General features: G+C 65.6%; 143 protein-coding genes (1 of these 143 cut by a window edge). 89 read left to right on the top strand and 54 right to left on the bottom strand.

Annotated features, from left to right (window positions below; all coding sequences use genetic code 11):
- The 29 genes from ACFWWQ_RS18555 to ACFWWQ_RS18415 form a co-directional block, all read right to left on the bottom strand.
- Positions 1 to 45, bottom strand: the start of a protein-coding gene (locus tag ACFWWQ_RS18555; protein ID WP_384597405.1) for a hypothetical protein. Its footprint begins 171 nt before the window's first position; 45 of the gene's 216 nt are visible here — the first part of the coding sequence; it begins with the start codon at positions 43 to 45; its stop codon lies off the left edge, out of view.
- Between the two features lie 251 nt (positions 46 to 296).
- Entirely contained in the window at positions 297 to 986 is a 690-nt protein-coding gene (locus ACFWWQ_RS18550) for a hypothetical protein (RefSeq protein ID WP_384597403.1), read from the bottom strand.
- Positions 986 to 1,420: a hypothetical protein gene (locus tag ACFWWQ_RS18545; RefSeq protein ID WP_384597401.1), complete on the bottom strand. Its 435-nt coding sequence runs from the start codon at positions 1,418 to 1,420 to the stop codon at positions 986 to 988. The genes ACFWWQ_RS18550 and ACFWWQ_RS18545 overlap by 1 nt, the downstream gene beginning before the upstream one ends.
- Positions 1,421 to 1,615: 195 nt before the next feature.
- A complete protein-coding gene (locus tag ACFWWQ_RS18540; protein WP_384597399.1) occupies positions 1,616 to 2,485 on the bottom strand; it encodes an Lsr2 family protein in 870 nt (289 codons plus the stop codon).
- Between the two features lie 67 nt (positions 2,486 to 2,552).
- Complete coding sequence (locus ACFWWQ_RS18535; RefSeq protein WP_384597397.1) at positions 2,553 to 3,242, bottom strand: Lsr2 family protein; 690 nt, start codon at positions 3,240 to 3,242, stop codon at positions 2,553 to 2,555.
- Between the two features lie 508 nt (positions 3,243 to 3,750).
- Positions 3,751 to 4,059 (bottom strand): hypothetical protein, encoded by a 309-nt coding sequence (locus ACFWWQ_RS18530; protein WP_384597395.1) that lies wholly within the window; start codon positions 4,057 to 4,059, stop codon positions 3,751 to 3,753.
- A 228-nt stretch (positions 4,060 to 4,287) separates the two neighbouring features.
- The gene (locus ACFWWQ_RS18525; protein WP_384597393.1) at positions 4,288 to 4,647 is read right to left on the bottom strand and encodes a hypothetical protein; all 360 of its coding nucleotides are present in this window, start codon (positions 4,645 to 4,647) and stop codon (positions 4,288 to 4,290) included.
- A 171-nt stretch (positions 4,648 to 4,818) separates the two neighbouring features.
- Positions 4,819 to 6,084 carry an IS701 family transposase gene (locus ACFWWQ_RS18520; protein ID WP_384597391.1) on the bottom strand — a complete coding sequence of 422 codons (1,266 nt, stop codon included), beginning with the start codon at positions 6,082 to 6,084 and terminating at the stop codon, positions 4,819 to 4,821.
- A gap of 6 nt (positions 6,085 to 6,090) precedes the next feature.
- A complete protein-coding gene (locus tag ACFWWQ_RS18515) occupies positions 6,091 to 6,537 on the bottom strand; it encodes a hypothetical protein (protein ID WP_384597389.1) in 447 nt (148 codons plus the stop codon).
- Positions 6,534 to 7,313 (bottom strand): hypothetical protein, encoded by a 780-nt coding sequence (locus ACFWWQ_RS18510; protein ID WP_384597387.1) that lies wholly within the window; start codon positions 7,311 to 7,313, stop codon positions 6,534 to 6,536. The genes ACFWWQ_RS18515 and ACFWWQ_RS18510 overlap by 4 nt, the downstream gene beginning before the upstream one ends.
- The gene (locus tag ACFWWQ_RS18505; RefSeq protein ID WP_384597385.1) at positions 7,310 to 7,639 is read right to left on the bottom strand and encodes a hypothetical protein; all 330 of its coding nucleotides are present in this window, start codon (positions 7,637 to 7,639) and stop codon (positions 7,310 to 7,312) included. Before ACFWWQ_RS18505 ends, ACFWWQ_RS18510 begins: the two co-directional genes overlap by 4 nt.
- A gap of 27 nt (positions 7,640 to 7,666) precedes the next feature.
- On the bottom strand, positions 7,667 to 8,113 hold the full coding sequence (locus ACFWWQ_RS18500) for a hypothetical protein (RefSeq protein WP_384597383.1): 447 nt from the start codon (positions 8,111 to 8,113) through the stop codon (positions 7,667 to 7,669).
- Between the two features lie 248 nt (positions 8,114 to 8,361).
- On the bottom strand, positions 8,362 to 8,919 hold the full coding sequence (locus tag ACFWWQ_RS18495) for a hypothetical protein (RefSeq protein ID WP_384597381.1): 558 nt from the start codon (positions 8,917 to 8,919) through the stop codon (positions 8,362 to 8,364).
- Between the two features lie 79 nt (positions 8,920 to 8,998).
- Complete coding sequence (locus ACFWWQ_RS18490) at positions 8,999 to 9,349, bottom strand: hypothetical protein (RefSeq protein ID WP_384597379.1); 351 nt, start codon at positions 9,347 to 9,349, stop codon at positions 8,999 to 9,001.
- Between the two features lie 17 nt (positions 9,350 to 9,366).
- Positions 9,367 to 10,098, bottom strand: a complete 732-nt coding sequence (locus ACFWWQ_RS18485; RefSeq protein WP_384597377.1) for a hypothetical protein — start codon at positions 10,096 to 10,098, stop codon at positions 9,367 to 9,369.
- On the bottom strand, positions 10,095 to 10,340 hold the full coding sequence (locus ACFWWQ_RS18480) for a hypothetical protein (RefSeq protein WP_384597375.1): 246 nt from the start codon (positions 10,338 to 10,340) through the stop codon (positions 10,095 to 10,097). The genes ACFWWQ_RS18485 and ACFWWQ_RS18480 overlap by 4 nt, the downstream gene beginning before the upstream one ends.
- Before the next feature lie 44 nt (positions 10,341 to 10,384).
- Entirely contained in the window at positions 10,385 to 10,846 is a 462-nt protein-coding gene (locus ACFWWQ_RS18475) for a hypothetical protein (RefSeq protein WP_384597373.1), read from the bottom strand.
- Positions 10,847 to 10,851: 5 nt separating this feature from the next.
- Positions 10,852 to 11,106, bottom strand: coding sequence for a hypothetical protein (locus ACFWWQ_RS18470; RefSeq protein WP_384597371.1), 255 nt, complete (start codon positions 11,104 to 11,106; stop codon positions 10,852 to 10,854).
- A gap of 2 nt (positions 11,107 to 11,108) precedes the next feature.
- Positions 11,109 to 12,161, bottom strand: a complete 1,053-nt coding sequence (locus ACFWWQ_RS18465; protein WP_384597369.1) for a hypothetical protein — start codon at positions 12,159 to 12,161, stop codon at positions 11,109 to 11,111.
- The gene (locus tag ACFWWQ_RS18460) at positions 12,158 to 12,544 is read right to left on the bottom strand and encodes a hypothetical protein (protein WP_384597367.1); all 387 of its coding nucleotides are present in this window, start codon (positions 12,542 to 12,544) and stop codon (positions 12,158 to 12,160) included. The genes ACFWWQ_RS18465 and ACFWWQ_RS18460 overlap by 4 nt, the downstream gene beginning before the upstream one ends.
- Positions 12,541 to 13,005 (bottom strand): hypothetical protein, encoded by a 465-nt coding sequence (locus ACFWWQ_RS18455; protein ID WP_384597365.1) that lies wholly within the window; start codon positions 13,003 to 13,005, stop codon positions 12,541 to 12,543. Before ACFWWQ_RS18455 ends, ACFWWQ_RS18460 begins: the two co-directional genes overlap by 4 nt.
- A complete protein-coding gene (locus ACFWWQ_RS18450) occupies positions 13,005 to 13,526 on the bottom strand; it encodes a hypothetical protein (protein WP_384597363.1) in 522 nt (173 codons plus the stop codon). Before ACFWWQ_RS18450 ends, ACFWWQ_RS18455 begins: the two co-directional genes overlap by 1 nt.
- Positions 13,523 to 14,086, bottom strand: coding sequence for a hypothetical protein (locus ACFWWQ_RS18445; protein ID WP_384597361.1), 564 nt, complete (start codon positions 14,084 to 14,086; stop codon positions 13,523 to 13,525). The genes ACFWWQ_RS18450 and ACFWWQ_RS18445 overlap by 4 nt, the downstream gene beginning before the upstream one ends.
- Positions 14,083 to 14,865: a hypothetical protein gene (locus ACFWWQ_RS18440; RefSeq protein WP_384597359.1), complete on the bottom strand. Its 783-nt coding sequence runs from the start codon at positions 14,863 to 14,865 to the stop codon at positions 14,083 to 14,085. Before ACFWWQ_RS18440 ends, ACFWWQ_RS18445 begins: the two co-directional genes overlap by 4 nt.
- A 144-nt stretch (positions 14,866 to 15,009) precedes the next feature.
- Complete coding sequence (locus ACFWWQ_RS18435) at positions 15,010 to 15,408, bottom strand: hypothetical protein (RefSeq protein ID WP_384597357.1); 399 nt, start codon at positions 15,406 to 15,408, stop codon at positions 15,010 to 15,012.
- Positions 15,405 to 15,953: a hypothetical protein gene (locus tag ACFWWQ_RS18430; RefSeq protein ID WP_384597355.1), complete on the bottom strand. Its 549-nt coding sequence runs from the start codon at positions 15,951 to 15,953 to the stop codon at positions 15,405 to 15,407. The genes ACFWWQ_RS18435 and ACFWWQ_RS18430 overlap by 4 nt, the downstream gene beginning before the upstream one ends.
- Positions 15,953 to 16,525, bottom strand: coding sequence for a hypothetical protein (locus ACFWWQ_RS18425; protein WP_384597353.1), 573 nt, complete (start codon positions 16,523 to 16,525; stop codon positions 15,953 to 15,955). The genes ACFWWQ_RS18430 and ACFWWQ_RS18425 overlap by 1 nt, the downstream gene beginning before the upstream one ends.
- On the bottom strand, positions 16,515 to 16,775 hold the full coding sequence (locus tag ACFWWQ_RS18420) for a hypothetical protein (protein ID WP_384597351.1): 261 nt from the start codon (positions 16,773 to 16,775) through the stop codon (positions 16,515 to 16,517). Before ACFWWQ_RS18420 ends, ACFWWQ_RS18425 begins: the two co-directional genes overlap by 11 nt.
- A gap of 92 nt (positions 16,776 to 16,867) precedes the next feature.
- Complete coding sequence (locus ACFWWQ_RS18415) at positions 16,868 to 17,290, bottom strand: hypothetical protein (RefSeq protein ID WP_384597349.1); 423 nt, start codon at positions 17,288 to 17,290, stop codon at positions 16,868 to 16,870.
- 89 nt (positions 17,291 to 17,379) lie between these two features.
- Here ACFWWQ_RS18415 and ACFWWQ_RS18410 point away from each other — a divergent pair, with 89 nt between their 5' ends.
- Entirely contained in the window at positions 17,380 to 17,661 is a 282-nt protein-coding gene (locus ACFWWQ_RS18410) for a hypothetical protein (protein ID WP_384597347.1), read from the top strand.
- Positions 17,662 to 17,768: 107 nt separating this feature from the next.
- Here ACFWWQ_RS18410 and ACFWWQ_RS18405 read toward each other — a convergent pair whose 3' ends face one another.
- From ACFWWQ_RS18405 to ACFWWQ_RS18370, 8 genes are all read right to left on the bottom strand, one after another.
- Positions 17,769 to 18,296, bottom strand: coding sequence for a hypothetical protein (locus ACFWWQ_RS18405; protein WP_384597345.1), 528 nt, complete (start codon positions 18,294 to 18,296; stop codon positions 17,769 to 17,771).
- A 255-nt stretch (positions 18,297 to 18,551) separates the two neighbouring features.
- A complete protein-coding gene (locus ACFWWQ_RS18400; protein ID WP_384597344.1) occupies positions 18,552 to 19,091 on the bottom strand; it encodes a hypothetical protein in 540 nt (179 codons plus the stop codon).
- Positions 19,092 to 19,235: 144 nt separating this feature from the next.
- Positions 19,236 to 19,739 (bottom strand): hypothetical protein, encoded by a 504-nt coding sequence (locus ACFWWQ_RS18395; RefSeq protein WP_384597342.1) that lies wholly within the window; start codon positions 19,737 to 19,739, stop codon positions 19,236 to 19,238.
- The gene (locus tag ACFWWQ_RS18390) at positions 19,720 to 19,938 is read right to left on the bottom strand and encodes a hypothetical protein (protein ID WP_384597340.1); all 219 of its coding nucleotides are present in this window, start codon (positions 19,936 to 19,938) and stop codon (positions 19,720 to 19,722) included. The genes ACFWWQ_RS18395 and ACFWWQ_RS18390 overlap by 20 nt, the downstream gene beginning before the upstream one ends.
- A gap of 148 nt (positions 19,939 to 20,086) precedes the next feature.
- Complete coding sequence (locus ACFWWQ_RS18385) at positions 20,087 to 20,305, bottom strand: hypothetical protein (protein ID WP_384597338.1); 219 nt, start codon at positions 20,303 to 20,305, stop codon at positions 20,087 to 20,089.
- Entirely contained in the window at positions 20,302 to 20,784 is a 483-nt protein-coding gene (locus tag ACFWWQ_RS18380; RefSeq protein ID WP_384597336.1) for a hypothetical protein, read from the bottom strand. Before ACFWWQ_RS18380 ends, ACFWWQ_RS18385 begins: the two co-directional genes overlap by 4 nt.
- A 163-nt stretch (positions 20,785 to 20,947) precedes the next feature.
- Entirely contained in the window at positions 20,948 to 21,307 is a 360-nt protein-coding gene (locus tag ACFWWQ_RS18375) for a hypothetical protein (RefSeq protein ID WP_384597334.1), read from the bottom strand.
- Positions 21,308 to 21,465: 158 nt separating this feature from the next.
- Positions 21,466 to 21,894: a hypothetical protein gene (locus ACFWWQ_RS18370; RefSeq protein WP_384597332.1), complete on the bottom strand. Its 429-nt coding sequence runs from the start codon at positions 21,892 to 21,894 to the stop codon at positions 21,466 to 21,468.
- Positions 21,895 to 24,276: 2,382 nt separating this feature from the next.
- Between ACFWWQ_RS18370 and ACFWWQ_RS18365 the strand changes: the two genes are divergently transcribed.
- Positions 24,277 to 24,450 carry a hypothetical protein gene (locus ACFWWQ_RS18365; protein ID WP_384597330.1) on the top strand — a complete coding sequence of 58 codons (174 nt, stop codon included), beginning with the start codon at positions 24,277 to 24,279 and terminating at the stop codon, positions 24,448 to 24,450.
- Positions 24,451 to 24,885: 435 nt separating this feature from the next.
- Here the strand turns inward: ACFWWQ_RS18365 and ACFWWQ_RS18360 are convergent, their stop codons facing one another.
- Positions 24,886 to 25,224, bottom strand: a complete 339-nt coding sequence (locus ACFWWQ_RS18360; protein WP_384597328.1) for a hypothetical protein — start codon at positions 25,222 to 25,224, stop codon at positions 24,886 to 24,888.
- A gap of 463 nt (positions 25,225 to 25,687) precedes the next feature.
- Positions 25,688 to 26,044, bottom strand: coding sequence for a hypothetical protein (locus tag ACFWWQ_RS18355; RefSeq protein ID WP_384597326.1), 357 nt, complete (start codon positions 26,042 to 26,044; stop codon positions 25,688 to 25,690).
- Between the two features lie 78 nt (positions 26,045 to 26,122).
- On the opposite strand from ACFWWQ_RS18355, the gene ACFWWQ_RS18350 reads away from it, so the two are divergent.
- The 6 genes from ACFWWQ_RS18350 (at position 26,123) to ACFWWQ_RS18325 (ending at position 31,233) form a co-directional block, all read left to right on the top strand.
- Positions 26,123 to 26,692, top strand: coding sequence for a hypothetical protein (locus tag ACFWWQ_RS18350; protein WP_384597324.1), 570 nt, complete (start codon positions 26,123 to 26,125; stop codon positions 26,690 to 26,692).
- Positions 26,693 to 26,818: 126 nt separating this feature from the next.
- A complete protein-coding gene (locus ACFWWQ_RS18345) occupies positions 26,819 to 27,850 on the top strand; it encodes an endonuclease/exonuclease/phosphatase family protein (protein ID WP_384597322.1) in 1,032 nt (343 codons plus the stop codon).
- A 733-nt stretch (positions 27,851 to 28,583) separates the two neighbouring features.
- Entirely contained in the window at positions 28,584 to 29,066 is a 483-nt protein-coding gene (locus ACFWWQ_RS18340) for a hypothetical protein (protein ID WP_384597320.1), read from the top strand.
- A 1,231-nt stretch (positions 29,067 to 30,297) separates the two neighbouring features.
- Complete coding sequence (locus ACFWWQ_RS18335) at positions 30,298 to 30,732, top strand: hypothetical protein (RefSeq protein ID WP_384597318.1); 435 nt, start codon at positions 30,298 to 30,300, stop codon at positions 30,730 to 30,732.
- Positions 30,729 to 30,998: a hypothetical protein gene (locus tag ACFWWQ_RS18330; protein ID WP_384597316.1), complete on the top strand. Its 270-nt coding sequence runs from the start codon at positions 30,729 to 30,731 to the stop codon at positions 30,996 to 30,998. Before ACFWWQ_RS18335 ends, ACFWWQ_RS18330 begins: the two co-directional genes overlap by 4 nt.
- A gap of 22 nt (positions 30,999 to 31,020) precedes the next feature.
- Positions 31,021 to 31,233 (top strand): hypothetical protein, encoded by a 213-nt coding sequence (locus ACFWWQ_RS18325; protein WP_384597314.1) that lies wholly within the window; start codon positions 31,021 to 31,023, stop codon positions 31,231 to 31,233.
- Between the two features lie 18 nt (positions 31,234 to 31,251).
- Here ACFWWQ_RS18325 and ACFWWQ_RS18320 read toward each other — a convergent pair whose 3' ends face one another.
- Positions 31,252 to 31,722 (bottom strand): hypothetical protein, encoded by a 471-nt coding sequence (locus ACFWWQ_RS18320; protein WP_384597312.1) that lies wholly within the window; start codon positions 31,720 to 31,722, stop codon positions 31,252 to 31,254.
- 21 nt (positions 31,723 to 31,743) lie between these two features.
- Between ACFWWQ_RS18320 and ACFWWQ_RS18315 the strand changes: the two genes are divergently transcribed.
- The 5 genes from ACFWWQ_RS18315 to ACFWWQ_RS18295 all read left to right on the top strand — a co-directional run bounded on the left by ACFWWQ_RS18315 (position 31,744) and on the right by ACFWWQ_RS18295 (position 34,022).
- Entirely contained in the window at positions 31,744 to 32,232 is a 489-nt protein-coding gene (locus ACFWWQ_RS18315; protein ID WP_384597310.1) for a hypothetical protein, read from the top strand.
- Between the two features lie 194 nt (positions 32,233 to 32,426).
- Complete coding sequence (locus ACFWWQ_RS18310) at positions 32,427 to 32,600, top strand: hypothetical protein (RefSeq protein WP_384597308.1); 174 nt, start codon at positions 32,427 to 32,429, stop codon at positions 32,598 to 32,600.
- Positions 32,593 to 33,012, top strand: coding sequence for a hypothetical protein (locus tag ACFWWQ_RS18305; protein WP_384597306.1), 420 nt, complete (start codon positions 32,593 to 32,595; stop codon positions 33,010 to 33,012). The genes ACFWWQ_RS18310 and ACFWWQ_RS18305 overlap by 8 nt, the downstream gene beginning before the upstream one ends.
- A gap of 240 nt (positions 33,013 to 33,252) precedes the next feature.
- Positions 33,253 to 33,582 (top strand): hypothetical protein, encoded by a 330-nt coding sequence (locus tag ACFWWQ_RS18300; protein ID WP_384597304.1) that lies wholly within the window; start codon positions 33,253 to 33,255, stop codon positions 33,580 to 33,582.
- 137 nt (positions 33,583 to 33,719) lie between these two features.
- A complete protein-coding gene (locus ACFWWQ_RS18295; RefSeq protein ID WP_384597303.1) occupies positions 33,720 to 34,022 on the top strand; it encodes a hypothetical protein in 303 nt (100 codons plus the stop codon).
- 153 nt (positions 34,023 to 34,175) lie between these two features.
- Here ACFWWQ_RS18295 and ACFWWQ_RS18290 read toward each other — a convergent pair whose 3' ends face one another.
- The gene (locus ACFWWQ_RS18290; RefSeq protein WP_384597301.1) at positions 34,176 to 34,406 is read right to left on the bottom strand and encodes a DUF397 domain-containing protein; all 231 of its coding nucleotides are present in this window, start codon (positions 34,404 to 34,406) and stop codon (positions 34,176 to 34,178) included.
- Positions 34,399 to 35,292 (bottom strand): DUF5753 domain-containing protein, encoded by an 894-nt coding sequence (locus ACFWWQ_RS18285; protein ID WP_384597299.1) that lies wholly within the window; start codon positions 35,290 to 35,292, stop codon positions 34,399 to 34,401. The genes ACFWWQ_RS18290 and ACFWWQ_RS18285 overlap by 8 nt, the downstream gene beginning before the upstream one ends.
- A 205-nt stretch (positions 35,293 to 35,497) precedes the next feature.
- Between ACFWWQ_RS18285 and ACFWWQ_RS18280 the strand changes: the two genes are divergently transcribed.
- From ACFWWQ_RS18280 to ACFWWQ_RS18265, 4 genes are all read left to right on the top strand, one after another.
- Positions 35,498 to 35,908 (top strand): ATP-binding protein, encoded by a 411-nt coding sequence (locus ACFWWQ_RS18280; protein ID WP_384597297.1) that lies wholly within the window; start codon positions 35,498 to 35,500, stop codon positions 35,906 to 35,908.
- A 1,274-nt stretch (positions 35,909 to 37,182) separates the two neighbouring features.
- Positions 37,183 to 37,638 carry a glycine-rich domain-containing protein gene (locus ACFWWQ_RS18275; RefSeq protein WP_384597295.1) on the top strand — a complete coding sequence of 152 codons (456 nt, stop codon included), beginning with the start codon at positions 37,183 to 37,185 and terminating at the stop codon, positions 37,636 to 37,638.
- Positions 37,639 to 37,695: 57 nt separating this feature from the next.
- The gene (locus ACFWWQ_RS18270) at positions 37,696 to 37,941 is read left to right on the top strand and encodes a DUF397 domain-containing protein (protein WP_384597293.1); all 246 of its coding nucleotides are present in this window, start codon (positions 37,696 to 37,698) and stop codon (positions 37,939 to 37,941) included.
- Positions 37,942 to 38,180: 239 nt separating this feature from the next.
- On the top strand, positions 38,181 to 38,924 hold the full coding sequence (locus tag ACFWWQ_RS18265) for a JmjC domain-containing protein (protein WP_384597291.1): 744 nt from the start codon (positions 38,181 to 38,183) through the stop codon (positions 38,922 to 38,924).
- 76 nt (positions 38,925 to 39,000) lie between these two features.
- Here ACFWWQ_RS18265 and ACFWWQ_RS18260 read toward each other — a convergent pair whose 3' ends face one another.
- The 7 genes from ACFWWQ_RS18260 to ACFWWQ_RS18230 form a co-directional block, all read right to left on the bottom strand.
- Positions 39,001 to 39,315, bottom strand: a complete 315-nt coding sequence (locus ACFWWQ_RS18260) for a hypothetical protein (RefSeq protein WP_384597289.1) — start codon at positions 39,313 to 39,315, stop codon at positions 39,001 to 39,003.
- Positions 39,312 to 42,908, bottom strand: coding sequence for a DNA polymerase III subunit alpha (gene dnaE, locus ACFWWQ_RS18255; protein WP_384597287.1), 3,597 nt, complete (start codon positions 42,906 to 42,908; stop codon positions 39,312 to 39,314). The genes ACFWWQ_RS18260 and dnaE overlap by 4 nt, the downstream gene beginning before the upstream one ends.
- A gap of 251 nt (positions 42,909 to 43,159) precedes the next feature.
- Positions 43,160 to 43,834, bottom strand: coding sequence for a pentapeptide repeat-containing protein (locus ACFWWQ_RS18250; RefSeq protein ID WP_384597285.1), 675 nt, complete (start codon positions 43,832 to 43,834; stop codon positions 43,160 to 43,162).
- 114 nt (positions 43,835 to 43,948) lie between these two features.
- A complete protein-coding gene (locus tag ACFWWQ_RS18245) occupies positions 43,949 to 44,086 on the bottom strand; it encodes a hypothetical protein (protein ID WP_384597283.1) in 138 nt (45 codons plus the stop codon).
- A gap of 26 nt (positions 44,087 to 44,112) precedes the next feature.
- Entirely contained in the window at positions 44,113 to 44,448 is a 336-nt protein-coding gene (locus ACFWWQ_RS18240) for a hypothetical protein (RefSeq protein ID WP_384597281.1), read from the bottom strand.
- Between the two features lie 2 nt (positions 44,449 to 44,450).
- Positions 44,451 to 44,978, bottom strand: a complete 528-nt coding sequence (locus ACFWWQ_RS18235; protein WP_384597279.1) for a KTSC domain-containing protein — start codon at positions 44,976 to 44,978, stop codon at positions 44,451 to 44,453.
- A gap of 65 nt (positions 44,979 to 45,043) precedes the next feature.
- A complete protein-coding gene (locus tag ACFWWQ_RS18230) occupies positions 45,044 to 46,063 on the bottom strand; it encodes a tyrosine-type recombinase/integrase (RefSeq protein ID WP_384597276.1) in 1,020 nt (339 codons plus the stop codon).
- A 105-nt stretch (positions 46,064 to 46,168) separates the two neighbouring features.
- Here ACFWWQ_RS18230 and ACFWWQ_RS18225 point away from each other — a divergent pair, with 105 nt between their 5' ends.
- From ACFWWQ_RS18225 to ACFWWQ_RS17875, 71 genes are all read left to right on the top strand, one after another.
- Positions 46,169 to 47,722, top strand: coding sequence for a terminase large subunit domain-containing protein (locus tag ACFWWQ_RS18225; protein WP_384597274.1), 1,554 nt, complete (start codon positions 46,169 to 46,171; stop codon positions 47,720 to 47,722).
- A gap of 70 nt (positions 47,723 to 47,792) precedes the next feature.
- Positions 47,793 to 48,188 carry a hypothetical protein gene (locus ACFWWQ_RS18220; protein WP_384597272.1) on the top strand — a complete coding sequence of 132 codons (396 nt, stop codon included), beginning with the start codon at positions 47,793 to 47,795 and terminating at the stop codon, positions 48,186 to 48,188.
- Between the two features lies 1 nt (position 48,189).
- The gene (locus tag ACFWWQ_RS18215) at positions 48,190 to 48,897 is read left to right on the top strand and encodes a hypothetical protein (protein WP_384597270.1); all 708 of its coding nucleotides are present in this window, start codon (positions 48,190 to 48,192) and stop codon (positions 48,895 to 48,897) included.
- 607 nt (positions 48,898 to 49,504) lie between these two features.
- Positions 49,505 to 50,689 carry a phage portal protein gene (locus ACFWWQ_RS18210; RefSeq protein ID WP_384597268.1) on the top strand — a complete coding sequence of 395 codons (1,185 nt, stop codon included), beginning with the start codon at positions 49,505 to 49,507 and terminating at the stop codon, positions 50,687 to 50,689.
- 159 nt (positions 50,690 to 50,848) lie between these two features.
- Complete coding sequence (locus ACFWWQ_RS18205) at positions 50,849 to 51,583, top strand: hypothetical protein (protein ID WP_384597266.1); 735 nt, start codon at positions 50,849 to 50,851, stop codon at positions 51,581 to 51,583.
- A gap of 80 nt (positions 51,584 to 51,663) precedes the next feature.
- A complete protein-coding gene (locus ACFWWQ_RS18200; RefSeq protein ID WP_384597264.1) occupies positions 51,664 to 51,837 on the top strand; it encodes a hypothetical protein in 174 nt (57 codons plus the stop codon).
- A gap of 237 nt (positions 51,838 to 52,074) precedes the next feature.
- The gene (locus ACFWWQ_RS18195; RefSeq protein WP_384597262.1) at positions 52,075 to 53,100 is read left to right on the top strand and encodes a N4-gp56 family major capsid protein; all 1,026 of its coding nucleotides are present in this window, start codon (positions 52,075 to 52,077) and stop codon (positions 53,098 to 53,100) included.
- A 78-nt stretch (positions 53,101 to 53,178) separates the two neighbouring features.
- Positions 53,179 to 53,565 (top strand): hypothetical protein, encoded by a 387-nt coding sequence (locus ACFWWQ_RS18190; protein WP_384597260.1) that lies wholly within the window; start codon positions 53,179 to 53,181, stop codon positions 53,563 to 53,565.
- 106 nt (positions 53,566 to 53,671) lie between these two features.
- Positions 53,672 to 53,956 carry a hypothetical protein gene (locus ACFWWQ_RS18185; RefSeq protein WP_384597258.1) on the top strand — a complete coding sequence of 95 codons (285 nt, stop codon included), beginning with the start codon at positions 53,672 to 53,674 and terminating at the stop codon, positions 53,954 to 53,956.
- Positions 53,956 to 54,441, top strand: a complete 486-nt coding sequence (locus tag ACFWWQ_RS18180) for a hypothetical protein (RefSeq protein ID WP_384597256.1) — start codon at positions 53,956 to 53,958, stop codon at positions 54,439 to 54,441. The genes ACFWWQ_RS18185 and ACFWWQ_RS18180 overlap by 1 nt, the downstream gene beginning before the upstream one ends.
- 11 nt (positions 54,442 to 54,452) lie before the next feature.
- Positions 54,453 to 55,286, top strand: a complete 834-nt coding sequence (locus ACFWWQ_RS18175; RefSeq protein WP_384597255.1) for a hypothetical protein — start codon at positions 54,453 to 54,455, stop codon at positions 55,284 to 55,286.
- 6 nt (positions 55,287 to 55,292) lie between these two features.
- Complete coding sequence (locus ACFWWQ_RS18170) at positions 55,293 to 55,886, top strand: hypothetical protein (RefSeq protein ID WP_384597253.1); 594 nt, start codon at positions 55,293 to 55,295, stop codon at positions 55,884 to 55,886.
- A 162-nt stretch (positions 55,887 to 56,048) separates the two neighbouring features.
- Positions 56,049 to 56,309 (top strand): hypothetical protein, encoded by a 261-nt coding sequence (locus ACFWWQ_RS18165; RefSeq protein WP_384597251.1) that lies wholly within the window; start codon positions 56,049 to 56,051, stop codon positions 56,307 to 56,309.
- Between the two features lie 162 nt (positions 56,310 to 56,471).
- Entirely contained in the window at positions 56,472 to 57,368 is an 897-nt protein-coding gene (locus ACFWWQ_RS18160) for a putative Ig domain-containing protein (RefSeq protein ID WP_384597249.1), read from the top strand.
- 5 nt (positions 57,369 to 57,373) lie between these two features.
- The gene (locus ACFWWQ_RS18155; RefSeq protein ID WP_384597247.1) at positions 57,374 to 59,368 is read left to right on the top strand and encodes a phage tail sheath family protein; all 1,995 of its coding nucleotides are present in this window, start codon (positions 57,374 to 57,376) and stop codon (positions 59,366 to 59,368) included.
- A gap of 77 nt (positions 59,369 to 59,445) precedes the next feature.
- On the top strand, positions 59,446 to 60,030 hold the full coding sequence (locus ACFWWQ_RS18150) for a phage tail protein (protein WP_384597245.1): 585 nt from the start codon (positions 59,446 to 59,448) through the stop codon (positions 60,028 to 60,030).
- Between the two features lie 26 nt (positions 60,031 to 60,056).
- Positions 60,057 to 60,914 (top strand): hypothetical protein, encoded by an 858-nt coding sequence (locus ACFWWQ_RS18145; protein ID WP_384597244.1) that lies wholly within the window; start codon positions 60,057 to 60,059, stop codon positions 60,912 to 60,914.
- A 201-nt stretch (positions 60,915 to 61,115) separates the two neighbouring features.
- Positions 61,116 to 64,007: a C40 family peptidase gene (locus tag ACFWWQ_RS18140; RefSeq protein WP_384597242.1), complete on the top strand. Its 2,892-nt coding sequence runs from the start codon at positions 61,116 to 61,118 to the stop codon at positions 64,005 to 64,007.
- Entirely contained in the window at positions 64,007 to 64,726 is a 720-nt protein-coding gene (locus tag ACFWWQ_RS18135) for a hypothetical protein (protein WP_384597240.1), read from the top strand. Before ACFWWQ_RS18140 ends, ACFWWQ_RS18135 begins: the two co-directional genes overlap by 1 nt.
- A gap of 10 nt (positions 64,727 to 64,736) precedes the next feature.
- A complete protein-coding gene (locus tag ACFWWQ_RS18130; protein ID WP_384597238.1) occupies positions 64,737 to 65,021 on the top strand; it encodes a hypothetical protein in 285 nt (94 codons plus the stop codon).
- On the top strand, positions 65,008 to 66,195 hold the full coding sequence (locus tag ACFWWQ_RS18125; RefSeq protein WP_384597236.1) for a phage late control D family protein: 1,188 nt from the start codon (positions 65,008 to 65,010) through the stop codon (positions 66,193 to 66,195). The genes ACFWWQ_RS18130 and ACFWWQ_RS18125 overlap by 14 nt, the downstream gene beginning before the upstream one ends.
- Entirely contained in the window at positions 66,192 to 67,160 is a 969-nt protein-coding gene (locus ACFWWQ_RS18120) for a phage baseplate assembly protein V (RefSeq protein ID WP_384597234.1), read from the top strand. Before ACFWWQ_RS18125 ends, ACFWWQ_RS18120 begins: the two co-directional genes overlap by 4 nt.
- Before the next feature lie 10 nt (positions 67,161 to 67,170).
- Positions 67,171 to 68,262, top strand: a complete 1,092-nt coding sequence (locus ACFWWQ_RS18115) for a poly-gamma-glutamate hydrolase family protein (RefSeq protein WP_384597232.1) — start codon at positions 67,171 to 67,173, stop codon at positions 68,260 to 68,262.
- 99 nt (positions 68,263 to 68,361) lie between these two features.
- Complete coding sequence (locus ACFWWQ_RS18110) at positions 68,362 to 69,885, top strand: baseplate J/gp47 family protein (protein WP_384597230.1); 1,524 nt, start codon at positions 68,362 to 68,364, stop codon at positions 69,883 to 69,885.
- Between the two features lie 10 nt (positions 69,886 to 69,895).
- Positions 69,896 to 70,672: a hypothetical protein gene (locus ACFWWQ_RS18105; RefSeq protein WP_384597228.1), complete on the top strand. Its 777-nt coding sequence runs from the start codon at positions 69,896 to 69,898 to the stop codon at positions 70,670 to 70,672.
- A 10-nt stretch (positions 70,673 to 70,682) separates the two neighbouring features.
- A complete protein-coding gene (locus tag ACFWWQ_RS18100; RefSeq protein ID WP_384597226.1) occupies positions 70,683 to 73,598 on the top strand; it encodes a hypothetical protein in 2,916 nt (971 codons plus the stop codon).
- A gap of 374 nt (positions 73,599 to 73,972) precedes the next feature.
- Positions 73,973 to 75,667: a hypothetical protein gene (locus ACFWWQ_RS18095; RefSeq protein ID WP_384597224.1), complete on the top strand. Its 1,695-nt coding sequence runs from the start codon at positions 73,973 to 73,975 to the stop codon at positions 75,665 to 75,667.
- A gap of 467 nt (positions 75,668 to 76,134) precedes the next feature.
- Complete coding sequence (locus tag ACFWWQ_RS18090) at positions 76,135 to 77,010, top strand: hypothetical protein (RefSeq protein ID WP_384597222.1); 876 nt, start codon at positions 76,135 to 76,137, stop codon at positions 77,008 to 77,010.
- Positions 77,011 to 77,100: 90 nt separating this feature from the next.
- Positions 77,101 to 77,544 (top strand): hypothetical protein, encoded by a 444-nt coding sequence (locus ACFWWQ_RS18085; RefSeq protein WP_384597220.1) that lies wholly within the window; start codon positions 77,101 to 77,103, stop codon positions 77,542 to 77,544.
- A 173-nt stretch (positions 77,545 to 77,717) separates the two neighbouring features.
- Positions 77,718 to 78,254, top strand: coding sequence for a hypothetical protein (locus ACFWWQ_RS18080; protein WP_384597218.1), 537 nt, complete (start codon positions 77,718 to 77,720; stop codon positions 78,252 to 78,254).
- The gene (locus ACFWWQ_RS18075; protein WP_384597216.1) at positions 78,251 to 78,913 is read left to right on the top strand and encodes an ATP-binding protein; all 663 of its coding nucleotides are present in this window, start codon (positions 78,251 to 78,253) and stop codon (positions 78,911 to 78,913) included. The genes ACFWWQ_RS18080 and ACFWWQ_RS18075 overlap by 4 nt, the downstream gene beginning before the upstream one ends.
- Entirely contained in the window at positions 78,910 to 79,362 is a 453-nt protein-coding gene (locus ACFWWQ_RS18070) for a hypothetical protein (protein WP_384597214.1), read from the top strand. Before ACFWWQ_RS18075 ends, ACFWWQ_RS18070 begins: the two co-directional genes overlap by 4 nt.
- Entirely contained in the window at positions 79,363 to 80,196 is an 834-nt protein-coding gene (locus ACFWWQ_RS18065) for a phage antirepressor (protein WP_384597212.1), read from the top strand.
- Positions 80,193 to 80,468: a hypothetical protein gene (locus tag ACFWWQ_RS18060; protein ID WP_384597210.1), complete on the top strand. Its 276-nt coding sequence runs from the start codon at positions 80,193 to 80,195 to the stop codon at positions 80,466 to 80,468. The genes ACFWWQ_RS18065 and ACFWWQ_RS18060 overlap by 4 nt, the downstream gene beginning before the upstream one ends.
- A complete protein-coding gene (locus ACFWWQ_RS18055) occupies positions 80,465 to 81,703 on the top strand; it encodes a DnaB-like helicase C-terminal domain-containing protein (protein ID WP_384597208.1) in 1,239 nt (412 codons plus the stop codon). Before ACFWWQ_RS18060 ends, ACFWWQ_RS18055 begins: the two co-directional genes overlap by 4 nt.
- The gene (locus ACFWWQ_RS18050) at positions 81,681 to 82,655 is read left to right on the top strand and encodes a toprim domain-containing protein (RefSeq protein WP_384597206.1); all 975 of its coding nucleotides are present in this window, start codon (positions 81,681 to 81,683) and stop codon (positions 82,653 to 82,655) included. The genes ACFWWQ_RS18055 and ACFWWQ_RS18050 overlap by 23 nt, the downstream gene beginning before the upstream one ends.
- Positions 82,655 to 84,241, top strand: a complete 1,587-nt coding sequence (locus ACFWWQ_RS18045) for a DEAD/DEAH box helicase (protein ID WP_384597204.1) — start codon at positions 82,655 to 82,657, stop codon at positions 84,239 to 84,241. Before ACFWWQ_RS18050 ends, ACFWWQ_RS18045 begins: the two co-directional genes overlap by 1 nt.
- Positions 84,242 to 84,346: 105 nt before the next feature.
- Positions 84,347 to 84,826: a hypothetical protein gene (locus ACFWWQ_RS18040; RefSeq protein ID WP_384597202.1), complete on the top strand. Its 480-nt coding sequence runs from the start codon at positions 84,347 to 84,349 to the stop codon at positions 84,824 to 84,826.
- Positions 84,823 to 85,281, top strand: coding sequence for a hypothetical protein (locus ACFWWQ_RS18035; protein ID WP_384597200.1), 459 nt, complete (start codon positions 84,823 to 84,825; stop codon positions 85,279 to 85,281). Before ACFWWQ_RS18040 ends, ACFWWQ_RS18035 begins: the two co-directional genes overlap by 4 nt.
- Before the next feature lie 3 nt (positions 85,282 to 85,284).
- Entirely contained in the window at positions 85,285 to 86,007 is a 723-nt protein-coding gene (locus ACFWWQ_RS18030; RefSeq protein WP_384597198.1) for a hypothetical protein, read from the top strand.
- A gap of 77 nt (positions 86,008 to 86,084) precedes the next feature.
- A complete protein-coding gene (locus tag ACFWWQ_RS18025) occupies positions 86,085 to 87,968 on the top strand; it encodes a DNA polymerase (RefSeq protein WP_384597196.1) in 1,884 nt (627 codons plus the stop codon).
- Positions 87,969 to 87,990: 22 nt separating this feature from the next.
- Positions 87,991 to 88,356 carry a hypothetical protein gene (locus tag ACFWWQ_RS18020; protein ID WP_384597194.1) on the top strand — a complete coding sequence of 122 codons (366 nt, stop codon included), beginning with the start codon at positions 87,991 to 87,993 and terminating at the stop codon, positions 88,354 to 88,356.
- A complete protein-coding gene (locus ACFWWQ_RS18015; protein WP_384597192.1) occupies positions 88,353 to 88,769 on the top strand; it encodes a hypothetical protein in 417 nt (138 codons plus the stop codon). The genes ACFWWQ_RS18020 and ACFWWQ_RS18015 overlap by 4 nt, the downstream gene beginning before the upstream one ends.
- Before the next feature lie 264 nt (positions 88,770 to 89,033).
- Positions 89,034 to 90,077: a hypothetical protein gene (locus ACFWWQ_RS18010; protein ID WP_384597190.1), complete on the top strand. Its 1,044-nt coding sequence runs from the start codon at positions 89,034 to 89,036 to the stop codon at positions 90,075 to 90,077.
- The gene (locus ACFWWQ_RS18005; protein ID WP_384597188.1) at positions 90,077 to 90,391 is read left to right on the top strand and encodes a hypothetical protein; all 315 of its coding nucleotides are present in this window, start codon (positions 90,077 to 90,079) and stop codon (positions 90,389 to 90,391) included. Before ACFWWQ_RS18010 ends, ACFWWQ_RS18005 begins: the two co-directional genes overlap by 1 nt.
- Positions 90,391 to 90,756, top strand: a complete 366-nt coding sequence (locus tag ACFWWQ_RS18000) for a WhiB family transcriptional regulator (RefSeq protein ID WP_384597187.1) — start codon at positions 90,391 to 90,393, stop codon at positions 90,754 to 90,756. Before ACFWWQ_RS18005 ends, ACFWWQ_RS18000 begins: the two co-directional genes overlap by 1 nt.
- Positions 90,738 to 91,646, top strand: coding sequence for a hypothetical protein (locus ACFWWQ_RS17995; RefSeq protein ID WP_384597185.1), 909 nt, complete (start codon positions 90,738 to 90,740; stop codon positions 91,644 to 91,646). Before ACFWWQ_RS18000 ends, ACFWWQ_RS17995 begins: the two co-directional genes overlap by 19 nt.
- On the top strand, positions 91,643 to 92,116 hold the full coding sequence (locus tag ACFWWQ_RS17990) for a hypothetical protein (RefSeq protein WP_384597183.1): 474 nt from the start codon (positions 91,643 to 91,645) through the stop codon (positions 92,114 to 92,116). The genes ACFWWQ_RS17995 and ACFWWQ_RS17990 overlap by 4 nt, the downstream gene beginning before the upstream one ends.
- Positions 92,116 to 92,682: a hypothetical protein gene (locus ACFWWQ_RS17985; protein WP_384597181.1), complete on the top strand. Its 567-nt coding sequence runs from the start codon at positions 92,116 to 92,118 to the stop codon at positions 92,680 to 92,682. Before ACFWWQ_RS17990 ends, ACFWWQ_RS17985 begins: the two co-directional genes overlap by 1 nt.
- Positions 92,683 to 92,743: 61 nt before the next feature.
- The gene (locus ACFWWQ_RS17980; protein WP_384597179.1) at positions 92,744 to 93,031 is read left to right on the top strand and encodes a stage V sporulation protein S; all 288 of its coding nucleotides are present in this window, start codon (positions 92,744 to 92,746) and stop codon (positions 93,029 to 93,031) included.
- Between the two features lie 119 nt (positions 93,032 to 93,150).
- Positions 93,151 to 93,522, top strand: coding sequence for a hypothetical protein (locus ACFWWQ_RS17975; protein WP_384597177.1), 372 nt, complete (start codon positions 93,151 to 93,153; stop codon positions 93,520 to 93,522).
- Between the two features lie 3 nt (positions 93,523 to 93,525).
- The gene (locus ACFWWQ_RS17970; RefSeq protein ID WP_384597175.1) at positions 93,526 to 93,807 is read left to right on the top strand and encodes a hypothetical protein; all 282 of its coding nucleotides are present in this window, start codon (positions 93,526 to 93,528) and stop codon (positions 93,805 to 93,807) included.
- Complete coding sequence (locus tag ACFWWQ_RS17965) at positions 93,804 to 94,010, top strand: hypothetical protein (RefSeq protein WP_384597173.1); 207 nt, start codon at positions 93,804 to 93,806, stop codon at positions 94,008 to 94,010. The genes ACFWWQ_RS17970 and ACFWWQ_RS17965 overlap by 4 nt, the downstream gene beginning before the upstream one ends.
- Before the next feature lie 2 nt (positions 94,011 to 94,012).
- The gene (locus tag ACFWWQ_RS17960; RefSeq protein ID WP_384597171.1) at positions 94,013 to 94,783 is read left to right on the top strand and encodes a hypothetical protein; all 771 of its coding nucleotides are present in this window, start codon (positions 94,013 to 94,015) and stop codon (positions 94,781 to 94,783) included.
- Positions 94,780 to 95,349, top strand: coding sequence for a hypothetical protein (locus tag ACFWWQ_RS17955; protein ID WP_384597169.1), 570 nt, complete (start codon positions 94,780 to 94,782; stop codon positions 95,347 to 95,349). The genes ACFWWQ_RS17960 and ACFWWQ_RS17955 overlap by 4 nt, the downstream gene beginning before the upstream one ends.
- Before the next feature lie 4 nt (positions 95,350 to 95,353).
- Positions 95,354 to 95,644, top strand: a complete 291-nt coding sequence (locus tag ACFWWQ_RS17950; protein ID WP_384597167.1) for a hypothetical protein — start codon at positions 95,354 to 95,356, stop codon at positions 95,642 to 95,644.
- A gap of 1 nt (position 95,645) precedes the next feature.
- Positions 95,646 to 95,894, top strand: coding sequence for a hypothetical protein (locus ACFWWQ_RS17945; protein ID WP_384597165.1), 249 nt, complete (start codon positions 95,646 to 95,648; stop codon positions 95,892 to 95,894).
- A 112-nt stretch (positions 95,895 to 96,006) separates the two neighbouring features.
- Positions 96,007 to 96,255 (top strand): hypothetical protein, encoded by a 249-nt coding sequence (locus tag ACFWWQ_RS17940; protein WP_384597163.1) that lies wholly within the window; start codon positions 96,007 to 96,009, stop codon positions 96,253 to 96,255.
- A 40-nt stretch (positions 96,256 to 96,295) separates the two neighbouring features.
- Positions 96,296 to 96,661, top strand: a complete 366-nt coding sequence (locus ACFWWQ_RS17935) for a hypothetical protein (RefSeq protein ID WP_384597161.1) — start codon at positions 96,296 to 96,298, stop codon at positions 96,659 to 96,661.
- Positions 96,658 to 96,834: a hypothetical protein gene (locus tag ACFWWQ_RS17930; protein ID WP_384597159.1), complete on the top strand. Its 177-nt coding sequence runs from the start codon at positions 96,658 to 96,660 to the stop codon at positions 96,832 to 96,834. Before ACFWWQ_RS17935 ends, ACFWWQ_RS17930 begins: the two co-directional genes overlap by 4 nt.
- Positions 96,834 to 98,639 carry a fibronectin type III domain-containing protein gene (locus ACFWWQ_RS17925; RefSeq protein ID WP_384597157.1) on the top strand — a complete coding sequence of 602 codons (1,806 nt, stop codon included), beginning with the start codon at positions 96,834 to 96,836 and terminating at the stop codon, positions 98,637 to 98,639. The genes ACFWWQ_RS17930 and ACFWWQ_RS17925 overlap by 1 nt, the downstream gene beginning before the upstream one ends.
- A gap of 14 nt (positions 98,640 to 98,653) precedes the next feature.
- Entirely contained in the window at positions 98,654 to 99,451 is a 798-nt protein-coding gene (locus ACFWWQ_RS17920) for an N-acetylmuramoyl-L-alanine amidase (RefSeq protein ID WP_384597155.1), read from the top strand.
- A 36-nt stretch (positions 99,452 to 99,487) separates the two neighbouring features.
- Entirely contained in the window at positions 99,488 to 99,772 is a 285-nt protein-coding gene (locus ACFWWQ_RS17915) for a hypothetical protein (protein WP_384597152.1), read from the top strand.
- A 94-nt stretch (positions 99,773 to 99,866) separates the two neighbouring features.
- Positions 99,867 to 100,592: a transglycosylase SLT domain-containing protein gene (locus tag ACFWWQ_RS17910; protein WP_384597150.1), complete on the top strand. Its 726-nt coding sequence runs from the start codon at positions 99,867 to 99,869 to the stop codon at positions 100,590 to 100,592.
- Positions 100,593 to 100,601: 9 nt separating this feature from the next.
- Positions 100,602 to 101,117 (top strand): hypothetical protein, encoded by a 516-nt coding sequence (locus tag ACFWWQ_RS17905; RefSeq protein WP_384597148.1) that lies wholly within the window; start codon positions 100,602 to 100,604, stop codon positions 101,115 to 101,117.
- Entirely contained in the window at positions 101,114 to 101,605 is a 492-nt protein-coding gene (locus tag ACFWWQ_RS17900; protein WP_384597146.1) for an HNH endonuclease signature motif containing protein, read from the top strand. The genes ACFWWQ_RS17905 and ACFWWQ_RS17900 overlap by 4 nt, the downstream gene beginning before the upstream one ends.
- Before the next feature lie 8 nt (positions 101,606 to 101,613).
- Positions 101,614 to 101,907, top strand: coding sequence for a hypothetical protein (locus ACFWWQ_RS17895; protein WP_384597144.1), 294 nt, complete (start codon positions 101,614 to 101,616; stop codon positions 101,905 to 101,907).
- A gap of 10 nt (positions 101,908 to 101,917) precedes the next feature.
- Positions 101,918 to 102,385 (top strand): hypothetical protein, encoded by a 468-nt coding sequence (locus ACFWWQ_RS17890; protein ID WP_384597142.1) that lies wholly within the window; start codon positions 101,918 to 101,920, stop codon positions 102,383 to 102,385.
- Positions 102,382 to 102,609 (top strand): hypothetical protein, encoded by a 228-nt coding sequence (locus ACFWWQ_RS17885; protein WP_384597140.1) that lies wholly within the window; start codon positions 102,382 to 102,384, stop codon positions 102,607 to 102,609. The genes ACFWWQ_RS17890 and ACFWWQ_RS17885 overlap by 4 nt, the downstream gene beginning before the upstream one ends.
- Before the next feature lie 11 nt (positions 102,610 to 102,620).
- Entirely contained in the window at positions 102,621 to 102,818 is a 198-nt protein-coding gene (locus tag ACFWWQ_RS17880; RefSeq protein WP_384597138.1) for a hypothetical protein, read from the top strand.
- Positions 102,815 to 104,314, top strand: coding sequence for a hypothetical protein (locus ACFWWQ_RS17875; RefSeq protein ID WP_384597136.1), 1,500 nt, complete (start codon positions 102,815 to 102,817; stop codon positions 104,312 to 104,314). The genes ACFWWQ_RS17880 and ACFWWQ_RS17875 overlap by 4 nt, the downstream gene beginning before the upstream one ends.
- Before the next feature lie 319 nt (positions 104,315 to 104,633).
- Here ACFWWQ_RS17875 and ACFWWQ_RS17870 read toward each other — a convergent pair whose 3' ends face one another.
- The 5 genes from ACFWWQ_RS17870 to ACFWWQ_RS17850 form a co-directional block, all read right to left on the bottom strand.
- On the bottom strand, positions 104,634 to 105,320 hold the full coding sequence (locus ACFWWQ_RS17870; protein ID WP_384597134.1) for a hypothetical protein: 687 nt from the start codon (positions 105,318 to 105,320) through the stop codon (positions 104,634 to 104,636).
- A 41-nt stretch (positions 105,321 to 105,361) separates the two neighbouring features.
- Positions 105,362 to 105,499 (bottom strand): hypothetical protein, encoded by a 138-nt coding sequence (locus ACFWWQ_RS17865; protein WP_384597132.1) that lies wholly within the window; start codon positions 105,497 to 105,499, stop codon positions 105,362 to 105,364.
- A gap of 74 nt (positions 105,500 to 105,573) precedes the next feature.
- Positions 105,574 to 105,933 (bottom strand): hypothetical protein, encoded by a 360-nt coding sequence (locus tag ACFWWQ_RS17860; RefSeq protein ID WP_384597130.1) that lies wholly within the window; start codon positions 105,931 to 105,933, stop codon positions 105,574 to 105,576.
- Positions 105,934 to 106,124: 191 nt separating this feature from the next.
- Positions 106,125 to 106,565 (bottom strand): hypothetical protein, encoded by a 441-nt coding sequence (locus ACFWWQ_RS17855; protein WP_384597128.1) that lies wholly within the window; start codon positions 106,563 to 106,565, stop codon positions 106,125 to 106,127.
- A gap of 85 nt (positions 106,566 to 106,650) precedes the next feature.
- The gene (locus tag ACFWWQ_RS17850) at positions 106,651 to 106,905 is read right to left on the bottom strand and encodes a hypothetical protein (protein WP_384597126.1); all 255 of its coding nucleotides are present in this window, start codon (positions 106,903 to 106,905) and stop codon (positions 106,651 to 106,653) included.
- 140 nt (positions 106,906 to 107,045) lie between these two features.
- On the opposite strand from ACFWWQ_RS17850, the gene ACFWWQ_RS17845 reads away from it, so the two are divergent.
- Entirely contained in the window at positions 107,046 to 108,281 is a 1,236-nt protein-coding gene (locus ACFWWQ_RS17845) for a cytochrome P450 (protein ID WP_384597124.1), read from the top strand.
- The last annotated feature ends 203 nt before the right edge of the window (positions 108,282 to 108,484 follow it).

Genomic DNA, 108,484 nt, shown 5'->3' with positions numbered 1-108,484 from the left:
GAGCGGCGGCCCCTTTTTCCACACGAACGTGATGTCTTCGGACATGTTGGCACGTTAGGCGTGAATCAGCTCAAACAGACAAAGAATGTTATTACGTCAACCCAATGGCGGGCTGCTCATCCATGCGGACGAGTGAGACACACACCCGCTTGACGCAAAATTTCGTGACCGCCGATTTTCCGTTCTGAAATTGTCAGGTCGTCCCCCATTTGGCGTGCCTCTGCATTCGCGGACATGAAGAAGCCCCCGGTGCGGGGTCCAGGCCGGCCGGGGGCGTTCTCAGTACGGGTTCGACGCTATGCAGCCTGTTCCTGAAGGCGCGTTTCTGCTGCGTCCTTAGCTTCTTCCGTAGCTCGCTGCCAGCCCGTGGACTTGGTGAGATGGGCCGTCAGGGCGACTTGGCTGATGAAGCCGTATCCGCCGTTCTCGGCGCACACCTGATGCTCGGTACAGAAATGAGTGAACTGCTGCCCCGGCTGGAGTTCGAAGGAGATGTCGGGACCGTCGTAACGGGTTCCGTCGCCCTTCTTGTGGCTGTGGGCGTGGTTGGTGCGCTCCCGCAGTGGCACCCAGTATTTCCGGGCGCTGCCCCGGTGCTTGAGTGGGCAGCGGACCTGTACGACGTCGTCCTTCCAGGCGCCGAACTTGGCTTTGCTTCCGGCGCCGACGGGCGCCTTGGGCTTATCGCTGGAGGAAAGCTGCGCTGGCGCCCGGCCAGTAGCGAGGGCGAGCTGGGCGGGGACGCGGTGCGAGGGCTGCGGCTCACGTGCGGAGCGGTAGAACGCGTCGAGGACGCCGGGCTGGAGCATCGTGAGGATGGATTCGCGCCGGGCGTAGTACATGTCGAAGACCCAGGCGCAGACGTCGCAGACGTCGACTTCCTTGCCGTTTTCTAGCGTGCGTACGTGGCCGGCCGCGATGGAGACCGGCGCATGGAGGCTGGCGTGCCAGTCGCAGATGGTGGTGGGTGTGAGTTCCTTTGCCATCAGGCAGCCCCCATGGTCTTGCCTCCGCGCTTATCCGAGTCGGCCTGCCTGAGTTCGATGGGGGCGGCGAGGATGCGGTCGTAGATGGTGGTCAGACCCATTTCGCGGCGGACGCTGACTCCGGTTTCGGAGACTCCGTGGGGGCTGGTGATGAGCGGGTTGCGTTCGGTGTAGCTGTAGGTGGTCCGGTCGACGGGCCGGCCTCGGTTGGCGGTGATGATGCAGTGCCGCTTCATGCCGCAAGGCTTGCAACGCTCGGTGATGTCGAGGGCTACGGCGTTACGGGGGTTGCGGACGACGCCTCCGTGTGCGTTCCATCCGTGCCAGTTGTGAGGCTTCCAGAGGTGCTTCCCTGCGGCGCAGTCAGAGAGTTCGGCAGGGATGTTCTCCATGTAGGCGTAGACCTCTGCCTGCGTGACGACGCGGTCTTCCACTGTCGCTCCTCGTGGTGATCCAATTTCGTTCTGGCCAAACTAGCGGCCAAACTCCACTGGCTGGAACGGACAGTTGAGAATTGTTTCCGAGCCACTCTAATGGGTGAACGTTCTGCACTTGTCGAGGTGGCCCGCGGCGTACGTACCGCGGGCTTCACCACCACATCCATGAAGATTCCGTGCTGAACACACGGGCTACTCGCCGATGCTGCGGACCTGGTGCGCGTAGCGGCCGAAGTCCGTGATGGTCCAGAGGCACGGGGACTCGGGGTCGTATTCGATGACCTCCAGGTTCTGGAGGCGCATGTCGCTGGTCTTCAGGTAGGAAATCTTGCCGGTCTTCGTGGGAATGATGCCGGCGAGCTGTCCAAGGATGGTGAGGTGCTGGCTGCTGAGGGCGTTGATGCGGTCCATCAGCGTCCACTTCTCCACCTTGTCGATGCCCTGGGGGTGGCCGGAGCAGGTGCGGCGGGCCCATTTCTTGGGGTCGTCCATCTGCGGGCTGAAGCGGGTGTTGGGCTTGTAGTGCTTGCGGGCCTCCGCTTCGTCGGGGTTGTCGCTGAATCCTTCGGTGTCCTTGGTTTCGACGGTTGCTGTAGCAGCGACGGAGTGGTCAAGCTGTTTGACGGGCTCGGTGGCCGATCCGACAGCCCGGATGCGGGCTCGCAGTTCGTTGAGGGGACCGTCGTCACCGGCCTGGGACGCGGCATACGCGTCCTTGATGGAGTTGGAGATCCGGCCCGGCTTGCCGGGCTCACGCAGTCCCTTTTCCACGGCCCAGGCGCCGATGACGGCGGGGTCCGTGCCGCTCTGGGTCCGGCTGAGGGAGGTGGTGGTGCTGGCGGCCTCGGCCGTGGTGCGCTGGGTCCGCTTGGGGACGCTCGTGACGATGCGGCCGGCCTGTGTGAACTGCTTGAGTCGGGCGCGGAGGGTGTGGGCGTTCTCGGCGCTGAGGTCGATCTCATAGTGGACGCCGTCGAGGGCGAAGGCCACGGTCTCGGCTGCTTCGATCTCGGCGCCGGGGTTGAGGTCGTCGATGAGGGTGACGATGGTGCGCTGGGCCATGGTGGGCTCCTGTTTCCGGGCATGACGAAGACCCCGCCGGTTGACGGGGTCGGTAGGGCGATCGGGGTCAGGCCGACAGTGCTGTCTGGTTGAGGCGGACCCAGGTGCGGCCCACGTCTGTGACGAGGTAGGTGTCTACGGCTTCCAGGGTCATGCAGCCCCGTCGGCAGAGCGCTTCGTAGCTGCTGCGGTCTGTGGCGTCGTCAGCGATGGCGCTGCCGTCTCCGGCGCAGGCTTCCCGGAGGCGTTTTTCCTGCGGGGGTGAGAGCTTCCCGATGGTTCGCGCAAGACGTTCGAGCTGGTCTTGAGGTGATGCCTTGCCGACGGCGATGGGAACCACGTTGCGCGATTCGCCGGCCGGCAGGGACGGATCGATGCCGGCCCTGGCGAGGAGGCCGTCGAGGGCGGATCGGTCGCCGTGGCGGGTGTGCCGTTCCCAGGCTTTGCGGGTCTTCTCCGGGATGCGGCCGAGGGGGTTGATGGGCAGGTGGTGGCGATATGCCCAGTCGCGGATGGCTGCTGCTTCTTCGCGTAGCGATGCCTGGGTGGGGGCGGGGGCGCCTTTGACGGCGAGGTTGTCAGCCTTGGCGGGGTGGCTGGCCAGCATGTACGGCTCCATGAGGGCACGGAATTTCGCCGCATTTTCGCGAGACAGTTCGATTTCTCGCGGCTTGCCATCAAAGGTGAAGCTCACTGTCTCGTCGGCCTGGCTGCCATCCAGATCGTCCACCAGACGGACCCGGATCTTCTGCGCCATGTCTCTTCCTCCAGGGCGTCATGAAAATACTGCTTCGGCCGAACTGTAGCGGCCACCCTCGTGGGGCCCGTTGCCTTGGGCCATATTTTCGCGAAGGCCGACTCAATGCAGCAGGAAAGGCTGGTTGAAGAGCGCTGGTCTGCATATGCCCGCGCCGAACGCGCACCGCGCACTCCGGGCGGGATGTTTCCCTACGAAATGCTAACGACCGCCTCACGTTCAGGGTGTTTTGATCACCCATTCGGGGGACGACCTCACGATTCCCGACGGGTCGAGCTGAGGTGAAGCATTACCATCCGAGGCCCCCGAAGGGAGGGTGGATTCACTCGTTCGGCGGCGTGGGCGAAGCTCAGCCTACAGCCGCGCCAGCTGCACGTAGCTTGCCGGCTGAGGCATGGCCGCCCGTCCAGGCAGCACCTGGAGCGCACCCGCGGGCCCTCCGGCAGCCGTGGCGCAGAGCGACCCCCTGTCGGCGGGAGCGTTTTTCGGTATCAGCTACGGGTCACTCCTAGGAGATTTTCCGCTCGCGCCACTTTCTGAGCACATTCCGCCCGACTTCACCCAATCCGAGAATGCGCCAGCCGCCTTCATGATTCTCGTCTCCAGGTTCCATCCATTCGACGTCCCACAGGCCACGCTGTTGAAGTGATCGGACCTCATGGGCGTCCCACAGTTCGTTGGTGGCAGCACGGATCTCGAATCGACCGCAGGGTGCGTGCTCCTCGACATATTCCAACCGTTGAATGGAACGCTCCCGGATCGAGCGCTCGTTCATGTCGCTGTCGATGTACTTCATGCGGTAGCCCGTGCTGGCCACGTGACCCTCCCGAATGGTCGTTCTGAATACGCTCGCTGACGTTCGTTGACGGCTGAGATCGCAGCAGCGCTCGGCTCCAACTCACCTTCCTTGTAAGAGAGATGAGCTGACGGAGGAAGCAGCGAGAACAGCAGCCGGCCACGGCATCCGCTCGGCGTGTACCTCCAGTGTCTCGCGACCTGGATGGGCGCTAGCGTTGCGGTTGTGTCCGTGGCCGGCTGGGAGCGCTCAGGCGTCGGCGGTACGCCGAGCCCTGACGTGCGCCACGTGCTCGTCGAAATCCTCGTTCGTGCGGCGCTCGAATCCAGGGCGCTGTCCCAGGTGGTGCCGGATGAACGTCTCGTCGATGTTCTCGGCGGTGAAGGGGGTACCGTCCGCCTTGTGGAGGAGCGGCTTCCCCATGTCGTCGAAGACCTTGAAGAACGCCTTGGCGCGGCGCTGGCACTCTTGTGCGTTCTCCTCGGTGTAGTGCTCGATCCCGAGGTAGATCGCGATGGGGCCGAAGGCCAGCGGGTGCCTCTTCGCGGAGGGGTGGAGTCCGAATTCGATGAACTCGCCGTCGGGCTTCTCGTCAGCGCGGATGTTCATGGGGGGCATCTTGTCACCAGCCTCTGACTTCGGTGCCGGACCAGCCGGGCCGCTCGCTAGTAGTGCTTGGTCATGTTGGTGCGGGGTTTGGTATGTCGCGGTGGCAGGTGGGGCAGGCGCCGGTCCAGAGTGCGAGGAGTAGCTGCATTTCGCGGACGACCCGGTAGAGGCTCAGGCCGGCGCCGTCTCTTTTGGGGATCGGGTCAGCCGTTGCAGGGTGCAGAAGGCGTGGGCGGCCGAGACGAGGGTGACGTGGTGGTGCCAGCCGGGCCAGGTGCGGCCCTCGAAGTGGGCCAGGCCCAGGGCCTGTTTCATCTCGCGGTAGTCGTTCTCGATGCGCCAGCGCAGTTTCGCGGTGCGGACGAGGGTGGCCAGCGGGGTGTTCTCGGGCAGGTCGGACAGCCAGAACTGCACGGGTTCGTCTTCTGCGGCGGGCCATTCGGCCAGCAGCCAGCGCACTGGAAGCTCAGTGCCGTCAGTGGCTTTGCGGATCTCGCGGCCTGCGGGCCGGATCCGCAGGGCGACGAAGCGGGAGTACATGCGCTTGTGTCCGCTGCGGCCACTGCCCGGCCGCGAGCCTTCGCGCCACTGCACCGGTCGTGCGGCAGACTTGCCGGCCGCGATGACCAAGCCCTTCACGGTCCGGGCCGGCTCGGGATAGGCCGGGGCCGGCCGTCGGCCCCGGCCGGTGCAGGCAGGGGCCGACGGCCGTGCGTCCCCGGGCTGGGCGGTGGTCGTGGTGGAGATGCCCACCACGTAGTTGAGGCCGCGGTCTTCCAGGCCGAGCCGGAAGGCGGCGGTATCGCCGTAGCCGCCATCGGCGACGACCATCGGGACCTCGATACCCCACGACCGCGTCTCATCGATCATGTCGAGGGCCAGCTGCCACTTCTCGACATGGCCCACCTCGGCGGGGACGGCGCACTTGTCCCGCCGACCCACCTTGACCGGATCGGCCTTCGCAGAAGCGGGATCCCAGCTCCCGGGCAGGAACAGGCGCCAGTTGACCGCGGCCGAAGCGTGATCCGAGGCCAGGTGCAGCGAGACACCGGCCTGGCAGTTGGTGACCTTGCCCGCAGTGCCGGTGTACTGCCTGGTCACACACGCGGATGCGTCCCCGTCCTTGAGGAAACCGGTGTCGTCCACGATCAGCGCCGTCGGCCTGATGACCGGCTGCATGCGCCACGCGAGACGGGCCCGCACATACGCCGGATCCCACGGGCTGGAGGTGACGAAGTGAGCAAGTGCCTGACGGTTGCCGTCCTCGCCCAGCCGCGCGGCCATCGGCTCCACCGACTTGCGCCCACCGTCAAGCAGCAGCCCCCGCAGATAGACCGCACCCCACCGGCGCTGATCAGCCCGCGCGAACGGCTCGAACACCTCCGCCGCGAAATCCTCCAGATCACACCGGACCGCAGCCAACTCCCCATCCAACACACCCGATCAACGACACAACCAATCAGCCGGACACGCCACCATCGAACGAACATGACCAAGCACTACTAGCACCTGGTGAAGTGGCTGCACCTTGTTCTGCTCTCGGCGCCCCTTGAGGGCGTCCGCCCACGCGACCAGAGCCTCGGCGTACTCGCGTACTTGCTTCTGCTGATCGGTGCTGGCGATCATCCCGACAGTGATCCACTTGCCGGGCATGGTCGGGTCGTCGCCTCTGGTCTTGTACACCGCGTCCGGCGGGGCGCCGGCGTCGGCAGCGGTCTGGCACTCGCGCTCGATGTACTCGCGGCTCAGCGCGCCGAGGCCGGCGTGCCAGGCCCAGACGTATGGGTGGGCGTGCCACTGCTGGGGGCTTTCCGGCTGGGACATCGTCCCGCCGGTCGGTGTGCTCAGCAGGGGAAGTTCGCTCACCGTAGCCTTTTTAGACGTGGTCATGACAACTCCTTTACGGGGTAGGGGTTGAGCGCGGTGGCAGCGTGGTGCTGACGACGAAGTTCGGAGAGAGGCAGTGGGAAGCTGACGCCTCCGCGGCGTTGGCGGAGCATCGAGACCGGCTTGCCCAGCAACTCCCGGATACCCTGCTCCTGGGTCTCGGCATGGGCGAAAAGCTCGGGTTGCTTCTCCAACGTGCGCTTCCACTGCTTCTGGCCCGCCCTCACGCATGCTCCAGAGCAGTTGTTGTGCTCGTAGCCGAGCGCGTACAGCCGGGGCGGCTCGATGCCGAACGAGCGCGAGAGGTCCATGAGCCTCGCCTTGGATTTCTCCTTGCTCAGCTCCGGCTCCCACCGATTGCACAGCGGGAACTGCACGCGCCATGGGCGCCAGTTCCGGGCGATGGCAGGGATGCGACGCCGATCGAGCTTGGTCTTCTCGATGCCGATGTAGACGACGGAGTCGCCGACGGGGGCGTGTTCCTTCATCCACTTGCGGCACGGCTTCTGTTTCAAGTGCGTCGTGCAGGGGGTGATGCGGTCGTTGCCGAGGAACCGCTGGTCGCGGAACAACTGCCACGGATCACGGCCGTCGGCGACCTTCGTCAGCGGCACCTTGAGCAGGCGGCTGACGTCGTCGGCGAATCGCCACAGATCCTCGTCCTCAGCCTTGGTGTCCGCGATCAGCAGGACCATGTCGTCGACGCCGTGCTTCTCGGCGACGCGCATGGCGGCGCCGAAGGATCCGAGGCCGCCGCTGAACTGGATGACGTGCTTCATGCGGTCATCTCCTCTGGGCGGGTCTCCGTGCCGCCCTCGAAGCCGTAGGGGGAGGAGTGCTGCATCGTGGCGCCCAGTCGCTTCTCCAGCTTGAGGACCAGCGCGGTCAGGGCCTGGTCGAACTCGACGCAGCCCTCGATCACTTGGCCGCACTTCTTGCAGAGGATCGAGATGTCCTCGCGCGACAGCCCATCCAGCTCGACGCTGTGATCCTCGGGCTCGCCGGACAGGTCGACGCTGAGCATGGCCCGCACGCTCACGTCGAAGTCCTCATTGCCGCAGTCGGTCAGGGTCGCGCCGGACAGTTCGATATGCGTGCACTTCATGGAAAACCTCCTGTGAGAACGGGTAGTTCAGCGCAGAACGGTGAAGAGACAGCCACCCTCGTCGATCACGGCCGGGGCGCCCTTGAGGACGGCGGCGAGCCGCAGGAAGGGGTCGGTCTCGTTCAGGCCGAACCACAAGTCGCGTTCGATGCGCGTCTCGAAGAGGGCCTCGACGCTGGCACCGAAGTGCCGCTGGAGCTTGTCAGAGGCCGCCTCGATGGCCTCTTCCTTGGTGCCGGCAGCGACGGTGATGATCACCGGCAGCAGATCCGGAGAGATGGTGTAACCCTCGTCGTCCGTGACGGTCTCCCAGTCGGCCACCAGCGTGATCAGGCCGTCGTCACCACACGCGCAGACCTGCACCAGGCAGTCGGTACAGCGCTCATTCGCGTAACCGCCCTCGCCCTCGGCCACGTCGTTGTCGGGCCCGATGCAGCGCTCGTTGCATCCCGTGCGCTTCAGCGGTCTGTCCACCTCGTGCTCCCTTCTGAACGCGAAAGGCCCGCCCGGTCTGCACTCCCGTGCCGTGACCAACGAGCGGGCCCCAGATCGGATAGCCACCCATTTGGGTGATGCAATGACAGTTCTCATTGCGGCCTACATATCGACCTCCATGCGCCGACACAAAGAAAGTCAGTTCCCGCAGAATTGACGGGAACTGACTTTCAATGAACCCACACGTGGAGCATTTCAGCGCCGGCCATACGAGCGCCGGCCTCCGGTCACATAGTGCGGGCCTTCTCCAGCAGCTCGGCGATCTCGAAGCCCACGCCCAAGTCGTCCCCGCCGTCGACCTCGCCGGCGCCCTTCTGGAGGCGCAGCTTCAGCAACAGCTCGTACAGGCGGCTGTAGGGATGCTGGTCGATGAACTCGTTGGCCCCCCCGTACAGCGCCGCCGCGTACCCGCGCAACTTCTCGTCCTCGACGTCCGACCCGCCCGGGGCGTAAATCCCGGCCAGGTCCTGCGGGGCGCGGCACCGGGTGGTCTTGATGTCCATCCACCCGCCCGGCACGCACATCTGGTGCGTGAGCACGTAGATCGACTCGCCGGTGATCGGGCGGGCGTCGGGTACTACCTCGACCACCGTGCGCCGCTCCCCGAGCATCATCGGGCGCGGCTGGCTGGGCTTGTCGGCGGTCGCCCAGCGGGAGAACTCTCCGTTGCCGTCGCGGAAGATGAGCCGCTGCCCTTCACGCCGGACGAAGACGACCTCGTAGCCCGCCAGCGGCTCGAATTCCCCACCCTGCGGCACCTGCTCCTGATTGGACTTGATGTGCATTTCTGGTTTCCCCTCGATTCCGGGCATGAAAAAAGCAGCTGCCGACTGGCAACCGCGTGAATTGGTGCTGTGTCCCGGATCAGCCTTCGTCCGGAATATGGATCTCCCCGGCCTGGGAAAGACCGCAATACATGCAGCGGTCCCAGGAGTCGGGCCACAGGTAGGAGTCGAAGCCGTGGGGGATCTGCTGCCACAGCGTCAACGGCTGCCCCGGCTCAGGAGCGTGCTCCTCGTTGGGCATACCCAGGAACTCGGTCGACAGCTTCTCGACGTCCTTGGCCTCAGCCCATGCCCAGCCGCCGCCCTCACTGTTGAAGCCGAGGATCAGGTGCCTGCCGGGCCGGGCCGGGTACTGGGACCATTCCCGGTCGACGATGCCTCGCCGGCCGGCCAGCCGCACGATGTCCTCGTAGGCGATGGAGTCCGCCATGCGGATCTCCCTCCTTTCTACTGGTGGCCGTACTTCTCCCGCACCAGCGCCAGGAATTCGACGCTGAGCGTGTTGCGGACGGTGCCGAGGACGTCGTCGCCGTGCCGGTCGGCGATCACCTCGTAGCCGGGGCGAGTGGAGGTCTCCAGGTGAAAGCGCTCGCCCTTGTGCTCGGCCCAGGCGCAGTCCTGGCCCGGGTACGGGTCGCAGTTGCAGACCGGGACGACGTCCTGGAGGACGATGTTGTCGGGCACGACCTGCCCGATCGGCAGGTGTCGGACGGCCAGCATCTTGCGCAGCAGGGCCCGAAGTTGCTCCGGGTCGCCCGGACGTGTCATGTCGTTGGAGTCGACGATGCAGGTCTCCGTGCGGGACTGCTCCTGTCCCTTCCGCGCCCAGGTGACGCGGTAGCTGGTCAGAAGGCTCTCCTGCTCGCCTTCGGGGTCGCCGTCGGCCGTCGTCTCGGGCTCGGCCTGCTCTGCGGTGTCGAAGCGGAAGGTGTAGGAGACGTTGACCTTGTCCGGGTTCTCGGAGTCCACCCAGTGGAGCGTGTCTCCCTCGATCCGCCACTCCCCCGCGGCCGGCCAGGGCACGGACCACGGGTCACGGGCGCCCTCGGCCATGGTCTTGAGCGCTCGGGACTGCACCTGGTGCACGGTGCGCTCCCCCGAGAGCGTCGGGTGCATGAAGTTGATCACGATTACGCGCTGGCCGACCTTGATCCGGCGCTTGAATGCCGCGAGGCTCATACCTTGTCCTCCTTGATCGTCTTCAGGTCTTCGGGGTTCGTGTGGGACTCGTTGGGATCGTCCTCGTTGCCGTCCCAGCGCACGTGCAGCGGCCAGGGGCAGGCCGATGCACCAGTCGGGAATCCGCACTTCGCGTGACCGCACTCGCGGCCGGGGCCGCCGTCGCCTACCTGCTGCTGCCAGACGTGCCGCTTGCACAGGCAGACAACGACCATGCCGGTCCACGTGCCGTACTCGGGCACGTCTTGAGCGACCCGAGTGCCGGGAACCAGGAGGTGGGCCGTCCTCACAGCGTGGTCTCGATGGACAGGCTGTAGGTGGTCTCCTCGGTCTCGAACAGACCCTCGCCGCCCGGCACGCACATCGCGTTCTCCTCGATGGCCTTGTAGGCGATGTCCTCGGTCTCGGCCCGGACCTTGACCGCCACGTTCACCCACGTGTCCCGGGGCGAGTACCACTCGGCGCACCGGTCCGTGACGGTGGGCGGCTGGAACCAGAACAGCGCCGAGGCCGCGCCCTCCTTGGACTGGAACTCGGGCATGGCGATCTGCGGCCGGTCCTTCTCCTTGCTCCAGTCGGCCACCCACCCGGCGCCGGCCGTCTCGTAGACGTGGCCGAGGAGCTGGTCGCTGGTCCAGTGGTCGAGCCGGGCGTGCACGGCGAAGTGCTCTCGGCCCTCCTCGGTCCGCGTGAAGATGAAGTGGGGCTGGATGGAACCGCCTACGGGTGGGAGCGACTTGATGGGCATGGTGGTCAGTCCGTTCTGCCGGACAGCTCCGGCTTGTTGAAGCGGTAGAGGAGAAGCCCGGCCATTCGACGGTTCGCGAATCCTGGAACGTCGCGTTCGTAGCCGCGCCGGGGGTCGGGGTACGTAGCGACCCATTTCGAATCGCCCAGGTGGTCCCACACGAAGCCGTAGGAGACTTCTGGGTCGTTCCGGTCGCGTACGTCGTAGCCGGCCTTGTCGTACCGGATGCAGCGGACGAACACGATGGGCAGCTCGAACACGGCTACTCCCCGCTCGGGTAGAGACGCGTCTCGAACTGCACCGACGCCAGCGGGCCCCACTTGTCGATCACGGCGGCCAGGAGGTCGTCAAACTCGATGTCCTCGGCGACGTCGAGGGTGCCCCGGTCGAAGCCGTTGGCCTCGTACAGGGCCACCACGGTCGCCCCCCTGTGCCAGATCGTGAAGTCCCGACTGCCGTACTTGTTCTGACGATCGGGCCCGACGAACTTGAACGCGAGCTGCTGGAAGTCGTCCCGGCACTCCAGATCGAGGAGCATCGGAATCCAGCACTCGTGCTCGCGGAAGTCGGCGACGCGGGCAACCCGCTTGCAGTCCACGCACCGGAACAGGAACGTGCCGTGCGGGTTGTTGTTGTATCCACGCCCCGTGTTGGCGAGCCGGTGCCCGTACTCGTGCAGGTAGCGGGAGCGGATCGGGATGTCGGCCTCGACGTCGACCTTGACGAGCTGCCGGTACAGGGCGAGGAGCTTGACCAGGCCGTCGCGGCTGAACAGGTGCTCGACGTAGATCCAGTAGCCGTCGCGGTCCTCGGGCGCCTTTTTGACCTGCATGTCGGCGTCGTCGAAGACCGTGGTCCACAGCTTCCACACCAGCAGCGGCTCACCGGTCAGCGGGTAGTGCGGGTGGTCGTCCGGGCGCAGGATGCCGGCCGCGACATCGTCGGAGACGAACAGGTTCATCTTCGCGCCCCGGGCTCCGCCGCCGGTGTACGCCTGGACCTCGAACTTCTGCCAGACGGTGGGGTCGTCGTCCTTGCGCTCGGACCCGGCATGCTGCCAGGTGAATTCGAGCTGGTGGTCTCGGCGTATCGCGTCGATGAGGTCGATCACGGGGTAGTACCCCTCGCTTTCAGTGTCGGGCGCTTCCGCGCAGAGTTCACAGATGAACCCACCCGGAACCCGATACTTCCGGGTGCACGGGTGGTCCTCGTAATGGCTCGGGCAGTCCTCGTTGGCGCACCGGAAGTGACAGCACGCCTCGGGCTCGGGCTCGCTGTCCGGCCACTTGGGGCCGACGTAGACGCTGCGGGTCATCGGCGGCCTCGCTTCTTGCCCTTGCGGCCCCGGTACGGTCGTGCAGGTGTCGGCGGCGGCATGTAGGGGAGTTCCTTCTGCACCTGCACCAGCTCGCGAAGCCGGAAGAAGTGAAGGGCGTCCCCGATCTCGTCGGGGGTCGAGCGGTCCTCGTCGACATACCGGATGCCGACCCAGCAGGGGCTGCCCCAGTCAGTCTTGGCGAGGAGCGCCACCGTGGTTGGTTCTCCGTCACCGAACATGGCGGCCGGGTCGTCGCCGTCTTTCCAGACGTCGAAGATCTCGCGCCAGATGCCGCCGACGAGCACCGTGTCCTGCTCGGTGAGGTCGATTGCCCGGATGGTCTCCGTGGTCCAGGCCGACCGCCCAACGCCGCCGGTCATGACCTGGGCTCGCAGCGCGGCCCGGCGATGAGGTCGCCCTCGTGGCCCTTGAATCCGCAGCGCCGACATTCCCACACGTACGCCTTCTGGTCGTCGTCGAACCAGGGGGCCACCTCGCGGGTGTTGATCAACCGGTGGTCGCGGAAGATGCGCAGGCCGTCTTCGTCGCGCCTCTCGTAGGCGTCCACGCGCGGCATCCGCACGCTCAGGTCGCCCTCGCGCCAGAAGTCGAAGTCGGCCACCCACGCCGCGTATGTGCTGGGGTCGCGCTCGCGCAGCTCGGCGGACAGCCGCTCGAAGTCGGGGCGGCGTGCCTCGGCCTCGGCATCGGTTGTCGGCCGAAGGTACTCGCCCATCGGGCCCTTGCCCTGGGGCCCGTAGTCCTTGATCAGAGCGCCCGGGGTCGACTGGTACGCCGCATGCTGGAGGTTGAGCATCACGACCTGCAACGTGGCGCGCATCAGCCCACCACCTCGTGCGCCTCGAAGACCGGAACCGACAGGACACCGATTCGTTGGAGGTGCTTGGCCAGGGAAATGGCGGGTTCCGCCACCTGGTCACCGGCCTGCGCCGCCTCGACGTCGTCGGGGAGGTCGTACCACTGGTCGTGGGCCTGCTTGATCTGCTTGACCAGGTCGGTGGCGTACTCGCGGCTGGCCGGGACGACCGCCTTCGAGCCCGCCTTGTTGACGACCAGGCCGAACGACTCTGCGATCAGCCAGGCGTAGTGCCGCCGGGCGTTGTGCGGGTCGGTCCAGTAGACGCCGTGGTCGGAGTTGTAGATGCCGACCGCGAACGGCTGGGCGGCGTGTCCGTTGTAGGCGAGGAAGAGGATCTTGCCCTCCGGCGTCAGGAATGTCTCCTGGATGTCGTAGGGCCCGTGCTTCTTGACGACCTCGAACTCTTCGGTCGTCTTGTTCCAGTACTCGTTCGCCTCGACCAGGTCCCCACGGGTCACCGGGTCCACCAACTCATAGCTCATGCCTTTTTCTCCTTACTGACCGGCTGACCGGTCTTGCGGGTTGCTGCTGAGTCCGCGGGGACCAACTGGTCCACGGGCAGCCGCCTCGGGTTGCACCGACCACCCGGCGGGCTGTCGGTGCGACGGCAGAACGCGTAGCCGGTGTAGTAGCCGATCTCGGCGTGCCCGCGGTCGACGTCCTCCAGCGCCTCGACGCGGTACTCCCGCCCGCCGAAGCGCACGAGGGCGCCCGCCGTCACGAAGTGCACGGCCCACATGTCGACGGCGAGACCCCGGATCTCCGGGTCGCAGATGTGCTCGGGATGGCAGTAGTTGCCGAGTACCGAGGGCGGGCCGACGCGGTTGACGAGCGAGTCGATCTGCTGCGGGATCGCCTTCGCGTCGTCCTTGCGCAGGAGGTGGACTTCGACCATGACGGCCTTGCCCGCCTTGATGTCGGCCTGGTCCCGGTCTTCGAGGTCGTCGGCGCTGTCCCGAACGTCGCGGGGGCCCTCCGGCTTTCCCTGCCGAATGATGCGCAGAGTCAACTCCGGGTACTTCGGGCGGCGTTCGCTGCTCATGCGGCCACCGCCTGGCGCTCGGCCTTCCACTGCGCGTACAGCTCGGCGGCGGCGGCCGGCACGAGCCAGCCGAAGTAGTCGGCCCACTCCCGCAGGTGCTCGCCGTCGGACTTCTCGTACATGGAGTCGGCGGCCGGCTCGATGATCAGCTCCGGCTTCGCGGTCAGCAGCTCGACCGTCTCCCGACCGCGGCGCTCGCTGCACACGACCTCGTAGCCGAGGCGGGCCATCTCGTCGTCGCCGAAGCACTCGTCGCACAGGCGGACGCGTTCGCCGCTCACCTTGTGGACGATCATCACCTTGGCGCCCTTGTAGGTGTAACTGGCGCAGCGCAGGCAGTGGAAGTAGCCGTTCGGGTTCATCGCGCCCCGGTGAACGTCCGACCACTCCCGGAAGATCTCGAAGTCGTCCAGGACCGGAGTGACCTCGGAGAGCGGGGCCCGGTAGGCGTTGTAGTGCTCCAGCTCGATGTACGCGGAGTGCGGGCGGACCGGCGTCCCCCGGTACAGGCCACCGTTGGCCTTCAGGAAGTGGGCGATACGCCCGTAGTGGTGCTCGCGGTGTCCGCTGTCGCGTTCCACCACCACGCGGACCATGTCGCCGATCCTGAACGCCTTGCGGTACTTCGTGACGGCCTCCCGCCACTTCTCCTCGCTCTCGGCGCCGTACCCATAGCCGCGCCCCCGGTCGTAGAAGGCGTCGCGCATGATCCCGGCGATGTTGTACGCGCTGGGGTTGCGGCCCTCCTTTTCCAGGGTCGCGATTACCACCTCGCGCACGGCCCGCTTGCTTCCGTATCCGCTCATTTCTTGTTTCCCCTCCCTGACCCGAAATTCATGGTGTGAGTGCCCGGCGCGGGTATCGGACCCGCCAATCGCTGAATAGGGGGACAGCAATCGCAAACCAATTTGACCGGGCGTGGTTCAACTGGTCTTGCTGGACTGCTCGATGCGCTGGATGAGGAGGTCGATTTCGGCGCGGGTCGCACGCAGCTTTTCCAGGTACTCGTCCTGGATTGCGCCGACGAGGTCTTGCGCCACCTCACGCAGATGAGCGTCCGGGATTTCTGCTGCGTCCTTGTACGTGCCCGTGTCCGTCAGGGCGACGACGCAGCCGCACAGCGAGTGCTCGATCTCGACCGGGCCAAGGGAGCGCGCGATGACTTCGTACGCGGCCCAGTCGTGGTTGTTGATCTTCTCGGTTTCCTCGGCGAGGATCTCCGGCTCGCCCCACGGCTGGTAGTTGTCGTCGTACTGAACCGTGATGTGCACGGACAGGACGTCCGACCCGAGTGCCGGCCTCTGGTCCAGGCCGGCGCTCACCAGCCCCGCCCCTCGGTGATCGCCTCGAACTGATCGTAGGCACATTCGGGGGTGACACGCGCCGGGCTCAGCCACTTCTTCCCCTGGTCCCAACGGCAGACCTTGAGCACCCCGTGCTTGCCGTTCAGCAGCCGGTAAACCCGACCGTCCTCGACCTCGAATCGCTCCAACACGCGGCTGCGCTCGTACCACTCACGGTCGGTCGTGAACGCCTTGTGGTCATGGAACCCGAACGGCTCGTTCGTGATCCACGTGCTCTCGTGCGGCGGCCGGTTCTCCGGGATGATCTCCGGGTCGACGGGCACGCGATCGTTGGACTGCGCGCTGCGCAGCTCCCCGGTGTTGAGCCGGAACAGGTACCGCGATCCGTAGTAACCCCCCGATGCACCCAGGCTGATGTCCCACACCGGCGTCAGCTCGGTGCACGGCCGCATGGCGCCGTGCGGGCCTATCGGCCTCTGAACCTCGCGGGCCCAGCGCATCCCTTCACGGATCTCGGACGGATGCGTGTACTTCACGTTGAGCGTTGAATCGAACCACTTCATCAGAGCGCTCCCAACTTCCTGATCTTGTTCGTGCACTTCGGGCACAGCAGGTCGCCGTCCCCGTCCTGGTCCAGCTCGTGAAGCTGGATCTTCGGCCCGCGCGGTCCGACGCCCTCGACGTAGAACTGCCAGCGGTAGGTGTCCTCGGTCTCGTACGCGTGGCCCGCGTCGCACTCGATCCACGCGGAGCTGAAGTTCAAGAAGTCGTCCGGCTCAGGGGCCGTGATCTTGAAGAACTCGGGGTGCGCGACCGTGCGGGCCTCGCTCGTCGCGACGTAATAGGTCTCGCCGAGCTTGAAGACCGTGTAGTGGAAGTCCTCGTCCAGCCACGTGATGGTGTTCTGCGTGTTGTCGGTCCTCAGGTCCCCCCAGTGCGGCGGCTCGACGGGAACGCCGCGCCGCTTCAGCCAGGACAGGAATTCCAGCGCCCCGTAGGGGAACTGGCCGTGGATCTCGTACCACTTCTCGAAAAGCTCATCGAGCCGCACGCACGGTTCCGTCTTGTCGTCCATCCATGCGCCTTGCTCGCCGATCACGGCTTCTGAATCGACGAAGGCCAGATCAATTCCCATGACCGGCACCGACCCTTTCGGCGTCGTAGGTGTACGGCTTGCCCGTGGTCGAGTCGGTGTAGATCCCGGCCTCGCCCCATGTGATGGCCATGGAGTACGGGCGCCCGTCCATGTGGAGTTGGGCGCCGTCCTGGAGGACTTCGACCTCCAGGACCCGGTCGGCGACCTGCATGTGCACACACACCTCGGACCACGGCAGAGTCACAAAGATGTGGTCACCGATTTCCAGGTCTACTCGCTGCTGGTTCACTTTCTCTCCCTAATAGCGGCCGAGATTCGAAAGCCTGGAGCGCGCCGTTGCTGCTGCGTCCTGGATTTCCGCCACCCCAGTCGCTCAGCAATTCAGTTGCTCTGCTGTTCGGCCGACTCGCGCGTGATCACGCAGATCTTGTCGTAACAGAGCGATTCCCGGGTGCCGTCCTCAAATTCGAGGGCGAACCCGGTGACAGGCGAATTCGTTACGACGTCCTTCAGGCGCTTGAATGCGAACCGGTACATGTGGGCGGGCTGCTCGATGCCCCAGTGCGGGTTGTCCTGGTGCCGCCAGTAGGCGCGGCAGACCAGCTTCCCGACCAGTTCCCCGCTGCGGACGTAGACGGCGTGCGACGTGTCGATGTACTCGTACACCCACCCTTCTGCCGTGCCGCGTGCTTCCAACTCCGCGTACTGGTGGCGCACTCGGCCGTAGTGCCGACGCTCGTCGCAGGCGCGGCAGCAACTCTCACCCGTCTGCGGGTCCGTGAAGACGTCCGGGCCTTGGAACATGGGAATCTCGCCCGGCGTATGGCCGCAGTCCAATCGCGTCGCCAGGTCCATTAGTCCCCCTCGGAATCCCGGCAGTAGTCGCACGGCTTGTGGTGACGGTCGCCGCACTCGTCATCGTCGGCGTGCCCGTCCCGGACGTAGTCGGCGGACTCGTTCTGGCCGAATGTGCGAAGGAACGTCTCCAGCGCGTCAGCTTCGTCACAGGTGAACCGGCACCTGTACTCATCTGGGAGCAGTCCGAACACCTCCCAGCACTTCCGGCTGCATTCTTCGGCAGCCTTGAGCCGATCACGCCTTTGCTGCGCAATCTGCTTGCGGCGCGCACCTCGAACTCGCGTCATTCCCTCCCCTTCCACGAGCCGTTTGGGTGACATGGAAACACTTCTTTATTACGCAGCGAATAGGGAGCCGACCGGCGCAACACACGCACACCGAGGCTCCCTATTCACTCACTTGATTCAGTTGTCGTACCGGTCGCCTACTTCTTCGAGATCCAGTCGGGGTGCCACCGGCCCTCGCGCCTCCGCCCGTCGTGGAACTCGACCTCGACCCGCCACTCCCACTTCCACAGCGGCGGCAGCTCGTAGTGCGCCTGCATCGGGTGACACTTCCACTCGACCGACATCACCTCGGCCGTCCCAAGGCTGAAGCCGTCGGGCATGGCGGACACCTCGTCGCCGACCTTGACCGGCTGTCGGCTGGGCCGGGGCGGCTGGTACTCGCCCCGCTCCAGCCAGTCGAAGTCGTGCACCGGGTCGCCAGTCACCTGCTGCACGTACACCTCCCGGACCATGCGCGGGCCGGTGAACGCGCCGGGGCGCTCGGTGCGGGCGGCGATCCGCAGCGGGACACCCTCGCGGTCGGGCACCTCGTAGATCCAGACCTCGTCGGCCATGCTGTTCACGACCTTGCCGCGAATGCGGATGTTCGCCTCGGCGCCGGTCATGTTCTCGGTCGAGAAATCGTCCCGCTCCGGTATCTCGAACCGCGTCACCTTGTGATCCACGTTCTTCCCTTCGGAATGAGAAATGGCCCGCACGGGTTGCCGTACGGGCCTTTCGGTGTGGCCGGGTTGGCCTGGGTAATCCGGTCCAGTTCGGTGTTCGTCACAATACGCAGTGGAAAGCCAACGCTTAATCGCCCAGCGCTCCCAGTCCTCCCACCAGACTGCAAGGATTCCGCAGCCCATCTGCCAGCAGAGGATTTCCCCGTTCGGCCCTCGACCTGCGTGGACGACACGGCTTTTACTAGGGCGGGCCATTTATTTCTGGCTTTGCACCAACTGGAAGGCCACTTCGACCATGCGCACAACGTCGAATTTCGCGAACCTCGCTCGGTTCTTCTCGTTGAGGGCGTCGTACACCCTGATCACGTGCGCGGCCGAGAACGCGTCGATCAGCACACCGTCGATTTCCTCGGCACTGTGCATCTCGTAGACGCGTCGAACGGCGCCGATCGTGCCGTCTGCTGCCCAACGATCGGGAGCTGCCTGTTCGTAGGCGACTTCGGCGGCCTCCTCGGTGTTCAGCGGACGGATCACGTAGTCCGAGCGCTTCTGCACATCCGGGCCGAGAGCCCTCTCCGAATCACGGAACCGCTGGTTGTACTCCTCGTCACTGACGAACTTCGCCTCCACGTGCCTCTGGCAACCGCCGCGAGGCGGAAATGAATGCAGGGGTACGTAGTCGGGCCGAGGCTTGAACTCGACGTAGTGCGTGGCGGTCTCAGAGCAGAAGCTGGAAATGACACATCGGCCGAGCACCCCCACTTCCATGCCACTGGGCAAAATCCGCTGTTCCATATAGCCCCCCTATTTCGAGCGCGGAATTTCTGCTGCGTCCCTGCTGGCTCAGAAGCAGGCAGGTATGCAGCCGGACCATGCACGGATCGCGCACAGCCACGGCCGGCCTCGGCACTGCTCGGCGCCGAGGCCGGCCGAAGCCATCTACGCGACGTCGTCCTCCACCACTTCGACGCCCGACGCCCGTGCGTACACGTCCTCGGCAAGGCGCAACAGCGTGAGGGCGTCGCGCTCGTCGACCCGCCCCTGGTGCTCCAGGTCCAGACGCATGTCGGCGACGACGGTCGGGATGTACGTGAGCTGTTCCATGAGCGTCGGGTCGTCCACGGACCGTCGGGTCGGCCTCACCAGCAGCAACTTGACCTTGCGGCCACGCTGCCGGAGCCGGTTCGGCCGCACCGCACGCGTCATCCGATGCTTGACCGTTGGCATGCGCTCCACCGTCGGCTCGGGCGCCACCTGCGGCTTCGGGCTCTTGCGTTCGTCCGGCACGTCGGGGCGGGAAGAAGGAACGCTCGCCCCGTACTCGTACGGCTTGATCGGGTCGGCCGGAGCGAGGCGGCCCGGCTGGCGGGTCGACTCGGACCGGGCGTACTTGCCCTTCCGTCCCTCGGTTCGGAACCAGGAGTCACGCCGCGAGTACGTCATGGTGCAGTCCTCCGTTCGTGAAGTTGGTGACCATCGGCATGTCGATGAACTCGCCCGTACGCTCGGCCATGTGCGTCACGCTCGCGCCCGCCTGTTGGGCGGGCCAGATCACGGGTGACAGAAGGTTCGGCCAGAGAAGTCCGGGCCGGTCGTTGTCCTCGATGAACTCCGGGACGTTCGTGCATCGTGTGTGCCTCACGCAGCCGCCTTTCCGAGGGCTTGAATGTGGGCCCGGATACTTCGGGTAAATGCAACGCGTGCCCTCTTCCCCCAGAAGGGGAAGAGGAGGTTGGGCCGGGGCTTCCCATCGACGTTCACCGCCAATGTGATATCTCGGCTGCACGGGCTCACGATGCCGCCATTTGGATGACGGAGGTGGACTTCTCCTTACGCGTGAAAAGCAACGTGTAATCGAGCCCTCCGCGCTTTGGACCAACCGCGGTGCAGAGTTGCCGCGCCAAGGGCGCGAACTGCTCCGGATCGGCGGTCGTGATGTTGAAGAACCCGAACGTCGTGCCCGGCGTCGAATCGAAGTCCTCGACCGTGTAGACCAGCCTCGTCGTCATGCGGCCGGACCTCCGTAGCTGAAGGTCACGGCGGGCACCCGATGGCTGGCCGAACCGGTCGCCTTCGGTGGCTCGGGCGCGGAAAAGGCCGGGACGTCGACCCGTTCGACTTGGGCCGACTCGCGCGGGTAGTCCTCGGGCACGATCCGGATAGGCTTGCCGAGGAGTCCTGCGTGGTGGTCGTGTCCGTGCTCGGCATCCCACCGGGACATCGCCCACTCGCCCCATAGCGGTTGGAATCCCTCACCATCACCCCGGTCGATCTCCAGGCGGAAAGTCGGCTCGGCCGCGATGGACCACAGGACGCGTCCGACCATGTCGACCAGCCGGACTCCGCCGATGCACACATGCGGCATGGAGTTGTAGAACTTCCGCGCGTCGTGAATCGCATGGGCCTTGTGCTCCGGCAACCATTTCCGTCCGGAGTAGGTGGCCCAGACGCGGCGATCGTCAAAATGCTGAAGTCGAATCACGCTCATGCGACGTTCCCCGGCTCCCACAGGTATTCGGCGTAGGCGGAGCGGCGTACCGCCGCGCGCTTGATGGTCTGGTGCATTCGATACCTCTTTCGGGCATGAAAAAGGGGCCGTAGTCCTGACGATTTCTCGCCCGGACTACGGCCCCTTCTGTGTGCTGGTGTGGTTAGGCGGGAGTCATCGAGTAGCGGACCGACGCGCCGTGCTTGCGGACGTAGACGCTCACGCGCCCGTCTTCGCGGTTCACGACGCCGACCAGGCGCCAACCGCCGGAGGTGTCCGACTGCACGATCCGCTTGGCGGCGGCCTTCATCTCCTTGTCCAGCTCGGCCGCCTTGATCGGGGTGTGCACCCGCGTGACCGGCTCGGCCTTGGTCGGCTCCGGCGCGGGGGCGGGCTTGGCCGTCGGCGCGGGCTCTCCTGTCGCGGCCTGCCACAGCGTCTTCGGAGTCGGCACCGGGCGCGGACTCGGCGGGACAGGCCGTGCGTCCAGTTCGACGCGCTTGCGGGCGAACGTGGTCGCCACGGCGGTGCGTGTGCTGGCGAGATTGGATGCGGTGAGAGCGGCCAGGCCCGTGCGCGCGGACCGCTGAATGTCTCGCATCGTGTTCGAGATCTCTCGGTCCTGCTGGCGCCGCTTTCGGAAGCGGCGCGCGGCCTGGCGACGGGGGGCGCTGCGACGTCTCATTTCTTGCCCTGCCTTTCCATGTTCCGAATCGTGGTGCGATACCCATGCGCGTCACTCCGTGCGTTTCGAGCAACAACGAGATTCCCGCGAGCCTCAGCGGCGCGCGCCCGGTCAAGCGCGTTGTTCCGCGCGGCGCGCAGTCCGTCAAGCGTGGTCAGGTCGAATTCTGGCTCCAATTCGCGTGGCTCATCCGTCGCGAAATATCCGCCGTTATCCGAGTAGCCCATACCGCGAGTGAACGCCCCGGGCGAGTAGGACGGGGCGTTACCGAAACCGGCAGGCTTACCCGAAACGACGTAGCGCTTAGGTGTGCGTAAGTTTTTGCCGGTGTGCCGCTTGTGCGGTGCGTTCTGCTTTTGCTTGACGTTTTCACGGTCACCGCGCAAGTTAATGCGTCCCTGGTAGTCCGTGGCGAAACTGTCCATCTGCGCTTTGTAGCTACGCGTACGGCTATCGGCCGCCCACGTGCCAGCGGGACCGTCAACGGGTCGTGTTGCTGCCATGGTTACCCCCTTCCTGGGGTGAGTGCGAGTGAGTGAGTGCGCACGGCAGGTATCGCACCTGCCCGGAAATGGGCGGAGTCTTTCTCTCCCCCGTCCGGCCTGATATTCGCGCGCTCCAAATCTCGGGCTTTCAACCGCCGGTTAAAGCGGCCTACGCGTGTCGCTTGGCTTACCCCCGCACCACATCCATGGTTTCCAAAGGGGGTAGAAAATCCCGGCACCTGTTATCGACTCTCGCCCGGTGCTTGATACTGGCCGCTGTGCAGCACACTCCACCAACAGGACCCCTGACAAAATCGCTGGTATACCCGCAATGGATAGAGGCGAGATCATCACCCCGCCTACCGGCGGGAGTCTTGACGTGCTGCACCGTGATCACTAGACGCACTTTTCCTTGGTATGGCGCTATGGCATGTGCACGGGCGGTTTCCTCCCTGGAAAGGGGGACCTATTCCGAGTGTCCATAGCTACCAATCGCCGTCAGCGTTGCTAGCTCACACGCGGTAGGATTTCGTCGCAATCGTCACTGCCAACTCTCCCGAAGTCATGGGCACGATAAATCGCGCGATGATGGAGAACGGGCGGACAGATTGCATCCCACACGCTATTCCGCCTACGCGTCTCGATTGCCCGTCGCGCCGCGAGCCAGGGAAGCACGTTCCGCATATTTGAAAGCTGCGGACTGCGCTACCTCCCCGGAGCACAGTTGTCCACGCGAGAGCCCTTGCGGGAATGCCCGTGAATAACCGTTGCCCGGCCACAACAAACGCCCAAGACAGGCTTTGTTGTCTCACGTCCAGCCATGCCGCGCCGAGAAATAGCCGCGTGCACGCCGGGGATACGCGCGTTACTCGCGCGCCTGTTCCCTCTCACCTCCCTTTCTCGTCCCCCGCGCCCCCCGGATTCGGGCGGCTGTCGTGGTGACAAGGAAGACACTAGGTGCTCCCCCCTTACGGGGGAACACCTTTCTTGTATTCGTTTGCGAGCACAGTGTGATACATGCAGCTCAGAGGCATGATTGAGGCCCTAAAGAATCTTGGAAACTAGGGAGAAATCTCAGAATGTGGACAATCTTGATGCCCAAAATGCCCGGCAAAAACGGCACATGACATGCAATGCCACCTAGTTCCTTATGAATACGGCCCTAGTGGTGCATGTCATGGCAGAAATAACGGGGCGTCAGCAACCGCCGGGGCCGGTCGGCACCCTCACTATGTCCGGGAATGCCCAAGAAAATCCCCGCGATTGGCTAGGCGCCTGCCTGCCGCGCCCGGCATCCCCCGTGGCCCGTCGCTCCGACCGCTCCCCACGGGGTCCGTACGCGCCCGGCCACGGGCCCGCACGGTGCCAGCACGCCGGGGCCGCTCCCCCCGGAACGGGGCCGCGCCGTGCCGTACGCGCCCGCGTGAGAGCCTGTCGCGGCACGCGCGCCCGACGGTCCCCCGGGGCCGGTCGACGGCTCACACGGGCACACGGCGGCTCGCACCCGCAAAGAGGGCATGACGGACACGCCCTAGAAAATGTCAGGGCGCGAAAATTCGGGGGCTCTAAGGCATCTGCCCTCAATGCCACATAGAGCACACATGAGAGGTAGGGGAGGATGAGCACCCTTGCCCCGCTGCACGGCTTGTGCGTGGCTCATGCCCATGTGAGGCTCATGCGGTGCTCTGAGGTGGTAACTCTCCCTTGCGGCAGATATGGCTAATGCCAGGGGTACCGAGTAAGTGCCGTTAAATACCAATTAGGCAGTACCTCGGGCTTAAGCCACTAAATGCACGTTCACGATGTATACGCACAATGTGCATTACACCCGTATTTGCTGCGCAAAGCGGAATGGCCGCTCCGCTAATGTCGCTTCCCGCGCACGATCGGTCACGCTCCGCCCAATATTACGCAAGGTAGCTAGGACTACCGTGCGCTACTTCGGGTATCCGGCACCTATGGGGCACTCGCGACTTCTAGTAAATATTTGGGCAAGTGGGGGTAGGATTCGCTATGCTCGCCTAGTGGAATAATAACGCACAGATGCGTCGTACCTTGCAGGTGGTGACGACTCGGGCATAAGGTACCCCCCACCATTAAACGGGCAATTCTCATAATTGGGTGCCTGGGCCTCCAAATGGAAATCCGCCCCGAGTCGGAGGGCAGTGCCCTCGCCGCTGGCAGTGGCCGGAAGCTCATATTCCGCTTTATTGGCGACGGCCGTGTGCCGCGAGCTGGGGTGCGGGGCCGCCGGAGTCTCAACGACCGTGATGACTATGCCCGTTAACAACCCCGGTAATGGTTCTCCGCAGGATGGTCGGCATGAACGAAGCGACCCCCGGGCCGGCCTGCTGCCCCGAGGAGCACTGGTACGCGTGCCTCGTGTGGGAGACCTGCGGCGCGGACAACTGCCCGGGGTTCTGCATGCTCGTCCACTGCCCGTGCTCGTGCCACGCCGGCCGCGCCTGCGGCTGCGGCTGCGGACGGACGCTCTGACGCCCCCGCGGAATTACGTTTCATAAATACCCGTCGCGTTGGCGGCGTGCTGACGGCCGGCGGAGAGGCCCCGGACATGGCTGAGCCCCGGCAACGTGATCAGCACAGCGGTCCACTGGGGGCTGTCGCCTCCGCACGGTGGGAGAAACTAATTACTCCCTCATGGCCCCAGCTCATTCGAGGGAGAAGGCGGAGAAATAGCGAGCTGGAGGAGAGTAATTCAAAGTCGGTGGACAACTATGCCTAGGTTACTGAGAATACGGCTATGGCTTCCTTGATTTCGCTGGGGTGCAAGAACTCTGGCTGCTCTGCCGTGTCCGTACACCTGGCTCAGCATGCTGCGATTGCCCGGTGGTATGCGTTCCGCGAGGGCTGGGGTTACGTGAGCGACGACTTGGAGTCGGTCATGTGGTGCCCTGGGTGTCGGTCGGCCTCTCAGCCGCGACGAGTTGCGTCTGCCGGCCGCTTCGCGCGCAAGGTCGCGACGGTCTCTCGGTGCGCGGCCTTGGCCTCGTCCTGAGTGCACGGCCAGTAGCCCTCCCAGACCGTGCGGAAGGTCTTCCCGTCGGAGCTGATGCCGTTGGCCCACATGCAGGCGACCTGTACGCCGTCGTCGATGCCCTCCCAGACGGTGCGTACGAGGTGGCCGGCGACCTCGTCCTCGGCGATGACGCGGTACTCCAAGTCCTTGTGGAGCCGAGTCCACGCCATCAGGTCCAGGGGTCGGCCTTCCTTGTCCCGGTGGCTGATCTGGCCGTCGGTCGACTTGCTCATCTTCGCTCCCTGCATCGTCGCTGGTTCGTGCTTCTCGGCCGCGGGAGGCGCTTAGCTCACGTGGCTCCCCGGTGGGTGCCGTGGCTCGACTCAAGCATGCCGAAGGCTGGGCGCGTGACGTTTTGGAGCCGAGAAATGGACGCGCGGTCTCCCTCAGTCCTCTCGGGCCTGTGCCTTCTCGTTCGTACGTGGCGCCATCGAGTTGGCCAACCATGCTTATGGGCAGGTGAGTTGAGGAGAGCTTGATGGCCTAGAGGAAGCAGCTCGAAGGCGGGGCTCTCGTCCAGTTCAAGGCCCAGCAGAGTGATGCGCCGCCCCCTGAACACTTGGCGGGCACTCGTGGATCGAGGAGGAGCGGGGGGCCTTGAAGCCGGCGGCTTCTCGGAAGAATGAGAACGGCCTGCCGCCCGGAGGGCAGGACAGAGCGCGGGCGGCGAGCCTCCTGGAGCCTGATCTGAACGGGCTACTCACGGATCGGTCGGCCCTTGCGGAGTCGGCGTCGGTGCCGACGCGCCTCTCGCGCGTCCTTCTTCGGATTCCAGGTGTGCTGGTAGTGCCACTGCTGGCGAGCGTTCTCGCACTCGTGGGCGGGGTAGTAGTACGGCTCATCGGCCCGGGTGCGGGGCCGCTCATGGTGGCAGAGGCAGCAGGCAACGGCGTTGGCCGCGTCGAGGTAGTCACGGATCTCGGCTGCCTGATGGTCCATGAGGTCCTGGTACTCGGCAGCCTCCTCCTCCGGGGTGAGCTGCGGTAGGGAAGCGCGGTACGCCTCACCGACCTTGGTCAGCAACTCGCCGATGTCCACGGGTGGTTGAGTCATACGAGCAGAGTAGCTGCGATCGCACTTGCGAGCGCGCATGCGTTCGCAACTCTCTCGGGATTCGGCTACTTTGCGGCCATGACTTCGAGTTCATCTGAGAACCAAGGCGGACCCACGACCGAGCAAGTGTGCGCTGCCCTTCGAGTGTTGGGGGTGAAGGTCCCGGAAGACGGCGACGGCCTGTCCCGGGCCGAGGCCCTCGGGTTCCTCCTGGTGTTGGTGGAGGGGGTCCTCGTCGCCGAGGATGATCCGGTCGCGTTGGAGGCAACCTTCCAGGGCTACTTCGGCGGGCTCACAGGGACCGTCAAGGCGGCCGGCATTCCGGAAGGGTCGTGGAGTGAACCTTTGCAGGAGATGTGGGTCCGGGCCCTCGAACTACGGGTGCGGCGGGCGGCGTTCGACTGGAATCACGTGCGCTGGTTGTTGCCACGCACTGACACCTGGTCAAGCGCCTCAGCAGTCCACGACACGCTCTTGGCGGCAGCGGATCTCCTTGACCCGTTCTACCCGAGGATGCGCGAGCCCGAGGTGACACGCGCGGACAGGTTCTACACCGCGTTTCGCGCTGCCAGGGCGCACATCGACTCCGCCGAGGGGAGCATCGAGGGTCACCGGTTCGACTTGCAGGAGCGTGGCTTCACGGAGTGAGCCAGTCCTGGCCCACTCGCGATAAATGCGTGCGCACCTGCGATCGCAGGTGCGCACGCAGGGCGTTTATCGATCGTTCATCAGTGGTGGTCCAGAGTGCTCTCGACCGCTACCGAGGGGAGCATCATGAGGACGTACGGTGAGCAAGTTTTGCGCTTCGGCTTTCTGAATCTGGAGGTGGACGGGGGGCCCGAGGAGGAGCCCGGCGTACTGCCGGAGCGGTGGGTCCGGGCGCACGAGGAGATCCTGGCGCCCCGGCAGTTCGACTGGCTCGGACGAGCCGAGCTGACGTACTCCCAGACCCAGCCGGTGCCGGCGGATGCGACCGAGGAGGAGAAGGCTGCGGCCGAGCTGGCGCAGAAGGCGGCCGACCGGCGCTTCGACGCTACGCAGGAGCTGCTCGGGATGCGGGGATTCCGGTCGCCCACCGGGCAGGGCAGGAATCCCACGGGGATGTTCGTGCGGGAGGGGACCTTCGAGGTCATCTCCCGCCACGAGCAGCTCGCGGTGTGGCGTACGCCGCCGACGAACGTGGTGCTCCGGCTCCGCGATGCGCCCCCGACGCCGATCGTGACGGTCTCCTGGCACAACTCGTACTGCTCGCCCAACGGCCGGGAGGACGAGGCGTACGAGCTGTCGTCGCTCGTGGACAAGGTGCAGGCGAAATACGAAGACGATCCGAACCGGCGCTGGGCGGCCTTCCTTGGGGCCGGCGACTGCAACGAGTACCCGGTGCCGGCTGGCGAGAGGGTGCCGGAGATCGACTGGTCCTCGTCCGAGATCACGGACCTGGTGCACCGTCGGCACCGTGCCCGGCGGCAGGCCGACGGTTCGTGGAAGAGCTGCACGGCGGTCGACGAGCTGATGCTGGACTGCGGGATGTGGGATCCCGCGCGCTACGCCGCGCACCAGCTCGGTCAGATCGAGGCCATCGACGCGACGGCTGGCCATGCGTCGGACGGTCAGGGCGGAGGCCAGCGAATCGACAGGATCTACATGGACCCGTGGACGGTCCGGGCGGTCCTGGAGGTCAACGTCATCGACACGACGGGCGTCAGCGACCATCACGGCCTGGAGTGGGTCGTGTCGCGACGGAAGTACGAGGAGGGCCTGCTGAGGCGCTGCGCGTCGCTGGAGCCGTGGGCGTTCACGGCATGAGAGTTTTCCCGTGAAGGCTTGTTCCGGCCAGCGAATAACTCAACAATCGAAGGTTCTCATGAGGGACGAGTACTTCAATCGGCGTCCGCACATTGGCTGGTATTTGGCACCTGTCGCCGTTCTGGCCTTGGGGTTTTTGGCCGCCTTTTACGGTATGGCGTTCGGGTGGCTTCTCGGCGTCGGAAAGCACATCTTTTGTGATTCCACGACCGCTTGTGCAGCCACCCCGTACGAACCCGGGTACCGTCCGCCGCCCTGGCCACGTCTGCCGTTCATTCTGGCCGGGGTTCTCGGCAGCATCGCATTCGGCGGGTTCAGCGTCATCTTTATCGCGCGACGGCCCAAGACGCCCAGGACATGCCCGACAAGGCGTGGGAGTGTTTCCTAGAGGGGGGACATTCCTTAGTTTCGCTTAGCGAGCCTGTGTGGCTGCCCCACAGGGAAGTGCCTGTCGGCTGCCCCTTTGCGTCGCCATACGGGAAGGGCGAAAATTGAGAGAAACCCTCAGCACCGAGTGAGAGATTGAGATCTATTGGACATTTCTGCCCCGCGCATACACTCTAGCCTCGCGGCCAACGAATCCTCGCTGAGCATTTTGCAGGAGCGACTCGCACGGGAGGAAAGTCGCTACTCTCAACGCGTTGCCGCATACAAGCAGGGGCTGGAGGATGCTCAACAGGAGCTTAAAGCTATCCAATTGAATCGAAGGTATGTACAGGGGATGCTATCGGGGATGGCTCGCAACGAGGTAGCCGCTCCGGCTAGTTCCATTCCTATTTCCTCGGAAGCCGTGGTGGGTGATTCTGAGGAAATTCTGGCCTCTCGCACTGAGAGTGGCAGTGAGTTTACGACGCTGGTTCCAGAGACCGAGGTGTGGTCCCTCCCTGATCTCGGCCCGTTCTGGCCTGTGTCCAACTCGTCGTTGGTGGACGAGCCCGGCACACAGAGCGGCAGGCCGCCCGTCGAGGCGATGGTGCCGAAAATTAGCGGCTCTCCGAGTCTGTACCCGACGCTGGAGCAGTGCCAGACGTTGCTTGCCGAACGAGGTCCAATGCGGATGCGAGAGCTGCTCAGCGCGTTTGGTCTTCCGTACACGGGCACGACGGTGCCGAGCATGCATGCCAAATTGAGGCGCTGGATCAGTGAAGGGAACCTTCACAAGCCCGATCGGGGCCTGTTCGCGGCTCGATCGACCCCTACGAACGTGGTGCGCTGATCAAGGTCGTCCGAAGGTGAAGAGCGGGACGACTGGGTCGAAGGCCCGTCGCCGGGCAAGGTGACCGCGGCATAGAGCCGCGTATGAAGGCCGGCCTCGCAGGACAAGCCGTTTCCCCCGTGCGGCGAACTCCTGCGGGGCCTTTTCTACCCTTTTCGCAATGCGAGGATTGCGGGGGTGCGCCTGATGGGACTCTGGGGATGGCCACGAGGAGGTCCGAGAAGAAAGCCGCGCTGCCAACCGATGCCCATTCGAGTCCAGTCGCGGTGCGCACGCGGGGATAGCCCACAGTTTCGTACAGAGAAATGGCAACTTTGCCGCTTTCCTGGCGAGTAACTCTGAAACGCTTGCAGATACCTGAGAAATTCGAGAGCGTCAGGTCTATGAGTGTTGTTCTTGAAGCACGTTGTTCTGGACACCGTTGCGGCACGCAGGGTCGCTGGGCGGAATCCACCGCTGCGGCGGCGGTACGGAAATCACGCACCGAGGGTTGGCGTGCCGTTCTCGTCGATGGCCGGCACGCCACGTTCTGCCCCGTCTGCTCGGAGGACGTCATTCCAAAGCCCGAGGAGAGGTGTCGTCTGAGGCCGCCGTGTGGATTGGCTGTGGCCGACTTGGCGGGCCACGACAAGCTGGGCCATACGTTGTCACGGGTTCTCTTGTGGAAAGGGTATTCCGAGATCAGTGAGGTCATGGATTTGGCCGATGACGGGGATCTTGGGCTCGTTCTGGGTGAGAAATCAGTGGCTCGTGTAGTGAGTGTCCTCGCGTCGTAGGGACAGTTCTCTCGGGGTGGCGCCGCGGTCCGGCCGGCGCCAGGTGCAGCTTCTTGCCGTACCCGGGCTTCCGCGCTTCGACGGCGAGACCCGTCGCGATCGGCGTACGTATGCCCCGGTAAGACCCACTTTTAGTGGATGCAAGACAGACATCTTGAGCGCCGCCCCCTGCGGGCTCACGCACGGGGCGTTACGGGACACCACCACTGTGGGGACGTCACCCATTCGAGTGACGTCCCCACAGTTTTCCTTTTCTTCCGTGACTCCCGGCGGACCGTATGGGTTGATGGTTGTGCGGTGAACGCGAGGGGCCCTCGGGCCTCTTCCCCTCACGCTCCCGAGGGCCCCTCGCTCACGCCGCACTCCTCACAGACCGGCTCGGTGCAGAAGCGTCGCCGCTCCCCCCTGCGTGCCGCTTCTGCACCGAGCCTTCATCGTTGAAGGGAGTTCGTGCAGTGTCGATCGAGCACCTGGACGTTGTTCCGGTGAACCCTTCCGGAGTGCACTCCTGCGGATTGGAAGGCCGGCCAACCTCCATGTCCGGGACGGGGCGACTCACGGAGAGCGTTGAGCAGCGCACTGTCCATGAAACCGAAATGCTCCTGGGAACCGGTGAGTTGGTGACGGTGCGGACTCTCCGGCTCGTCTTTGATCGGGGCGCCGCCGATCTGGTGGTCTCTGAGAGTTACCGACCACCGGCTTGGGGCACGGCCGTTTTCACGCCGGCGCCGGAAAATGCCCTCTTGGAGATGCTGTGCACTTACGACGACCCGGACGAAGCGGTGTCCGAGCACAAGGAGGCCATGGGCATGGTCGCCCTGGGCACCAACGAGCCGGGGAGGGAACCATATTGGGCGGAACACCTGTCCTGGGCAGGGCCTGGACGATGACGATCCCCCTGCTCCTGATCCCGACGGTGCGCGACGGCGATCAGGGCCTGGTCCTGGAGGTCAACGGGGTGTCCCCGGAACCCCAGGGACGTCGCTGGTACGTCCTGACGCTGGAAGGCCGGACTCTCGGCCTGCCGGCCGCGCTGCGGCCCTGGGCAAGGGAACTCGATGCACAGGTCCGACGCGGGGAGATGCAGATGCCGGCGGTGTTCGCCTTCCGCCGGTTCGGTAATTCAGTGGCAGTGGAAATACGTTCGCGGGCCTGACCCGTGGTTGGGAGCTTGAACGGTGCAGATATCTCTCACCGGAACGAACCTCACGCGGACGCTGAACGAGGTCCGACGTCTTCGCCAGTTCAGCCAACTCAAGGCCGTGTTCGCCGACCAGCCGAGCGGACTCGTGTGGGTCGAGGACAGCAACGGCGCATGGCGGTTGCCGGCCGCCTTCCTGCCCTGGGCCGTGGAGGTCGAGGTATTCCCCGACTGCTACTCACACCGGTGAACCGCACTGCACCGCGTCTCAACGTTCTGGAATGAAGCGGTCCTGCTCATTGGCTTCCCGGCTGCACTCCGACGCTCCGATGCCCCTCGCCCCTTCTGTCTTCCAGGGCAGGGTCAGAGGCACGTCTACCTGCTGGTTGCTCCAGCTCCACAGTGCGCCGTCCCAGACGATCACCTGGGTGTGGGAGGGGCAGACGCAGCAGCGGCCAACCGGGAGCGCGGGGTCCACGGCATGCTCGGCCAAAGCCTGGACGAGGCAGGAGCAGACGATCGGGGCGGTCACGACAGCGACTTCTCGTCGCGGCTGCTCTTTGCCCAACCCCTGTGACCGCAGCGTCTTCGAGCAGCCGGGACTGCTCGGCGCCGTCACGCTTTGGCCGACCGCCCGCGCGTCGTAGTCGTCCTGGCGGGCCCCACAGCCCATTTCGGCGCCAGCCATTGCATTTTTGAACTGGGGATATTCCTCACGAAGTTCGTGCTCTGAATCCATAAGGCGAGAATAGTAGCTACGATGCGCAAAACGCCGGAAGCACCGAGCGGAACGGACTGGCGTCTGCTCGGATGCGCTTACACGAAGTTCCTCATTACGCGCGACCAGGAGAACCAGCACCTCCTGGAGAGACACCCCTTCGACCTTTCCGTCAGCATCGGTCGATTGGCGTTCGTCGTCGCTGAGGAGATCTATTTCCCACGCACTTTCGGCGTGGAGACCCACTGCTCCTATCGAGTGGTCGACGACCTTCGCCGGAGCGATCCCGATTTCGGCGTCGCGTGGCTCCAACGGGTGCGCTACCGGCGCCAGGGGCTTGGCCTCACGCTGCACCCAATCCGCAGGTCACGGCATGTTGCCGCCGACATCGCCCGCATGCTCTGCTCGTCCTGGGCGCACCAGCATCAGGCCGGCGAGTCGTTGGTGATGGTCTGTGACATAGTCCCCGCGATGCTGTCCGATCTGTGCACAATGCTCTGCCATTCGAGTGAGTACCCAACAGATTCGTAACCACGTCGGAGGTCTCGACGTTTTCCTCTCTGTACGGTGTCTTCATGTTCCCGGTTTCGCGAAATTTCCTCGTCGGCCGGGGTAGATCCTCACTGGGGGAACTACTCGCGAGAGCCCTCCGCCTGCTGGTGCAAGCGGGGGGCTCCCGTGCGTTACACGTCCAACACGCTGATTGAGGTGTCATGACCGAAAAAATGCGAGCGTTTCAGGCGTTCTCCGTTCAGGGAGATTTCACCGCTCTCGACATCGTGGACGTCGCGGGTATGGGGCGGAACGGCTACGCCCACGGCTCCGTCACCACGGTCGGCCCTCGGCGAGTCAACTCCTGGAAGATCCTGTCGGCAGAGCGGGAGACAGGTGATGTCTGACATCGAACTCGACATCCCGCTTGGTCAGGCCGCATCACTGCTTCACGGGCTGATGGAGGTGCTTTACCTCTCCACTGCTTGTGCGCTGGGCCACCACACGATGTGCCAGGGCGTGGATGAGTTCCGCACCCTTGTGTGCTGCTGTGTCGAGTGCGAGCACACCGATCTGCGGGTCACCGGGCCGGCCTCGGTCAGCATTCCGCTGCTGCACCTGGCCAACACGGAGGAGGACCGGCTCGACAGTCACGTATACACCGACGACGAGGCCCTGGGCGTGCGGTCTGACCTTGTTCGGGCCCTGGAGAAGAGCCTCAGCGAGAACGACAGCAGCCCCGACGGCACCGAGCGCCGACGGACCGCCGTACGGCTCGGGATTTCCGCCTGTCTCGTCTTCGCGCCGCGGAGGCTATGACGAACACGCACTGCGATTCGAACGAGACCGAAACGGTTTCCAACTCGTCGTAGCCCACAACGTATTAGAAAGGGGTCACCCCGATGACCGCTTTGGCTCCCCCGCAGGGGGCCGGCCCGTCGATCCCTGTCGTGATCGCCCTCCTACCTGGCATTTGGCGTGACGCGGGAATCGTCTTGCGCATGGGCTGGGAGGCTGCGTCCGAGGGTCATTTGCTGCCCGCTCTGGTGGCGGTGTGCCGTGCACTGTGAACCGGAATCCGGACTGACTCTCTACCGTGAGCGCGCCTACCTGCTGGGGGGCTACGTCGCCATGTTCGGCGGCGTGCTCTCGCACTCGGACCCGACCATGCCCGACTGGCCTGTCTTGTACATCGAGTCCCCGAAGGGGCAGCTTTCTTGGCACATGCGTCCTGGAGACCGGGACATCTTCGAGGGGTTGAAAGTCCCGACCGTCGATGGCTACCCGTGGGACGGGCACGGCACGGAGGAGAAGTACCTCCGCATTGAGGCCCTCAACTTGATGATCCCCAAGATGACCTACGCGAAGCCGGAGTACGGAAACCCCTGACACCCGACTCCCCCGAGCAGAGGCCCGCGGCCTGAGTCCCCCGAGCCGGACGCGGGCCTCACCCATGCCCACGATTACCACGCGCGATTTTCCGCCCGCCACTGTGGATTACGCCCCATCCGAGAAGAGGTCCCGTCATGCCCCTCGTCCGGCGTCCCAACCCGTCGTGGCAGGCGTTCCAGGAGGTGCTTCCGGGCACTCCCACCGGCGGCCCTCGCAGCTCGCTCGCGGCCGGCTGGCCCACCGAGCTGCCCGACCCCCGGGCCGGCGTCACCCCCGCCCTCGAAGCCGCGTCCCTGCCGCGCCCCGCGGCGCAGCCGGGCACTACGCCCGTCCGCGGCCGGCCCACCCGCAACCAGCTCGGTTTCGGCACCGCTCCCACCGGGGCTCCGTCGACGACCAACGGGCGTTCTTCCGTCTTCAGTTCGCCGACCTACTGACCCTTGAGATCCCCCGTGTACAGCGGCATCAGCCTGCTCTTCTTCCTGTACGTCCAGCTCGGCGCATTCCTCGGACTGTAACTGGCCACGGTATGACGAAAGCCCGCCCTCTGCTCAGGTCAGAGGGCGGGCTTTCACGGTCTCGACGGGTGCTTACATCAGGCCGGCCTCGCCGTCCTGCACACCCTTGGTGAAGGCGGCCCACTCACTGTCCGTGAAGAACAGCGTCGGCCCCTTCGGATCCTTCGAGTCACGGACGAAACGGCCACCTTCACGCTTGGCGACCTCGACGCAGTCACTGCCGCTGCCGCCGCCGGAGTACGACGACTTGCACCAGGCACTCTCGGGAACAATCTGGTTCTTCAGCTCGGTCTTGTCACGCACTGGACAACTCTTTCTTAATCGTCTTGATTGCTGCGATCGATTCCAACTGCGACAGAGCGAGACGGCGCACGCTCTCGATGTAGTACCGGTTCTCCCGGACCTCCTTGGGGCGCTTCTGGAAACTCATCCCCGTCATGGAATCGAAGGCCGTAATCGGCTTCTCAGATTCCCCACCGAACTCCAGCAGGTGCACGATATGCATCGAGGGCACGGGCGCCGTAAAGGGAAGAACCCTGAAGCTCACAGTGCGGGAGGCACTGTCAACGATCAGAGAGTCAAGCTGCTCAAGCATCACATCCCGACCGCCGATCTGTTGCCGGAGAGCAGCCTCGCTGAAGATGAACTCGACAGGGGTAGGGGTGGGCTTGGTGAAGATCCTCCGCCGCTGGCGCCTCAGCTCCACGGAACGGTCAACGACCGCTGGGGTCAGGACAGAACCCGCTACGCCGGTCGTCAGAGCCTTGGCATACGACTCTGTCTGAAGAAGAGCGGGCAGCACATTGGCCGCGCACGTCGTGATGCTCTTGGCGGCGTCCTCATACGCGACGAATTCAATCAGGCTCTCGGGGAACTCATCCTCGTACTCGACCCACCAGGCGCCGGCGATGGCCTGTCCTTCGCTCAGCATCGTTTCCAGCCGAACCCTGGTTGCGAGATCCGCGTTGTACAGCTTGAGCAGGGCATCCAGCTCCCACGGCTCCGGCCACGCTTCACCTCGTTCCAGCCGGGAGACCCGATCGACCGTCTTCCTCTTGATCGCACGGGCCGCGTCGGTCTGCTTGACCTTGGTCCTGACGCCGTCAGCAGTGGACGCGTTGAGGCGTTCTTGCTTGAGCGCCTCTCCGAACCTCTGCCTGGCCACCATCCCAGCGGTGCCGACTGACATAGCCCTCCCTTCACTGCTCCCATCGACATAGCGCAGCGTAGCGCGATGCGCAGAGCAGCGGCACTTCTGAGGGCATTTCAGTCTGGGGACTTGCGATCGCAGCTGCGATCGCACCACACTCGTCATCACGCACCGGGCGATCCACGTCGCGGTGTGTGACCCCGTTCTTGGCGCGGCTGGCCGCAGTCGCGTGCTGGAGGCTGCCATGCGCACGACCGAAAATCTGCCAGGCACTACCTCAGCGACGAGGACTTTCGACCGGAGGCCCAACACCGTCCCCACGGCGCGTAGTTGGACTACACAGACTTACGTCGGATTCGGCGCAGCCGAAGAGACCGTGGGCACGTGCAGGCTTCTGATTAGCGAAGTCATCACCAACGCCGTGAACTACGGCGAGGGCGCTGAGTACATCGTAGTTGTGTACCCGGACCTCTGGATCGAGGTCTGGGACGAGGCGTCGGCGTTACCGCACCGACGCGAGCAGAACGACCTGCTCTCCGAAGGAGGGCGGGGCCTAGAGCTGCTGGAAGGGCTGGCCCCGGGGTTCCAGGTGATCCCGGACCTGGTCCGTGGAGGTAAATGCGTTCGATTCCAACCGAAGGGGTGGCCGGAATGAGCTTCCGTCTTGCCCCCTTGGAGGAACAGGCGCTGGCGGAAGGCACGCATTCCGATCTCCCGATTCGCCTCCAGATACGGGGCGCCTACCAGTGGCCGGTGGATGGTGTCGAGGACGCGGAAATCGAGGTCCGTTTCGACGTTGCCGACCTGCTTGACCTGGTGGCTCAGGCAAGAGCCGCGCAGTACACGCTCGCGCAGCGCGCCCGCCGAGCCGCCGACAGGGCGGACGCGGTGGTCGAGGCCACGCATGTTGCGCGCGGAGGCGCGGCGAGGAACGACGTCAGGACGATGAGGCGGGTGGCTGTCGGCCTTCAAGGTCTGCCAGACGCAGCGCCGGCCAGAAGAGACTTTCCGGAGGGTGGGGCGGCCCCTCTCTCTGGAGGGACCGCGGACGGAAGACCCGTGGGGGGTGACGTTCGCGGTGGCGGTTGAGACCCGGGACTCGGCCGCACATCCCACTCCTGTCGTACTGCCAGTGCGATGGGGGTGGGCGAAGACTGCGGCGGGAGGGGGGGAAGCGCATCAGGAGCGCTATCACTTCGACTCTCAGGGAAGTGCGCTCTGGAGTCTTCTCCCGCCGCACCGACGGGCCCGGCCGGTGTATTGCGCCGTGCCGGCCGGGCCCCTCCTTGGAGGTGGCGACGTGAGCGCGAGAGCGCCCAACTCCACCGGCCTCGGCTCGGCGATCTGCGCCGGGGCGGTTGCCTGCCTCGTGGTGGCCTTGGCCGGCCTGGCTTCGGTGATCTTGGCCGCGGCTCGTCAGCAGAGTTGTTTCGTTTGCAACGGGCCGGAGAGCGACGACTACCTCGAACCGGAGTCCAGTCACTTATGACCCATCGTGCCATGTGCGCGGTGTTCCCTCGCCGGGGCCTGAAGAAGGTTCCGCGTGAGGGAGAGGGCGGCGGAAGCGGTTTACTCCTTGGCCACTTCCGCCGCTCTGCATTTTCAGCCACTGAAGGGATTGCCATGACGTAAGCGACACGCCACTCGAAGACGGAGTTCCGGAATCGCAAATTGCGCGAGCGAACCGGCTAGGCCGTCACGCCTTTTTCCGGAATGAATCACCTTGTTCATTCCGGCGATTTTGCATGCCCAATTACACTTGTCCAACTCTGGCATATTCCATTTTAAAGAATCATGAAATCGACCGTTTCCGCGCCCTCTTTCCGTAGGTATTTTTCTCCTCGGCGGAACGCAGTCGGAGATCGTTAGGCCGCGTTTCCCCGCCAACGCAAAATTCCCGTCCGAGGAAAATCTGCGGAGGTAAACGCTTTGAGTACAGCCACACCTGTAAGGACCGACGCCCGCGCCCTCATTACGGAGGGGCTGTTCGGACGCCTCGTCGATCGGATCGTCAAGGATGAGCAGATCACTGAGCTGCTCGCCGAGCGGATCGTGACGGATGCCCTCGCGTTTCTGGCCGCCTGTGGTGCGAACCAGGGCTCGACGCTTGCCCCGAGCGAGCAGGTCGACATTGGCTGGCACACCTTCCTGATGTACACGGAGGAGTACGCCGACTTCTGCTCCCGCGTCGCCGGCCGCTTCATCCATCACTCTCCGGCCGACCTGCCCGGCGTCTCCTACGAGCCGAAGGCCACCACCCGTCTGCGTTCGATGGCCGCCATGCGCGCCCTCGGCTACGAGCCGTTCCCCGGCCTGTGGGGAAGCACTGCGGAGTGCTCTCAGTGCCACGACGGCTGCTCGAACAGCAACTACGCCGGCAAGTAGTCCGGCTCCTCATCTCCGGCAGGAATCCCCCTGCCGGCAGGCAGAGAAGAAAGGACCATGACTGTGAAGCAGCCCGAGGTTCCCCTCTACGAGCGCGAGATCACCGGCCCGTTCGCCGCCCTGTGCGGTGGCGGCACCGACAACGACGGCAGCATGGAGAGCTGCATCACCGTCGCCGACCTGGCCGGCGGTGGCTACGCCCTCGGCGGCAACAAGCCCGAGGATGCCGGTCGAGAGCTGCGCGGCAGTCGTGACGAGATCACGGCGTTCGCGAAGGCGTGGCTGGCCGCGCACGACGGCTGAGTGAGCACGTAGCTCATGCGGGGCGCTCTGGGATTTCTCAGGGCGCCCCGTGTCTTCCCTCCCGTTCCTGCGCCCAGGAGGACGCTGCCATGTCTCTGAAGAGGCTGATCGGCAACCCTGAAGGAATCCTCGCGAGCTGGCCTCGTGAGCCGATGTTGTTCCACCAGCCCCCAGCAGCTTTCACGGATCTGCTGACGCTGGGGGAGGTCGACGAGTTGGTGGACGAAGAATGTCTGGCCATGAGGAATGTAGTGCTCCTCAAGGACAGTGAGATCTGGGAGAAGTACACCTACGCCAACGGGGACATGCCCCGCCGCGGGGCCGTCCGTAAGCATCTCGACGACGGCGGGAGTATCTCGCTGCGGGAATTGGAACGACTCAAGCCATCCATCGCGCGGCTGCACCATGACCTGCATGCCGAGACCGGCTACCGGGTCCACGTGAACGCCTATCTCACGCCCGGCGGCGCCCAAGGTCTGAAGTACCACTACGACCCCTACGTCACGTTGATCGTGCAGCTTCACGGCAAGAAGACGTGGCCGGCGCATCGGCCGTTCGTGGAGAATCCGGTCCAGGAGTACCAGTCGTTCCACATTGTGGGGTTCACAGCGGAGCAGAAGCGCTACCTGGCCAACACTCCGCCGGTGAAGGAGTTCGTCTTGGAGCCCGGCGACGTCCTGTGGCTGCCGCGAGGTTGGCCGCATTCGCCGTACACGGTGAGCGAGGAGCCGTCGCTACACCTGACTGTGGCGTTCAAGGAGCGCACCTACCACTGGCTCGCAGAACGGATGGCTGAGGACGTCCTGGCGCAGGCGCTGGTCGACCCTCAGATGCGGGAGGAGGTAGCTCCGGCGATACTCACCGGTGATCCGACGTCGGCGGTGAAGCTCATGCGGGAGTACCTGATCGGTTCGCTCCTCCAGCTCGATGACTCCACTGTGGCCCGGTACGTACAGAAGGCAGCGCTGCTCGGGCGCGATTAGCCGGCGGCTCGCTACAGGGGCCCGGCCCTCAAGCAGAAACAAGGACCGGGCCTCCCCACCTTCCTGCCTTGAAGGACTACAGCGCGACCGCTTTCGCTGCTCGTACTCGGTGCGATGCCATACCGACTCCGCTCTGGCCGCGTGACTCCAGATTTTCCGGGCTCACCTGGAAATCGACCGCGGGCAGCTTGGCCGTTGCCGGTTCGTCGTGCTCGCCGGCCGGGCGCAGGAGCACTTCATTGATGCTGGAGGTGTCCTCGCCCCTGTGGTTCTTCCAGGAGTACGCGAACTGGGCGAGGAGCAGCGTGTCACCGCCGCGCTTCAGGTAGGGCTCGGTGGCCCCGTGCTTGAGGAGGATCTCTTCCCTCTCGGAGGGCTGCTCGTCGCTCATGCCATGCCTTGCCATGCGTCGGGCCCGAATGAGCCCTTGATGTCGGAGGCGATCGAGGTGGCGTCAACCTTGCTCTGGAGTTGGTAGACGATCGTCTTCTGTACCCCTCGGACGGAGAGGTGAACGGGGTTCTCTCCGGGGTGGGCCTCCAGGATGCGTCGGAGTTCCTTGATCAGTGGCTCGTTGACGCGGTGGTAGGGCAGCGTGAGCTGTACGGGAGCTGCCCCGGTGCGTTCTGCTGAGGCGACGTCGAGGACTTGCAGCTCCTGTCCGAAGATGCTGAGCGTACCGTCGCGGTCATTGATACGGCCCTGTACGGATACCACGCTGTCTTCGACCAGGGCGCCGACGACGAGCTGGTAGGTGGCTGGGAAGAAGAGCACCTCGATCGTTCCGTCACGGTCGGCGAGGTTCACGATGGCCCAGGCGTTGCCCTGCTTGGTCATCTTGGCTGTGACGTTGGTGATCAGCCCGGAGAGGCGTACGACGCCCTCGGTTCGGCCAGAGGAGAGCAGGTCGACGATCGTCGTGTCCCGGTTGGCTGCCAGGATGTGTTCGGTGCCGTCCAGCGGGTGCGCGGAGACATACATGCCCAGCATCTCCCGCTCGGTGGCCAGGAGCTGCTTGCGCGGCCACTCGCTGTCGTCGATGTCGAGTGGGACGCCGAAGCCGGCGCCCTCGTCGTCGCTACCGTCGCCGCCCATGCCGGCGAAGAGGTCGTCCTGTCCGTAGGCGGCGGCCTTCTTCAGGGGCACGACCGCGTCGATGGCCATTTCGTGCGCGGCGGTCAGTCCCTTGCGGGTGTGCCCGAGAGAGTCGAAGGCCCCACCCTTGATGAGCGACTCGACGCCTCGTTTGTTGAGGGCTGGCAGGTCGACCTTGTCGAGGAAATCGGAGAACGAGGTGAACTTCCCCTTGGATTTCCTGGCTGCGACGATCGCATCAATAACGTTGTCACCGACGTTTCGAATCGAGCGGAGCCCGAATCGCACGTCGTCTCCGACTGCCGCGAACTCTGCGAGCGAATCATTGACGTCGGGACGGAGAACGGTGACCCCGAGTTTCCTGGCATCTGCCAGGTAAATGCCAGCCTTGTCTTTGTCGTCGCCAACGGAGGTCAAGAGTGCGGCCATGTACTCGGCTGGGTAGTTTGCCTTCAGGTATGCAGTCCAGTAGCTCACCAAGCCGTAACCGGCGGTGTGGGACTTGTTGAACGCGTATCCGGAGAACGGGAGCATGACGTCCCAGATGGCTTTGATGGCCTCTTCCGAGTAGCTGTTGCCCTCCATGCCGTCGTGGAATTTCTGCCACTCGGCTTCGAGTACTTCGGCCTTCTTCTTGCCCATCGCGCGGCGGAGCATGTCGGCGCCGCCGAGGGTGTACCCGGCCAAGGTCCGAGCGATGGCCATGATCTGCTCTTGGAAAATCAGCAGATGGTGAGTGGAGCCCAGGATCGGGTCGAGGACTTCCTTCAAATCCGGGTGGATCGGATCCGGTTCTTGCTTACCGTTCTGTCGCAACGCGTAGTTCGTGTGCGCGTTGGCGGCCATCGGGCCAGGCCGGTACAGAGCGAGGGCTGCCGCGATGTCCTCGAATCGGGTGGGCTCCATCAGCTTGAGGAGGGCGCGCATACCGCCGCCGTCGAGTTGGAAAACGCCGAAGGTATCGCCCCGACCGAGGAGTTCGAAGGTCTTCTTGTCGTCGAGGGGAATGACGACCGAATCGCTGCTGTCGTCCATCGGGTCGACGCAGGCGAGCTTGATGCCCCGGTTCTCGCGGATGTTCTGAATGGCGTGGTCGATCACGCCCAAGTTCCGCAGACCCAGGAAGTCCATCTTGACCAGCCCCATGTTTTCGCAACTGGGGTAGTCGAATCCTGTGATCTTGACGCCGTCGGAGGGGCGCATGTGGAGGGGGATGCGGTCGGTCAGACGCGTCTTGGACAGAATGACCGCAGCCGCGTGCACGCCGGTGCCTCGCATCAGACCTTCGACGCCCTTGGCGGTGTCGATGACCTTGCGGACGTCTGCCTCGTTCTCGTACATCTGCCGGATCTCGCCGGCCTCGCCGTAGCGCGGGTGCTCCTTGTCGAAGATGCCGCTCAAGGGGATGGACTTGCCCATGATGTCCGGGGGCAGGGCCTTGGTGATGCGCTCACCGTGCGCGTACGGGTAGCCGAGGATGCGCGAGCTGTCTTTGATCGCGTTCTTGGCCTTGATCTTGCCGAACGTGTTCACCATCGCGGTGTACTCGTCGCCGTATTTCTCCGTGACGTAGCGCACCATCTTGTCGCGCTGGCGGTCGTCAAAGTCCAGGTCCACGTCCGGCGGGTTGATGCGCTCCGGGTTGAGGAACCGCTCGAACAGCAGGCCATGTTCCAGCGGGCACAACTCGGTGATGCGAGTCGCGTACGCGACGATCGAGCCGGTAGCCGAGCCACGACCAGGACCAACGGGCACTCCGTTATCGCGTGCGTACTGGCAGATGTCAGCGACCACGAGGAAGTATGAGCTGAAGCCCATCGGCCCGATAACGGCCATCTCCGTCTCGAAGCGTTCCATGACCTCGGCCGGGATGGGGGAACCGTAGCGCTTGGCGAGGCCCTTCAGGCACTCCTTACGCAGCCACGACTCCTGGGTATCGCCCTCGGGTACGTCGGGGTACTGGGGCATCTCATCAACGTTGTCGAAGACCTCGTCGTAGGACTCGACCCGTTCGGCGATCAGGAGCGTGTTGTCGCATGCCTCTTCCATCCCCGAGAAGAGATGCCGCATTTGGTCTGCGGTTTTCAGGTAGTACTCGGAGCCAGCGAACCGCCACCTGTTGGGGTCGGCCTTGTCCATGGCTGCGCCGATGCACAGGAGGTCGTCATGCGAGTCTGCCTGATTCTCGTGAATGTAGTGCGCATCGTTCGTGGCTAGGAGCGGGATATCCAGGTCCTTGGCCAGACGCAGCAGGGCGGAGCGAACCTCACGTTCAATTCCGATATCGTGGTCCATCAGCTCCAGGAAATAATTCTCTTTTCCGAGAATATCCTGGTAGGCGCCGGCGACCTCCCGGGCCTCGTCATACTGCCCCAGGCGCAAGCGAGTCTGGACGGCCCCGGAGGGGCAGCCAGTGGTGCCGATGATGCCCTCGGGGTTCTCGCTGATCAGCTCCATGTCCATACGGGGCTTGCTGAAGAATCCCGTGTAGGACGCCTGCGTGGACATGTAGAACAGGTTGCGCAGGCCCTGGGTGTTGTAGGCCCACATGGTCATGTGGGTGAACTTTCCAGCTCCGGAGACGTCCTTGGAACCCTCGCCGTCGTCGGACATGGCCTTCCGGCCGCCAGGCCCCCAGAACTCGGCCTTACGGTTGCGACGCGAGGACGGGGCGACGTACGCCTCGATGCCGATGATCGGCTTGACGCCGTCGAAGCCCTTAGAGACCTGATGGAACTCGTACGCCCCGAACATATTGCCGTGGTCCGACATGGCGATGGCCGACATTCCCTGGCGGTCCACCTCGGCGAACATAGGCTTGAGCTTCTGAGCCCCGTCCAGCATGGAGTATTCGGTGTGATTGTGCAGGTGAACAAAGCTTTTGGACACCGGGCGCGCTCCTCCGGGGTGGGGCAGGGGGGCTCCACCCTAGCCCTCAGATGAAGATCGAATTCTGCCTCCGCGACCCCATCGCATACCTGAGATCGGCCGGATGTCGGTGACCTCGCTACATCACGTAGAGAGACAGCAAAAGTGCGCAACACACGGTGTGTCGCCCACCGCGATCCTCGTGGGCGGGGCAGCCCGGACGGCCGCCCCGCCAGGCTGCCGCGCCTGGCACTGGGTCGAGTCCGGCCCTGTTACTCGAAGAGGATCCCAGCCTCCCGCGCGAGGCTCAGGGCCAGCTCCATCGACCCTGGGCCTTGCACTGTGACGCCCTTCAGCGCTGCCGCCCCACCGACGTCCAGGAGCGTGCAGTTCTCGATGCGCACGGCCCCGGGCTTGAGGTGCGCGAACTGGGTCCCGGTCAGGTCGCAGTTCACGAACCTGACGTTGTGCATCTCGGACTTCTGGAAGTCCGCCCCCACCATCGGGACGTCCTCGAACACGACGCTGTAGAACTTGCACTCCCGGAACACGCCCTGGTCGGCCTTGCCGCCCTCGAAGCGCACGTCGCGGAAGGTTGCGCCCTTCCAGGACGAGCCGGTGACGCGGCTCCCTGTCACCGTGCAGCGGACGAGGGAGACGTCGTTGGCCCTCAACTGGGCGAAGTCGCATGTGATGAGCGCGGAGTCAGAGATCTGACTCCGCACCAGTTCGGCGCCGTTGAAGCGTGTGCCCTCGAACTTGCACCCTTCGGCTTCGAACGCCTCGGCGCGGACGCCAGCGAAGGACGTGCCGGCGTAGTGGACACGCTTGACGATCGCGTCGTCTTCCAGTGCGTCGCGTGGTAGCTCCGCCGTCTCGAAGTGGGTCGGCAGCTTGGGCTTGCTCGGGTTCTTGATCGGGCCGCCTTGCCGCATGACCTGGGGCATCCGTGCATCCCTTCGTGGAAATACCTGGGGGTGTGGCGGAGGAAAGTCAGCAGCGTAACAGCGCGTACATGGCCGCCCGGATTGTTAGGGAAATCGCAGAATTCCTGAACGGGGTCAGGCTCCAGGTCCGAGCTTCTCGCGGATGGCGCGCAGCGCGGCGATGGCGGTGTCCAGCTCGCCCAGATCGTCCTCGGGGTGCTCGGCGGCCGGGTACTGCTCCAGGATGCGCATGACGTAGCCGGCGACCGCCACACCCCATTCGAGGGTGGCTGTCCGGCTCAGGCCGGCGACGCGCCTCCGGGCCTTGTCGAGGAGGGCGTCTTCGGTGGGTCGGCGGGTGAACACGGGGCGGTCTCCGAGGAGTTGCGACGGTAGTTGGCCAGGAGCTGGCCGTCGGAGCCCAGGAGGGTGGCCTGGCGGGCGCTCAGGGCATCAGTGAGGGCCTGGTGCTCGTCGCGGGCGCGGGAGGTCCAGCGGCCGACGACGAGGCCGCGAGCCCCGAGGCGAAAGACCACGGCTGGCTCGGAGCGCCGGTACGGCGGCTCGGTCTCCTGGTAGTAGGTGCGGTAGCGCCGGGGCCAGTCGCGCTGGCAGTGGGTGGTGGTGATCAGCATGGTCACCAGGTGGCCGGGGTGTAGGGCTTACCGTTCAGAACCCGATTGACGTACCGGCCGGGGCTCCAGTTGTCGCGGAACTTCGCCCACTCCTGCGAGGTGACGTTGTAGTACTCGTAGCCCACGCCGTCCGCGTACTGCTCGGGTCCGGTGCGCTGTCCCCGGAAGCGGACGAACAGCGTCTCGCTCTGGGAGTCGTAGCCGGCCGCCAGCGTCCGCGGCCGAGGCGGGTAGGACGTGTTCGTGGGCCGGGTGGTCAGGAGCTGCTCGTCGTCCCACAGCCACTGGGCGCGGCGCAGTGCCTCGCGCTTCTCGGGGCTGAGGTTCTGGGACGCCTCGTCGATCACGTTGTTGATGTCCGCGCGTGAGTAGCCGGGGCGGGAGTCGACGGTGGGGTTCCGCGGCTGTTGGCCGGTGCCGTAGAACTCCTGCTCCCGGATCGTCCTGTACGGGGTGACGCCTGAGTTCGGTGCGCGGTTCTTTGCGGCTCGGGGGTTCCGGGGGCCGATTCGCCTTCTCCTGGGCGGCATGAGAAAACCCTCCTCTGCTCGGTTCCATGACCGTAGGCAGGGAGGGTTTTTGGGCGATATTCGCTTTAGGGCGCCTGTGTTTTCCAGTCGATGCCGAAGGGGTTGCGGTGAAAGCCGGAGGGGAGCCGGTCCGCGTTGCGATAGCCGAGTGTGACGTCGAGGTCGTGGTGGTCGTAGTACGTCATGACGCGGTCGATGGACGGCTGGTTGGGGTCGACCAGGGACAGCGTGATCGAGGTCGCGCGGCCGTCGTGCGGTGAGATGTCGAAGCCGCACGCTTCACCGGCCCGCTTGACCATGCGCCACAGGCCGGAGGAGTCAAGACGCGTGTGCTCCAGCTCGCCCGTCTCCTTGTTCCGGGTTCGCCGGCCGGTGGACATGACGAGAGGGCCGTGGGTGCGCCCGTCGATCAGCTCGTCAATCAGGGGGTTCAGAGGGTGGGGGACGTCGATGTCCTGCCAGCGGTTCTTCCCTTTGCGGCGCAGGCGCAGCATCCGGCCACGCGGGACCTGGTAGAGGCGCTCGATGTCGATCCTCTCGACCTCCTCGCAGCGCACACCGGGCCCGAAGAAGAAGCCGGTCGTGATGGCTGCCCGGATGGATTCCTGGCGGGCTGCGCCCACGACGTCGTGGATCTCCCACGGGAGCAGGATCATGCGCTTCTTGCGGGTGCGGGGGTCGAGCTTGATGCCCTTGACGGGGTTGGTGCCCCGGAGCTGGTGGACGATGGCGTACCCGAAGTAGCTGCTGAGCGCGTCGTACTTCGCCTTGAGGCTCGGGATCTCGTACGGCAGGGAGCCGCACTCGCTCACGCAGGGCCCGGGGTGGCCGTCCCAGTGCTCGGACGTCAGGTAGTCGAAGTAGTCCTCCAGCTCCGCCAGGCCGACCTCCTTGAGGATGTCGATGCCGGAGTACTCGGTGTAGCGGTCCGCCCATTCCATGAACAGGTCGGCGTATCCCCGGTACTTGCGGAGGGTCTCCGGGCTGCTGTGGGTCTTCGCCCAGCGCTCGTCGAACGTCTTGAGGTCGATCTCTGCGGTGCGGCTGCGGCGGCTGCGGTCGGCCCAGGCCGGCGTCGTGGACATGGCGGCACCCTAGCCGAATAACACACAGGTAGCAGAGGGCTACCTTGCACTGTTACATACGGCGTCATTATTCGTCCGTATTTGCCCCAATCTAGCTTCCCCTCCATGGGGACTCCAGTCGATGCCACGGAACACGAGCTGACCCTCGGCATGCCCGAGGAAGCCGACCCCTCCCCGGAGACCTCCGGCACCGACCAGGCACTCGTCGCGGACATCATCGACAAGGTGATCGTCGTCATCGACGAGCTGTCCGGTCACCCGCTGCGCCCCTACCAACTGCCCTTCGCCCGGCGCATCCTGGAGTCCCTCATCATCGAGGACTCCGCCAAACTCACGGCATTGTGGAGCCGCCAGTCCGGCAAGTCGGAAACGGTCGCAGACGTCGTCGCCGGCGCGGCCATCATGCTGCCAAGGCTCGCCAAGGTCTTTCCCGATCTGCTCGGCAAATTCAAAGAGGGCCTGTGGATCGGCGTATTCGCCCCCACGGACGAAATGTCGGAGACCCTGTTCTCCCGTATCGTCGGCCGCCTCTCCTCCGAGCGCGCCCAGGACATCCTCGCGGACCCCGAGATCGACGAGAAGCTCGTCGCGCGGGGGAAGGTACTCCACCTCAAGCGCTGCGGGAGCCTGATCCGGAAACAAACGGCGCACCCCAAGGCCATGATCGAGGGCCAGACCTACCATCTGGTCGTCATCGACGAGGCCCAGGCCGCCGACGACAAGGTACTGAACAAGTCCATCGGCCCCATGCTCGCGAGTACTGCCGGCCTCATGGTGATGACCGGCACCCCCACGTACACGAAGAGCGGGTTCTACGAGCAGATCCAGAAAAACCGGCGCAACGCCAACCGGAAGGGCCACAAACAGGACCACTTCCAGGTCGACTGGAAAACGGTCTCCAAGCACGTGCCGAGGTACAAGAAATTCGTCCAGTCCGAGATGGACCGGCTCGGTGAAGAGTCCGATGAATTCAAGTTGAGCTACCGACTGATCTGGCTTCTCGACAAGGGAATGCTGGTCACATCGGACCGTTTCGACGCGCTCGGCGACACCTCCATGCGCGTCGTCCAAGAATGGCACCGCTCCCCAGTCGTCGTCGGGATCGACCCTGCACGCAAGACAGACTCCACCATCGTGACCGTCTGCTGGGTGAACTGGGATTACCCGGATGAATACGGAAACTATGAGCACCGCATTCTGAACTGGCTTGATCTCCAGGGCATGGACTGGGAGACGCAGTACTACCGGATCGTCGAGTTCCTGAACCACTACTCGGCATTCGCGATAGGCATCGACTCCGGCGGCCTGGGCGACGTCGTCGCCAGTCGCCTTCGGGTCCTCATGCCTTACGCGCAGATCGTGGACCTCAAGTCCGACCGGACCAATCAGACCAAGCGCTGGGCCCACATGATGGATCTCATGAGCAAGTCCCTCGTGGTCTGGCCGGCGCACGCGAAGACCCGGCAGACGAAGAACTGGCGGAATTTCCGCCAGCAGATGGAGGACGCCGAGCTGAACTACCAGGGGCCGCACATCATCGTCGCCGCCCCCGAGGTCGACGCCGCCCACGATGACTACGTGGACTCGCTCTCCAACGCGCTCTATCTGACCGCCGACCTGACCATGCCCGAGGTCGAAATGCACAACACCCCCTGGTAGCGCATTATCGGGCCGGAAAATCCCGCCTTTAGCGTCCTGGTGAGACGTCTCAATCACCGGGAGGCACACCATGGCGAACTCCCCCCTCGCCCCGGACCCCGAATTCCAGGAGAGCAGCGACCGCTTCTACGAGACCAAGCACGCACAGAACACGTCCCGGCGCGGTCCGCTGCGGTATCAGGAAGGCGTCGCCACCGACACCGACATCCCCTCGGAGTTCGGCACCGGCATCATGCAGGGCTACCGCACGCCGACCGGCCGCATGAACCACAACATGAACGTGTTCGAGAAGCCGCCGGAGGAGACGATGCGCGAGCGCGCCCACGTCGGCTCCGCGTCCTGGCCCGAGGCGCCGACCTTCATCTCGGAGATGGCGCAGGGCGCCTCCGAGCCCGAGCAGTCCTACGCCCAGGTAGACCGGGGCGAGGGACGCAAGCAGCGCCGGAACTACGCCCGGGTGGACTGACGTGACCGCTCCCGGACAGTCCACGCCCTGGGGGAAGATCCCCATCCCCACCGAGGGCAAAGTCCCGGACGTCCCCGTGGACCTCGCGGCAGTGGCCGACCCCATCGACACGCTCCTCAAGAACATGATCGGGGGGGCGACCGCGCCGTCCGGGCCGCTCAGCCCCACCCTCATCGAGGCGTCGGCCTCCATCGGCAGCCTGAACTCCACGCAGTCCACGCAGCAGTCGCAGATCAACACGATGCAGGGGCAGATTGGCGCCCTTAGCGCTGCACCGTGGGCCGTCGCGACAGCGCGCACCTCGAACTTCACCCTGTCCGGCAATGTGCGCACACCAACGCTCGTGCACAGCTATCAGGTGCCCTCCTTCACTCAGCGGCGGCTCCTTGTCGCCTTCGGCAACCTGTGCGTGGCCTGGTCGGACTCCACAACGGCTTCCGTCCGGGCTCGGCTCCAACTCCGCGCCGACGGCGCCACCGCCTACGTCGACCGCAACCAGCACATCCAGACGGGAAATGAGCAGGCGCACACCCTGTGCTTCATCGAGACTGTCGAGGCCGGAAAGTCCATACGTGTCGGCCTGTCAGTCGACGTCTACGGCGCGGCCACCTCCAAATCGACCCTCATGACCCAGGAAGTGGACCCGCGGCTCTACCTCATCGCGCTGCCCTGGTCCGGGGCCGCCGTGCCCTACCTGGCCGTCACCTGATGCGCGCGTACACCGGCGCCGGCCGGACCGCAGCACGGACGTCGCTCCTCCACGCTGCGGAGAGGGGCTGACCACCCGTGTCCATCGCCTTCGCTTCCCCATCAATGCGCGCCGCCGCAAGCGACCTGACCATCAGCGTCTCGCCGCTCGGCCTCGTTGAGCTGGCCGACGAGGAATTCGAGGTCCACGGCCCTCGCCTCACGCGATACTCGAACCATTGGGCGTGGTACCTCGGCTACCACTGGGCGTACAAGCGTGAGGCTGGCGAGCCCACCGTCACGATCAATTACACGGGCGCGTTGAGCCGGTACATCACGAATTTTACGTTCGGCCGGGGTGTGCACTTCCAGTCGGAGAAGAAGTACGAGCACATCGTCCCCGCTCTACTGGAGCGCGTGTGGAGCGTCGACAACGACAAGAAGTCGCTGCTGTGGCAGATGGGCGAGAACGGCAGTGTCGCAGGCGACTGCTTCGTCAAGGTCGCGTACGAACCTGCATGGACCGACACGGTAGGAAATGAGCATCCCGGTCGCGTGAGGATTCTCCCGCTAAACGCTGCACAGTGTTTTCCGGAGTATCACCCGCATGACCGGGATCGATTACAAGCTTGCTCCGCTTTAAGATCAAGTACAAGTTTTGGGGAACCTCCCTGGAGGGGACCCGGCAGGTGTACACATACACCGAGATCATCACGGATGAGTACATTGAGGAGTACGTCAATGACGAACTCCTGGACGCCCGGGAGAACCCGCTCGGCACCATTCCGATCGTGCACATCCGGAACATCGAGGTCTCCGGCTCCCCCTGGGGGCTCTCCGACATTGTCGACCTGATTCCACTCAATCGTGAGTACAACGAGAAGTGCACGGAAATCAGCGACATCGTCAATTATCACGCAGCGCCGGTCACCATCATCACCGGCGCCAAGGCGAGCAACCTGGAGAAGGGGGCCCGCAAAATCTGGGGCGGACTCCCCAAGGACGCCAACGTCTTCAATCTGGAGAACGGCGTCGACCTCAATGGCCCCCTCGCCTACCTGGAGCTGATCAAGCGAGCCATGCACGAGCTGACCGGGGTACCGGAAACGGCGCTCGGTCAGGCCCAGGCCATTTCAAATACCTCTGGTGTCGCCCTCAGCATTCAGTTTTTCCCGCTGATGCAGCGCTACGGCCTCAAACAGACCAATTACACGCACGGATTGAGGAGGATCAACGAACTCGTCCTGCGCACTCTCTTCTTGTACGAGCCAGAGTGCCGCGTCTACGACCCCAGCACCCAAGGCGTCCGGGCTTCCGAAGAGCAGCCCCTGGTCATCGACCCCCGGGACCCCGAGGTCTACGACACGACGGTGGATTGGCCGCCGCCGCTCCCGGTCGACGTGCTGGTCAAGCTCAATGAGGTTCAGGCCAAGCTCGCATTGGGCCTCGAATCGAAGCGAGGCGCCCTGCGCGACCTCGGGGAAGTCTTCCCGGGAGAGAAGATGCAGGAAATCTTCGACGAGCGCCTTACCGAGGCAAAGGAAGACGGGGCGCTCGAATATATCAAGGCGCAAATTGCCTCGGCTATCTTGCGCACAACGGGATTGCCGCCGGAAGGCGTGGAAAGCCCGCCCCCAGCACCGGCCTCTTCGGGCTCCTCGGAGTCCGGAAATTCCGGGGCGACCAGCTCCGGCCCGCTGCCCGGAATGCCGGGCGTGGGCCAGGGCAAGGACACCAACTCGGTTCTCAGTGAACTTGTGACGCTGTCGAAGGGCACGAAGTTGGCCCAGAGACGGAACCCGGAAAACGACTGAACCCGTCCGCCACTCATTCCTATTCGTTCAGGCGGCCCCACCAGCCTGGAGTGAACCACCTTGGCAACAAACCCCGCACCCAACGGTCCGACCGAGACGCCCGCCGGCAACCCGGGGCCCGCGACAGGTACGGCCGTCACCCCCGAGGGAACGGTCACCGTGCAGGACCCGCCCAAGCCGCCCGAGCCGCAGAACACCAGCCAGGAGTCCCGCTTCACGGCGGCCGACCTGGAGCGCGCGCGCCAGGAGGAGAAGGACAAGCTGTACACCCGCCTTTCCCGAGTCGACGAGCGCAGCGCGGCTCTCGAAGCCGAACTGAAGCGGATCACCGAGGAGCGCCAGGCGCGCGAGGCCGAAGAAGCCGAGCGTGAGAAGGCGGAGCAGGACGCCGCCAAGTCCAAGGCGGAATCCGAGATGAGCGCGAAGCGCCTCCTGGAGCAGCGTTCCACGGAGTGGGAAGCCCGCTTCAAGGAGATCGAGCGGGAGCGGGAGCAGGAGCGCGCAGCCCTCGCCAAGGAATCCGAGTACAACAAGCTGCGCGCCTACATCCAGGAGCGGGCCAGCGCCGAGCGGGCCAACATCGCTCCGGAGCTGGTCGACCTCATCTCCGGGGACAGCCAGGAAGAGGTCGACGCATCCATTCAGCTGCTCAAGGACAAGACCTCGCAGATCTTCGAGTCTGTGCAGGCAGCCCAGGACACCGCCCGCTCCCAGATGCGGGGTGTGGCCGCTACCGGTTACACCGGCATGGGACCTACGGACGGCGAGGGCGGCAGCCGGCAGCTGTCGGCGGAGGACATCAAGAACATGCCGATGGCCGAGTTCGCGAAGTACCGCGGCCAGCTCCTCGGCGCCGCCGCACAGCAGACCAACAATCGCGGGCTTTTCGACTGACCGCGTCCACCTGAAAACAGCCAAACCGCCTCTCGTTCCTACTCTGCTCGGCGGTTCCGTCACGGGATGAGAGGTAACACGTGGCAAGCGGAATCACGGGAACTCCGGTTCTCTCCCCCACGCCAACCGCCTATCAGGCGGCCAACTCCAGCATGCTCACGCCGGCCATCCAGCACATCTGGAGCAAAGAAATTTTGTTCCAGGCAATGCCGGTACTGCGCTTCGAACAGTTCATGGTCGACTTGGCCGCCTGACGGAGCAATCCGTCTGTGCACAGCCCGAGAATTGCTGGGACATCCTGCTAGACCTCGGCACCACAACGTGAGGCGAAAGCCTGAGCGTGACGGTTCGAAAAGTCGAGGGTAGGGAAAATCAGCAGCCGAGCCCACCTGGATTCGCTCCGATGGGAAGGTTCAGAGACTATGTACGGGCCCCCCACGCGGGTGAAGATATAGTCCGAACTACATGGAGACATGTAGAGGCTGGCAGAAATGACCAGCCCGCTCCGGGAAACCGGAGAGGTAACAGACTGCAAGAAGACCGAACTCGGAACTGCTCCGGGCCTTTCGGTGTCATTCATGCGCTACCGCTCGCTGGACGGCGCGCAGCAGCTCGTCGAGGGTGTCCGCATGGAGACGCACGCCCTTTCGGCAGAGCAGATCACCATCACTGTGGCGGAGCATGGATTCGCCATCGCGGTCACTGAACTGCTCCTCAATTCGAGCTTCGACGACGTCATGGCGTCCGGTGCCCGCCTCCTGGGCCGGAACATGGCCACCTACCTCGACAGCATGTGCCGGGACACGCTCCTCGGCGCCCCGTCAGTGCTCTACGGCTACGACAAGATGGCGAGCTGGTCGGCCGGCCAGCCGCGCACCCCGATGAGCCCCTACGACCGCGGGATGTTCGCGGACTCCGAGGCCACCATGGCGGCCACCGGCGGGTTCCACTTCACCTCCGCGCTGGTCAAGGACGCCGTGGAGACCCTCGCGACGAAGAACGTCCCTCGCCTGGGCGAGACCTACGTCGCGTTCGTCCACCCACACCAAAGCAGGCGGCTTCGCGACGACCCCGAATTCATCGAGGTGACGAAGTATGCAAGCCCTGGAAATTTCATGCTCGGCGAGATCGGCCGACTGAATGATGTCGTTTTCGTTGAGACGACACAGGTCTTCCAGGGCAATGCGACGCCTCCCCCAACCCCGCAGCTCGGCACCAACATCCCGCAGGGAGACGCGCAGAAGTGGGGCGGCCAGCCGGCCCGCAACGCCTCGGGCTCGACGCCGGCGATCCCGGCCGTGAACGCCCAGCCGTCGAACCCCAGCGCGCCGTCGAACCCGATCTATCGCGCTCTGGTCATCGGCGACAACGCGGCCGGCCACGCGATCTCGCTGCCGGTGGAACTCCGCGACGGCGGTGTCCTGGACTTCGGCCGTGAGCACGCTCTGGCCTGGTACTCAATCTGGGGCCTCGGCCTGATCACGGACTACGCCGTCGTCCAGTGCGCCACCAACTGATCCACCCGCACGGCAGGGCGGTGGCATCAGGTCCGTCACCGTCCTGAACTCAGCATCCGATTCGCTAGGAGTACGACCATGCCCGCGAACCCGCGCACCAAGCGGAACCCCAAGGATCACACCGGAAACCTCAAGGCGACTCTCGCCGAGCAGCACGCCGAGGAAGTGGCCAAGCGCAAGGGCGAGATCGCTATGCACCAGGCGGAGCAGAAGGCCGGCCTGGACGAGCCGATCGCGCTGGACGAGAAGGGTCGCACGATCCAGGCAGTCTCCGAGGAGACGGCTGCGGAAGGGCCGGTGGAGATCCCGCCGGAGACCGTGAACATCCGCATCGCGTGCGACCTGGAAAAAGTCACGATCGGGCAGGGAACTCACTTCGATTTCAAGGAAGGCCAGGTCTACCAGGTGCCGCTCAATGTGGCCCAGCACCTGGACCGCCTCGGTTACGTGTGGCAGTGGCTCTGACGGAGGTGCCCTGGTGGCAACGCGCCGCAGTTTGAAGGTCTCGAAGAGCGCTCCCGAGAAGGGGGCCTGGTACCGCCTGCTGTCCGATCACGGGGAAGGGGTCGGCATGCTGACGACGACCTACCGCTACGTCAGCCCGACCGGCGGGGAGTACCCGGATAACCCTCGCCAGCTCTGTGTCCTGGACATCGTCGAGCCGGCGACCTCCGGCGTCGGCTACAGCGCGGAGGAATCGGTGCTGTGCATGTGGCTGGACTCGCCGTCTCCAGGGCGGATCGCGGTCCACCACATCAGCTTCCCCGTCAGCCAGTTCGCCGAGCTGGTGGCCGAGGGCAAGGAGCCGCCGGAGTACGCGGACCTTCAGGCACAGCAGGCCGGCGGTGGCTTCTGATGGCCGGCTTCCTCGCTGTCCAGGGGGCGGTGTCCGCTCTGGACTACCTCGCGGGACGTTCTACCGCCCTTGACGCGGAGTGGCTGGCCAAGGCCCAGGGGGGCGACCCTCTGCCGCGTGCCACCTATCTGATGCTGCTCACGCAGGCCGTGGCGGACGGGCAGACGGACATGCCGACGTTGCTCGGCATCGAGGCGGCTGGCACCGGCTATGCGCGTCAGCCCATCCCGTGGTCGGCCGCCTCCATCGGCACTCGCAGTGCAACGACGTCGGACCTGGTGCAGTTCGGTCCGTTCAGTGATGCCGCTGGCCTCGTGGCCCCGGTGACCGGCGCTGCCCTGGTGACGCGCATGACGAGCTTGGCCGGCCAGCCCACGGGCCTGTGCCTCATGGCCTGGAATCTGGACAACCCCATCACCACCTCACAGAACCAGGCGCTCCAGCTCGCGGCTGGCAGCCTGACGATGACGCTGGCGGTGAGCTGACTATGGCCGAGGTGGCGGGGATCACCCGGCGTATTCGTAACGAGGTCGGCGACTTCGAGCGCCCCTTCCTGGACACCTTCTTGGGCGCCGATGAGCTGGCCTCCTACGACCTGTCCGAGACCGGTGTCACCGCGGTCACGGCGAAGGTCACCACCGCCGATCCTGTGGCCGCCGTCGATCTGTCGCCTGACGTCGACTACGTCCTGGACTCCATCGAGGGCCGCATCGTCCTGGTGAATCCGGCCTATTCGCCGCTGCACCACGGTCAGACCCTGATCGTGAGGGGCACGGCCCAGGGCCTGTTCGCCGACACAGATCTGGAGACGTATATCGACGACGCGGTGCGTCAGCACGCGTACGGCCGCAGTCTGACGTCTCGCTACCGGGACTCGCACGGGTTCATTCGCTACGACCACGAGCCGATCACCCTGAAGAACTTGCCAGCCGTCGAGGAACCGCTTGTCGCCTATCTCGCCGCGATCAACGTCCTGTGGACCCTGGCCACTGACGCCGCTACGGACATTGATATTTCGACGGCTGAAGGCACTTTCGTGCCGCGTACGCAGCGCTATCGGCAACTGATGGCGCACATCGGTGACGCCACGACCGGGCTCCAGGGCCGCTACAACACCCTCGCGCAGCAGCTCAACGTCGGCCTCGGCCGGATCGAGATGGTCACCGCCCGCCGGGTCTCGCGAACCACGAACCGCCTGGTCCCCGTCTTCATCGAACGTGAGTACGACGACTCCTCCATGCCCCAGCGGCTGCTCCCGCCGATCGACGGCGAGGAGTACGCAGACGAGTCGAACGTGCCCTCGCCTGCCTACCCCGGCCTGTGGGGGTGAGCGGCGATGCGCGGACGACTCGACTGGAAGCGCGGCCGGTGGAACATCAACACCGAGACCACCCTCCTCCACCGAGGGCTTCGTGGGTGGCAGCGCTCCACCGGCGACTCCGTCACCTACTTCCGCTGGCAGTACGGCGAGTCGGAGATGCACCCCGTCTACGACGAGGCCACCGGCATCGGCAAGCGGTACTACGGCCGCTGGCAGCTCCCGGCGCTGCACGTCAATCACTCCGAAGCAGCGAATACGGAGCCTCGCGACAGTGGCCTGTACATCGTCGATTCGCTGCACGTGACGTGTGAGGTCGACCAGCTCGCGAAGGCCGGGCTCACCGACATCAACATCAAGCACGGCGCCTACCAGCGCGACCGGATCGCCTACGACAACCTCCTGTTCGCGGTGAAGCAGGTCGACATCCGTGGGCAGATCCGCCGGAGGGACATCATCGTCACGATCGACGCCCAGCAGATCCGCGATGACGAGCTGGTCAACGATCCAGATTTTGCCCCGTACTTGCGCGACTTCAGCAGAAACCCGGACCTTCCCCAGCCTTTTCCGACCTACTCGCAGCAGGGCGACGGTGGCGACCCCTGCGCCTGACTCGGTCGCGCACGTGGCCATCTGGTTCCCCATGGCCAGTCGGTGACTGCACAGATGGGCACCATCTGGTTTTGAATTATCGAATCAAATTGACGGTATGCAAGTCTCAAGACCCCGCGAATTCTTGAAATCCGCGCACCCCTTTCGAAAAAGGAAACCCTGATGGCTGTTTACGTCGTTGTCTCCGACACCCCCTACGAGAAGGCGATCATGGCTGGCCCGTACGAGCTGGAGGACCCCTCTCAGTTTCCCACCCAGCTCGGCACGCATCTCATGCTGGAGTCGGAGGCGCTGGCCAACGGGTACCAGTACGCGCCCGACGGGGCGTTCGCCCCTGGCCAGTCAACCAAGTCGAGCAAGGGGGAGGACAACGACCAGGGCGGACGCAAGAAGCGCCGGAAGCACAGCAAGGGCCACAACTAGCCGCAAAGACCACCTAAAGGCGCGTTCTGACGGATGGAATTAACCGCATCCAATTAGCCAGACGCATTCTGGTGGGGCGATCCACAAGCGCCCATACCGGAGTGTTCCGTGCCCTTCCTTCTGAATGAAGACAAGGCCCTGAAAGAGAAATTTCAGGGCCTGATGGTGCATGATGCGACCTCCGGCGTGGGCCGAAGAGTCACCGTCCGGTACCAGAACCCCGAGTACGAGCTGGCTGACGCCGCCTACCCTCTGGCGCTGATATCCCACACGCGAATTTCGCGTGACCCGGAACGGGAAAGCCGCGGCCTCGTCAACTTGCACTACGCCCCCGAGGGATACGAGCCCTGGGCGGACATGACGGACCCGACCCAGAGCCCGTACATGGCGCAGATGCCCATTCCACTGAACGTGGATTACCAGATCGACGTCTACGCCCGCAAAGAGCTGCACATCATCGAGCTGACCGGCGCCATGATGCAGTTCGACCTCCTCCCGCAGCGCTTCGGCTACCTGCCCATCGGCGAGGACGGGACAGTACGACGCCTCGACTTGCTCGGCGGCCCGGACTACACCGAATCGAAGGACGAGCAGGGCAAGCGCCTCTTCTGCGCGACCTGGGCGGTCCGAGTCTCCAGCGAGATCGTCCCGGACGACATCCGCGACCTCACCCCGGTTCAGCGCGTCCTCGTCGACGTCCTCGACAAGCAGGCGTGGGACGAGGGCACCAACCGCCCCTGGTCCCCCACGCACGAGGTCACCAAGACCCGCCTGTCGATCCCTGCGGCCGTCCTGCCGAACGCCACCGTCGGCCGGCCTTACCGCACATCGCTGAGCAGCGCCGGCGGCCACGGCGAGATCCGCTGGTCCCTGCCCGAGGGCTCCCACCTGCCCGAAGGTCTCGCGCTCTCCCACGGAGGCGTCGTCTTCGGCACCCCCACGTTCCCCACGAGTTCACCGGCCCAGTTCCTGGTCTCCGCCCGGGACTCCGACCTTGTCCCGCAGGTCACCTCGGCCCCTCTGACGCTCACTGTCTCGCCCGAACCCCCTGGGAGCTGATGCTGATGACCACGCCCACCACATTCGCCTACAAGCGCCCGGGTGTTTACATCACGGAGTCGCTCAACCCCCTTCCCCAGCCCGTATCCCCGCCCGGCCTCGCCATCGCGACGTTCGTCGGCACCCACGATTCCGGTCCGTCGAATCCCGTGAAGGTGACGAGCTGGGAGCAGTTCGTCAGCCTGTACGGGGGCTTCGGAAACGGGCTGAACTACCTGCCTTTCCAGGTCTACAGCTACTTCGCGAACGGGGGGTCCCAGGCGTGGATTCTGCGGGCCACCCCCACCGATTCCGTCGCCGCGCGCCTGGTCGTGAAGAACCAGCCGCTGCCGCCGCCGGAGAACATCGTCGCGACACCTGACGGCACGGCACCCAGCGGCACAGGCACGAAACCGTCGAGCAAGGTCACCAACGTGACGCTCAGCGCCCCCTCGGGCTCCGTCACTGCCAACCCGGAGCAGACCGCCTTCCAGATCGAGTGGGACGCCATCACGCCGGCCTCTTCGGTCGACGCCTACCAGGTCGTCGTCACCCGGCCCGACGAAGGGTCCTTCTCGAAGACGATCTGGGTCGCCCAGCCGGAGAGTGGCAAGCCGAGCGCGGCGTTCACCGGCCTGGCGCCGGACACGACGCACTCCGTGCAGATCACGCCGTTCAAGGGCGCCACGGTCGGCGACCCGATGACGGCACCGGCCACGTTCGACACGGCCGCCGGATACACCTCCGTCGATGCCCTCCAGGTCACCGCCCGCGGCCGGGGCGCGTACGGCAACAAGGTCTACATCAGCACCACGCCAAGCTGGACCACCGGCAGGTTCCACCTCTTCGTCAAGTACGGCTCGACCAACCAGTCCTCGCTCGTCGAGACCTGGCAGGACGTCTCCCTCAACCCCGCCGACCCGCGCTACGTGGTCGGGCTGATCAACTCCACCACGGGCGGCTCGACTTACATCACCGTGCAGAACCAGCTCCCCCCGACCTCGACGACGCCCGGCACGGGCTCCACCCCGGACTCTTCCTGGCAGCCGGAGTATCTTGCCGACGCTCCCCTGGAGACCGGCACCGACGGCGTCCTAGCCGTGAACCTGGCCGAGCAGCTCGCCGCCCAGTTCGGCTCCATCTCGGACGTGCTTCTGATCAACCTGTGCGGCAACACCTCGATGACGGACCACATCCCGGCCCAGACTCAGATCAACTCCGTGCTGTCCTGGGTCGAGCAGCGCCGCGGCGCGTTCCTCGTTCTCGACGCTCCCCGACAGCCGGCCCCGATCGACTCCGGGACCGCCGCGAACAAGTACGCGGAGACCATCGGGGGTTACGCCCCCCAGTCCTCGTACGCCGCGTTCTACGGCCCGTGGGTCCAGGTGGTCGACCCTGCCGGCGCCTCGCTCTCCTCGACGCGGCTGCTCCCTCCCGCCGGCGCCGTGATGGGCCAGTTCGCGCAGGCGGACGCGGCCGTGGGCCCCAACCGTTCCCCCGCCGGCACCGCCTACGGCCTGGTGGGCGCGGTGGGAGTCGAGCAGAACTTCACGCTCGACCAGCTCGACGCGCTCAACCAGATCGGCGGCAACGTGATCCGCCGGGTTCCGCAGTCCGGGTTCTGCATCATGGGCGCGCGCACGCTCCGGCAGGGGATGCCGGACCGGTACATCTCTGTGCGCCGGATGCTCACCTACCTGGAGAACCTGCTGGAGAACGCGACCCGGTTCGCGATCTTCGAACCGAACGGGCCGGAACTGTGGCAGACGCTCAACGCGCTCGTCACCCAGCAGCTCCTCACGCTGACGCAGGCCGACCAGCTCCAGTCGAGCGTCCCCGACCAGGCGTTCTTCGTGATCTGCGACGAGAGCAACAACACGGCCCAGACCGTCGCCAACGGCGAGATCCACATCTCTGTCGGTGTCGCGCTCGCGAGCCCGGCCGAATTCATCGTCATTGAGATCTCCCAGTACCAGGGCGGCCTCTCCAACTCCACGTCGTCTGTCGAATCCAGCGTCTGACCGACGCGCCACAGCCGTACCGCCTCTCATTCCCATTCATTTTCGGCGGCCCTCTGACCGGGAATGAGAGGTGACCCGTGGGAGCCACGACCACCACACAGAAGCCGAGCCTTGCCCAACTTCAGACTGACCCTCTGAGGAATTTCAAGTTTCAGGTGATGATTCACCTGGCGAATTCCACGCTGGACTCCAGCAAGCGCACGAATCAGCTCGGATTCATGTCCGTGAGCGGCCTGTCGATCACCACCGACGTGGTGGTCTACAGGCAGGGTGGAATGAACACCACGACCCAGAAGATGCCTGGTCAGAGCGACTTTGCGCCCATCACCCTGTCGCGAGGACTCATCTGTGGTGACTCCGACATCTACGCCTGGCTGACCAAACTTTTCAGGGTCATGCAGGGCACTGGCGGAAACGACGGCTCGTACAACTTCCGCGCCACGATGGACATTTTCCTTCTCGACCATCCGGTGACAACGCAGACAGTCACGTACAAGGCGGGCTGGCGAGTCTACAACTGCTGGCCGACTTCCATTGCATTCGGCGATCTCGACGCCGGCGCGAACGGCATCGAGCTTCAGCAAATCACCCTCGCTCACGAAGGCTGGGACTTCAAGATCGCCAACAAGTACGGCCCCGGTAGCGGAATTTCGCTCCCCTGATTCTGAACTCGCGCGAAGGACAAGTCATGACCGAACCCATCACGCTCCCCGACTTCGAACGCTTCGGAGACCAGACCTTCAAGGGCCTGGAATCCCCCGAAGAGGCCACCGCCGCGACCCAGTCGCTCCTCCAGGACGACCGAAACTACGGTGAGCCCTCCATCGCCGATCCTGGCGAAACCCACCTCACCCTGGAACGCGGCATCTGCCGCGAGGGCACGTGGTACCGCGATGCCGAGGTCAAGGAGCTGACCGGCGCCGACGAGGAAGCCATCGCCTCCGCCGGCTCCACCTCGTACAGGGTCTTCGAAGCGCTGCTGCTGCGCGGCGTGCACACCGTCGGCAACGAACCCATGACCCGGAGGATCGCCGCCGAACTCCTCATCGGTGACCGCGAATACCTCGTCATGGCCATCCGTCGGGCCACGTTCGGAAACGACCTCGAATTCGAGGCGTTGCCTTGCCCTCACTGTGAGGAACTCGTGGATCTCACCGTCCCGCTGGACGACATCCCCGTCACGCGGCTCGATGACGCGGAGCAGACCGAGTTCGACGTTCCGCTGCGCCGCCAGGCCGTCGCGACCGTCCGCCTTCCGACCGGCGAGGACCAGGCCGCCGTTCTGGCGATCAAGGATGGCAACACCGCCAAGCAGGACAGCGAGATCCTCTCTCGCTGCGTCCTGCGCATCCGGCACGCTGATGGCTCCACGACGAAGCGCCCCCCGGCCACCACTCTCTCCATGAGTGATCGGAAGACACTTCTCAAATTCCTCGCGGACACCCAACCTGGCCCGCGCTACGGCGATTTCTCCTTTGTGCACGAAACGTGCGGGGAGGAGGTCACCCTGCCGATCTCCCTGGCCACGCTCTTTCGCGGAGTGTGACTACGCCCGCGCATTTCGCGAGTTCGAGATTCTCTCGCAGGTCCACCCGTCCTGGCCTTTGTCCGAGCTGAAGAGCCTGTCCGTTCGTGAGCGGCGCCACTGGATTCGCCGAGCCGCCTGGGAAGTCGTCGAAAGGAGGGTGTAATGGCAACACCGCCACCGCCGTCAAGTACACCCCCCAGCCCGGGAGCCGGCCGCCTTTTGGGCACCAACCAGCTCGGCAGCCAGATCGACGCCCTGACACGGGCCTTCACCACCTTCACGAGCAGGTTCGCCAGCCAGGCCGGGCTCGGCACCCTCGGCATGAGCGCCCATGGCCCCATGGGCGGCCAGACCCGCCAGGACCACCAGCTCGGTCAACTTCAGCAGCAGCACCTCCAGGCCCAGGGCGCGCACAACCTCGCCCGCCAGCGTATGCAGGACGATTTGGAGCGCCAGCAGCTCCAATGGGACCGGCAGCTCCGCAACGGCACCCGGACCATGAACAACACGGCGCTGCCGTCCTGGCGGCGCCAAGAGGCCCAGGACCGGCTCGACGAGCAGGGCATCCTCTTCACCAGCGCCCAGCAACGCACTCGGTCCAACTGGTCGCTGCGCGAGAACCAGTTCTCCGGCGCCATGACCCAGATGAACGCCGACATGGACCGGCTACGCCGGCAGTCCGCGCAGACGACCACGATGAACCGGGTCGCGTTCGCGGGCAGTGTCACCGGCGCAGTGGTCGGCGCCGCGAAGTCGTACTACTCGGGCGGCTTCGAAGAGCAGCTCGGCCAGTACGAGAGGCGCATGAACCTCGCGGCGCCGGACTGGAACGGAACCGCTGGGCAGCGAGCGCGTTCCCTGGGACGTGGTCTGAGAGCGAGCGGCGCCGTGATGTGGGCTCCCTCCAATGAAGATCTCTTCGGCGGTGCAACCGACATCACGCTCCAGAGCGCGTCGTCCCAGGTGCCGAGGCAGCTCACCCGCGCCTCCTCGGCCGCCTACATCACTCCCGGCCTCGGCATCCAGGGCGGTGCCCAGCTCCAGAACGAACTCGGCACCGGGCAGGCGTTCTACGCCTCGCAGATGTTCGGTCTGACTCCTACCCGCACGGCGGGCGGACGCCAGACCTCCTCCGCCGCCATCGCATTGAGCCTTGCCCAGCGCGTCAACGCCGGCGGCTTCAACGCCCTGTCGTCGCAGCAGCTCCACGACCAGCTCATGCAGGGCGGATCGCTGTCCATGTCGCTGGCGAACTACGGCCGAGCGGCCGGCCTCTCGGGCCAGTCGCTGGAAGCGATGCGCAACCAGACTGAGCTTCTCCGGGACCTAATGGCCCCGGAGAAGAAGGGCCTGAAGGGGCTGAGCGAGAAGCAGGCCCTCGGGCTGATCGAGGATGCAGGAAAGCGTGACCAGAGCGGGGACAGGGCCCGTGCCCGTATTCGGGACTACTCCCCGAGCGTTGGTGGCAGCTACCAGGACTCTCAGCGCTACCTCCAGGGCCTGTCCCGCGAGGGGCACCTGCCGGCTTCCGCGAGCTTCCTGGACGCGGCTCGTGCAAGCGCGGACACCCTCGCCGACATCAAGACCCTGCTCCAGAAGGCTCTCGGGCCTTTCGCCGACTGGGTCGGCGGGCTCACCGGCGCGTACAAGGCAGGCGGACCCATCGGCGGAACCGTCTCCCGGCTCAAGGACACCGGGAAGGGCGCGAAGTCCGGGTTCATCGAGGGCTGGAACAGCGGTCCCAACATCCTGTTCGGCGACGTAGGCAAGGGCACAGACCAGGACTCCTACGCCAAGAAGGCGTGGCACGGCATCACTGGCCTGTTCGGCGGCGACAGCGGGACGCCGGAGTCGAAGCAGGGCGGGTCGGGGCCCAAGAAGGCAGATGCCGCCGGCTCGCCCAGCGGCGGAGCCTCCAGCGCGATCTCCTTCGCCCGCGCGCAGGTAGGTGACCGCTATGTCCTGGGTGCCAACGGCCCGGACGCCTGGGACTGCTCCAGCCTCATGCAGGCCGCCTACAAACGGGCCGGCGTCTCCCTGCCGCGCGTCACCTACGACCAGATCAAGAAGGGCATCGAGGTCCCGATCGGCAAGGTCAAGCCGGGCGATCTCGTCTTCTACAAGGACCTCTCGCACGTCGGCATGTACGCCGGCGGCGGGAGAGTGATCGAGGCGGCAAACCCCGGCAAGGGGGTCGTCGAGGGCCCGATGTACAGCAAGTTCCAGCGGGCTCGTCGCATTCTGTCGGGCGGTATGGAGGCCAAGGCGACGCTGTCCGGGGACAACGAGGACCCGACCGCCTCCCAGGTCGGCGGCGGGCTCACCACGTCCGGGGCGTACGGGTCGATCGAGGAGGTCGATGCCCTGGCCGCGGCTCTGTCGGGTGGCGGGAGCGAGCAGGCCGTGAGTCGTACGCCCAGCGCCTCACAGAACGAGGAGGCCGACGACGACCCCACCGGCAGCGACGTCGGCAAGGACGCTCCGCACAACGTCCAGGCGAACGTGACGCTGGGCAAGAAGATGGCAGCCAAGTACGGCTGGACGGGCAACCAGTGGACCTCGCTCTACAAGCTGTGGATGGGGGAGAGCGGCTGGCGGCACTGGGCCGACAACCCGACCTCGGACGCGTACGGAATTCCCCAGGCGATGAGCAACATCCACAAGGAGACCGCGTCCGCCGCCTGGCGCAACTCCCCCGAGAAGCAGATTGCTTGGGGGCTCAAGTACATCAAGGGTAGGTACGGCACTCCTTCCAAGGCGTGGAGTTTCTGGAATTCCAAGAATCCGCACTGGTACAAGGACGGCGCCTGGGAAGTTCCGGGGCAGCCCGGTGAGGGTATCGACGCCAAACTCCACGGCGGGGAAATGGTGCTGGAGCGGAACGCGGCTCACACCGTACGCCAGGCCCTGTTGAACCAAGGGCTCAACCCCTCTCCGAACCAGGGCTCCAATTCTGCTTCCAGTGGCTCGGTCAGTCTTCAGTTCAGTGCCGGTTCCGTGGTGATCCAGATGCCCTCGGCCACGACCGAGGGCGCCAAGTCAGCCGCCAACGCCTTCGTCGCCAACATCGCCGCAGACGACCGGATCAAGTCCCTGATGGGAGGTTGGTGATGGCGGGCAAGAAGAACGAAGGAGCGGTGAACGTTCCCGGAAAGGGGATGTGGGAAAACAATTTCGACCCGCGCATCCGCAGCATTCCTTCGTACCTTCCCGGGGAAAAGGGATCCAGCTTCGGCTTGATGCGCGGGTACATGGTGACTGCTTTCCCCAAGGGCGGTAAGTCCAAAGAGAATCGCTTCTACATGCTCAACTTTTTGTACAATCCATCCACGGTCAGCGTGAACCACAACACCGACGCGGCGAATCAGGTGATGCCGCCGTACACGCGCTCGGACCTGGACGAGGGGGTTCCGTTGGTCGCGGCTGGCGGCACTCTTTCCTTCGCGCTGCTTTTCGACCGCACCTACGAGATGTCGGACCCCACGAAATTCGACACCGTCGAGGGCACTTACGGTGTCATGGCCGACGTGCACGTACTGTACAACCTCGTCGGGATCAACACCCCCCAGGAGTCTCAAGCCCAGGATGGCGACGCGAAGGCGCCCTCCGGGAATGTCCTCGGCATCATGCAGATGAGCCCGGTCTGGTGTCGCTTCGGCCAGGCACGACACTCCTTCAAAGATAAACTACCGAGCCTTTCCCGAATGGAATACTTCGGGTACGTCAACAACATCGGCATTACCTACACGCATTTCTCTCAGCGTATGACGCCAGTGCGGTGTGCCGTTGATATCAGCATGACCCTCATGTCGTCCTACGGGTGGGTGTAAGGAGAGACCAGTGGCCATATCCCGGACCTCGCGCTACCAGCGACACGAGACCTCCCTGGTCCCCGACCGCCACGGCCAGCTCCAGCTCGCGATCATGCGTCGGCAGCCGACCAACCAGACCCTGCGCGTCTCCGACTACCGGTGGCGGTCGGACGAGCGAGTCGACTCGGTGGCTGCCGAGTACTACAGCAGCGAGTCGTCCTGGTGGATGTACGCAGAGGCCAACCCGCGAGTACTGGACTGGACCCGGCCGCCGACCGGTCTCCAGATCATGGTGCCCCGTGGCCTGGCGTAACCGATACCGCCCGCACCTGGTCGCCCGCCGGCCGGTCCTGGAGCGCCGAGCCTGGCTGTCCTCGGTCGAGCTGTACCAGGCCGAGCAGGCGCACCAGGTCGCCGAGCTGACCGTAATGCACACCTACAACCCCGCCATGCCCTCACAGCAGTGGCGCTCGGTGTGGGCGGAGAACACGCCGGTGCACTTGCAGTACGGGTGGTACGCCGACGACTCCGCGGACTGGTACGGGTACGTCGCCTCGTCCCGCGTGCTGGCCTCGGAGACCGACCCACGCTACGGATACGCCGTGCAGATCCCGGTGGTCTACACCCTCATGGGCACGTCCATGCTGATGCAGACTCGTCGCAACCGTACGTGGAGGGACACCACCCCATCAGCCATCGCCCGTAGTGTGGCCAGCGAGCAGCGCCTTCAACCCCGAGTGGACGGCTCCTCGGCCCGGTTCGCGCAGCAGATGCAGGCGATGAGTGACTGGCAGTTTCTGTGCGACCTCTCGGACCAGATCGGCTACCGCGTCTACGTGGACGGCACCGTGCTGTGGTTCGTCGACCGCGAGACCGTGATGCCCGCTTCCGATGGCACGGTTCCGGTGTTCACGATGACGAAAGCGCCCGGTACCCAAGACAACCTCCGGGAGTTCTCGGCCGTGCTCGGCGACACGGACCCCGCTGGCGGCATCCGGGCCCGGTATCAGGCAGTGGCCTACAACCGCACGAGCCGCGTCCTCACGCCGGCTTCCTACTCCCAGACCCGCACCACCCTTCAGGGGCGTCAAGTCAGCGCGGTACTGGATCGTCAATACGATGACCGTCCTGCCGCGTCCTACAACCAGGCCGGCCGGCTGCTCGCCGCCGAGTCCGACTGGCTCTGGGTTGAAGCCCGCGCCGTCGTGGACGGAGATCCCCGGCTACGCCCTGGAACGCTCGTCGACCTCCACGGCGACGCGATCGGTGAGAGCAACCTCGGCCCATGGATGGTGCGGTCCGCTGCCCACAAGATCAGCGTGAATCAGCTCTACCCTCAGAAAACCGCGTACACCACCACCCTCGTGCTCGGCCGCAGTGACGCCCGGAAGCTCGACCTGCGCGTGCAGCAGCCCCCCGTGAACCCCGCGCCGACCGTGCTCGTGAATGACCGCTGGCGCGCTGCGTATACAGGAGGGCTCTCATGAACCCCCTCTACGGGACGTACAGCGCCATCGTGGTCTCCGCCCAGGACCCGCAGAACCGCAACCGGGTCCGACTACGTATCCCACAGATCACGGGCACCGCTGTGAGCGGCTGGGCAGAGCCGGCAAGCGTCGGTGCCGCGCTCCCCGGCGATCAGGTCTACGTGGCCTTCGATGGCGGTGACCGCAACTATCCGATCTACTGGCCCCGCCCGGCCGTGACGGGCATCTGGACGCCGCTCCCCTTGGAGCGCGGATGGGTGGCCTCCTCCGCCGGAATGCCGGCCTACCGCGTCACAGCGGACGGCATAGTCGAGCTGTCCGGGTCGGTCGAGACCAGCACCGCCATCGGTCTGGGAACCACCGTGAAGTTCGCGACGCTGCCCGTCGGCGCTCGTCCCCTGGAGACCTACCGCGCAGCCACCGCGACCGTCTACCGCGGCGCCTACAACTCCAAAATTGCGTATGGGGATTACCGGGCCACTCACAACGTGACCAGCACTTCCTATACGACCGACGCTAACGGCCCGTCGCTGTCGTTCGTCGCCCCCGGCAGCGGCCAGGTCGTCGCCGTCTTCGGCTGCTTCTCCCAGAGCACGACGACCGCCGGTCGCTGTCTCATGAGTGTGCGCGTGTCGCAGGGCTCCACCACCATCGCCGACGCGGACGACAACTACTCCGCCGAAGTGCAGAGCGATGCCAACGGCACCGGCGCCAACTCCCGCATGATCGCCGGGCTCACCCCTGGCTCCACCTACTCGGTCACCGCGCTGTACCGGAATACCGATACCGGCGCGACCGCCCAGTTCGACAACAAATGGATCGTGGCCTATCCGGTCGGACTCCACGACACGCCGACCGCCCGCGTCACCCTCTCCCCTGCCGGCGATGTCCAGGCGCTCTTCCCTGCCGGTGCTGCGCCGCCCTACGACATGTCGCTGACCGGCGTCCGCGCCCGCATCATCTGAGGAGAAGACAGTGGCCTACCCGAACTTCCGCTACCTGGCCGGCGACAAGATCCTCGGCATCGACTACGACATCAAGAACCGGTACGGCACCGGCCCCTACCTCCTGCACGCGGCCATCCACGGCGGTGGCATCGAACCGCCCACCTCGCAGCTCGCCGCGTACGCAGCCGGTACCGGTGCCTGGTACTCCTTCGAGGCGCTGAACGACCTCACGGCCGAGAACCTGCGGCTCCCGTCGACCGTGTTCGACGAGCCGTTCTGCGTCGTGAACGCTGGGAACTCTGCGCGGACCGTGGTGTGGCACGGCGTGGAGAACCAGCGGGAGAACGAACAGGTCACCTACATCAGCGGAGCCGACTCCGTCCTGGCCTCACTGATCGTCCAGGAACTCAACGCCGCTGGATTCGAGACCGACCGCGCCCCAGTGAGCTTCGCCGGCGACGACCCGCAGAACATCTGCAACCGCAACAAGCCCCGCGCCGGCGTGCAGCTCGACCTCTCCTACACCCTGCGCAAGTCCCTCTACGCCGGCGGGGACCTCTCCACGGCCGCCCTCGCCCAGCCCGACAACCGGCAGCCGGCCTTCTTCGCGTACGGGGACGCCATCCGCAGGGCCTGCGCCCTGGTCCCGCTGGAGAGCGACACCGACACGGTCCCGCCCACCATCACCCAGCCGCGCGCGCCCAGCACCCAGGCCGTCAGCACGGCCGTGCGGACACCGTTCGCCATCGACCACTCCGGCAGCGTCTCGGCCACCACCGACGAGCGCGAGCAGCTCGTGGACCGCGTGCACGCCCTGGTCGGCACGGCTCCCGGCGAACGCGTCATGCGCGCCACCTACGGGGTCCCCACCTCCGCCTCCCTTTTCGCGATCAACCCGGAGGTCGCCAACGACCAGTTGCAGCGCGCAGTCCTCGACGCCGTCGCGCAGTTCGAGCCGTCCGCCGTGGTCTCCGCGATCGTGGCCGATGTGAACGAAGCGCTGGGCGCGGTCAACATCAACGTCCAGGTGAGCCGCGCGGACGTGCCCGGGGCCGAGCGCGACAACACGAGGTCCGTCGGGGTCCTGGTGGGCGGCACCGTCATTTCCACCCCGGAGTAATTAACGGACGCCCGGCCCGTCTCCGTAGAATCCACATATTAGGCCAGCACTCATTCCTTATTCGGTTCCGCTGGAGGTACCGGAAAGGGAGTGTGTGCCGTGGCAGTCGACAGCGGTTCCGTTGCGCAGATCGACTACACCTCGCGCGATTTCACGGGCTACCGCGACTCGCTGCTTCAGTACGCGACGCAGATTCTGCCCGAGTGGACATCGAGGTCCCCCGCTGATTTCGGCGTGGTGATGGTCGAATTGTTCGCCTACATGGGCGACATCATTTCGTTCTACCAGGACCGCATCGCCGACGAGTCCTTCCTGGCAACGGCCACACAGCGCTCCAGCGTGGTCGCCATCGCACAGCAGCTCGGCTACCAGCCCCAGCCGGCCATCCCCGCCACCGGCCAGGTCGCGTTCTCGCCGGCGCCCGGACTGGTCTCCCCGGTCACCCTCGACGTCGGCACGCAGGTCATCACGGAGTACATCCCGGGCCTGGACCGGCCCATCGTCTACGAGCTGGCCGCCCCCGTCATCGTGCCGGCCTACACCACCCCCGTGCCCCAGATCGTCGGCCTGGTCGCCGAGGGCAGTACCCAGGGCGACCGCAGTCTGGTGCTGTACCCCTCGACGTCGGGTGCCCCGGGCTCCGCCGTCCGCGTCGAGGACATCGGTACCAGCGACGGCAACAAGGGCCAGAGCTTCGCGCTCGCGCAGTCACCGGTCCTACTGGACACGGTGCGCGTGTTCCTCGACGACGGGGTGGGCGGCACGGAGTGGACCCGCGTCCGGGATTTCCTCCTCGTCCGCGACAGCGACCTGGTGTTCACCGCGGAGAGCGACGACCAGGGCATCACGCGCGTCACCCTGGGCGACGGCACCAACGGTGCGATCCCGCCCACCGGTATCAAGCTCACGGCCGCCTATCGCACCGGCGGCGGCTCCTACGGCAACGTCCCCCAGGGCAGCATCGTCGACCTGGCCGACGCCCTCCCCGGCGTCGTCGTGGCCGGCTCCGCCCCCATGGCCGGCGGCGCAGACGAAGAGCCGATTGACCAGATCCGTGAGAACGCCCCGCGGCTCGTCCGTACGCAGGGCCGCGCGGTCTCGGCGCAGGACTACGCGGACCTCGCCCTCGCCGTGGCCGGCGTCGCCGACGCCCGTGCTGTGGTCCGCTCGTCCAGCGCCGTCACCATCTACGTCGTCGGCCCCAACAACACCCTGCCCTCCGAAAGCCAGCGAGACTCCGTCGCCCAGTACGTGCAGGAGCGCGCGCTGTCCGGCGTCGTGGTCAACGTGGTCAACGGCAGCCTGATCCCGGTGAACATTGGCTCCGGTACCGCGCCGGTGCTGCTGTCGGTCCTCCCGCGCTACCGCCGCGACACCGTGAAGCTCGCCGTCCAGCAGGCGATTCAGACGGTCTTCACGCCTCCGGAGACGACGCTCTCCTCACGCATCTCGATCTCGCACCTGTACCGGGCCATTCAGGAGGTCGCCGGTGTCGACTGGGTCGTCATTCAGCTCATGGCCCGCTCGGATCTCCCGCAAAGCGGCACCGCCGACGTGATCTGCCGCGAAAACGAGATCCCCATCATCGGAAACGTGGTCATCACCGCCAGCGGCGGAGTATAGGAGCCAAGCTATGCCTGCCGTGTACCCGCTCTCGGTGAAGTCCTGGACGCCGAAGGTCGACCAGGTCGACACAATCTGGGCTGCGCATGTCAACGACATGCAGAATGAATTGGCGGCGATCGAGAAGACTGTCGGCGTCAATCCCCACGCCTGGGGCGGTTGGTGGCCGAGCGGCAATACGGGATGGCCGCCGAAGACCGGAACGTTCACCGTAAAGACGCCCGCGCCAGTGTCGAATTTTGGCGCGGCAAAGACCTTCTCATCGGTGGCTGAACGCCTCCAGTCGATGCAGCAGCAGATGACATGGTTGACGTTGATGACATCGCTGCTGGCCGGGCAATCGGGGCAGAAGCCGACTCCACCGCCGGCCGCAGTGATCCGCGCTCCCGGCCTCAAGGTACCCACGGGAGAAGGCGCTTGGACGCCCATGAAGTGGGGCGCGGCCGACTACGACCCGAACAAGATGTACCAGGGCGGGTCCAGCATCTACGCGCCGCAGAGCGGCTTTTGGGACGTCACCGTGAACATCTGGGGAGATTCCACGGTGAAGAAGGCCAACGATCTGCACTTCTTCCACGTGCGGCTGATACGCGGAAATGACGAAGTCGCCGGCCAGGACTCGATGGTGGAAACCCAGACATGGATTCGCCACCGCATCAACCTTGCCTGGCAAGGCCGCTGGAACGCCGGGGTACCGATGCAGGTCCAGGTGAGCCAGCACGGCGCCGTCGATAAAACCGTGGACGCCAACGCCAGCATCTCCCTGTCGTTCGTGCGCTCGTACTGAGGGGGCTGGCATGGGCGTCTATGAACTCGACATCTACGCGAAAACCCTATACGGCGCACCCCTGTTCGTCGCCTTCGACTCCAACGTCACTGTGGAGCAGCGCGGTTACCACGCGCTGGAAGTCACGTGGGATACGCCGATTCAGGCTGCTTCCTCACAAGTTCTCGCCGGAGTGAAGGCGTGGACCAGACTCCGCCTGATCCGCAACACCTACGGTGTGCCGGATACCGAGGACGACGGCTGGGTCATTCTGGAGACGACCGCCGGATCCGACGTCAACACGTTCCTCGATGACACCGTGGTTGCCGGGCAGATCTACTACTACGGCGTCTACGTTTCCACGGCGCCGGATACCTGGGATGCGACCGCCACCTATTATCCGGGGGACGTCGTCTCCTACAACTCCGGTATTTACACGGCACTCCAGGCCGGTTCGAGTGCCGCTCCGGATGTGAGCCCGACCTACTGGAGTCTTTCGTCGATCGCTGAGCAGTGGATGCGCTGCGGGGGTGGCGTCGGGCTGGCTGTTCGCGGCTTCGGGAACAGCGTCCTCCTGTACGACAACATCCCCCGGCCGTACAAGGTCGAGATGGTCGAGTCAACGGCGTCCAGCATTCCTGTCAACGAGCAGCTCTGGCGCTTCTGCTCATTGTTCGGGTACTTCTTCGACGTCATGAAATGCGAGAACGATCAACTCTTGCGTCTCAATGACGTGTTGCGCTGCACTGATCGACAAATCACGCTGCTGGCACAGCAGATGGGAATTTCCGACCGCCTTCCCACGTTGCCGGAACTTCGGCGCACCTATGTACGGGATGCCGCCCATATTCAGCGTGACCGTGGCAGCACCGAATCAACCGCCGCCCTTATCAAAGCGATTACGGGATGGGACGCGGAAATATCCGTCGGCTACAACGAGCTGCACGACCTGGACGAGGCGGCCTTCGCTTCCCCCACCTATCCGGTCTGGCAGCGCGACACCGTGTACTCCACGACGGCCGGCAGCCAGCTCTACTCCGACATCGTCCAGTACAACGGCGACCTGTACGCGGCGACGGGTACGCCGCGGCGGGAGTCGGCCTACCTCTCGTACACCGCCTCGAATCCCACCCGAACCGGGGCCGGCGTCATCGTGCGCGATCCCGACCGAGTCGCCGACCCCTACCCCGGCTACGTCCACCTCGACGGCGCGGCCGTCGGCGACAGCATGACCTTCACCTTCAACGCCGCCAGCGGCGGGGCGGGCCTGTACAACGTGCTCCTGGTGGCGGTCGCCGACCCGGCCGGGGGCATCATCACCGCCAAGGTCAACGGCATCGCCGCGACCATGGCGCCGCTCGACCTGTACAGCCCGTCACGGCAGCTCATCCCCATTCAGCTCGTGGGCAATTTCAGCCTGACCGCGACTGGCAACACCTTGGCCCTCACCGTGACCGGGAGGAACGCCCTGTCGAGCGGGTACGGGATCACTACGAGCTACTGGATGATCCAGGGCGGCGGCATCAACCTGAATGTCCCGCCGGTGGGCAACGCGCTCTCGGCCGCCTACTGGCAGGCCCTGACGCCCAACACACTCCAGGACACCCTCACCGAGGCCAACCCTCTCACCGGTGGGTACGGGGGCTGGAATCTTTCGATCTCCGGTGTGACCACCAACCCGGACGTGTCCACCGGCGTGGCTCCCGACTGGTGGATCTCGCCCCAGGGGGCCCGTTCCGGAACGTCCAGCCCCGGGACCGGCAACGCCCTCACATACACAGCTAAGGGGACCGCGGGCACACGCGAGGTCTTCTTGTCCGGCCCCGTCAAGGCGCCTGCCTGGGATTCCACTAGCACTTACTTCCCGGGCCAGGCGGTGACGTGGAACCCCCTCGGGTGGGGCAAGGCCCCGGTGTATGTGGCTCGCGCCCAGTCGGTCGGCAAGCAACCTGATCTCAGCCCGGAGAAGTGGGAATTCACTGCGTACTCGGCGAACTCCTCACCCGAACCGAGCCGAGTCACCCTCGACTCCGTATACATGCCCAAAGTCGTTTCCTGGTCTTCGACGACGGCATACGGGAAGGGTGACCGCGTTGCCTGGCAAGGCCATCTCTACGAGGCCGCATTGCCGTCGCTCGGAGTCTTCCCCACGGGCTACAACACCGATAATCAGTGGTGGCGTTGGTGCGGCTTGAACTCCCAGCAGTACACCTACAGCCTCTACCACAACCGGACAGCTACAGCCGCAGGTGCGGACGTCCGCCTTACCATCAACTTCTATAATTCCAACGGCACCTTCGGCGGGACCGCTTTCCTTGGCTCGGATGCTCAACTTCTGTACGACAGATTCGAGTTGCCGAACCTGGTATATCCGCAGTCCACTGGAAACGCCCCCTCTGGCTACGTGAAACCCACCGCAGGGCAGATGGGCGTTCCCGTTCCGTGGAACACGTCGTACGGAGCATGGGAGAACGCACGCGGTGTTGTGCGCCCCTCCAGCTGGAGTTCCACGGACGTCAACGTGCGCAAAGCTGGGCGAATTCTGTGGTTCAACCGGAGCTGGGTCTACGACCCCGTTCCCTCCGGCCAACAGGGCGATCAGGCGCTCGTGACGTTCATGTCGGCGCCGGACAGCAGTGCTGGCGTGATGGAGCACGGCGTGACCTTCCGCTATAGCCCGACTGCGTACTGGCTCGCCTCCCGTGACCGGCTGACCTACACCACGATCACACTGTCGGGCTCCACCGTGACCGCCGTGACCGTCGCCGTGCTCGCCACCTGGACGCCGATTCAGTCCGGCGAACGGCTCCGGGTACGCAACCGAGCAGCCGACATCCTCGTCGAGTCCCGCATCCCCGGCAAAAGCTGGCGCACCCTCGCGACGGTCAGCGACACACGGAACAACACCGCCACCGGCTGGGGGCTGCTCGAAAGGGTCCGCTCATGACTAGCCTTACCACCGACTTCGTCGGCACGAGCGTCAGCAGAGGGACTTTCAGTCCGGCACTCCGCCTCATTACGCAGATATCGCTCGCCGGCGTGAGCCCGGGGGCCGGGACGTGCTTCGTCACGCAGTCCAGCGTGTACGGCGCCTTCGCCGATTTCGCACTCGTTCCGTACGGGCCTTCTGTATACGCGGACCCTGCCTTCACTCACGTCACGTCAGCCGTCTACCGGCCCGGCGGCACAGGCGACACCGTCGGCCAGTGGAAACGCCTCACACTCACTGCCACGGTGCCCAACTCCGAGTACAACCGGGGCCCTCTGGGGCGCGTCTACGGGATTTTCGACCAGGCTCGGCTTGGCATCGCATCCTCGAACATGGCTCTCAATGAAACCCAGCAGATTGCCTATGTGCAATTCGAGAAATCCCCTCCTGGCACCGATCCCGAAACCAACCAGTTCGGAAGCAACCTCCTCACCCTGGAGCAGGCGTCCTACGAAGGACGCATGCTCTACGAGCCGGTCGGCGGCACCGGCGAGACCGCGCACATGACGTTCTCCCGGTCCACGGAGCGAGCCTCCTGCGGGGCCTACGCGGGCAGGTTCGTCTACCAGTCGCCTCCACCGACCAACTCCTACACCGCCGTCGCCAATTTCGGCACCTACCCAAATCTGCGCGCACGCCGGCAGACGTACGCCGACGCGAAGTACCGGGCCTTCACCACCGACGACGCACTGCCCGGCACCACCCCGAGCACCGACGTCGGCGGGACACCGATCGCAGCCCCCGCCGTCCTGACCCTGCGCCCGCTCCAGAGCGCCCTCGTCCGCGTGGAGCCCGGAGTCACCTACCAGGCGCAGGTGTCCGCCGCGACCGAGGTGGCCGGCCTGACCTTTCAGTGCGCGATCCTGCGCTATGACGCCAGCTTCAACCTGATCGGCACCCCAGCCACCGGCACGGCCGTCGCCACGGCCGGCGGCTTCAAGTGGCAGCAGGCGAGCGCGCAGCTCCTGATGGAGGACACCGCCGTATGGGCGGCCGTCGTGCCACGCATCACCAGCGGAGGCGCCTCCCGCGTCGTCTTCTACGCGGACGAGCACCGCATTTGGGTGCCGTCCACCCTGGCCACGAAGAAGGCCAGTGCGAGTCCGGCGCGCGCCTGGCAGCCGCCGCGCCAGCTCGTGCTCAAGCTCCGCGCGACCCGCGTGAACTACGTCAAGAACCCCTCGTTCCAGACGGTCTGGGGCTGGACACAGGTCAGCGACCCCTCCGTCTCCTCGACGTTCACCCTGGCCACCGGAGCCGGCATCGTCGACAACGCCGCACAGTTCAACGTCGACACCGCCCCCGCGGCCACGTTGATCAACGGAACATCTCCGCGTACCGGCATCACCACACTCACCGGCCAGAACGCCCTCATCAGCCGGCTGAAGCCGTCGACGAGCTACACGGCGAGCCTGTACGTGAGGCCCGTACTGTGCCCTGTTCCCCTCAGCATCTGGGCGAACAACGGCGACCAGCTCGTACGCGGCACCAGCAGCCCGCTCCTCGACCCGTGGCAGACCCAGACGTGGTTTCGGCTCGCTGTCACCTTCAAGACGTCCCCGACGTTCGGCGGCTCCGGGATGATCAGCGTCGGCTACTCGGCCGACGATGTCGCCTCCGTCTACCAGGCCGTGGTCCCCGGCAGCAACGACAGCATCTGGACCCTGCTGGGCGTCGACCCGTCCGGCTACCCGGACTGGAGCCAGACCGCCACGTACCAGGCGGGTGACAGGGCCGCCTACAACGGCAGCCTGTACCAGGCCCTGGTCAAGCACGGCCCCCTCCCGAACGTCGGCCCGCTGCGATTCCTGGTGGACAACTTCCTGCTCGAAGAGGCAGACAGGGTCGCCCCATATTTCGACGGCAACAGTCCCAGCGCCGACTACATGTGGGAGGGCTCACCCGGAGATTCTCGCTCGCACTATTACCGGGGAAAAAGAGTCAATCAGTACCGTCTCGATCAGATCATCCAGCGCCAACTTGGAGTGGGCGCCTCGTACCGGATCGTGTACGCAAGCGCCCCCTGACGCAGGGGCCGTCATGAAACATCTGATCGTGCTCGCCTTGTCCACGTTCTTCGCCTGGGAATGTCTCCTGCTGCCGCTGGTCCGCCCCGTGTGTGACCTGCTACGCCTGCCAGATGTCGTCGCCAGCTACTTCAAGTCGCTGACCGCCCTGGCAGCCGCTCTGGCACTCGACCATTGGGGGGAGATGAATCTCCTTCTACCTGTCGCTGCGGCGTCTCTCGCAGGTGCATTGACGATGACCCGCCGTTCGAGTGGGACAGGAAACATTTCTGCGGTCATGCGTGGCAGGGCCAGACGGGGGATGCCGATGCCAGGTCCTTAGAGGTCAGCGGGGGTGTCTCACTCTCTTGGGGCTATTTGAGCCGCAAGAGTGCATTCGACAGAAACGGTCACGACACCCCTATTTCCCGGCGGGCTCGGGAGGCAGTATCACTCCCGTCCAGCACATCGACACATGTGAGGAAAATATGGCTACTGGAAAGCGCCCGGTCGCCCTGGGAATCTTCGGACCCGGAGACGTCGCACCAGAACTGGTCTGTGACGCGCTCAACGACCAGTTCGCGTTCGGCCCCGAGGACAGCGAGGGCTATTTCGCCCCCTCCGAGGAATACGACCTCACGGTGTACCTCCCGGCCGGCGGTTCCGTCACGTCCCTCGGTGTGCACCGCGTCTGGGAATGGGCAATCCGCTGCGAACTGCCCTACAAGGCGCTCTGGGACGAGACCGGTAACGACGCCACGGCGGACATCCTCGGCAACGCGAACCAGCCCGAGGACATCGTGATCGTCGACGACATCACAGGCTCCCTCGTCGAGCAGCTCGGCAAGAGCGAGAACCCCATGCTGCTAGTGATCAGTGAGAACGAGGCGTTCGATACCGCCACCGCCGAGGTCGCCGCCGCCGCGCTCCGCGCCGGCATCCCCGTGCACGACCTGGCTCGCGCCCTGCTGGAGGTGACCTGGCACCACCTCCCCGACCACGAGCCCCCGCAGACGCCCGCTGTCCAGGCCGACGCCGACGAGCAGGGGCTCTCAGTGGTCGGCGACGCCCCCGAGATCACACTCACCGCCAAGGAGGCCGCCGCCGTCACCCGCGCCTTCGCGCGGGCGGAGGAGCTGCTGGACGACATCGGCACGGGCCTGGCGTCGAGGATCGCCGAGACCCGCGAGTCGCTGATCCACGGCCGCTCACTGCTGGCTCCCAAGCCGGAGAAAGCACCCGAGGACGGCGAACAGCCGAAGAAAACGCGCCTGGAGATCTTCGACGCCGAGCGGAACGCATGGGTTCCGGCTGGCCGGGGCCGGCCACCGAAGGGCGTGCAAAAGCGCCGGGTGCCCGCTTAATTACGTGAATGGCCCCGGCGGAAGGGGACCGCCGGGGCCATTCCCAAGTTGGCCGCCACGCCAATTCGATGCATTCTCCAGGAGAATAACATGACGCCTCACGTCCCCATCGGCGTGAAAAACGACGGCGAATTGCCAGTCTCCGTCGAGGACATCCTCAGCCGCGCGCCCGAACGCGCCCACCTGGCTTACACGAGCCTCGTCACCAACTCAGAATCCCGCTACGACGGGGAGACCGGCTGGTCCTGCGCCTACATCACGCAACAAGCCCTCGCAGACGAGATGTTCGTCTGCTTGCGCACCGCCACGCGCGCCATCAAAGACCTGCGCAATGTGGGCCTGGTCCGCGTTCTCACCTGGCCCGGCGCACACACCGAAACTCAGGTCCGGATCGAATCCGTCGATATCTCATCGCCGTTCGGCCCTGTCCAGGAAGAACTCCTGCGCCGCCCCAAGCAGCACCACATCGACAAGGCAATCGCTCAACTCGTAGCGCACAACCGCGAATTGGAGGCTCTCGTGTCCGGCATCTGACGGAGTAACTCCGGTGACGCAGCAACTGACGCATCGAGCGCATGCATACGCGCTAGAGCACAAGCCCTAGCTCAAGCAATTGCTTGGCAAATAGAGACCTACGGTCTCTATTAGCTGCCCACGAACATTCGTTCGCGTGCAGTTCTGGCCCGCCACACTGCCAGGAGAACCACATGGCTCGCAAAGGCATTCAGGACCCCGACGCAGAACTCGACGCCACGGCCATCGTCCAGAACATGCTCCAAGGCCACCAGGAAACTCCCTCAGCTCCCCGCAGCAAGTGGAGCCCGCCAGAGTCCGGCCCACGCCGCACCCGCCGCACCAAGGGCCGCCAGTACGGGCCGGACAGCATTCCCGGCCTCTGTGACTACTTCACCCGGGCCTGCCCCCCGCTGAGCTGGGCGGGCGGCCTGGAGATCGGCAACCGCCAAGCCCTCGTCGCAGTCTTCAGCGAGCTGCGGCGCGAGACCGGGCTGAGCCCCGACGACTGCCGCTCCCTCGTCGACCTCTACGTGAGCCGGCTCGGCAACCGCACTCCCACCAAGCCCTACGTGTGGGACTTCAAGTGGCGCCGCTTCCAGCTCCTGCGGGACCTGCGCGACACCGGCGTCACCGTCGACTCGCAGGAGTACGACACCTGGCACCAGCAGGCACCGCACAACCCGGACGCCGACGACGCCTTCACCGCCTCCTGGGAGAGCACCCGATGATCACCACCCGCATGGATCCTGAACGCGCCCGCTGGGTCGGCACCGGCATCCCGCCCCGCCTTCGCGGAGTCACCCTGACCCATGTCGAAGAACTGGGCGGGCCCAACGAGCCGCTCAAGAAGGCCCGCCACTTCGTCGAGAGCTACCGCGCCCAGCAGTCCAAGAACTACCGCGGCATCCCCTGCAACCCGAACCTGTACGGCCGGGGCCTGCTGTTCGCCGGCCGCCCCGGAACCGGCAAGACGACTCTGGCCGCCGCGATCCTGTGCGAGCTGCGCCGCCGCTGGGGCATCACCGTGTACTCGACGCGCTACAGCGACCACATCGAGCGCGAACGCAAGCTCATCCGTGCGGATCAAAACGTCGACCCCGAGGAACTCTCGCGATGGCAGTACGCGGTCGAGCGCGTCCAGTGGGCGGACGTGGCCCTCCTCGACGACGTCGGCCACGAGCACACCACCGACTCCAAGTTCGCCGAGGACAGCCTGGAACGGCTGCTGCGGCAGCGCTACGACGAGGGCCGGCCGACCCTGATCACCACCAACCTGACCGGCGACGACTGGAGCCAGCGCTACTCCAAGGCGCTGCGCAGCTTCATGGACCAGTGCACCCGCCCGGTGATCTTCACCGGTGAGAGTCACCGGCGGGGCGACCAGTGATCGGCGCCGACCTCGACGACACCCCTGTGGCGGCGGAGATCTACGTGGTCTGGGAAAGGCTGCTCGGCATCCCCGGCCTGCGGTTCACTCCCCGACGGTTCGCCAACCGGCAGCGCTGGCACCGGCACCGCGCCGCCCTGGATCTGTTCCGGACCAACGAGGCGGCCGTGCAGACGCTGTGGGACCTGTGGGAGGAGGACCGGCCGGTCACGGTCGTCACCTACCTGCCACGCGAGGTCGCCGCCCACCTTCCCGGCCGACTGGAGCGAGACAACATCCCTCACCGCCGACTGCTCGTCGACCAGCCGCTGCACATGAGCCGCACCATCGCGCTCCTGGACGACGTCGCGCGGATCGTCCACAGCATCCCCGGCCACAACCTCCTGTATGGCCCCAAGGGATTGCTCGTCCCCCCGCAAGCACCTGAACTGATCCGAGAGGTCCTGTAGATGGGCGTCGACGTCATCCCCCTGGTATTTCCCGAGACCAACAAGCGCGTGAGGGTCCTCATCATCGACGGGGCTCCCTGGTGGGTCGCCCGGGACGTGTGCAAAGTGCTCGAAATAGAGCGTCCCGACGCCGCCCTGCGCGGCCTCGACGACGACGAGAAGGGTGCTCAAAGTGTGAGCACCCCCGGCGGCGACCAGCGCATGTCCGTCATCAACGAGTCCGGCCTGTACTCGATGATCCTGCGCAGCCGGAAATCGGAGGCGAAGGCGTTCAAGAGGTGGATCACCGGCGAGGTGCTCCCCGAGATCCGGCGCACCGGCGGCTACGGAGCGGACAAGCACCGCTTCGACACTCCGCAGACTTTCGGGGACGCCCTTCTGCTCGCCGCCCAGCAGTGGGAGGAGCTGGAGGCCGCGAAGAAGGAACTCGCCGCCGCAGCACCCAAGGTCGAGGCAGCCGACGCCTATTTCGCGTCGGAAAACTTCCTCCTGGTCCGCGAGGTGGCCAAGCTCCTCGGCCTCAAAGAGAAGCAGTTGCGCAGCCTGCTCCTGGAGCGCGGCTTCATCTTCCGGCACAAGAACGCGTACGGGGACAGCTACTACGACGTGGCCGCACGGCACGCGGACGCCGGCCTCTTCGTCACCAAGGTCTACACCCGCATGCAGGACGACGGCGGCGCCCGCACCACGTACACCGTGTACGTCACGCCCAAGGGCGTCGAGGCAATCCGGAAGATCCTCCGCGATCTCGCCGACAGGGGAAACGTTCCTGCTGTCCGTCACGGCCCGCCGACCATGGTCGCCCGCCCGCTCCCGAAGGGCGGTGGCCGATGACGGACTACGAGCCGGCGGGCGCCTTCCGCCGCGAGACCGTCCAGCTCATCCCCGACAAGGTCGGCAAGACCGCACGCTTCACCTCGGGGATCGGGCTGAAGGGGTACGACTGCCTGCCGCTCGTCGGCTGGGCCGTCGTGGTCACCTTCGCCCCCGACGAGCTGCCGCGCATCACGGTCGAGCCGGTCGTGGACGACGACTGCATGGGCCCCGTCGCGCTCGGCGACCTCGAAGAGGAAGTCGGCCCGCTGACGCTGCTGGAGATCGTGTGAGCAGCATCGAAGAGGAAGTCATCTCCTACGTCGCGCTCACCGGGGATCTGGACACCGTCGTCGGCCAGGCCGGCGGCATCACCGCCGAGCACTTCCTGGACCCCGAGACCCGCAAGGTCTTCTCCTCCATCCTGGAGTTCAGGGCCGACTTCGGCGAGCCACCCACTCCCGAGGTCATTCAGCGCGATTTTCCCAACTTCCCGTTCTCCGAGGAGAGTTCGGGCCCCATCGAGTACCTGATGCGCGAGCTGCACGAGCAGCGCCGGCGCACCATCATCGACCTCGGCATGGGCGCGGTCGGCGAGGCCCTGGACAAGGGCGGCTCGGATGCGGCCCTGCCGCTGCTGCGGATGATGCTCGCGCAGGCCACCACCGCCACCGTCGGCTCGCGCGAGGTCGACTACGCGGCCACCGGCGCCCAGCGCCTAGACGTCTACCGCCAGGCCCGCGACAACCCGGGCGAGCTGCTGGGCATCCCGACGGGGTTCCAGTTCCTCGACCAGGTCACGCTCGGCATTCAGCCGCAGCAGATGATCGTGCTGACCGGCCTGGCCAAGTCCTGCAAGACCACGGTCATGCTCGGCATGACCCGCAGCGCGTACGACTACGGCGCCAAGCCGCTCCTGGTGTCCTTTGAGATGCCCTACGCGGAGGTTGCGCGGCGTCTCGACGGGTTCCTGGCCAAGGTCAACCCGCGCAGCCTCCAGACCGGGCAGCTCACCGCGAAGGAGTGGCGCCAGCTCGAAGAGGCCCTGAACGGGCCGCTGGGTGAGCAGCCCTACATCGTCACCGAGGACCGCGCCGGCGCCATGACCATCGGCGGCCTCCAGACCAAAATCGACCAGCTCTCCCCGTCGGTGCTGTTCGTGGACGGCGCGTACTTCCTGTTCGACGAGATCAGCCGGGAATCCCAGACGCCGATCGCGATGACGAACATCAGTCGGGGCCTGAAGAAACTCGCCTTGACCAACGACATCCCCGTGGTGGTCACCACACAGTCCCTGTCCCACAAGGTCGGCGCGAAGGGCCTGACCGTGAACAGCCTCGGCTACACGAGCGCCTGGGGACAGGACGCGGACCTGGTCGTCGGCATGGAGGCCACCGACGAAGACCTCTTCTACCGGATGAAAGTCCTCGCGAGCCGCAACGCGGCGCCCCAGGAGCACCTCATCTCGATCTCCTGGGACCCGCCACAGTTCGAGGAGGCGGAGATTGAATCCGACCTCCCCTACTGACTTCTGGGACGACCTCTCCGCGTTCGCCAACCCGGTGCCGGCCGACGTCCCCGGCACCCTGCGCGCGCTCGGCATCGACGTGCTGCGGAAGTTGAGCAAGGGCGACTCAGCGGAGTATCTCGCTAACTGTCCCGCACACCTCGCGCTCACCGGAAAGCTGGACCGCCGCCCCTCATTCTCCGTCAACGGCGCCTCGGGGTTGTTCCACTGCTTCTCCTGCGGATACGCGGGCCCGTTCATCCAACTCGTGGAGGATGAACGCGGCTACAGCCGCATCGATGCCTTCCGCTGGATTGCCCGTCGCGGGACATACCGCACGGCCGAAGACGACACCCCTGCCGCGCCCGCCGACGACAGCATCCGCATCAACGAAGCCTCCCTGGCCCTGTTCACGGCCCCGCCCGCCCAGGCGTGCGCACGACGCGGCGTCACCGCCCAGGCATGCGCCGACTTCGGCGGCCTGTGGAACCCCGAGAAGCGCCGGTGGATTCTCCCCATCCGCGACCCGCTCACCGGAGAGCTGTGGGGCTGGCAGGAGAAAGGCAAGCGGTTCTTCCGCAACTACCCGCCCGGCGTCCACAAGTCGCTCACGCTCTTCGGCGACCTGTCCTGGAGCGGCGACACCGCACTGCTGCTGGAGTCCCCGCTGGACGCGGTGCGCGCCCACAGCCTGGGGATAACCGGCGCCTTCGCGACCTTCGGAGCGCATGTCTCCGAGGCGCAGATGCGACTCCTCAAGGCGCGCTGCCGCTGCCTCGTCCTCGGCCTGGACAACGACACCGCCGGCCGCACCTCCCGCGACAAGATCCACAGCCGCTGGAGACCGCGCGGCCTGGCCATGAAGTTCCTCGACTACAGCCACACCCCGGCCAAAGACCTGGGCGACATGAGCGACGCCGACGCGCGAGCCGCGTACCAGAGCGCGCACCACCCCTGGCGCAGGAGGCGTTGATGTTCACCGGCACCCTCTTCCCCTACCAGCACGAGGCCGTCGACCGCGTCCTGTCCGACCGCCGCATCCTCGTCGCGTACTCGATGGGCACGGGAAAAACCGTGCTCACCATCGCCGCCCTGGAGGCGCTGTTCGGCCAGGGCGACATCCGCTGCTGCGTCGTCATGGTCCCCTCCAGCCTGAAGTGGCAATGGGCCCAGGCCCTGGCCCAGTTCACCGATGTCCCCACCCGCACCGTCACGCTGCGCGGGCAGCAACTGACCGTCCCGGCCGAGGAAGTGTGCACCGTCATCAACGGCACACCGAAGAAGCGCCAGCAGCAGTGGGCCCTCGCCCAGCACGCGGACTACGTGATCGTCTCCTACGGCGCGGTGCTGCACGACTGGAAACAACTGTGCGCACTCCCTGGGGACGCCCTGGTCCTCGACGAGGCCACGGCCATCAAGAATTTCTCAGCACAAACCACCAAACGCGTCAAGAAACTCAAGCCACCCGTCCGCGTCGCCCTGACCGGCAATCCGGTGGAGAACAGACCTGAAGAGGTGTTCTCCATCATGGAATGGGTGAACGCGAAGATCCTCGGACGCTGGGACCTTTTCGAGAAGAGCTATATCAACCGCAATTTCTTCGGCGGAGTCTCCAGCTACAAAAACCTGGGACTCCTGCACAAGAATCTGTCGCGGTCGATGATCCGGAAGTCACGGCTGGACCCGGAAGTCGCGAAATACTTGCCCGAGGTCACCGAAACGACGCGGCACGTGAGTCTCGACAAGACGACCCGCTCCATCTACAAGGCCATCCTCGCCGACGTCCAAGCCGCGATGGACGAGCTGGCCGAGGCCGGCGCCGACTTCGACCTCGCCGCCTACTACGCGGGCATCAAGCCCGACGGGGCCTTCGGCGCCCAGGGCAAGCTCATGGCCCGCCTCCAGGCCGCCCGCCTCCTGCTCGACCACCCGCAGCTCCTGATGGACTCGGCCGTCGCCTACCACGCGGGCTCCGGCGGCTCCCGGTACGCAGCCGAATTCGCCGCCTCCCGCTACGACCTGCCGGACCTCACCACCGCACCCAAGCTCAGTGCCCTGGACGAGCTGGTCGCCACGATGCTCGCCGAGCCCGGCACCAAGGCGGCCATCTTCACCGACTACCGCAAGATGCTGCCCTACCTCGCCGAGCGCCTGGACAAGCACGGCGACCTCGCCCTCTTCCACGGGCAGCTCACCTCGGACGAGAAGGCCAGCGTCCTGGCCCGCTTCAAGCACGATCCCGAATGCCGCCTGTTCATCTCGACGAACGCCGGCGGCTACGGGCTGGACCTTCCCGAGGCCCAGTACCTCGTGAACTACGACCTCCCGTACAGCAACGGCGTCCTCGCCCAGCGCAACACCCGGCACGTGCGCGCCTCGTCGACCTTCGAGCGCGTCCATGTCACCAACCTCGTCGTCGAGGAGACCGTCGAGGAGCGCGTGCAGGCCACTCTCCGGCTGCGCCAGAAGCTGTCCCAGGCCGTGGTCGACGGCATGGGGTCCAGTGCTCTCGACATGGACATCGAGTCCCTCGCTGAGCACATCGAAAATGCAATTTGAGGCACCCTTTTGGCCTATTGGCCGCAATTTTTCAGACTCGTAGGGTTTTCGGACCGGAGCATTCCGAGTAGCTCCTTCCCGTAAGCACCACCCTGGGAGCAATACGTGCCCGAGGACCCCACCAACAGCACGGCCTCACCGGAAAGCGAAGCCCGCCCCGTCCCGTTCGACCCGGTCATTCCGACCTTCCGGGAATGGGCAAAGCTCAAAGCTCAGCAGACCGAACTCACAACGCGGATGAACAAACTCCGGGACAAGGTCGCCGCCGCGGTCCAGGCTCGCGGATACGCCGACCACAAAGGGTCGCAGTACATCGACCTCCCCTTTCCCATCCCGGTCGGCGAAAGCGAATACGTCCGCATCAAGCGCGAGCGGCGCGTGTCCATCGTGGCCGACACCGACGCGGCCGAGCGCATCACCCGCAGCCGGGGCGAGAACGTCTACCGACGCGCCTTCCCGCCCGTCCCGACCCTGGACGCCGACGAGCTGTACGTCCTGCTCCAGGAGGGCGAGCTGACAGAGGACGACATGGACCAGATCATGGTCCAGCGGGAGACCTTCGCGTTCCGGGGCCTGACGTCGTGAGCGGCATCGTCCCGCCGCGACAGCCCCTGGACGTCTACCCCGGAACCTCCCGGCCCCTCGGCGTCGCCCACCCCACGCAGGGCTACCAGGACGGCCAGATCCCCACCTGGGACGACGACCCGGTCTACAAGAAAATCTCCGGTTTCTACCGGGAATTCTTCGCGATCTCCCACCTGGCCGGCGCCCTCGGACGCTCCCCCAAGACGATTTACAAGTGGGAGGCCAACGGCCTTTTCCCTGGCGCGACTTGGATCTACAACTCCGACTCCAAGAACGGCCGCCGGCGCCTCTATACCCGGCACCAGATCGAAGGCGTGGTGCTCATCGCCCACGACGAGGGCGTGCTGTCCGGCACTCAGCGCTTCATCTCCCAGACCCAATTCCCCCAGCGCTGCCGCGAGCTTTTCGTCAAGACGCGCGCCGCACTTCCCGAACCCATTCAGAACTGGAGCTGACCCATGCCCGAAACCCGTACGTACGGCCGCCGTCGCCGCCAACTGCCCACCACCTCCCCCGAGCAGAGCGACGCCGTGCCCGCGAAGCGGGAGGCCGTGTCCGGCCGCGTCGTGTCCACCGGCAGCGGCGGGTCGACGCAGATGGCCGGCTGGGACGCCATGGAGAAGACGGCGTCGGCCTCCGGCTCCGACATGTACCTCAAGGTCGACGACAAGCCCATGGTGATCAAGATCCTCGGCGACGGCCCCTTCGACGTCTACAACTCGCACTGGATCGACGAGATCGAGGACGGTTCCAAGAGCGTGCGCTGCTGGGGCACAGCCGACTGCCCGCTGTGCCAGATCGGGGACAAGGCGAAACGATTCTCCGCGTGCTTCGACGTGATCAGCCTCGAAGACCCCGACGCCCCGACCCTCCGGGTCTGGGAAGCCGGGATCAAGATCGCGCGGCAGCTCAAGGACATCGCGACCGACGGCAAGCGCGGCCCGCTGAACAGGGCAGATCTGTACTTCACGATCAAGAAGGAGACCAAGAAGAAGAGCGTGGAGTACACGTTGGAGCGCGTCAAGGAACGCGATCTCTACGAGGAGTACGACGTCGAGCCCCTCACCGACGAGGCCCTGGATGCGTTCCTGGTCGAGGCCCACCAGTGGGGCGACGTCGTCAAGGAGAAGCTCGACGAGGACGCCATGGCTGAGGTCGTCGACCTGCTCATGGAGAGCTGAACTCGCCCCCACTGACCGCCCGCCCCGGGGTGTAGGCCAGCGTCCGGGGCGGGCTGCTTCTCCATCAGGGATACCCCGTGCACCAGCTCGTCACCACGCCCGACCAACTCTCCGACGTCGTTGAGTACTTCGAGGCCCGAAACTCCTTCGCCTTCGACGTCGAGACCGCCGGTACCCACCGTGGTGTCCCGGCCGTCAACGAGGTCACCTGGATCTCCCTGGCCACCGATGGCGCCTGCTCGGTCATTCCGCTCGGCCACCCCAACGGGTACCAGCTCCTGCGGAAGGCCACCCGCCGGAAGAACAAGGTCACCGGCGAATGGGAACACCTCCCCGCGCTCTTCGACGCCCCGCCCAAGCAGCTCCGCCCCTCACAGGTCTTCGGCGCCCTGGAGGACCTCTTCTTCTCCGAACGCACAAAGATCGCGCACAACGCGCCTTTTGACCTCTTGAGCGTGGCCAAGTACTTCCCCGGCCGGGGCTTTCCTCCGCCGCCTTATGGGGACACCATCGTCGCTGCATGGATGCTCAACGAGAACCGCGCGCTCGGCCTCAAGCCCCTGGACCGCGAGCGCTACGGCCTCGACTACGACCACGACAACACCGGCAAGTGCGTCGAGAAGTGGCCCTTCGGCCAGGTCCACGAGTACGCGTGGCTGGACGGCCGCACCACCTGGCTGCACTGGCGAGACATGCGGCCGAAGATCGCGGCCGAGGGTCTGGACGACGTGTGGGCCCTAGAGATGAACGTCCTTCACTGTCTGCTTCACATGGGCGCCGGCGTCCCCATCGACATCGAGGCACTCAAGCGGCTGCGCACCCGGCTGCGCGGCGAGATGGAGCACGCGGAGGCCGAGGTCTACCGGGCCGCCGGCCGCGTCTTCAACATCAACTCCACCCCGCAGAAGCAGCAGATCCTCTACGACGAGCAGGGCCTCAAGCCACGCAAGCTCACGAAGAAGGGCGCCCCCTCGACCGACGCCGAGGCCCTGGGGCCGTACAAGGGCCGCAACGACGTCGTCAGCGCCCTCCTCGGCTACCAGGACGTCAGCAAGATCCTCTCGACCTACGTCGAGGGCTACCTGGGTGACGGCGAGGACAGGCCGACCCAGATCTTCCGCGGCCGTATCTACCCGATGCTCAAGCAGTACGGGACGGTCACCGGGCGCTTCTCCTGCTCCACTCCGAACGTGCAGAACTGGCCCCGGCCCGACACGGTGTGGGGCAAGGCCATCCGGGATCTGGTCGATCCCATCCCCGGCTTCAAGCTTCTGGTCGCGGACTATGCGCAGATTGAGCAGCGCATCCTCGCGCACTTCGCTGGCAAGGGCGCCCTGTGGCAGGGCTTCTGGGACAACATCGACGCCCACACCGCCACCGCAGCCGCCGTGTTCGGCGTCGCCCCCGAGGACGTCACCAAGCAGATGCGGCAGATCGCCAAGGCCATCGCCTTCGCGATCAACTACGGCGCCGGCCCTCAGAAGGTGGCCGATATGTCGCACACCACGCTGCGCCGCGCCAAGCAGATCCTCGCCACGCACGAGAAGCAGTTCCCCGAGGTCTACGCCTACAAGCGCAAGCTCCTGCGTACCGTGCGCTCGCGCCGGCCCGTCCCGTACCTGCGCACCCTCCTGGGCCGAAAGCGGCGCCTGGCCGACCTGCTCTCGCATGAGCGGGGCCTGCGTGCCAAGGCCGAACGGCAGGTGGTGAACAGCCACATCCAGGGCTCGAACGCCGACATGACGAAACTCGCACTGACCCGGCTGCATAAGAACCTGCGTCCCGGCATGCAGATTCTGCTCACCGTCCACGACGAGATCGCCGCCATGTGCCCGGCGGACATCGCGGAGGAAGGCGCGAGGATTCTGCACGACGCCATGGCCGGAGAGGAAATGCAGCTCCTGTCCGTTCCGGTCACCACGGATGTAAAAATCTGTGACCGTTGGTCTGAAGCGAAATAATTCCCCGGCCTAGGCTGGAGCCATGCCAGATATCGAAACCGAAGCACCTGCCATCTTCCGGGGAATGCTCCGCGATGTCGTCGCGTGCAGCGATTACGACGAGGTGTGCCAGATGCTCGATCTGGTACCAGCCGGCCCGGAAGTCGACGAGGTCGAGCACCTCCAGTCCCACACCCGCATCGAGCAATTCATGCCGATCGCCCGCGAGGCTCTCTCTCACGCGGACGTCGCCGCCCAGGTTCTGTATCAGCTCACCCGCCTGGGCGAGGAGGAAGAGGGCGACGAGCGCTCCCGCGCCATGTTCCATTTCGTCACCCGGATCGCCTGCACCGCCGTGATCTGCCATCTCCTGCAAAACGGCACACTGGAAATCGGAGACGAGTCATGACGAGCGACTTCTGGCTGAACAAGCTCCGCCAGGCCCAGGGCAGCCAGCCGGCCCCCCGTCCCCAGGCCGGCCTCACCCCCTCCGGCAGCCCGTGGTGGGCTCACCCGACCTACACCCGCCCCGAGAGCCCGTCGGCTGCACCCGCCGGCGACCCCCAGCAGCTCCAGCGCGAGTACCAGACCGAGCGCGCGCAGTCCGCGAAGCACTCCGAGCTGTGCCCATCCTGCTCCAGCGAGCACTACTGGCGCCCCACACCCCACGCCCAGGCCCAGTGCTTCGACTGCGGCTGGCCCGTCCAGAACTCGACACAGGGCGTCGCCATCGCCAACAACAGCTCCGCGCCGACCAAGGTCTCCCTGCATCAGGCAAAAGGCTCCGGCTACAACCCGCAGACCGTCATCGGCCACCTCTGACACCCGCTCACGGGAGCACTCATGCTGCGCGCCACCGTCCTTGTCGTCGCCTTGGCGCTCATCGCCGTCGGCGGATTCCTCATTCTTTCCGCGACAACGAGCAGCAGCACACCACAGGATCAGCCGAAGCCAGCCGATAGGGAGTCTGCCTGGACGCACGTGTGCCTCGGGTCGATGAATGACCCGACCTGGTGCGAGGACATCTAAAAATAGGCCACCCATTTGGCTCTGTGCGGTATTTTTTGCTTTCCATACGGTTTGAGAATGCCGCTCAGTGATGAGACCCGCGCTCTCATGGCACGGATCAGCAGGAAGTATGGCGCCGGATCGGTAGTTCTCGCATCCAAGATGCCCACCGTTCCCCGTTTCACCTCCGGCTCCCTCTCTCTCGATGTGATGCTCGGGGGAGGCTGGCCCGGAAATCAGTGGAACGAAATCCTTGGCGCCGAGTCGTCCGGCAAAACAACCATCGTTCACAAGACCATTGCCGCCAATCAGGAGCGCGACCCGGACTTCACCACATTCTGGGTCGCGGCCGAGGGATACGACCACGAATGGGCGGCCACTCTCGGAGTCGACGTGGACCGCGTCGTCGTTTTCGAAACGAACGCGATGGAAGACGCGTACACGGAGATGATCAAGGCGGCGGAATCCCGCGCCGTGGACGCGATCGTGCTCGACTCCTACCCGGCCTTGGTCGCCGACGACGAAGACGCCAAGAACATGGACGAGGCCACGATGGCGTCCGGCGCCCGCGTCACGGGTCGTTTCTTCCGCAAGGTCGGACAGGCCACCCGGCGTTCTCTCGTCGAGCAAGAGCGCCCCTTGCTCGCGCTGATCGTGAATCAGTTCAGGGACCAGATCGGCGGCTGGGCGCCGGCCGGGGCCACCCCGAAGACCTCACCGGGCGGAAAGGCGAAGAATTATGCCTACTACACCCGGGTCGAGGTCAGCCGTACGGAATGGCTCGACGAGAAACGTCCCGGCGGATCGGTCCGCGTCGGCCAGGTCATCAAGCTCAAGACGCTCAAGTCGAAGGCCGCGGCCCCGCAGCAGGTCGCCTCACTGCGCTTCTACTTCGCCGACAGCGCGGCCGGCTTCCGCGTCGGCGAGTACGACACCGCCTCCCAGCTCGTCACCCAAGGCATCCTCCAGGGCCTGATCCGCCTGGACGGCTCCTGGTACAAGTACGGCGACTACCAGTGGCACGGCGACAAGAAGATGGCCGCCGCCCTGCGGGAAGACCTCGACCTCCAAGAACAGCTCACCGACGACGTGATGACCGCCGCGCGCCGGGAGATGGCCTGATGGACCGCCGCATCAAAGCTTCCCGCACGCAGGAAAAGAGGCTCGCCCAGGACATCGGCGGCACCACCACGGCGGGCTCCGGCGCCGGCTGGGCGGTCAAGAACGATGTCCGCAACGCCGTCTGGTCCATCGAGTGCAAGACCACCTCGGCCGCCCGCTTTTCCCTCACCCACCGCGACCTGATCAACGCCGAGAAGAACGCGCTGCTGGACCTGCGCGACATGGCGTTCGCCGTCGAGATGCAGGGCCGCACCTGGGTCGTGGTGTCCAAGGAGACGTTCCTGCGCCTCATCGAGCGCGAGGAGGACGGGTGATGGGCATTCGCGCCATCGTCAACGCACCCAACTGGTCCGAGACCCACCACCGGGGCGAGGCGAAGTGCCGGGACAACAGCCTCATGCCCACCCGCAACCGGGACGTGTTCTTCGAGGACGAAGCCCTCGCCCTCGACATCTGCAACGGCATCTACGACGGCAGGCCCTGTCCCCGCCGCACCGAATGCCTGCGCGTCGCCATGGTCAACAAAGAGAACTACGGAATCTGGGGCGGTATGACCGCTAAGGATCGCCTGGATATGCGCATGCGCCATCCCGGAATGCCCGAGCGCTGGATCTGGCATGCACCCGGAGAAGCAGACGCATCGCACGACGAGGAGAACCAGTGGCCAGCCGCGTCGTAAAGGGCGGACCCGCGCTCACCGAATACCTGAACGCGGCCAAGAGCACCGAACGCCTCTTCGGAGACCTCCAAAAGCACGTACTGGAAAAGGCACTCAAGCCGTCCGGGCGCCGCCAGGACGTACTTCACCCCAGCGAGATGGTGAAGCCCGACTGGTGCCACCTCGCTGCTTTCCATCGCCTGCGACTGGAAGCCGAACCGGCAGACCGCAGGAAGACGACCTTCACCCGCGAGAACATCTTCCAAGAGGGGCACGAGACCCACACGAAGTGGCAACGCTGGCTGAGCGAGATGGGCCGCCTGGCTGGTGACTGGCACTGTCTGGCCTGCGACCAGGTGTTCTGGGACGACCAGACGCCCACCTGCTGCCAGCTCTGCTCCGCGTCCCGCCGGTGCATCGAGTACGCCGAAGTCCCCCTCAACGCTCACCCTCTGCGCATCGGAGGCAAGGCCGACGGTTACTCCCCGCACGATAACTCGCTCATCGAAATCAAGACCCTCGGGCTCGGATCGCTGCGCTATGAGCGCCCTGAATTCCTTGAGCGCTACACGGTCGAGACCGACGAGTTCGGCAAGCTGCCCGACCTCACTCGGCTTTGGCGCGACTTCCGTCGGCCACTGCCCTCGGCCGTACGTCAGACCCAGCTCTACATGTACCTCGGCGTGCACTTCGAGGATCTCGAAGTCGACCGCACCATCTTCTTCTACGACTTCAAATCCACCCAGGAGACGAAGAGCTTCACCGCCACCTACGACGAAGCCTTCTCCGAGCCCCTCATCGAGGCCGCCGCCGCGATCGTCGACTGCCTCGCTGCCGACACTCCGCCGCACTGCAACATCAATGGCCGCATCGGTTGCTCCGCATGCCTGGAATTCAAGGAGCAGAAGTGAGCACTGCCGCAGACCGTCTCTGGGACGATCTAGAGTCCATGGGCTTCGAGAAGGAAGAGCGCCCCGACGGCTTTCTTCCGCCCCTGCCGCACGACGTCACCGAGCTGAATGACCAGCAACTCATGGTGCTCTACGGGCAGCTCGTTTCGTGGACGGCGTACGCGGCTATGCGCCTTGTCGAGGCCCGCTCAACCGAGAAGGCCGCCAAGCAGAATCTCAACCACTCCACGGCCACCGCCAGCCTGAACGCGTCCATGGAGAAGACGGTGGCCGGCCGGAAGTCGGCTGCCGCCGCCGACCCCCAGGTCCAGGCCGACGAAAAGACTCACCTGGAGGCGCTGAGCATCGTCGAGGCCCTGGAGATGGTTCACAAGAACGCCGAGTCCCGCGCCCAGTTTTGCTCCCGGGACCTCTCACGTCGGCAGAACTCCCGCGACACCGAGTCCCGCGCGCACCGCTGGGGAATCTGATGCCGCGCCTCTACCTCGGCATCGACCAGTCCTACAGCGGCTGCGCCATCGTCACCTTCACTCCGGCCACCGGCCGCACCGAGAGTGAGCGCTTCGACTTCTCTCCGAAGAAGGCCGGCTCCGGCCCTCAGCGTCTCGCGCACGTGCACTGGGTGCTGGGCGAGTACTTCCAGTCCCAGCTCCTGGCTGGCACCGTCGGCGCCATCGCGTACGAGGGATACGCCTACGGCGCCAAGTTCAGGCGCGAGGAGCTGGGCGAGCTGGGCGGCATCGTGCGCCTGGCCCTGGTGCAGACGTGGCCGCCCCACCTGCTGCACGTCGTCGCCCCGGCCTCGGTGAAGAAGTACGCGACCGGCAGCGGTCGGGCCGACAAGGACAAGATGCTGCTGGCTGTGTACATGCGCTGGAAGTTCGAGGCACCTGACCACGACACCGCCGACGCCTACACCCTCGCGCGGATCGCTGCCGACCTCGACGCCGACCAGCCGCCGGAACTGAAGTTCCAGAGGGAAGTCCTCGGCACGATTCGCAACCCGAAACCCTCCCGCACCAAAAAGTCTGCATAACCTGATGCAATTCGCCACGCGTACGCTCTCTGCATCAGCTCTAATGCAGGGAGTAATCACCGTGCAGACTCAGTCCGACGCGACATCCGATAAGGAGTTCCGCGTCAAGTCCACGACTCCACCGCCTGAACTCGGCTCCGCCATCGCGCATGGAATCAAGGCCGGCCACCACGTGGTTCTGAAGGCAGTCGGAGCCGGCGCCATCAATCAGGCGGTCAAGGCCATTCCCATCGCCCAGAGTTTCGTCTCTTCCTTCGGCACGAGCCTGACCGAAGAGATCACGTTCTTCCGGAGCAAGTCGCCGGAGGGAGAACTCCTCGGCATCGCGATCCGTGTCATGGGGTCGTGAAATATTCAAGGGGAAAATCAGAGACCTAAACTCCCCAGAGCAGGCCCGCTCGCCCCCGACTCGTACACCACTCATGTTCAGCATCTCCCGGGCCCCACATGCGCCGTGCGGAGGAGAACATGAGCCACTGGACCCCGCCCAACCGAGGCAAGACGAACGTCGTCGGCAGCCTGAACACCGGCGAATTCCCGACGATGGGCAGCGAATCCCACCGCGTCACCTGGGCCCGCCCGACCAACGGCACCTCCCGGCCCCGCTCGGGCCTGTCCAAGAGCCAGGACCCGACGCACAAGACCGCAGCTCACCGCAGCTCCCGCACCACCTCGGCCTCCGAGACCTACGGCCCGACTGGCATCGTGACCGTCGCCCGCTCCTACCACGGCCCCGGATGCCCCTGCTGCGCCACCACCAGCTCCCGCCAGGTCCGCAGCGCGTTCGGCGAGCAGGACAACTTCCGCACGGGCGGGTCGACCGGCTACAAGGCGGGCTGACCCATGCTGCCGCTCATCGCCGGCCTGGTCGGTAGGGCCGCCCTGTCCATGGGCGCGCGAGCAGCAGCCGGAACCGCCGCCCGCAGCGCCGTCACCTCCGCCGCCAGCTCCGGAGCCATCAGCGCCGGCACTTCCGCCGCAGCCGCGGGTACCGGCTCGCGGATGCTGTCCACCATGCAGTTCGGGACGGCCGCCGCCCGCGCCCTGGACCACGGCGACGGCGCCCCCGCGCCGGCCCCGGCCCCGGCCCCCGCATCCGACGACCTGGGGTGGGCCCGCTCATGAGTACCTCAGTGACATCCCCCAGCAGCCCCCGCACCACGTCGCTGCCGCTGACCGGCACCGCCGACAACGGCTCCCTGGCCATGGCACCGGCCCGACCCGACATGGACCAGCGCTCCGACAGCAGCTTCGCGTTCAACACCGGACTCGACCGGGGGCCCGCTCTCTCCGAGTTCGCGCACGGAGTCAACACCCCCGGGAGGTGACCATGGACTTCAACCCGCGCCAGTTCCGTCAGCCAGCCTTCCGGGGCTTCGGCGACCAGGCCATTCGCTCCCACCGGGTCACCCCCACCCCGCAGTCCGACGCCACCAGCCCCGCTCCCGCTCCCCGCGCGCAGGGACAGCAGGGGGCACTCTTCTCGGCCGACGAGGTCCGCAACCCGCAGGGCCCGCCCGCCCCGACGTTCAACGCGAGTCAGTTCCGCATCTCCCAGCATGCCCTCCCCGGCATGAGCACCCGGTCGATGGCCAGCCAGCGCGTCACCCCGCCCCCGGCTCCGTCTACCCCGGCCGAACCCGCCACCTTCGGATCGGGTTGGACCCAGCCCGAACTCTCCCTCCTCGGCCCCACGCCGGCCTCCATGAACAGCCCCTCGGCCGCCGGCCCGAACCCCACCCACTGGCCCTCCCCGCAGCCCAGCCCCAGCCCCACACCGCCCACCCCCGCACCACGCACCGTCACTATCAATGGCGCCGCGTACCACAACGCCGGGCCCTCGCGTCCGTCCCCTGCCGCCCCGAGCCCCGCCCCGGCAGCGCCCGGCCCTGCCCCCGTCCCTACCCGGCCAACGACGCCGCCCGCGATCGGACCCGTCCGTGCGAGCGGCCCCACCTCTACCAGCCGTGCCGCTGGCATCACCGGGCTGGCCGTGGGCCTGGGCGCGAAGGCGTTCCAGTCCGTCAACCGCGTCGCCACCGACCCCGCCCGCTCCGGCGAACCGCTCTACAAGACCAGTGGGGGGTGGAACAAGGCATGAGCTTCCCGAACCGCGCAGGCGCGAACTCCAATCTGAGCTACAACCCGCCCTACCAGGCCGGCACGGGCGGCGGCATGACGTACACCGGCGGCTCCGGCGGCTACCTGATGACCGGCGCCCGCGACATCCTTGACGCCCGCCGCCTGATGGAGACCGGTCATGTCCCCTCCGCTGAGTACCCCGACGGCTACCTCGGCACGATCGGCGCGGGCACCCGCCGCCAGGACAAGCTCCTCAACTCCATCGGCAACCGCGCCACGCAGCGCTCCTACCAGCGCGGCGTGCACAAGGGCGAGCGCATTGACCCGGCGGACTACTACTGGACCGACGACGTCAACCCGACCGCTGGCCTCGAAGCACAGGCGCGCGGCGAGAGGTGGACGCAGCGTGGCTCGTTCATCGGCTCGCCGCTCGTCAACGACGGCAAGTCCGAGACCCTCGTCGCCACGCAGGCCCGGTTCGCCACCGCCCAGCGCGTCTACACCCAGGAGATCACCCCGCCGTTCACGGCCGTCAACGAGCAGCGCCGCGCACAGCTCCAGCGTCTCCGTCCGGCCTGGAGGTGACGTGATGTCCCAGGACTCGTTGTACGCGCGCCGGCCGTGGTCGACGCTCCAGGAGCAGCAGGTCACCAACTACCTGCGGGAGTGGACCGACATCCCACCGGACGCGGCGCGGCGCATGAAGCCGCCCATCCCGAACATCGGCCGCCGCCCGCCGCGCGTCGGATACCGCCAGCGCATCCCCGGTATCGCCGACATCGCGCGCCTGGACGAGGTCTATCCCGGTAGCCGCGTCGACTACAGCCAGCGCCAGTCCGGCTATTCCGCGACCTCGTACCCCGCCTTGGGAGTGATCTGACGTGCCCCGAGCCACCCGCGCCACCGATCGCCGCCGCACCGGCCGAGGCGACAACGTCACCGGTGTCACCCACGGCAAGAGCAACTTGCAGGACCAGCGCACCAAGGGTGCGTACGGCCCGAAGCCGCCCGCCACCACGAGCGAGTTCTCCGCCGGGGTGAGCGTGGGCCGCACCCTCAGCGCCGGCGTCGCCCCCGGGTCCTCGAAGAAGCGGGCCGCGCCCGCCGTCAAGAAGCTCGGGGAGAAGTGATGCGCCTTCCCAGGATCAATCTCGCCTGGCTGCATCGCCGCAAGGCCAAGGCACAGGCCACGACGACGAAGACGGTGAAGAAGGTCATGAAGAAGAAGGGTGGTGAACCGAAGTGAGCTACGCACCCCAACGCGCGCTCAGCGGTGATCTCTGTGAGGGCCTGACGGACGGCGCCTACAAGAAGGTCGTCACCGACCGAGGCGGTCAGGTGGAGGCCACCACCTACGCCGTGCGCAGCGACCTGGACGACCGCTGGTACGGCATCCACGAGGACCCGGTGAAGCACCGTCCGGACAGCGGCGGCGCCGTGACCACGCCGAACTTCGTGGCGACGCCTGCGCCCCACTACGTCGGGATGTGATGTGAAGCGTGAGTGCAGCGGGTACTACTACCCGCCGGCGGTGACCAAGAGGATCCTGGGCGTCGGCCTCAGCGTCTTCACGGTTTCTGCTGCCCTCCAAAAGGCCCTCGGATCCACACCATTTTCCGTCGTGGACGCACCGAGCGACAGCGCTGCCTACCTCATCGCTCTCATTTACACCACGCTCGGCATCATCCTCGGCCTCGTGTCGATGGTCTACTCCCTGAAAACGTCGAGCCTGCGTCTCATGGGCTACCTCGGCGCCTATCTGCTGGCGTTCGCCTCGATCTCCCTCATCAATTCCCCCGCCGATCCATGGATGCAGTTCGCCAACGTGGCCGCATTCGTGGGGGTGTCCTTCGCAGCCTTTTCGGCGTGGTTGCGGCACATGCGGGAGCGGCCATGACCATGAGCGACGTGGCGGCGCAGATGCTGTCCATTCTCGTCAGCGCCATCGGCCTCGTCCTCTTTCGGCTGATCGCCAAGTACCTGCCCGAAGACCCCGCGCCGGTTCCCCGGCAACCACCCCCGGTAGCCGACGCGGAAAGCGAAGACCCCAGCCGAGAAAGGCCCTCTTGATGGCGAATGAGACGTGGAATCTGGAGACCAACAGCGAGCTGACCGCAGAGCCGGGCAGCCCTCTCTCCCTCGTCGACCCGCCGCTCACTGCTGAAGAGCGCGTGGCCGACCGGCCGACCGACTACGGCGACACGGCCGTTCCCTCGAAGCCCACCTGGTACAAGACCGCCGAAGGCCACGACACCGGCGCCGGCCGCGTCATGCCGTACGAGATCCAGCTCTTCTGGCACTCCAACATCGGCCAGATCGCCGAGCACGCCAAGATGCCGCCCCTGCCCCCGCTGCCCGACGCAGGCGGCTCCAGCCTCGGCTCCCGGGGCCTGGACCACATCTACATCGCCGGCCACCGGCTCACGATCGTCGGCGAGGGAGACGTCATCGTGCCCGGTGGCGACACCGACGCGATCCTCACCGGCTACTGGGACCGCACCGACCCGGTCCGCCCGCAGTGGGTGCGCGTCCAGCCCGAGACCGAGTACACCGTCACCGTCGCCGCGTACAACCACGACGACGTGTACGGCCCCGAGTCGGACCCGCTCACCCTCACCACCCCCGCCATCGGCTTCGACCAGCAGCACAACACGCTCCCGCCCACCGCACCCGACAACCTCGCCTTCGCCGCCCCGCTCCCCGTCATCACCACGGCGGCCGGCGGCCCCCTCGTCCTGAGCTGGGACAGGCAGCGAGACGCCACCAAGTACGAGGTCTATAACAACGCGACGCGCGAGACGGATGTCCCGATGGACCCCGACCGCATCGGCCTCGACATCGGCGACGTCAAGCTGGGCGAGATCGACCAGCCCACTGGCACCAACCAGACCATCACCTTCACCACCCCGGCCTTCACCACACCGGACACGCGCCTGGCCCTCAAGGTCCGCTCGGTGCGCACCGACACGAACGGCACGGCCGTCTCCGCGTTCTCCACGGTCCTGCGCAGTCAGATCCCGCCGGCCGTCTCCGCTCCAGGCAAGGCCGGCACGCCCACGCTCACCGAGTCCCCGGTCGTCGGGGGCCAGGTCAAGCTCACCCTGACCCCGCCGCCCATCGGGATCGTCAACGGGGCGCCCACCTTCTACGCGGTCTACGACGGCACCCGCAAGGTCGCTACCGTCCAGGCACCACTCGGCGACGCCCCGCACGTCACGCTCTCCTACACCGCCGGCCAGGCGTACTCGTTCACCGTCGTCGCCGGGAACTCGCTCGGCGTCGGCCCGGCCTCCGCCGCGCTGACCGGCAGCGTCCCCACCCCGGCCGCACCGAGCGCCCCCACCGGCCTGGCCCTGACCGGAGCCGTGTCGACCACCAGCGTCCCGGTGAAGTGGACCGCGGTCACCATGGACCCTCCGGTCACGAAGTACAGCCTCTACCAGGGCACCACGAAGAAGGCCGAAGTCGCCGCACCTAACATCTCCGGCACGGTGTCCGGCTACACCCCCGGTCAGGCGTACTCCATCACCGTCACCGCCACCAACTCCGTCGGCGAGGGCCCCAAGTCGACTGCGTTGAGCGGCAAGACGAATGCAGTGCCCGGCGCACCCACGGGCGTGAGCGTCGCCAATGTGACCGCCACCGGCATGGATGTCTCCTGGGCCGCCCCGACCGGCGTCCAGCCCGCCGTCACCTCCTACAAGGTCTATGACGGCTCGACGCTGAAGGCGACCAGCCCGGCCGGCACCACCTCCACCGGCATCACCGGCTACGCCGCCTCCTCCCCGTACTCCGTCACCGTGGCCGCTGTGAACAGCGTCGGCGAGGGCGCCAAGTCCTCCCCGGCCGTCACCGGCACCACCCCTGCCGCGTAAGGAGATTGAGGACAGTGGCCACACCTCTCACCGCAACCGCGTTCCTCAGTGCGCTCCGTGCCGAGGGCCTCTCAGTCGTCGAGGTCGGCTCCTGGCGCACTCACAACCGCAACGCCAAGGGGTCCTGGGGCCCAGTCAACGGGGTCATGGTCCACCACACCGTCACTTCCGGCACGTCCAAGACGGTGCAGATCTGCAAGGACGGCTACAGCGGACTCCCCGGTCCGTTGTGTCATGGCGTGATCGGCAAGGACGGCACCGTGTACCTCGTGGGGATGGGCAGGGCCAATCATGCTGGCGGGGGTGACGTGAACGTGCTCAACGCGGTCGTCGCCGAGTCGTACGCCACCAACCCGCCAGCTACTCACAAGGGTGAGGGTGACTCCGGCGCGGTCGATGGCAATTCGCGGTTCTACGGTTTCGAATGCGAGAACCTCGGCGATGGGAGGGACCCCTGGACCGTCGCGCAGATCGAGGCGATCGTCCGTGCCACGGCCGCGGTCTGCCGAGCACACCAGTGGGGCGCCAAGTCCGTCATTGGGCACCTGGAGTGGTCCGATCAGAAGTCGGACCCCCGGGGCGTCGCCATGGCCTCCATCCGCACTCTCGTCGCTGAGCGTCTCAAGCACTCTGCGTCCTGGTCGCTCGGCGGCTCCACCACGTACACGGTCAAGAAGGGCGACACCCTCTCCTCGATCGCCCGCGCCAAGCTCGGCTACGCGGACCGCTACAAGGACATCGTCGCTCTGAACCACCTCGCCGACCCGAACGCGATCAAGGTCGGCCAGGTTCTCCACATCCCGCAGAAATAGGCGCGTTGAAGCGCTGGAAGCGAAAGGAGGCACGCCATGCCCGTCTACGACTGGGCCGTATCCGTATGGCGCATGGTCGTCCCCGTCATCGTCGGATGGATCGTCGCGTTCCTCGTGCAGATCAACGTGGACGTGGATGAGCAGGCCCTCTCCAACGCCTTGGTAGCTGGGTTCACCCTCGTCTACTACGGCCTCTTCCGGACGCTGGAGGCCAAGGTCAGCCCCGCCTTCGGCTGGTTCCTGGGTCTGGCCCGGCCTCCCTCCTATCCGCAGAAGCAGGCCAAGACCCCCAACCCCGTATACGGCCAGCCGCCCGTATAGCGGATACCTGCCTCATTTTCTGAGGCTCTACGGTGACAGGCGCCGGAACGCCTTCGGGATGGCCGGGGACCTGTCCCCGTAGAAAGGACATCTGGTGTCCCGCCCGAAACTCCCGGTCCTCTCCTGGCGCCAGTGCCGCATCGCCGCCGCACTCCTTCTCGCCGGCCTCCTCACGGCCGCCGTCCTCACACCCCAGGCAGACGCCAAAGACGACCGCCCCCGCGACGACAAGGCCGTCCTCACCCCCACGATGACGCCACTCGGCGACATCCTGCGCGATGACCACCTCAGCCTCGTCACCACCCTGAACCTCCAGTCAGAGGCCCAGGCCACAGCCCACCGCCGAGCAGCCGCCGAAGCCGCTGCCAAGCGCCGCGCAGCCCAGGCCAAGGCAGCCGCCGAACACCGCGCCAAGCAACGAGCAGAGCAGCGCGCCCAGGCCAAGCGCCGCGTCGCCGCCAAGGCCGAGCACAGCGCACAACCCCGCGCATCGCGCACACAGCGCCGCACAGCCCCCGCGCAGAGCGCGACCGTCTCCGGCGCCCGCGCCTACGCCCAGTCCCGCATGTCCCAGGCGCAGTACCAGTGCCTAAGCAGCCTGGTCTCCCGGGAAAGCGGCTGGAACTCCCGTGCCACCAACCCCAGTTCAGGCGCCTACGGCCTCTTCCAGGCCCTGCCCGGATCGAAGATGGCATCGGCCGGCAGCGACTGGCGGTCCAACCCCCGCACCCAGATGCGGTGGGGGCTCTCTTATATCCAGTCCCGCTACGGAACCCCGTGCGACGCCTGGAATTTCTGGCAGAAAAATGGGTGGTATTAGCGTCAACGCATGACGCAGATCCGCCTACTCCTTTGCAAGGATTGCCACTCCACCGAAGTGCTTCCGCACTACGAGGGTGACCCGCGCGGAGACACGGTCCTCGAATACGCAGTAGCCAAGCACCAGTATCCCAATGGTGAACGGCATTTCGGCCGGCTCTACCCGGTCGAAGGCGTAGACGAGGACCGCTGGCATTCCGACAGCTCCGCCCGCGAGGAAATCCTCAAGCGCGTCTGGCAAGAAGAGGGCGCCACAGGAATGGAGCCCTGGGTCTACCAGGCCGTAGACACCCTCAAATCCGATGCCATGCAGTGCTGGCGCGGTCGGGGCCGGCCCGAGACATGCTCCGATTTCCACTCGGACAAGAAGCTCCTCACGCCGCCTACTGCCGGCGACCGCAAGGCCGAGGGCCTGTCCAAGTGGAACAAGTCCAACCCGGCCGGCCAGCGCTACCTCTGCGACTACTGCCCCATCCGCAGCGTCAACGAGCAGAAGGTGCGGCACAAGCTGGGGCTGTACGAATGAGTGCTCAAAACCGTCGGCAGAACTCGACGGGCGGCTGGGAACGGCGCTTCTACGACAAGGTCGACGAGGGCTCCGAATTCGACGACTGCCACATATGGCTCGGCGCCAAAGACGACTACGGCTACGGGAAATTCCGGCTCCCCAACGGCCGCGTCAAAGGCACCCACATCATCGCCTGGGAACTGGCCAACCAAAAGACCGTTCCGCCCGGCTGGCACGTCGATCACCTCTGCCGGATCAGGGCCTGCTGCAACCCGGACCATCTCGAACCGGTGCCCGGTACAGAAAACGTAGCGCGAGGCGAATCCTTCTCCGCCAAAAACGCACGCAAAACCCACTGCCCCAAGAACCACGAATACACCGAAGAAAACACCCGCTGGCACTCCGGCCGCCGCGAATGCATCACCTGCATCCGCGCCCGCGACAAAGAACGCCGCCAGGCCCGTCGGCTGGAAAAAGAAGACCTCTACTCACACGAACTCGACTAGGAGCACCCGTGCCCTTCGACACCCCCACCACCGACGCCACCGGCCCCCTCAAGGTCCGCACCGCCTTCATGGTCGTCCAGCACGAGAACGGCGAATGGGAAGCGATCGGCGACATCGACAAGCCCGTCACCCCCGAACACCCCACGTCCGTCATTGAGATGAAGTTCGGCTGCTCCGAGGTCGTATCCGACATCGAAGCATCCAAGCTCGCCGCGATCACCGCGCACCAGCTCATGGCCATGACGGCACAGATGCAGCAGGCCGCCCAGAACCAGTCGCTCGCCGACCGCCTCAAGATCTGAGCATCTCCCCGTGCTCGCCGCCGTGATGGTCATCGAAGGCGTCCTCCGCATCCCCAACAGCGAAGGACACATCGACACCGGCTGGAGCCTCTACCAGTCCCTGGCCAAGAACACCCGCCTACACCTGCTCTCCCACACCTGGACCGAGCAGGACATCGCCCTGTGGCTGCACAAGCGGCAGATCACCGGTCACCAGTCCTACCTCCACGCCCCCGAGCCCGGACCCGCCGGCCGCCTCGAAGCTCTGCACCGCGTCCGCGCCTGGCGCATCGGCGCCCTCGTCATCGAGTCCGACCCCACCTGCGCCACCGCCGAGCTGGCCGCCGGCTGGAGCACCGCCCTGATCACCTCCGCACATCAGGGGCCCCCACCCCCGAGCGCCGAATCTCAGGCCATCCGCCCCTGGGACGACCTCGCCCACGACGTCGAGCGCCAGCACGACCTCCGCCTCGCCCCATACCCACCGGAGCCCCAATGATCGCCCCTGCGCACCTCGCGCCCCGCCGCGTCAAACTCATCCGCACCGACGACACCACCGGCGTCTCCGGAGAAGGCCACGTCGCCGACGGCGTCCAGTGGCCCGACGGCACCTGCGCCCTGCGCTGGCGCACCCAGATCGCCACCCACGCCCTATACGACAGCGTCGAGCACATCCACGGCCACGACGGCGCAACCCAGGTCGAGTTCATCGACCCCGCCTAGGAGCACGCGCCATGGCCATGTCCCGGAAGCACTACCGCGAAACAGCCGGAATCCTCCACGACGCCCTCCGCTGCCACCCGGCCGCAACCGACGTGGTCACCGAGATCGCCGGTGACCTGTCCCGCATGTTCAAGCGCGACAACTCCCGGTTCTCGCCGCAGCAGTTCATGGACGCCGTCCTCGACGACACCCCCCAGGAAAAATCGTGATCTTCTACTTCGCCGGCGCGGAGATCCCCTCCCACCGCAACCTCCTGGCCGCCGAAGACGTCCCGCACGTCGGCATGTCCTACATGGGGCTCCGCCGCCGCGTGAAGTTCTCCAAGCCCTGGTCCATCGCAGAGCACTACACCCCCCAGCAGTCGGTGTTCCTGGACAGTGGCTGTCACACCCTCAACCGCGCCGGCGTCGAGGTCGCCCCCTCCGAGATCCAGGACATCGCGACGCACTACGACGAGTTCGTGGAGCAGAACCTGGACCGCGTCCAGGCATACGCCGAGTTCGACGCCCTGCCCATGGGCCGCGACTGGATTGAGCGCCGCCGACAGCACCTCGACCCCGAAAAGTCGATCGTCGTCTGGCACGAGGAATGGGGCCTGGACGTCCTCAAGCGTATGGCCGACACCTACCCCTACATAGCGGTGGGACAGGGCACCTGCGGCGACCGGGACATCATCCCCACCCTCCGCGCAATCAGCCGTACCATCAAGCTCCACGGGATGGGCTTCAGCTCGCCGCCGCTCATGCTCTCCGCCGACTGGTACTCCGTCTCCTCCACCACGTGGCTGTCGGCCGCCCAACATGGCGAGACGTTCATCTGGACCGGCAACGAAATGCGTCGCTACCCGGCCCGCTACAAGGCGCAGGCCCGCAAGCGGCACAGGACGCTGATCACCAGGGCAGGATTCGACATCGACTTGATCGAGGCCGACGACGCCACCGAGAACCTCCGTCTCTCCCTGTGGTCCTGGCGCCGCCAGATCGACCACATTTCGCAGCGCCACGGCAAGGGAGTAACTGACACCGCCCCACCCCCCACCACGGGAAACGGGGAAAGCAGTGCCACTCCAGTTACGGCGACCTCTTCCGAAGGCGAGCACGAAGGGGCAACTCACCCCCCCGCCGAACGAGTGAAGAAGCTCCTCCCCGGCATCGAGACCGAGGCATTCACCCACCGCTACACCGACCCCGACACCGGGGAACGCCAGACCCGCACCGAACACCGCATCAACGCCGTCGACCCCGGCGTCCGCGTCTGCGACGGCTGCTTCCTGGCCAACAAGTGCCCCGAGTATCAGCCCGGGGAATCCTGTGCGTACGAGATGCCTGTGCGCGTGCGCACCAAGGAGCAGTACATCGCTCTGCTCGACTCGATGATCAGCATGCAGGCCATGAGGGTGTTCAGTATGCGCATGTCAGAGGAGGTAGAAGGCGGGTACGCCGATCCGAATCTCTCCTCCGAGATGGACCGCCTCGCCAAGTTCGTCAAGCTCAAGTCCGACATCGAAGAGGCCGGATTCACCTTCTCGATGAAGATGCAGTCGAAGGACAACGCGGAGGTCGGACTCATCAGCCGCCTCTTCGGCCCCAAGTCCGATGGCCCCCCCGCGCTGTCCCCCGCGGGGGCAGTATCAGCCCAAGACGCCCTATCTCAAATGGGCATCATGGATGCGGAGATTGTCGAGGAGCCGGCACCGAGGGAGTAGCTCCATCAAGCGCCACGCTCGAAGCAATCTCGCTCTCCACGACTCTGGCCGCGCGCCTCAAGGCACCGCCCAGCCCCGTCGTCGATGCCATTCCGCGCACGAACGCCTGCTCCGCCTCCGACAGCTCCTCCCACGAACACGGCAGCGCATCAAGCAACTCCGGGGGAACCCACACATCCTTCTGCGCCATCTCGCGCCCCCTTCCAGACACCCATCACTCTGGCATGTGCGAGCGCAGTTGCGAACGCACCTGCGTGGATTGATCAACCAAAAAGGGGGCCCCGCGCCGTTCGACGCAGAGCCCCCACCAGCTTGGACGCTAGTCCCCCAGTGCCTTGTTCAGGATCCCCTCCAGGACTCCGAACCGCTCGTCGTCCACCTCAATACTGACCCGCGCCACGACACCCGCCCTCGGATGCTCGGTCGCATGGAAGCTCACGCCCCGCGCCGAGTCCTCCGAGACGTGCACCTGCTCGTGCAACCTCGACAACAAACCGGCGAGAACCGGGTAGTGCGTCACGAACACTGCCCTCCCCTCGGCCTCCTTCGCGGCGCGCTTCGCCTGCCACTCCTCCTCCAGGCCCTGCTTCTCGGCCGCCCTCTCGACCGCCTCTGCCACGGCCTGGTTCATCACCCGCTTCAACCGCTCCGGCGTGAACACGAAACGGATCTTCGACATGGCTGGACCGACCTCGCGGTGCGCCGTCATGCGGAAGTTGCCCCGCTTCACCTCACCGGTTGCCCAGCAGTCCGGCGGGGCCTCCACCTCCGCCGGCCAGGGCAACATCATCCTGCGCCCGGCGTGGTCGATCTCGATGAGCTTCCCGGACGCGATGACCTCACGCAGATACCGCAAGGCGGTCGTGTCGTTCACCCCGAGCAGACCAGCCAACCGCCGGCTCGTCGCTCCGACCGACAGCAACGCCTTCTCAGCCACCGCCTCTTCCATTCCCCGGACCGCCTCGATCACGCCCGCGTGCCGTCCGGGTACCTGCTGCTCCACCATGAAGGTCTGTCTATCACTCGATTCCGGCACCTCGGCCCCCTTCATCTCGTCCTCCGATGCTTCTGTCTCCTCGGCTCCACGCCGACCCTGGACACGGCGAACAGCCCCAGGGCCGCCAGCCCGTCCAGGACTCCGGGCGCCCGCCATTTGGTGTCGAAGAGCCACTCCAGCACTGCCACACGTACCTCCAGATATGACGAAGCCCCCGCTCCGGATCGAAGCGGGGGCAGATTGGCTCTCACGGGGTGACCGGCTACTGCGGGCACCCCTCATGGGGCTCCAGGCACGCGTGGATACCCAGATGCGTGATGCCGCCCTCCTGACGCGCGCCCAGCGCTATCGCAGCGGCCAGCGCCGACAACACTCCCGTGGCCTTTTGTCGGTTCTTCTGGTACTGGAAGACATCGGCTTTGTGCGCGATCACGTCCTCCGCGTCCTCGGCGGCCTGCCTCAGCTGTTCTTCGGAATCGCCCGCCAGATCCGCACTCCAGAAGGGCACCAGGCCCAGCAGACCCCAGCGCACGTTGTCCCAGAAGTAGTCGTCGTCGACCACCGGGTCGGGCACGCATGTCACGTACACACGCACCGCTGCCTTCTTCAGCTCATCGCTCACAAGCTCCTCCTCGCGTTTTCGGGCATGCAAAAGCCCCCCACTCCCGAAGGAATGAGGGGTTCAATAGCCCTATTGATCAGCGGCGCTCAAGTTGCCGGTCGATGTTGTACTCGTGCCATTGGTTGTGCCCGACGGCTCCGCCCGGCGCCAAACCCTGCACGGCTCTGTCGCCCGGCTGGGCTCCTCCGTGATCAGCCACGGCAATCGCTCTTCGTGTGCCCCACGGCCATGTCGTCCAGCAGCCTCAGCATGCTGCCTACGTAGACGTACACGGACTGCGGGAGCCGCGTCTGCGAGCACTGCTCGGCCTCCTCCGTGGTCGGCTGGGTCTCCCCCACCTCCCACACGGCGAATAGGTCGGCGGGCTGTGCCTTCAGTTCCTGCGCTGCCATGGTCGGTGACACGGACACCGCCACCTGGTCCGTGATGTACAGGTCCGAACCGTCAGGCTCCAGGCGGGCGACGACGTGGAACCCCGGCGGGCGAGCGTGCACAACCATGGCCGTGCTGAAGAGGCACTCCACGCCGTTACTGTCCTGCCCTACGAAGTTTCCGTCCTCGTCCGAGTCACCCAGCGCCAAACAACCCTTCTCCGCGACGGTGTTGAAGATCATTCCCTCGCTGATGTTCATTCAGCCTCCCCCCTGTCTCGACGGCTCTTCTTCTCGCCGCCGGCTTCGCCATCCCGGAGCGCGGTTCGCCTCGGGAGTCCTTCTCTCAGAAACGAGAGTCCTTGTTCTGGGCCACGTCAGCGCAGCCCTCCACCCAGTCCGCGCGCACGATGCCGTGTTTGCCCGACGCTCTCGCCCAGTCCGCGAACAGGGCGTCGCAGCTCGCCTTGATCTCGTCCCGGCTGCGGGTGTCGGTCGGCATGTAGGCCCCGCCGAACGCTTCGTTGTACCCCGCCGTGTAGCTGCGTTTGTCGAGGCCGTCTCCTCCACCTCCGCACGCCGACAAGACGGCGCTCAGCACGAGGGCAGCCAGGGATACACGCGCGGCAGGTCGTATGGACCGCATACGTCTCTCCAGAATCAGTCGTGGTTCAGGCAGAGTAGGGCTGAGGGCGGACAGTGGGTACGGGTCCCACATCAGCCTCCGGATACCGTCGTCAGGTGAACCACATCCCGACGCCGGAACTCTTCACATGGGAGTTCGCCACAGATCCGTACCCCGCCTACGCCTGGCTCCGGGAAAACTCTCCCGTACACCGGACCCAGCTCCCCAGCGGGGTTGAGGCATGGCTCGTGACCCGCTACGCGGACGCCCGCCAGGCCCTCGCCGATCAGCGGCTCTCGAAGAATCCCGTGCATCACGCCGAAGACGCACAGGGGAAAAGCAAGACAGGCATTCCGGGCGAGCGCAGCGCCAATCTCATGACGCATCTGCTCAATATTGACCCACCCGACCACACCCGCCTGCGGCGGCTCGTCTCGAAGGCATTTACCCCCCGTCGAGTAGCGGAATTTACACCGCGCGTCCAAGAGCTTACAGACGAGCTGATCGACGGATTCGCCGCACGCGGGGAAGCGGACTTGATCCATGAATTCGCCTTCCCCCTCCCCATCTACGCGATTTGCGACCTCCTCGGGGTACCCCACGAGGACCAGGATGATTTGCGCGACTGGGCAGGCATGATGATCCGGCACGGGAAGGGCCCGCGTGGCGGAGTAGCCCGCGCCGTTAAGAAGATTCGGGCCTATCTCACCGAACTCATCCATCGCAAACGGGCCGAACTCGGCGACGACCTCATTTCGGGACTAATCCGAGCTTCCGATCACGGCGAGCACCTCACCGAAGAGGAAGTCGTGGCCATGTGTTTCGTACTTCTATTTGCGGGTTTCGAAACGACCATTAACTTGATAGGCAACGGCGCCTACGCGCTGCTCCGCAACCCCGCCCAGCGGGAGCTGCTCCAAAAGTCGCTCGCGGCCGGCGACACCGACCTGCTCACCACCGGCATCGAGGAACTGCTGCGGTACGACGGGCCGGTCGAGCTGGCCACCTGGCGCTACGCGACCGAGCCGCTGGAGATTGGGGGCGTCGAAATCTCGAAGGGCGACCCAGTACTCGTCGTCCTCGCCGCCGCCGACCGCGACCCCGCACGCTTCGACGCCCCGGACACCCTCGATCTGCGCCGCACCGACAACCCCCACCTCGGCTACGGCCACGGCATCCACTACTGCCTCGGCGCGCCGCTCGCCCGCCTCGAAGGGCGAACCGCCCTCGCGACCCTGCTGACCCGCCTGCCGGACCTACAGCTCGCAGTGGAGCCGGAGGAGCTGCGCTGGCGCGGCGGCCTGATCATGCGGGGCTTGCGCACGCTCCCGGTCGAGTTCACCCACTGTTGATCATGGATGAGGCCCCCGTTCCAAGAGGAACGAGGGCCTCGCATCGCCGTTTCCGCAGGTCAGAGCGGATTAGACGATAAACTCGAATTCTGCTCCTGCCTGTATCGGGGTCTCGAAACCGATTTGAGCAGTCTGAGAAAGAACGGTGTAGCCAGGACCGTCCGTCTTGACGCTGTTGGGATCGACCGGCTTCGGCCGGGGCT

The sequence above is a fragment of the Streptomyces sp. NPDC059080 genome (assembly GCF_042739975.1).
In the GTDB taxonomy this organism is placed as follows: Bacteria; Actinomycetota; Actinomycetes; order Streptomycetales; family Streptomycetaceae; genus Streptomyces; species Streptomyces benahoarensis.
This window is presented reverse-complemented; position numbering and strand designations above follow the sequence as displayed.

Excerpts from the sequence above, each read along its gene's own strand:
- ACFWWQ_RS18550 (WP_384597403.1), bottom strand. The coding sequence starts at position 986 with ATGGCAAAGGAACTCACACCCACCACCATCTGCGACTGGCACGCCAGC.
- ACFWWQ_RS18540 (WP_384597399.1), bottom strand. The coding sequence starts at position 2,485 with ATGGCCCAGCGCACCATCGTCACCCTCATCGACGACCTCAACCCCGGC.
- ACFWWQ_RS18535 (WP_384597397.1), bottom strand. The coding sequence starts at position 3,242 with ATGGCGCAGAAGATCCGGGTCCGTCTGGTGGACGATCTGGATGGCAGC.
- ACFWWQ_RS18525 (WP_384597393.1), bottom strand. The coding sequence starts at position 4,647 with ATGAACATCCGCGCTGACGAGAAGCCCGACGGCGAGTTCATCGAATTC.
- ACFWWQ_RS18515 (WP_384597389.1), bottom strand. The coding sequence starts at position 6,537 with ATGACCACGTCTAAAAAGGCTACGGTGAGCGAACTTCCCCTGCTGAGC.
- ACFWWQ_RS18510 (WP_384597387.1), bottom strand. The coding sequence starts at position 7,313 with ATGAAGCACGTCATCCAGTTCAGCGGCGGCCTCGGATCCTTCGGCGCC.
- ACFWWQ_RS18505 (WP_384597385.1), bottom strand. The coding sequence starts at position 7,639 with ATGAAGTGCACGCATATCGAACTGTCCGGCGCGACCCTGACCGACTGC.
- ACFWWQ_RS18495 (WP_384597381.1), bottom strand. The coding sequence starts at position 8,919 with ATGCACATCAAGTCCAATCAGGAGCAGGTGCCGCAGGGTGGGGAATTC.
- ACFWWQ_RS18490 (WP_384597379.1), bottom strand. The coding sequence starts at position 9,349 with ATGGCGGACTCCATCGCCTACGAGGACATCGTGCGGCTGGCCGGCCGG.
- ACFWWQ_RS18485 (WP_384597377.1), bottom strand. The coding sequence starts at position 10,098 with ATGAGCCTCGCGGCATTCAAGCGCCGGATCAAGGTCGGCCAGCGCGTA.
- ACFWWQ_RS18475 (WP_384597373.1), bottom strand. The coding sequence starts at position 10,846 with ATGCCCATCAAGTCGCTCCCACCCGTAGGCGGTTCCATCCAGCCCCAC.
- ACFWWQ_RS18465 (WP_384597369.1), bottom strand. The coding sequence starts at position 12,161 with ATGACCCGCAGCGTCTACGTCGGCCCCAAGTGGCCGGACAGCGAGCCC.
- ACFWWQ_RS18460 (WP_384597367.1), bottom strand. The coding sequence starts at position 12,544 with ATGACCGGCGGCGTTGGGCGGTCGGCCTGGACCACGGAGACCATCCGG.
- ACFWWQ_RS18455 (WP_384597365.1), bottom strand. The coding sequence starts at position 13,005 with ATGCGCGCCACGTTGCAGGTCGTGATGCTCAACCTCCAGCATGCGGCG.
- ACFWWQ_RS18450 (WP_384597363.1), bottom strand. The coding sequence starts at position 13,526 with ATGAGCTATGAGTTGGTGGACCCGGTGACCCGTGGGGACCTGGTCGAG.
- ACFWWQ_RS18445 (WP_384597361.1), bottom strand. The coding sequence starts at position 14,086 with ATGAGCAGCGAACGCCGCCCGAAGTACCCGGAGTTGACTCTGCGCATC.
- ACFWWQ_RS18430 (WP_384597355.1), bottom strand. The coding sequence starts at position 15,953 with ATGAAGTGGTTCGATTCAACGCTCAACGTGAAGTACACGCATCCGTCC.
- ACFWWQ_RS18425 (WP_384597353.1), bottom strand. The coding sequence starts at position 16,525 with ATGGGAATTGATCTGGCCTTCGTCGATTCAGAAGCCGTGATCGGCGAG.
- ACFWWQ_RS18415 (WP_384597349.1), bottom strand. The coding sequence starts at position 17,290 with ATGTTCCAAGGCCCGGACGTCTTCACGGACCCGCAGACGGGTGAGAGT.
- ACFWWQ_RS18400 (WP_384597344.1), bottom strand. The coding sequence starts at position 19,091 with ATGGAACAGCGGATTTTGCCCAGTGGCATGGAAGTGGGGGTGCTCGGC.
- ACFWWQ_RS18395 (WP_384597342.1), bottom strand. The coding sequence starts at position 19,739 with ATGACGTACTCGCGGCGTGACTCCTGGTTCCGAACCGAGGGACGGAAG.
- ACFWWQ_RS18385 (WP_384597338.1), bottom strand. The coding sequence starts at position 20,305 with ATGACGACGAGGCTGGTCTACACGGTCGAGGACTTCGATTCGACGCCG.
- ACFWWQ_RS18380 (WP_384597336.1), bottom strand. The coding sequence starts at position 20,784 with ATGAGCGTGATTCGACTTCAGCATTTTGACGATCGCCGCGTCTGGGCC.
- ACFWWQ_RS18370 (WP_384597332.1), bottom strand. The coding sequence starts at position 21,894 with ATGGACAGTTTCGCCACGGACTACCAGGGACGCATTAACTTGCGCGGT.
- ACFWWQ_RS18365 (WP_384597330.1), top strand. The coding sequence starts at position 24,277 with ATGAACGAAGCGACCCCCGGGCCGGCCTGCTGCCCCGAGGAGCACTGG.
- ACFWWQ_RS18360 (WP_384597328.1), bottom strand. The coding sequence starts at position 25,224 with ATGAGCAAGTCGACCGACGGCCAGATCAGCCACCGGGACAAGGAAGGC.
- ACFWWQ_RS18355 (WP_384597326.1), bottom strand. The coding sequence starts at position 26,044 with ATGACTCAACCACCCGTGGACATCGGCGAGTTGCTGACCAAGGTCGGT.
- ACFWWQ_RS18350 (WP_384597324.1), top strand. The coding sequence starts at position 26,123 with ATGACTTCGAGTTCATCTGAGAACCAAGGCGGACCCACGACCGAGCAA.
- ACFWWQ_RS18345 (WP_384597322.1), top strand. The coding sequence starts at position 26,819 with ATGAGGACGTACGGTGAGCAAGTTTTGCGCTTCGGCTTTCTGAATCTG.
- ACFWWQ_RS18340 (WP_384597320.1), top strand. The coding sequence starts at position 28,584 with ATGGCTCGCAACGAGGTAGCCGCTCCGGCTAGTTCCATTCCTATTTCC.
- ACFWWQ_RS18330 (WP_384597316.1), top strand. The coding sequence starts at position 30,729 with ATGACGATCCCCCTGCTCCTGATCCCGACGGTGCGCGACGGCGATCAG.
- ACFWWQ_RS18320 (WP_384597312.1), bottom strand. The coding sequence starts at position 31,722 with ATGGATTCAGAGCACGAACTTCGTGAGGAATATCCCCAGTTCAAAAAT.
- ACFWWQ_RS18315 (WP_384597310.1), top strand. The coding sequence starts at position 31,744 with ATGCGCAAAACGCCGGAAGCACCGAGCGGAACGGACTGGCGTCTGCTC.
- ACFWWQ_RS18310 (WP_384597308.1), top strand. The coding sequence starts at position 32,427 with ATGCGAGCGTTTCAGGCGTTCTCCGTTCAGGGAGATTTCACCGCTCTC.
- ACFWWQ_RS18305 (WP_384597306.1), top strand. The coding sequence starts at position 32,593 with ATGTCTGACATCGAACTCGACATCCCGCTTGGTCAGGCCGCATCACTG.
- ACFWWQ_RS18295 (WP_384597303.1), top strand. The coding sequence starts at position 33,720 with ATGCCCCTCGTCCGGCGTCCCAACCCGTCGTGGCAGGCGTTCCAGGAG.
- ACFWWQ_RS18285 (WP_384597299.1), bottom strand. The coding sequence starts at position 35,292 with ATGTCAGTCGGCACCGCTGGGATGGTGGCCAGGCAGAGGTTCGGAGAG.
- ACFWWQ_RS18280 (WP_384597297.1), top strand. The coding sequence starts at position 35,498 with ATGCGCACGACCGAAAATCTGCCAGGCACTACCTCAGCGACGAGGACT.
- ACFWWQ_RS18270 (WP_384597293.1), top strand. The coding sequence starts at position 37,696 with ATGACTGTGAAGCAGCCCGAGGTTCCCCTCTACGAGCGCGAGATCACC.
- ACFWWQ_RS18265 (WP_384597291.1), top strand. The coding sequence starts at position 38,181 with ATGAGGAATGTAGTGCTCCTCAAGGACAGTGAGATCTGGGAGAAGTAC.
- ACFWWQ_RS18260 (WP_384597289.1), bottom strand. The coding sequence starts at position 39,315 with ATGAGCGACGAGCAGCCCTCCGAGAGGGAAGAGATCCTCCTCAAGCAC.
- ACFWWQ_RS18250 (WP_384597285.1), bottom strand. The coding sequence starts at position 43,834 with ATGCCCCAGGTCATGCGGCAAGGCGGCCCGATCAAGAACCCGAGCAAG.
- ACFWWQ_RS18240 (WP_384597281.1), bottom strand. The coding sequence starts at position 44,448 with ATGCTGATCACCACCACCCACTGCCAGCGCGACTGGCCCCGGCGCTAC.
- ACFWWQ_RS18235 (WP_384597279.1), bottom strand. The coding sequence starts at position 44,978 with ATGCCGCCCAGGAGAAGGCGAATCGGCCCCCGGAACCCCCGAGCCGCA.
- ACFWWQ_RS18230 (WP_384597276.1), bottom strand. The coding sequence starts at position 46,063 with ATGTCCACGACGCCGGCCTGGGCCGACCGCAGCCGCCGCAGCCGCACC.
- ACFWWQ_RS18225 (WP_384597274.1), top strand. The coding sequence starts at position 46,169 with ATGGGGACTCCAGTCGATGCCACGGAACACGAGCTGACCCTCGGCATG.
- ACFWWQ_RS18220 (WP_384597272.1), top strand. The coding sequence starts at position 47,793 with ATGGCGAACTCCCCCCTCGCCCCGGACCCCGAATTCCAGGAGAGCAGC.
- ACFWWQ_RS18195 (WP_384597262.1), top strand. The coding sequence starts at position 52,075 with ATGACCAGCCCGCTCCGGGAAACCGGAGAGGTAACAGACTGCAAGAAG.
- ACFWWQ_RS18190 (WP_384597260.1), top strand. The coding sequence starts at position 53,179 with ATGCCCGCGAACCCGCGCACCAAGCGGAACCCCAAGGATCACACCGGA.
- ACFWWQ_RS18185 (WP_384597258.1), top strand. The coding sequence starts at position 53,672 with ATGCTGACGACGACCTACCGCTACGTCAGCCCGACCGGCGGGGAGTAC.
- ACFWWQ_RS18180 (WP_384597256.1), top strand. The coding sequence starts at position 53,956 with ATGGCCGGCTTCCTCGCTGTCCAGGGGGCGGTGTCCGCTCTGGACTAC.
- ACFWWQ_RS18170 (WP_384597253.1), top strand. The coding sequence starts at position 55,293 with ATGCGCGGACGACTCGACTGGAAGCGCGGCCGGTGGAACATCAACACC.
- ACFWWQ_RS18165 (WP_384597251.1), top strand. The coding sequence starts at position 56,049 with ATGGCTGTTTACGTCGTTGTCTCCGACACCCCCTACGAGAAGGCGATC.
- ACFWWQ_RS18160 (WP_384597249.1), top strand. The coding sequence starts at position 56,472 with ATGGTGCATGATGCGACCTCCGGCGTGGGCCGAAGAGTCACCGTCCGG.
- ACFWWQ_RS18155 (WP_384597247.1), top strand. The coding sequence starts at position 57,374 with ATGACCACGCCCACCACATTCGCCTACAAGCGCCCGGGTGTTTACATC.
- ACFWWQ_RS18145 (WP_384597244.1), top strand. The coding sequence starts at position 60,057 with ATGACCGAACCCATCACGCTCCCCGACTTCGAACGCTTCGGAGACCAG.
- ACFWWQ_RS18135 (WP_384597240.1), top strand. The coding sequence starts at position 64,007 with ATGGCGGGCAAGAAGAACGAAGGAGCGGTGAACGTTCCCGGAAAGGGG.
- ACFWWQ_RS18120 (WP_384597234.1), top strand. The coding sequence starts at position 66,192 with ATGAACCCCCTCTACGGGACGTACAGCGCCATCGTGGTCTCCGCCCAG.
- ACFWWQ_RS18105 (WP_384597228.1), top strand. The coding sequence starts at position 69,896 with ATGCCTGCCGTGTACCCGCTCTCGGTGAAGTCCTGGACGCCGAAGGTC.
- ACFWWQ_RS18100 (WP_384597226.1), top strand. The coding sequence starts at position 70,683 with ATGGGCGTCTATGAACTCGACATCTACGCGAAAACCCTATACGGCGCA.
- ACFWWQ_RS18095 (WP_384597224.1), top strand. The coding sequence starts at position 73,973 with ATGGCTCTCAATGAAACCCAGCAGATTGCCTATGTGCAATTCGAGAAA.
- ACFWWQ_RS18090 (WP_384597222.1), top strand. The coding sequence starts at position 76,135 with ATGGCTACTGGAAAGCGCCCGGTCGCCCTGGGAATCTTCGGACCCGGA.
- ACFWWQ_RS18085 (WP_384597220.1), top strand. The coding sequence starts at position 77,101 with ATGACGCCTCACGTCCCCATCGGCGTGAAAAACGACGGCGAATTGCCA.
- ACFWWQ_RS18080 (WP_384597218.1), top strand. The coding sequence starts at position 77,718 with ATGGCTCGCAAAGGCATTCAGGACCCCGACGCAGAACTCGACGCCACG.
- ACFWWQ_RS18075 (WP_384597216.1), top strand. The coding sequence starts at position 78,251 with ATGATCACCACCCGCATGGATCCTGAACGCGCCCGCTGGGTCGGCACC.
- ACFWWQ_RS18065 (WP_384597212.1), top strand. The coding sequence starts at position 79,363 with ATGGGCGTCGACGTCATCCCCCTGGTATTTCCCGAGACCAACAAGCGC.
- ACFWWQ_RS18060 (WP_384597210.1), top strand. The coding sequence starts at position 80,193 with ATGACGGACTACGAGCCGGCGGGCGCCTTCCGCCGCGAGACCGTCCAG.
- ACFWWQ_RS18045 (WP_384597204.1), top strand. The coding sequence starts at position 82,655 with ATGTTCACCGGCACCCTCTTCCCCTACCAGCACGAGGCCGTCGACCGC.
- ACFWWQ_RS18030 (WP_384597198.1), top strand. The coding sequence starts at position 85,285 with ATGCCCGAAACCCGTACGTACGGCCGCCGTCGCCGCCAACTGCCCACC.
- ACFWWQ_RS18020 (WP_384597194.1), top strand. The coding sequence starts at position 87,991 with ATGCCAGATATCGAAACCGAAGCACCTGCCATCTTCCGGGGAATGCTC.
- ACFWWQ_RS18015 (WP_384597192.1), top strand. The coding sequence starts at position 88,353 with ATGACGAGCGACTTCTGGCTGAACAAGCTCCGCCAGGCCCAGGGCAGC.
- ACFWWQ_RS18010 (WP_384597190.1), top strand. The coding sequence starts at position 89,034 with ATGCCGCTCAGTGATGAGACCCGCGCTCTCATGGCACGGATCAGCAGG.
- ACFWWQ_RS18005 (WP_384597188.1), top strand. The coding sequence starts at position 90,077 with ATGGACCGCCGCATCAAAGCTTCCCGCACGCAGGAAAAGAGGCTCGCC.
- ACFWWQ_RS18000 (WP_384597187.1), top strand. The coding sequence starts at position 90,391 with ATGGGCATTCGCGCCATCGTCAACGCACCCAACTGGTCCGAGACCCAC.
- ACFWWQ_RS17985 (WP_384597181.1), top strand. The coding sequence starts at position 92,116 with ATGCCGCGCCTCTACCTCGGCATCGACCAGTCCTACAGCGGCTGCGCC.
- ACFWWQ_RS17975 (WP_384597177.1), top strand. The coding sequence starts at position 93,151 with ATGAGCCACTGGACCCCGCCCAACCGAGGCAAGACGAACGTCGTCGGC.
- ACFWWQ_RS17970 (WP_384597175.1), top strand. The coding sequence starts at position 93,526 with ATGCTGCCGCTCATCGCCGGCCTGGTCGGTAGGGCCGCCCTGTCCATG.
- ACFWWQ_RS17965 (WP_384597173.1), top strand. The coding sequence starts at position 93,804 with ATGAGTACCTCAGTGACATCCCCCAGCAGCCCCCGCACCACGTCGCTG.
- ACFWWQ_RS17960 (WP_384597171.1), top strand. The coding sequence starts at position 94,013 with ATGGACTTCAACCCGCGCCAGTTCCGTCAGCCAGCCTTCCGGGGCTTC.
- ACFWWQ_RS17955 (WP_384597169.1), top strand. The coding sequence starts at position 94,780 with ATGAGCTTCCCGAACCGCGCAGGCGCGAACTCCAATCTGAGCTACAAC.
- ACFWWQ_RS17950 (WP_384597167.1), top strand. The coding sequence starts at position 95,354 with ATGTCCCAGGACTCGTTGTACGCGCGCCGGCCGTGGTCGACGCTCCAG.
- ACFWWQ_RS17930 (WP_384597159.1), top strand. The coding sequence starts at position 96,658 with ATGACCATGAGCGACGTGGCGGCGCAGATGCTGTCCATTCTCGTCAGC.
- ACFWWQ_RS17925 (WP_384597157.1), top strand. The coding sequence starts at position 96,834 with ATGGCGAATGAGACGTGGAATCTGGAGACCAACAGCGAGCTGACCGCA.
- ACFWWQ_RS17915 (WP_384597152.1), top strand. The coding sequence starts at position 99,488 with ATGCCCGTCTACGACTGGGCCGTATCCGTATGGCGCATGGTCGTCCCC.
- ACFWWQ_RS17905 (WP_384597148.1), top strand. The coding sequence starts at position 100,602 with ATGACGCAGATCCGCCTACTCCTTTGCAAGGATTGCCACTCCACCGAA.
- ACFWWQ_RS17900 (WP_384597146.1), top strand. The coding sequence starts at position 101,114 with ATGAGTGCTCAAAACCGTCGGCAGAACTCGACGGGCGGCTGGGAACGG.
- ACFWWQ_RS17885 (WP_384597140.1), top strand. The coding sequence starts at position 102,382 with ATGATCGCCCCTGCGCACCTCGCGCCCCGCCGCGTCAAACTCATCCGC.
- ACFWWQ_RS17880 (WP_384597138.1), top strand. The coding sequence starts at position 102,621 with ATGGCCATGTCCCGGAAGCACTACCGCGAAACAGCCGGAATCCTCCAC.
- ACFWWQ_RS17870 (WP_384597134.1), bottom strand. The coding sequence starts at position 105,320 with ATGGTGGAGCAGCAGGTACCCGGACGGCACGCGGGCGTGATCGAGGCG.
- ACFWWQ_RS17855 (WP_384597128.1), bottom strand. The coding sequence starts at position 106,565 with ATGAACATCAGCGAGGGAATGATCTTCAACACCGTCGCGGAGAAGGGT.